The organism is Streptomyces sp. NPDC017676, from assembly GCF_044329325.1.
Taxonomy (GTDB): domain Bacteria; phylum Actinomycetota; class Actinomycetes; order Streptomycetales; family Streptomycetaceae; genus Streptomyces.
Map to the genome: position 1 here is coordinate 1 of NZ_JBIRJA010000008.1, position 102,464 is coordinate 102,464.

A 102,464-nucleotide genomic window follows, 5' to 3' on the forward strand; every position below is an offset into this window, starting at 1 on the left:
AAACGCCCGGTTACATTCCGAACCCGGAAGCTAAGCCTCACAGCGCCGATGGTACTGCAGGGGGGACCCTGTGGGAGAGTAGGACACCGCCGAACTCCTTTTGAAGCTCCGGCTCTTGGGCACCGCCCAGGGGCCGGAGCTTTTTTGCGTTGAGGTAAGGTCAGGGGGCATCGTTGGTTCATTTCGCACAGGAGGCCCCCGGGTGGAGGTCCAGGAGACCCGCGTCCAGACAGACCGGGTCCTCACCATCCCCAACATCCTCAGCATGGCGCGGCTCGTCGGCGTACCCCTCTTCCTGTGGTTGATCCTCAGGCCGGAGTTCGGCGGGCCGCAGAGTGATGGCTGGGCTCTCCTCGTGCTGGCCCTGAGCGGGATCAGTGACTATCTCGACGGCAAGCTCGCCCGGCGCTGGAACCAGATCAGCAGCCTCGGCCGGCTTCTCGACCCCGCCGCCGACCGCCTCTACGTGCTTTCCACCCTGGTCGGCCTCACCTGGCGGGAGATCCTGCCGCTCTGGCTGACCGGCCTCCTGCTGGCCCGGGAACTGGTTCTCCTGGTGATGGTGGGCATCCTCCGCCGGCATGGATATCCGCCGCCGCAGGTGAACTTCCTCGGGAAGGCCGCGACCTTCAACTTGATGTACGCCTTCCCGCTCCTGCTGCTCAGTGACGGAAGTGGTTGGATCGCGTCACTCGCTGCTATTTTCGGATGGGCGTTCGCCGGATGGGGTACAACCCTCTACTGGTGGGCAGGAGTGCTTTACGTGGTACAGGTCCGCCGCTTGGTTCGCGCGGACGCCACGGCCGATTGAGCTCGGTGATTGTCCAGACCTGACGCCTCGATGGCCCGCGGTGGAAAAGTGCGGGACAATCTGGACGGGTGAAGTCGGCTAGACCGTCGTCTCTTGGAGGAGGACGCTTCCGACATGAAGGCCGTCGTGATGGCCGGGGGCGAAGGCACACGCCTGCGCCCCATGACCTCTAGCATGCCCAAGCCGCTCCTGCCCGTGGCCAACCGCCCGATCATGGAGCACGTGCTACGGCTGCTCAAAAGGCACGGGCTCACCGAGACCGTTGTCACCGTTCAGTTCCTGGCATCGCTCGTCAAGAACTATTTCGGCGACGGCGAAGAACTCGGCATGGAGCTCACGTACGCCAATGAGGAGAAGCCACTCGGTACCGCCGGAAGCGTCAAGAACGCTGAAGAGGCGTTGAAGGACGATGCCTTCCTCGTCATCTCCGGCGATGCCCTGACCGACTTCGACCTCACCGAGCTGATCAATTTCCACAAGGAGAAGGGTGCTCTGGTCACGGTCTGCCTGACCCGTGTGCCCAATCCGCTGGAGTTCGGCATCACCATCGTCGACGAGGAGGGCAAGGTCGAACGCTTCCTGGAGAAGCCGACCTGGGGGCAGGTCTTCTCCGACACGGTGAACACGGGCATCTACGTCATGGAGCCCGAGGTCTTCGACTACGTCGAAGCCGATGTGCCCGTCGACTGGTCCGGTGATGTCTTCCCGCAGCTGATGAAGGAAGGCAAGCCGATCTACGGCTATGTCGCCGAGGGCTACTGGGAGGACGTCGGCACGCACGAGAGCTATGTGAAGGCCCAGGCGGACGTCCTCGAAGGCAAGGTCAACGTCGACATCGACGGCTTCGAGATCTCCCCGGGCGTGTGGGTGGCCGAGGGTGCGGAGGTGCATCCCGACGCCGTGCTGCGCGGGCCGCTGTACATCGGTGACTACGCGAAGGTCGAGGCCGGCGCGGAGATCCGGGAGCACACCGTCGTCGGCTCCAACGTCGTCGTCAAGAGCGGTGCCTTCCTGCACAAGGCCGTCGTGCACGACAACGTGTACATCGGGCAGCACAGCAACCTGCGCGGCTGTGTCGTCGGCAAGAACACCGACATCATGCGTGCGGCCCGGATCGAGGACGGCGCGGTCATCGGTGACGAGTGCCTGATCGGTGAGGAATCGATCGTTCAGGGCAATGTCCGTGTCTACCCGTTCAAGACCATCGAGGCCGGTGCCTTCGTCAACACCTCGGTGATCTGGGAGTCCCGGGGGCAGGCCCACCTGTTCGGCGCCCGGGGTGTCTCCGGCATCCTGAACGTGGAGATCACGCCGGAGCTGGCGGTGCGGCTCGCCGGTGCCTACGCGACGACCCTGAAGAAGGGGTCGACCGTCACCACGGCCCGCGACCACTCCCGGGGTGCCCGGGCGCTCAAGCGTGCGGTGATCTCCGCGCTCCAGGCCAGCGCCATCGACGTACGCGACCTGGAGAACGTGCCGCTGCCCGTGGCCCGGCAGCAGACCGCGCGCGGCAGCGCCGGCGGCATCATGATCCGGACCTCGCCGGGTGTCCCGGACTCCGTCGACATCATGTTCTTCGACGGACAGGGTGCGGACCTCTCACAGGGCAGCCAGCGCAAGCTGGACCGGGTGTTCGCACGCCAGGAGTACCGGCGGGCGTTCCCCGGTGAGATCGGTGACCTGTACTTCCCGGCCAGCGTCTTCGACTCGTACACCGGATCGCTGCTGCGGAACGTCGACACGACCGGGATAGCCGAGTCGGGCCTCAAGGTGGTCGTGGACGCCTCGAACGGCAGTGCCGGGCTCCTGCTTCCGAGCCTGCTCGGCAAGCTCGGTGTGGACTCGCTGACCATCAATCCGGGTCTGGACGAGTCCCGGCCCACCGAGACGACCGAGATGCGGCGCAAGGGGCTGGTGCGGCTCGGTGAGATCGTGGCGTCCTCGGGTGCCGCGTTCGGAGTGCGGTTCGACCCCGTCGGCGAGCGGCTGTCGCTGGTGGACGAGAAGGGCCGGATCATCGAGGACGACCGGGCGCTGCTGGTCATGCTGGACCTGGTGGCCGCAGAGCGACGCAGCGGTCGGGTGGCGCTGCCGGTCACCACGACCCGGATCGCCGAGCAGGTGGCCGCGTACCACGGCACCCAGGTCGAGTGGACGACCACCTCGCCCGACGACCTCACGCGCGTGGGGCGTGAGGAGGGAACCATCTTCGGTGGCGACGGCAAGGGCGGGTTCATCGTCCCGGAGTTCAGCGGTGTGTACGACGGCACGGCCGCCTTCGTACGCCTGATCGGGCTTGTGGCGCGGACGCAGCTCACGCTGAGCCAGATCGACGCCCGGATCCCGCGGGCGCACGTCCTCAAGCGGGACCTGGCCACGCCGTGGGCCGTCAAGGGTCTGGTGATGCGACGGGTGGTCGAGGCGGCAGGCGATCGTTCTGTCGACACCACCGACGGTGTGCGGGTCGTGGAGACCGACGGGCGCTGGGTGATGGTGTTGCCCGACCCGGCCGAGGCGGTCACCCACCTGTGGGCGGAGGGGCCGGACGACGCCTCCGCGCAGGCCTTGTTGGACGAGTGGTCGGCGGTCGTGGACAGCGCCGGCCGGTGACCGTCGGCGGCTGAGAACGGCAAAACCCGCTGCACGCGTGCGTGCCGGACAAGTGTCCCCAAGGGGGCCTGTCCGGCACGCCGGTGGGGCCGTTCGGAGGTACTGCTCGCGACATGCGACGATGTGCGGCATGCCGCAGCAACCCCCCGTTCGGAGCAGCCCCACGCGGCCGCAGCGCCCGGACGCCTCCATGTCGTTGATCACCAACGTCATGGACCACAGCCTCGACGACGGGTACGCCGAGGCCGCCGCCCGGAGGAAGTCCGAGGGCGAGGGCGGCCTGCCGAAGACGCTCCGGGCCAGGCTGGGCCTGGCCGCCGGTCTCGTCCTCGCGGCGCTCGTCGTGACCGTGGGGGCGGCACAGGCGCGCGTGACAGCACCGGTGGTGGCCAAGGAGCGCCAAGAGCTGATCGACCGCATCGACAGCGAGACCGCGGACGCGGACAAGCTCGAAAGCACCGTCGACGCGCTGCGCGACGATGTCGGCGCGCGCCAGCGGGCGGCCCTGAGGTCGAGCGGAGGCAGCGCCGAGGCGGACCTGGTGGGACTGCTGTCGGGTGCCACCGCGGTGCACGGTCCCGGTGTCAAGCTCGTCGTGAACGACGCCAAGGAGGCGAGCGGCGGCGGGGACGGTTCCAACCCCCGCGAGACGGCGGGCTTCTCCGACACCGGCCGGGTACGGGACCGCGACATGCAGCGCGTGGTCAACGGGCTGTGGGCCTCCGGGGCCGAGGCGATCTCCGTCAACGGGCAGCGGCTGACCGCCCTGTCCGCGATCAGGGCAGCGGGTGACGCGATACTGGTCGACAACAGGCCGCTGGTGCCGCCGTACACGGTGCTGGCGGTGGGGGACGGGGAGAGGTTGAGCACCAGGTTCCAGAACAGCGCCGACGGCCTGTATCTGCATGCTCTGGAGGAGAACTACGGCATCCGCGCCACCATCTCCGCGGAGGGTGACATCCGGTTGCCCGCCGCACCCAGTGTGATCGTACGCACAGCACAGCCGAAGTCCGAGAAAACCGAGAAGGGCACATCGTGATCGCCGTACTGGGCCTCGTCGTGGGAGTCGTGGCCGGCCTGTTGGTCCGGCCCGAGGTTCCGGCGGTCGTCGAGCCGTATCTGCCGATCGCCGTCGTCGCGGCGCTGGACGCCGTCTTCGGTGGTCTGCGGGCCATGCTCGACGGCATCTTCGACGACAAGGTCTTCGTGGTGTCGTTCCTGTCGAACGTGGTCGTCGCCGCCCTCATCGTGTTCCTCGGCGACAAGTTGGGCGTGGGCGCGCAGCTGTCCACGGGGGTCGTCGTGGTCCTGGGTATCCGTATCTTCTCCAACGCCGCGGCGATCCGGCGGCACGTGTTCCGGGCGTGACACCGATGAGCGAGCAGAACGACAGCAACGACAGCACCGACGGCAACGACCGGAACGATCAGCCGGAGAACCGGTTGCGCAGGGAACTGCCGGCGGAAGTGCCCGCGCCCGCGCCCGGGGCCGGGCAGTCGGCCGAGGGGGAGCCCCGGCAGCCGCTGACGGGCAGGCAGCGGCTGGTCAAGGGGCTGTGGCCGCCGCGCTTCACGCGTGCCCAACTCATCGTGGCGGTGCTGCTGTTCGGCCTGGGCTTCGGCCTGGCCGTGCAGGTGGCGTCCAACAGCGACACCGACAGCGCGCTGCGCGGAGCCCGCCAAGAAGATCTTGTGCGCATCCTCGATGAACTGGATTCGCGTACTCAGCGTCTTCAGGACGAGAAGCAGGGACTTGAGAAGCAGCGTCAGGAGCTGCAGACCAGCTCCGACCAGGCCGCGGAGGCGCGCCGGCAGACCGCCGAGAAGGAGAGGCAACTCGGCATCCTGGCGGGCACCGTGGCGGCGCAGGGTCCCGGCATCACCATGACGATCGAGGACACGAAGGGGACGGTCCAGGCGGACATGCTGCTCGACGCGATCCAGGAGTTGCGCGCGGCCGGTGCGGAGGCGATCCAGGTCAACGGGGTCCGGGTGGTCGCCGGCACCTACTTCACCGACTCCGGCAGGAGTGTGAGCGTCGACGGGAACAAGATCAACGCCCCCTATCGTTTCAAGGTCATCGGCAAGCCGCAGGACCTTGAGCCCGCGCTGAACATCCCTGGAGGCGTGGTGCAGACTCTGGAGAAGGAGCAGGCCACGGTGACCGTCGAGCGGTCGGACAAGATCGTCGTGGATGCCTTGCGACAGGCGAAGCGGCCTGACTACGCTCGGTCGTCCTCCCAGTGAACCGGCGGTGCATGGTGGCCGTCCGGCAGGGGCATGAGGTTGCGGGGGGTCGGCGCACCGAAGGGGTGGTGCGTGGTGGAAACTGTCTGGTGGATACGGACGTTGTGAGAATGTCCGGCTCGGCCGGTGTAGGCAATCAGGGTTCGTCCTGCCCCACGGGCGGGTCTGTTTCGGTCAAGGGGAATCGCCCGTGAAGTTGTTTGCGAAGTTGTTCGGCAAGAGCGCGCGAGAGGGCAGCGGCAACGCGACCGCTCGTCATCGCGCACAGCCTGACGCGGAGGGCCAGCGCCCGCTGTTCCGGGACCAGGTCGCTGGTCCGGGCGGTGACATTTCGGGAGGTCAGGGCGCGGCGTCTGTTGACCCTGCCCAGTCCGGCGGCATAGGTTTCGGGCAACCGTCAACCTCAGGTACGGGTGGAGGGTTCGCCTCCGGCCCGTACGCGTCCAACGCCCCGGCGGGGCAGCCGCGGCAGGAGGATCCGTCGATGTCGGTCCTGGTATGTACGAGGTGCGGTAACCGGAATGCGGAGAACGCCCGGTTCTGCTCCAACTGTGGGGCGCCCCTGCGTCCCGGGTTGACGCCGGAGCGGGCCTCCGAGACGACGTCCACGATCTCGATCTCGGGCCTGGAGGCCTACGACTCCGAGGCGACCGGCCAGACGCCGCTGCCGATGCTCTCCCCGGAGGCGCAGGCCGCGGTGGACGCGCTGCCGATGGGCTCGGCGCTGCTGGTGGTGCGCCGGGGGCCGAACTCGGGCAGCCGCTTCCTGCTGGACAGCGACCTGACCACGGCCGGCCGTCATCCGCAGAGCGACATCTTCCTGGACGACGTGACCGTCTCGCGGCGCCACGTGGAGTTCCGGCGCTCCCCTGACGGCTCCTTCACGGTGGCCGACGTGGGCAGCCTGAACGGCACGTACGTCAACCGGGAGCGGATCGACCAGGTCGCCCTGTCGAACGGTGACGAGGTGCAGATCGGCAAGTACCGACTGGTGTTCTACGCGAGCCGGCAGGGCATCTGACCCGCCTCCGGACTGATGTCCGGGGGGACCCCCAGGGAAGGTCCATGCTTCAAACACCGAGCGGCGGTGCCGGAAGCGGTACCGCCGCCAGGGACAGTGGGCTGATGAGCATCGGCACGGTGCTGAACGTGCTGCGCGACGAGTTCCCCGAAGTCACCATCTCCAAGATCCGCTTCCTGGAGTCGGAGGGGCTCATCGAGCCGCAGCGGACCCCGTCGGGGTACCGCAAGTTCAGCGCCGGGGACGTCGAGCGCCTCGGTCACGTCCTGAGGATGCAGCGGGACCACTATCTGCCGCTCAAGGTGATCCGTGAGCATCTGGACGCCATGGAGCGGGGTGAGGCCGTCCCGCTGCCCGTGGTGGGACGTCAGCGCACCGCGGATGATGCGCCCGCGCGCGTGGACGCGCCCACGGTGGCCAGGGTCGGCAGGGCCGAGCTGCTGGCCGCCGCGGACATCGACGAGGGCGACCTGAAGGAGTGGGAGTCCTACGGGCTGATCGCGGCGCTGGAGGACGGGGTGTACGACGCCGAGGCCGTCACCGTGGCCTCGCTGATCGCCGAACTGGGCCGGTTCGGGATCGAGCCGCGCCACCTGCGGGTGATGAAGGCCGCCGCCGACCGTGAGGCGGGCCTGGTCGACCAGGTCGTGGCCCCGCTCAGACGCCATCGCAACCCGCAGACCAGGGCACACGCCGAGGCCCGTACGAAGGAGCTGGCGGCCCTGACGGTGAAGCTGCACGCGGCCCTGGTGAAGACCGCTCTCGGCGTGCGGCTGCCCTGATCCGGCGGGCCGTGGAGCGGCCGGATCGGGCACCTGTTCCCGGCCCGACTACCCAAACGTCCCGGGCACGGCCTAGGGTTGCTGTGTGAACGAGCTCGATGTCGTAGGTGTCCGGGTCGAAATGCCCTCCAACCAACCGATCGTGCTCCTGCGCGAAGTGGGAGGCGACCGTTACCTCCCCATCTGGATCGGGCCGGGGGAGGCGACGGCGATCGCCTTCGCCCAGCAGGGCATGGCCCCCGCGCGACCGCTGACCCACGACCTGTTCAAGGACGTGCTGGAGGCCGTCGGCCAGGAGCTGACCGAAGTGCGCATCACCGATCTGCGGGAAGGTGTCTTCTACGCGGAGCTGGTGTTCGCCAGCGGGGTCGAGGTCAGCGCCCGCCCCTCCGATGCCATAGCGCTCGCGCTGCGCACCGGGACGCCGATCTACGGCAGTGACACGGTGCTGGACGACGCCGGCATCGCCATCCCGGACGAGCAGGAGGACGAGGTGGAGAAGTTCCGCGAGTTCCTCGACCAGATCTCGCCCGAGGACTTCGGCACCAGCAGCCAGTGAGCCCTGCGACCGGCCCGTCGGTCCCGGTGTTCCACCGGGGCGGACGGCGGCCCCCCGCGGCCCTCGCCCCGGCAATTGCCTCCGGCCAGTGAGAGCGTCCTACGGCCCCTCGCCAGCGCATTCGGCTAGCCTTTCCCCGCGGTGGGACACGGGAAACCACTCCTTGGGTGATTATCACTCGGCGTGCCGAGTGTGGCGATCGTTGACGCACCCCTGGTGACTGCCTACCGTCGAGAAGGCAGGTCAAGGACGGAGGTCGGCGTGAGAACCAGCGGCGACGGTACGGCTGGGGGTGCACCCGGACGCGGTTTCGGGGAGAGCGGTCCGTACCCGCCCCCGAGCTCGCGGCCGCGCTCAGGCGGGGGTCATGCCCGTCCCGGCAGCGCGGTGGAGCACGCTCCGCAGCTGCCCACGGCGGTGCCGAACGGCGGAGGGGTGGCGTCCATGGCGTCCGAGGAGATCGGCTACCGGGGGCCCACGGCCTGCGCGGCCGCCGGCATCACCTACCGGCAGCTCGACTACTGGGCCCGCACCGGTCTGGTCGAGCCCAGCGTACGGCCCGCCTACGGGTCGGGCACCCAGCGGCTGTACAGCTTCCGGGACGTGGTCGTCCTGAAGATCGTGAAGCGGTTCCTGGACACCGGGGTGTCCCTGCAGAACATCCGCACGGCCGTCCAGCACCTCAGGGAACGCGGTTTCCGCGACCTGGAGCGGATGACCCTGATGAGCGACGGCGCGACCGTGTACGAGTGCACCTCGCCGGACGAGGTCCACGCCCTGCTCCAGGGCGGTCAGGGCATCTTCGGGATCGCCGTCGGCGTGGTGTGGCGGGACGTGGAAAGCGCCCTCTCCCAGCTGCACGGCGAGCGCATCGACACCGGCGAGACCCTGGTCGGGCACAACCCCGCGGACGAGCTGGCCCGGCGCCGCAACCGGGCGGTCTGACCGCCGGGTCCGGCCGCCGGCTCTCGCGTAGGACGCTCCGGTCCTCCCGGCATTGTCAGTGCCGTGGTGCAGCATCGGAGATGTGAGAAACGCGCCCACGATCCTGCATCTCGACATGGATGCCTTCTTCGCCTCGGTGGAGCAGGCGTCCAAGCCGAGCCTGCGCGGGAAAGCGGTGATCGTGGGCGGCCTCGGACCGCGCGGGGTGGTGGCGACCGCGTCGTACGAGGCACGGGTGTTCGGGGTCCACTCGGCGATGCCCATGGCCCAGGCGCGCCGGCTGGCACCCAACGCCGCGTATCTGGTGCCGCGCTTCAGTCTGTACCGGGCGATCAGCGAGCAGGTGATGGCGCTGCTGCGGGAGCTGTCACCGCTGGTCGAGCCGCTGAGCCTGGACGAGGCCTTCGTGGACCTGGAGGCCGGGGGAGCGGCCTGGGACGAGGAGTCGGCGCGGCGGGCGGGGGAGAAGCTGCGCGCGGACATCCGGGCGGTCACGGGGCTCACCGGATCCGTGGGGCTCGCCGCCTCCAAGATGCTCGCGAAGATCGCCTCCGAGCAGGCCAAGCCGGACGGCCTGCGGCTGATCGAGCCGGGCACGGAGCGGGCGCTGCTGGCGCCGATGCCGGTGCGCACCCTGCCGGGGGTCGGACCGGCCACCGGGGACCATCTGCGCCGGGCCGGGATCACCACGGTGGAGGAGCTGGCGGAGGCCGGCGAGGACGAGCTGGTCCGGCTGCTCGGCAAGGCGCACGGGCACGCGCTGTACGCCATGGCCCTGGCCCGGGACGAGCGGCCCGTGGTGGCCGAGCGGGAGGCCAAGTCGGTGTCGGTGGAGGACACGTACGACGTGGACATCCACGACCGGCTGCGGGTCGGTCTGGAGGTGCAGCGGCTGGCCGACCGGTGTGTGCGGCGGCTGCGCGAGGCCGGGCTGTCCGGGCGGACCATCGTGCTGAAGGTGCGGCGGTACGACTTCTCCACCCTGACCCGCTCCGAGACGCTCAGGGGGCCCACGGACGACCCCGTGGTCATCCGCGAGGCGGCGGCGCGACTGCTGGACTCCGTGGACACGACGGGCGGGGTGCGGCTGCTCGGGGTGGGGGTGTCCGGGCTCGCCGACTACACGCAGGAGGACCTGTTCGCGCAGGCGATGCCCGTGCCCGCGGCGGAGGAACCGGAGGGTGCGGTGGAGGCTGTCGTGGAGCGGGCGGAGCCCGTCGAGCGGCAGTGGCGGGCCGGGCAGGATGTGCGGCACGCGGATCACGGGCACGGATGGGTGCAGGGGAGCGGGCTGGGGCGGGTGACCGTGCGGTTCGAGACGCCGCAGTCCCCTCCGGGGCGGGTACGGACGTTCTTCGCCGACGATCCCGCGCTGGAGCCTGCTGATCCGTTGCCGTTGGTCTCGGACCCCTGCCACCCGCCCGTCCGTCCCGGCCTGCCGAGCGGTGACCGTCAGGGGGCTCCGCCCCGGACCCCGGAGGAAGCCCCCGGTCAGGCCTCCTCCGATCCCGCCAGCTTGCCGAAGTCGTGGTCCGGGACCTTGGGGGGTGAGGTCACGTCGAGGCCGTAGTGGTGGTAGAGCTGGAGCTCCTGTTCGGGGGAGAGGTGGCGACCAACGCCGAAGTCGGGGGCGTCCTTGATGAGGGCGCGTTCGAAGGGGACGTGCAGGGTGCCGTCGACGAGTTCGCTGGGCTCCAGGGGCACGAAGGCGTCCCGGGAGAACAGGCCGGTGCGTATGGCCGCCCATTCGGGCACGCCGGTCGCGTCGTCCAGGTACACCTCGTCGATGGTGCCGATCTTGGTCCCATTGCGGTCGAACGCCTTGCGGCCGATCAGGTTGCGTGGATCGATGTCGGTCTGCACGGTCCCTCTCCCTCCACGTGGTCGCAACTCATCCGTAAGCACTACAAAAGAGCACATTCAAGGAGGCGGCCACTCGAAGGCCCCGGCGTTGACCTCGCTGGTAGGCTGACAAAGGCTGCTGACCCCGTGCGGGAGAGTCCTCCGACCACCTCGGAGGCGCCGAAGGAGCAAATCCTCCCCGGAATCTCTCAGGCTCACGTACCGCACGGACGAGGTCACTCTGGAAAGCAGGGCGGATGTCGACGGCTTCCGCTCTCACCGACGGGGAAAGCCGGTGCCCACGGGTGTCCGGTGAAGCTCTCAGGTCGAGATGACAGAGGGGGAGGCCGTCGGGGTACCCGCGCCGTGGTGCCCCTCGCAGGTCGCGTCAGACCAGGAGGCCTCCGCAATGACCGCCCATCGCATTCCGCTCTCCGAACTCGAAGCGGGCACCCCGTTCGAGCAGCGCCACATCGGGCCCGACCAGGAGGCGCGGGCCAAGATGCTCGCGCAGGTCGGATACGGCTCGCTCGACGAGCTGACCGCCGCCGCGGTCCCGGATGTGATCAAGAACGCCGATGCCCTGGACCTGCCGGGCGCCCGCACCGAGGCCGAGGTGCTCGCCGAGCTGCGCTCGCTCGCCGACCGCAACCAGGTCCTCGGCTCCATGATCGGCCTGGGCTACTACGGCACCTTCACGCCGCCCGTCGTCCTGCGCAACGTCATGGAGAACCCGGCCTGGTACACGGCCTACACGCCGTACCAGCCGGAGATCTCCCAGGGCCGCCTGGAGGCTCTGCTGAACTTCCAGACCATGGTCGCCGAGCTGACCGGCCTGCCCACCTCGGGCGCCTCCCTGCTGGACGAGGGCACCGCCGCCGCCGAGGCCATGGCGCTGTCCCGGCGCATGGGCAAGAACAAGAAGGGCCTGTTCCTGGTCGACGCGGACGCGCTGCCGCAGACCATCGCCGTGATCGAGACCCGCGCCGAGCCGACCGGCGTCGAGGTGGTCGTCGCCGACCTCAGCGACGGCATCCCGGCGGACATCGCCGAGCGCGAGATCAACGGCGTGCTGATCCAGTACCCGGGCGCCTCCGGGGCCGTACGGGACATCAAGCCCGTCATCGACCAGGCGCACGAGCTGGGCGCCCTGGTCACGGTCGCCGCCGACCTGCTCGCGCTGACCCTGCTGACCTCGCCGGGCGAGCTCGGGGCGGACATCGCTGTCGGCACGACCCAGCGCTTCGGTGTGCCGATGGGCTTCGGCGGCCCGCACGCCGGCTACATGGCCGTGCACGAGAAGTTCGCGCGCAGCCTCCCCGGCCGGCTCGTCGGGGTCTCCGTCGACATCGACGGCAACAAGGCCTACCGCCTGGCGCTGCAGACCCGTGAGCAGCACATCCGCCGGGAGAAGGCCACCAGCAACATCTGCACCGCGCAGGTGCTGCTCGCCGTGATGGCCGGCATGTACGCCGTCTACCACGGTCCGGAGGGCCTGCAGACCATCGCCCGGCGCACGCACCGGTACGCCACCATCCTCGCCGAGGGCCTCAAGGCCGGTGGCGTGGAGATCGTCCACGGCGCCTACTTCGACACCGTCACCGCGCGCGTGCCCGGCAAGGCCGCCGCGGTCGTCGCCGCCGCCCGCGAGAACGGGGTCAACCTGCGTCTCGTCGACGCCGACCACGTCTCGGCGGCCTGTGACGAGACCACCAACCGGGCCCAGCTGGCCGCCGTCTTCGCCGCCTTCGGTGTCGACGGCGACATCGACGCGCTGGACGAGAGCGCCGAGGACACCCTGCCCGAGGCGCTGCTGCGCACCGACGCCTACCTCACCCACCCGGTCTTCCACCAGCACCGCTCCGAGACCGCGATGCTGCGCTACCTGCGCAAGCTGGCCGACCGCGACTACGCGCTCGACCGCGGCATGATCCCGCTGGGCTCCTGCACCATGAAGCTCAACGCGACCACGGAGATGGAGCCGGTCACCTGGCCCGAGTTCGGGCAGCTGCACCCCTTCGCGCCCGCCGAGCAGGCGCAGGGCTACCTCACGCTCATCCACGAGCTGGAGGACCGCCTCGCCGAGGTCACCGGCTACGACAAGGTCTCCCTCCAGCCGAACGCCGGCTCCCAGGGCGAGCTGGCGGGTCTGCTGGCCGTACGCGGCTACCACCGCGCCAACGGCGACGAGCAGCGGACCGTGTGCCTCATCCCGTCCTCCGCGCACGGCACCAACGCGGCCAGCGCCGTGATGGCCGGGATGAAGGTCGTCGTCGTCAAGACCGCCGAGGACGGCGAGATCGACGTCGAGGACCTGCGCGCCAAGATCGAGCAGTACCGCGACCAGCTGGCGGTGCTGATGATCACCTACCCCTCGACGCACGGTGTGTTCGAGGAGCACGTCGCCGACATCTGCGCCCAGGTGCACGAGGCGGGCGGCCAGGTGTACGTCGACGGCGCCAACCTCAACGCGCTCGTCGGGCTCGCCAAGCCCGGCCACTTCGGCGGTGACGTCTCCCACCTGAACCTGCACAAGACGTTCTGCATCCCGCACGGCGGCGGCGGTCCGGGCGTCGGTCCGGTCGCGGTCCGCTCGCACCTGGCGCCGTACCTGCCCAACCACCCGCTGCAGCCGGAGGCCGGCCCGGAGACGGGCGTGGGCCCGATCTCGGCCGCCCCGTGGGGCAGCGCGGGCATCCTGCCGATCTCGTGGGCGTACGTCCGTCTGATGGGCGGGGAGGGCCTCAAGCGCGCCACGCAGGTCGCGGTGCTCTCCGCGAACTACGTCGCCAAGCGCCTGGAGCCGCACTACCCCGTGCTCTACACCGGCCCCGGCGGCCTCGTCGCGCACGAGTGCATCATCGACCTGCGCCCGCTGACCAAGGCGACCGGCGTGAGCGTGGACGACGTCGCCAAGCGCCTGATCGACTACGGCTTCCACGCGCCGACCATGTCCTTCCCGGTGGCCGGCACGCTGATGATCGAGCCGACCGAGTCCGAGGACCTCACCGAGCTGGACCGTTTCTGCGATGCGATGATCGCCATCCGCGCGGAGATCGAGAAGGTCGGCTCCGGCGCGTGGTCCGCCGAGGACAACCCGCTGCGGAACGCCCCGCACACCGCCGCCGCGCTCGGCGGTGAGTGGACGCACGCCTACAGCCGCGAGGAGGCCGTCTTCCCGGCCGGTGTCTCGGCCGCCGACAAGTACTGGCCGCCGGTGCGCCGCATCGACCAGGCCTACGGCGACCGCAACCTGGTGTGCTCCTGCCCGCCGCTGGACGCCTACGAGGACTGAGCGAACCGCCGGCGAAGGCCCCACCCGGGCTCCGGGCGGGGCCTTCGGGCTTTCCTACGCCGTCGCCAGCGCGACCTCGGTCGCCTTGATCAGGGCGACGACGTCGGAGCCCACGAACAGACCGAGGTCCCCGACCGCGTCCTTCGTGATCGCGGCGGTGAGTTCGCCGCCTTCCACGGCGACCCGGACCGTGGCCATGGCCTCGCCGAGCGAGAGACGGATGACCGTGCCGCGCAGCTGGTTGCGGATCGACAGACCCTCGACCTGGTTGGCGGCCAGGGAGACCTCCGTCGCCTTCACCAGGGCGGTCACCTGGGAACCCGGTGTGAGGCCGAGTTGCTCGACGGCTTCCACGGTGACGGCCGCGGTGAGGTCCTGGCCGCCCGTGAGCCGGACTTTGACAGTCGCCATGACTTCGCCCGGGTGCACCTCGGTGACGGTGCCGGGCAGCTGGTTGCGGATGCTCAGGGTCATGGGCACCCACCGTAGAGCGCCGGTCCGCTCAGGCCGGGTATGCATGGGTCTGCGTCGCTTTGACCGTCGCCCAGACCGGTGCACCCGGGTGCAGGTCCAGCTCGGCGGCGGCGACCGTCGTCAGGTCCGCCGCGAGCGGCAGCTCGCCGGTGAGGTCGGCGCGGATCTGGTCGCCGTGCGTCTCCAGGCCGGCGACCTCGCAATGCCACACGTTGCGGGCGCTGGCGCCGGAGGGCCGGTCCCGGAACAGGGTCACGGCGGAGGGAGGGAAGGCCACGAAGACCGGGCCCGACAGCTCCTCCGTGGTCGTGATCGCGGGCCCGGTGTCGAGCCGTACGGTGTGCCCCGCGGCCTGTCCGCGGTAGAGGTTGAGGCCGACGAGCCGGGCGATGTAGTCCGTGCGCGGGTGGCGGGCGATCTGGGCGGGGGTGCCCTCCTGGACGACCCGGCCGTGCTCGACGACCACCAGCCGGTCCGCGAGCACCATGGCGTCCAGCGGTTCGTGGGTGACCAGCACGGACACCGCCTCGAACTCGGCCAGATGGCGGCGGAGCCGGGCGCGGACCTCCAGACGGGTACGGGCGTCCAGGGCCGCCAGCGGCTCGTCCAGGAGCAGCAGTCTGGGGCGGGTGGCCAGGGCGCGGGCGAGGGCCACGCGCTGGGCCTGGCCGCCGGACAGGTTGCGCGGCTTGGCGCCCGCGTGGGCCGACAGGCCCATCCGCTCCAGCCAGGTCGCCGCCAGGGCGCGGGCCTCCGCCTTGCGCACGCCCCGGCAGCGAGGGCCGAACGCGACGTTGTCCAGGGCGGACAGATGGGGGAAGAGCAGGTAGTCCTGGAAGACGACGCCGACCGGGCGGGACTCCGGAGGTGTGTGGGCCAGGGGGGTGCCGTCCAGGTGGAGGTGACCGTCGGTGAGGGGCGTGAGACCGGCGAGGGCACGCAGCGCGGTGGTCTTGCCGGCGCCGTTGGGGCCCAGCAGAGCCAGGACGTCGCCTGGAGCTGCTGTGAGGGTCACGTCCAGGCGGAAGGCGCCCCGGTCGACCACGAGGTGGGCGTCGAGGCCGGAGGGCTGGTGCGGGGCTGCGGGGTCGAGGCCGGAGGGCTGGTGCGGGTGTGTGGTGGCCGGCCGGCCTTCGGCCGGCTTCCGGTGTACACCCGCACCACCCGTGCGGGTCTCGTCGTCGGGTGCGGGTGGCCCCTGTGGGGCGGGGGCGCCGTCGGCGGCTGCGGGTCCGAAATGCGTCATGACGTGGTCATCCAGCGGTCCCTGAGGCCCGCCAGTACCGCGATCGACACGGTCAGCAGGACCAGGCTGAGGGAGATGGCGGCGTCGGGGTCGTTCTGCAGGGCCAGGTAGACCGCCAGGGGCATGGTCTGGGTGCGGCCGGGGAAGTTGCCCGCGAAGGTGATCGTCGCGCCGAACTCGCCGAGCGCGCGGGCCCAGGCCAGTACCGCGCCGGCCGCGATGCCGGGCGCGATCAGGGGCAGCGTCACCCGGCGGAACGCGGTGAAGCGGGAGGCGCCGAGCGTGGCCGCCGCCTCCTCGTAGCGCGGGTCGGCGGCGCGCAGCGTGCCCTCCACGCTGATCACCAGGAACGGCATCGCGACGAACGCCTCCGCGATCACGACCCCGGTGGTGGTGAATGGCAGGGTGATGCCGAACCACGTGTCGAGCCACCGGCCGATGACGCCGTTGCGGCCCAGGGCGAGCAGCAGGGCCACACCGCCGACCACCGGCGGCAACACCAGCGGAAGGGTCACGAGGGCACGTACGAGACCCCGGCCGGGGAACTCCGTACGGGCCAGCAGCCAGGCCAGCGGCACACCGAGGACCAGGCTGACGGCGGTCGCCGCCGTGGCGCTCAGCAGGGACAACTGGAGCGCCTGCCACACCTGCGCGCCGGCCAGCTGGCCCGGCAGGCCGCGCCACGGCGCGCGGACGAGCAGCGCGAGCAGCGGCAGCAGCAGGAACGCCAGGGCCAGCACGCCCGGCAGCAGCAGCGGCAACGGCACCCCGCGTCGGCCCCCCGTGCCGGCGCGAGGGCGCCACGGCCGGTCCGTGCGGGGGCCGGTCGCGGCACCGGGCTTGTCGAGCGAGGTCACGGCTTGAGGAACCCGGCCTCGTTCAGCACCTTCTGGCCCTCGGCGGAGCGTACGAGGGCGATGAACGCCTTGGCGGCCTCGGCGTTCGGCGCGTTCTTCAGCAGCGCGATCGGGTAGTCGTTGACGGCACCGGCCGATTCGGGGAACTCCACGCCCTCCACCTTGTCACCGGCGGCCCGCACATCGGTCTTGTACACCACTGCCGCGTCGGCCTCCTTCAGTTCGACCTTGGTCAGGGCGCCCTTGACGTCCTGCTCGTAGGAGACCGGCGTGAGCTTCAGCTTGCTCGCGTCCAGGGCCTTCTGTGCGGCGGCGCCACACGGAACGGTCCTGTCGCACAGGACGACTTTCAGACCGGCCTTCGTGAGGTCCTTCAGGGAGGACACCTTGTGCGGGTTGCCCGGTACGGTGGCGATCTCCAGCTGGTTGCGGACGAAGGTGACCGGGGTGCCCGCCGTGTCCTTCGCGTCGGTCACGACGGCCATCGTCCTGGGGCTGGCCGCGGCGAACACGTCCGCCGGTGCACCGCTGGTGATGTTCGCCGCGAGCGTGTCGCTGCCGCCGAAGTTGAAGCTGACCTTCGTGCCCTGATGCTGCTTCTCGAACTCCTTGCCCAGGGCCGTGAAGCTCTCCTTCAGCGAGGCCGCCGCGAACACGGTGACCGTGCCGGAGAGCTTCGGGGACGTCGATGTGCCGGGGGAGTGGGACGAGTCGGCCGACTTCGACGAGTCGGTGGAGTCCGACGAGGAGGAGCAGGCGCTCAGTGCCATCACGGCGGCGGCCCCCGCACCGGCCAGCTGCAGTATCCGCCGGGTCCGGCGCACGGAACGGGTCATCACGGATCTACTCCTCGGTTCTGTTCGAACGACTCGGTTCTGTTCGAACGACGGTCGCGCCCGGGCACGGCCGAGTGCTGGCCGTGTGGTGATGATACTGCCGCATCTGCCAGGAGGAAGTGTTCTGTTGCATCGCATGAGCTGGGCACTCTCGGTCTACAGCTTGCACGTGCGTTTGTACGGCGTTCGTCGAACCGAGGGGTGACGGTTCAACGTGCCCGGTCAGGTCCGGTCGATGTGCACGTTCGTGGACTTCACGCGCGCGGTCGCCTCCATGCCGACCTCCAGGCCGAGTTCCTCCACCGCCTCCCGGGTCAGCAGCGAGACGAGCCGGTGCGGGCCCGCCTGGATCTCCACCTGGGCGGCGACGTCGCCGAGCTTGATCGCGGTGACGATGCCGGGGAAGGCGTTGCGGGCCGAGGTGTACGAGGCGTCCTCCTCGGCGGCGCCCGCCTTGGCCAGTTCGACCGAGAACGCGGCGAGGTCTCTGCCGTCGATGAGCCGCCGCCCGGACTCGTCGCGGTGCGTGGCCACCCGGCCGGCGTCGGCCCAGCGGCGGGCGGTGTCCGGGCTGACGCCGAGCAGCCGCGCGGCCTGACCGATCGTGTAGGACTGCATGCCGGTCACGATAGGGCCACGCCCCCGGGAACCGTGGGCGCGGGTCGGCCGTCGGAGGTGCCGCGACCGCGCCGTACCGTGCCCCGGTCCCGGCGTTCCGCCCGCGCGGCCCGGCTCAGCCCGTGTGCACCCGCGGGCGGCGTTCCCGGTCCGGTTCCGCCTCGCGCAGCACCTCGCGGGTGACCGGGGCGACCTCGCCCTGGCCGAAGAGGAAGAAGCGGAGGAAGTTGGCGAACGGACTGCCCTCGGTCCACTCGAAGTAGATGTGCGGGGTGCAGCCGGTGACGTCACGGACGTGCAGCAGCAGTGCCGCGAGGGCGTTCGGGATCGAGGCGGACTCCAGCGTCAGCACCCGATAGCGGCCGTGCAGCACCTCGCCGCGGACGGTGAGGCCCGCCTCGAACTCGGACGGGTCGGTGACCGTGACCTCGACGAAGACGAAGTCCTCCTGCTCGGGCATGTCGTTGTCGGCGCGGATCTGCTCGATCTTGTCGCGGTACTCGGCCTTGTCCCGGCGGTCCGGCTCGTTGGCGATGAACCGCATCTTGCGGCTGGCCATGTCCCGTATGAACCGTTCCGCCATGGGGTCGAGCGACACGCTGGTGACGCGCAGCTCGAAGGCGCGGGCCAGCCGGGACAGCAGGGAGACCAGCACGATGCCCGCGATGAAGCAGGCGCCGATCTTCACACCGTCGGGGCGCTCGATGACGTTCACGACGGTCGTGTAGAGGAACACCACCGAGATCACCGCGAACGTGAGGGTCCAGCCGTGCTGTCCCGCCTTGCGCGCGGCGATGGTCACGGCGATCGCGGCCGAGCTGATCAGCACCAGCACACCGGTGGCGTAGGCGCCGCCCTGCTTGTCGACGTTGGCGTCGAAGATCCAGGTCACCAGGAAGGCGACCAGGGTGAAGACGATGACCATCGGCCGCACCGCCCGCGCCCAGTGCGGAGCCATGCCGTAGCGGGGCAGGTAGCGCGGCATCAGGTTGAGCAGGCCGGCCATGGCGGAGGCGCCCGCGAACCACAGGATGGCGATCGTCGACACGTCGTACACCGTGCCGAAGGCGTTGCCGAGGTACTCGTGCGCCAGGTAGGCGAGCGCGCGGCCGTTGGCCTGGCCGCCCGTCTTGAACTCCTTCTCCGGGATCAGCAGCGTGGTGATGAAGCTGGTGGCGATCAGGAAGCAGCTCATGATCAGCGCGGCGGTGGTCAGCAGCTTCTTGGTGTCCCGGATCCGGCCCGCGGGCCGCTCTTCGGTGTCGTCGGCGTCGCCCTTCACATGCGGCATGACGGCGACACCGGTCTCGAAGCCGGACAGGCCGAGGGCGAGCTTCGGGAAGACGATCAGCGCCACGCCGATCATCACGAAGACGTTCCCGTGCTGCGCGGTCAGCGCGCTGCTCCAGTCGGTGATCACATGCCCGGCCGTGATGACGTGCCACAGGCCGGTGACGACGACGACGAGGTTGAGCCCGAGGTACACGCCCACCAGGGCGACCGCGACTCCGATCGCCTCCAGGAAGCCCTTGAGGAAGACCGCGCCGAGCAGGGCCACCAGCAGAAGGGTGATCAGCATCTGCTTGCCCTGCAGGGCCTCCGTCAGATGCGGGTTCTCCACCAGGTGGGTGGAGGCGTCGGCGGCGGACAGCGTGATGGTGATGAGGAAGTCCGTCGCCGCGAAGCCCAGCAGCGTGAGCACGAACAGCTTGCCCTGCCAGAACGACAGCAGCCGCTCCAGCATCGCGATCGAGCCCTCGCCGTGCGGGCTCTCCTCCGCGACCCGGCGGTAGACCGGCAGCGCGCCGGCCAGCGTCACGACGACGAGCACGACGGTCGCGACCGGCGAGAGCAGACCGGCGGCCAGGGCCGCGATGCCGGGCTGGTAGCCGAGGGTGGAGAAGTAGTCGACACCGGTCAGGCACATCACTCGCCACCAGCGCTGTCCCTGGTGCGGGGGCTCCGGCTCGGCGTGGGGTCCGGTGTGGCCACCGCCCTTGCCCATGTCGGACAGGCCCTCCAGCATCCACGCCCGCAGGCGGCTGGTACTGGGAGGGCGCTCGGTCGTGACCATCGGCGTGCTCCTGGTGTGCGGCTCAGCTCTTTGCGGCCATCACGCGGACGGCGGCACCAGCGTAAGCAGAGAGTGACGCCTGGGCCCATGGATCACGCCTCGGGCGGCGTCAAGCTTGCGTTAAGAATGGCCCGCGCGGGGCCGAGCCGCACCAAGAAGGGGAGGCCGGGGCGGGTCGGTCGGGGTGGGGCGGATCGGATGAGCACGGGGGAGTCGGCGGGGGAGCCGACCGGGCGGCGGCCACCGAGCGTCACCCCAGGTCCGATGCCCGGAGTACACCGAGGACCGTCTCGCGGTTCGCGTGGCCGTCGAGCGTCACCCCAGGCCCGATGCCCAGAACAGACCGAGGACCGTCTCGCGGTTCGCGTGGCCGCCGAGGGTCACTGCGTGCCCGACGCCCGGAACAGACCGATGCCGTCTGGGTCACGCGGCACCGAGCGTCACTCCAGGCCCGATGCCCGGAACACGCCGAGGGCCGTCTCGCGGTTCACGTGGCGGGCCAGGTGGTGCAGCGCCGTCGTGCCGCTCAGCAGTGTTCCGGCGGCCTCCGAGCCGCGGGCGCCCTCGTCCAGGCGGTACCACAGTTCCGGATTGCGGATCAGGACCTCCGGGTCGATCTCGATCCGGTTGCCGAGGGTGTCGCGCAGCACCAGGCGCCGGGTGACGCCGTCGAGCGGGCGTACCGCGGTCAGCAGATCGGTGCGGACGCGGCGGGTGCGGTACAGGCGGCGGGTGGCCAGCCAGCCCCGGCCGGCGGACACGCGCACCGGGAACAGCACGAGGAGCAGGAGCAGGGCCAGCAGGAGCCACAGGGCACCGCGCCACCAGGTCAGCGAACCGGCCGCCCAGTCGACGCACAGCAGCAGGCCGAACAGCGCGCCGGCACAGCGGGCCGAGGTGCGCGCGTCCTCGGTCCAGCCGCGGTCGTGCACCACGCTCCCGGTGCCGGACGGGTACGCGCCGGTCGGCTGGGGGCGGGTGTCGTTGCCGTGCTCCATGAGGGAAACGGTAGTCCGTCGGCGGTGCCCCGGGTCTGCCCTTGACGGTGCTCTGACGGCCGGCGGCCGGTTCTTGACGGGACGGCAGCGGGCCGGCGTGGCGCCCTCGCGTGAGGCGCGGTGCGTGACCGGGTCCCCCTTCACAACCCCCGGGTGTCGATGCGCAGATGCCACGTGTTGCGGCGGTGGACGGACAGCAGCTCCGATTCCAGCGGGGACGGGGGCACCGCCAGGACCGGGCAGACCGCGTGGGCCAGGCAGTGCCGGGAGACCCGGCCGGAGAAGGCCCGTTGCAGTCCGCGCCGCCCGGTGCCCACGACCAGGACGTCGTCCTCCCGGTTCGCGGTCGCCACCAGCGCCGGGCCGGGGGCGCCGCGCACGACGACGGGCTGCATCGGCACACCGGGACCCTCCGCGTCGAAGATCTCCTCCAGCACCGAGGCCAGCCGCTGTCTGGCCAGTCGCTGCCACTCCTCGACCAGCAGTCCGGCGGCGGGGGAGCGCCGGGCGGCGGAGTCACCGCCCGGTGGTTCCCAGGCCAGCACGGGCCAGAGCTGAGCTCCGATCCGGCGGGCCAGGGCGATGGCCCGCCGCAGGGCCGTGACGCTGTTCAGGGAGCCGCTCACGCCGACCACCACTCGCGTGGCCGTGGACGCGTCGTAACCGGACATGACTCATGACTCCACCGTTGCGGACGGGCACCGCACGGGGTGACACCCGTGACACCCGCGGGCAGGCCCGCCGCGAGGTCCTCGTTTCCTTCCATCCCACCCCCGTGCCGGGGATTCGACCAGCCGGGCGGCACGAACACTCCCGCGAACACCACTCCCGCCATTAAGATTCGGCGCTCAGAACGAAACTTTCGAGCGCCTCCAGGAGGCGAGCATGCGAACGTACGACAACCCGGTCATCCCGGGTTTCCACCCCGATCCCAGCGTGTGCCGGGTGGGCGACGACTACTACCTGGTGTGTTCCAGCTTCGAGTACTTCCCCGGCGTTCCGCTGTTCCACAGCAGGGACCTGGTGCACTGGCGCCAGATCGGCAATGTGCTCGACCGCCCGGGGCAGTTGGACCTGCCCGACGACGTCCCGGCGTCCGCGGGCATCTACGCGCCGACGATCCGGCACCACGACGGACTCTTCCACGTCATCACCACCAGCGCGGGTGCCGGCGGTACCTTTCTCGTCACCGCCGAGCGCCCCGAGGGCCCCTGGTCCGACCCGGTGTGGATCGATCTGCCCGGTATCGACCCGGACCTGGCGTGGGACGAGGACGGTTCCTGCTGGGTCGCGATGGCCGGGGTCAGCGTCGCCCGGATCGACCCGCGCACGGGGAGGGTGCTGGAGGGTCCGCTGCCGATGTGGTCCGGCACCGGCCTCCGCGACCCGGAGGCCCCGCACCTGTACCGGATCGGCGACTGGTGGTACCTGCTGCTCGCCGAGGGCGGCACCGCCCTGGGACACGGTGTCTCCGTGGCCCGCGCCCGCTCCCCGCGCGGCCCCTGGGAACCGGCTCCCGGCAACCCGCTGCTGTCCCACCGCGGCACCGGCCTGCCCATCCAGTGCACCGGCCACGGCGACCTGGTCCAGGCGGCCGACGGCACCTGGTGGATGGTGCTGCTCGGCACCCGGCCCCGTGGCTGGTTCCCGGAGTATCACGTCCTCGGCCGGGAGACGTTCCTGGTCCCGGTGGAGTGGGTGGACGGCTGGCCGCGGACGGGCCTGGTCCAGGAGCGGCACCCGGCGCCGGCCGCCCGGGCGCCCGTCGAACAGCCGCCGGCGCGGGACGACTTCACGGGACCGGAGCTCGCACCGCACTGGATATCCCCGCGGCGCCGGCCCGAGGACTGCTGGTCGCTGACCGAGCGGCCGGGGTGGCTCACCCTGACCGCCACCGGGGACAGCCTCGACCGGCCCGGGCACACCTTCGTCGGCCGCCGCCAGCAGCACCACGACTGCCGGGCGGCGGCGTCGCTGGAGCCCGGTGCCGCGCGGGCGGGGCTGTCGGTGCGCATGGACGAGGCCCATCACTACGACCTGGAGGTGAGCGGGGGCAGCGTGGCCGTGATCGCGCGGATCGGCCCGCTGCGGCAGAGCGTCGCCGCACACCCGGTGCCCGCGGGGCCGGTCACCCTGGCCGTCGAGATCCGCGCCACCCGGGACCCCGGGACGCAGCACGGCCCCGACACCCTCGTCTTCTCCGTCGTGACTGCCGAGGGAACCGTCCGGCTCGCCGAACTCGACGGCCGCTATCTGTCCACGGAGGTGGCCGCCGGTTTCACCGGCCGTGTCATCGGCATGTACGTCACCGAGGGCCGCGCGGCCTTCGACTGGTTCGAGTACGCGCCCGCCACGCCGTGACCGGGTACGCGCCCGCCACGCCGTGACCGAGGCGCTGACGCACCGAGCGATTTCGAAAGTTTCGGAAGAGGTGAGGCGTGAGAGATGCTCGGGACGCCATGCCCAGGGCACGCGTCGGGGCCGGTGCGCACGGGTCAGGTGCGGCCGGCCCCTCAAGTGCACTCGGCCCCTGTTCAGGTCGGGTCAGTGTGGCGTTGGGCCCTGCCCGGGTCGGGTCTCCCCGTCGTCCTCAGGCGGCGGTCATCACCTGCTCCGCACCGAGCGGGCGGTGCGGGGCGATGACGCGGCCGTCGGGCAGCAGCTCACCGGTGTCCTCGAAAAGCAGGACGCCGTTGCACAGCAGGCTCCACCCCTGCTCCGGGTGGTGCGCCACGAGGCGGGCGGACTCCCGGTCGGCGGATTCGGCTGGCGGGCACGGTGGCTGATGCTGGCACATGGGCGGGATCTTTCGCTCTGTCGTGATCATGTCCGTCCCCCGTGGTGATGAGTCGGTCGGAATCCAGTGTTGTCCTCTGGGCGTCGTTCCGCAGGGATTTCACGGCACCGCTTCTCACAGGTTCAGGACGCGTCACCCGCGCGGACGGTTCAGTCCAACTGCACCGTCCCTTCGGGTGGTTCGCAGTGGCCGGATGGGACTAGTCCGGATGGCTCCGGGCGGCGGAGTGCTCGAAAGACAGTCGTACCCCGCTTCCCTCGTGGGCAGCGGGGTACGCGTGCGTCGGTCAGGCAGGCGAGCCGAGCAGCGGGAGAGGAGTCGCCCGATGGGTCAGCACCGGAAGCAACTCGGCGACCGGGAACGGACGGTGTGTCGGTATGCCGGGCGGTGCGGGCGCCAGCGGCACGAGCAGATCGGCGGCGGCGGGATGGCCCTCGCTGCCGTCGCCGGAGCAGTCGCCGTGCAGCCACAGGGTGAGCATGTACAGCCCGGGAACGGACAACAGCCGTGCCTGGTACGGCTGTTGCAGGGCCTCGGCCTGTTGCAGGGCACGTTCGGTGGAGGCGACGTAGGGGCCCTCGAAGAAGTGCGAGAAGGCCCAGCCGTCGGGAGTCAGCATGGTCTCGGCCGCGGCCACCGCACGATCACCGCACCGGATCAGGAAGCGCCAGCCGGCCAGTCGCGTCGCGGACAGGCCTTGCGCGGTGATCCGGTCCAGCACGTGGACGGGCAGCGGCAGTTCCGGTGTCGTCGGACCCTGCGCGGCGCGCAGGGAGGGGGTGCGCGCCTCACGGACCGCGGTGGGGGAACCGAGGGCGGTGAGGACGGAGCGCAGGGCAGGCGCGGGGGCAGGGGGCACGTGCAGCGGCATGTGGGTCGCCTCTCATTAGACAGGCGCGGCGGCGCGAGGAGGGTGGGGCGGACGGCGCTGTCAGCTCACGGAAGGCCGGAGAGGTGGGGGCCCAGGTCGGTGTGAAAGAGAGTGCGGCTCGGTCTGCCGCCCGTCAACGGGGACGGCAGGAACACCGCGGAAACCAGGACCGAGGGCGCCAACCTTCTGCCTTGTGGACGAAGTTTATACGACGTGTGTTCGGCCGGTGTTTCGTCTATCCGATTCCGGTCGACCCGGCAAGGCGGAATTAGGCCGTCGATTTGCGGAAATCATCCCGATTTCCGGACCTGGCACCCGTCGCTGACCTCGTCATACGCGCCGGTAACGGTCGGCCGAATGTCGTCGGCGTTTTTCACGAGGTGTGCGGGGCACCCGAAGGTGCGAGCGCGGCATGCCCCGTGAATGTGCCGCCGGGAACATTCAGACAGACTAGCGGGCGGCGGGCCCGCGCGGGACGTTATCGATCGCTTCGGCTGGGCATCATCCCACCTGACCCGGGAGCCAGGCGGCCGGATCGTCGGCCCGCCCATCCGAGGAGGGACATTCGATGGGGGAGAAGGTCGTGGCAGGGCAGTTCGACCTGTCCGATCGCCAGCGCTATCGCGAAAAGCTCCAGCAGTGCCTGACGGGACTGGAGCGGCTGCTGCGCGAGAAGCGATTCGACCGACCCAAGAATCTCATGGGAGTCGAGATCGAGTTGAATCTCGCCGGGTCGGACGGTATGCCGAAAATGTTGAACGGGCAGGTACTTGAGCGCATCGCGAGCCGCGATTTCCAAACAGAACTCGCCATGTTCAACCTGGAAGTCAACATAGCCCCACACCGGCTGGGCGGACGGGTATTCGACCGGCTCGCCGAGGAGCTGCGCACCTCGCTCGCCTACGCCGACCGCAAGGCCGGCGAGGTGGACGCGGGTATCGTGATGATCGGCATCCTGCCCACCCTCGACCGGGACGACCTGGTCTCCTCCAACCTCTCCGAGGTCGACCGCTACACACTCCTCAATGACCAGATCGTCGCCGCGCGCGGAGAGGACTTCCGGCTCGACATCGAGGGTGTGGAGCACCTCGTCTGCACCTCTAAGTCGATCGTGCCCGAGGCCGCGTGCACCTCCCTGCAACTGCACCTGCAAGTCACCCCGGCGCGGTTCGCCGACGTGTGGAACGCGGCCCAGGTGGCCTCCGCCGCGCAGATCGCCGTCGGCGCGAACTCACCGTTCCTCTTCGGGCACGAGCTGTGGCGCGAGTCCAGGCCCCCGCTGTTCCAGCAGTCCACCGACACCCGCCCGCCCGAGCTCCAGGCGCAGGGCGTACGGCCGCGCACCTGGTTCGGCGAGCGGTGGATCACCTCCGCGTACGACTTGTTCGAGGAGAACCTGCGCTACTTCCCGGCCCTGCTGCCGATCTGCGACGACGAGGATCCGCTGGAGGTCGTCGAGGCCGGCGGGGTGCCCAAACTCGCCGAACTCGTGCTGCACAACGGCACGATCTACCGCTGGAACCGGCCGGTGTACGGCATCGCGGACGGCGTCCCGCACCTCAGGGTGGAGAACCGGGTGCTGCCGGCCGGGCCCACCATCACCGACGTGATCGCCAACGCGGCCTTCTACTACGGCCTCGTCCGCGCCCTCGCCGAGGAGTCCCGGCCGGTGTGGACCCGGCTGCCGTTCGCCGCGGCCGAGGCGAACTTCGACGCGGCGTGCCGGTACGGCATCGACGCGCGCTTCGTGTGGCCCCGGCGGGGGCGGTACGGCGGCACGGGCGAGGTCGACGCGGTCACGCTGGTCCGCGACGAGTTGCTGCCGCTCGCCTCGGCCGGGCTGGACGCGTGGGGCGTGGAGGCCGCCGACCGGGACCTCTACCTGGGCGTGATCGAGGAACGCTGCCGGCGCCGGGTGAACGGGGCGTCCTGGCAGGCGGCCACCTTCCACCGGGCTCTGGAGCAGGGGATGTCACGGCAGGCGGCCCTGGCGGCGACGACGCGGAGGTACGCCGAGCTGATGCACGTGGGGGAGCCGGTGCACACATGGCCCGTGGGACTGCCGGAGCCGGTACCGCTGGGCTGAGCGCGGGGCCCGGCGGGTCTGCGGTACGGGCTGAGCGCGGGGCCCGGCGGGTCTGCGGTACGGACTGAGCGCGGGGCCCGGCGGGTCTGCGGTACGGACTGAGCGCCGGGCTCCGGCGGGCCGCGGTACGGGCTGAGCGCCGGGCCGGCCGGGCCGCTGGGCGGCCTGAGACCCGGGTCGGCCGGGCCGCTCGACCGCCTGAGACCCTGACCAGGCGCGCCGCTGGGCAGCCTTCTGACCGGGTCGGCCGGGCCGCTGGGCGGCCTGAGACCCGGGCTCGCCGAGCCGCTCGACCGCCTGAGACCCTGACCAGGCGCGCCGCTGGGCAGCCTCCTGACCGGGTCGGCCGGGCCGCTCGACCGCCTGAGACCCTGACCAGCCGCGCCGCTGGGCAGCCTCCTGACCGGGCCGGCCGGGCCGCTCGACCGCCTGAGAACCCGACCAGCCGGGCCGCTGGGCAGCCTCCTGACCGGGTCCGCCGAGCCGCCGGACGGCCTGAGCGCCGGGCAGGCCGCCGGGTCGCGGCCCGGGGTCGAACGCCGTTGCGGCGACGTGAGGCCACGGTCAGAGCCCGGCCTTCCAGGGGCATCCCGCGCCCTCCACAGCTCCTTCTGCGATCCTTGCCAGGCGAAAGGTGGGCCAGGGGCCCGTGAGCCGGCTGGAGGCAGGGGTGCAGGTGGAGGCTGACTCGGTGGCCGATTCCGCGGGGCGCGAGCGCGACCCGCGACGGATGCTGCGGGACGAGACGCTGCTCGTCCTGGCGCTCTCGCTCGGGGCGAGCGGGGTGTCCGCGCTGATCAGCTTCATCGGCTCGGTCACCAAGCCGGGCGGGCTGAAGGACCAGGCGGCCACGCTCAACGCCTCCGCCGCACCGGGCCGCCCCTGGCTGGACCTGGCCTGGCAGCTCTTCGGCATCGCCACCGCGCTGGTCCCCGTGGCCCTCGTCGCCCACCTGCTGCTGCGCGAGGGCGCGGGGCTGCGCACCCTCGGCTTCGACCGCACCCGTCCCTGGCCCGATCTGGCCCGGGGTGCCGGCGTCGCGGCCGTGATCGGCAGCACCGGCATCGCCTTCTACCTCGTCGCCCGCGGCCTCGGCTTCAACCTCACCGTCGTACCCGAGGCACTTCCGGACGTCTGGTGGAAGTACCCGGTGCTGATCCTCTCGGCGCTGCAGAACGCGATCCTCGAAGAGGTGATCGTCGTCGGCTACCTGCTGCGCAGGCTGGGGCAGTTGGGCTGGACCCCGGGGACCGCACTGGCGGCCAGTGCGGTCCTGCGCGGTTCGTACCACCTCTACCAGGGCATCGGCGGCTTCGTCGGCAACATGGTCATGGGTGTGGTGTTCGTCTACCTCTACCGGCGCTGGGGCCGGGTCGGGCCGCTGGTCGTCGCGCACTCCCTGCTCGACATCGGCGCCTTCGTCGGCTATGCCCTCCTCGCGGGCAAGGTGGGCTGGTTGCCGACCGCCTGAGCGAGCCCTCAGGCGCGCAGTTCGCCGTCGATGACCGTCACCGCGAAGCCGGTGAGGAGGGTGCGCTCGCCCCGCAGGCCGGTGCGGACCAGCCCGGTGCGGCGGGAGGCCTGGAGCCCGGTGAGGTCGTCGCGGCCGAGGCGGGCGGACCAGTGCGGGGCGAGTGCGGTGTGGGCGCTGCCGGTCACCGGGTCCTCGTCGATGCCGACGTTCGGGAAGAAGCAACGGGAGACGAAGTCGTAGCCCAGGGACGGGTCGTCGGCGCGGGCGGTGGCGATGATCCCGCGCGAGGAGTAGGCGCCGAGGGCCCGGTGGTCGGGGGAGAGGCCGAGCACGGTCTTCTCGTCGGCGAGTTCGACCAGCAGGTCGCCGACGTTCGGGCCGGTGTCGAACGCGGCGACCGGCCGCGCGCCGAGCGCCTCGGCGACCCCGGCCGGGATCTCCACCGGGGTGAGCGGGGCGGTCGGGAAGTCCAGGGTGACCGAGCCGTCCGCACCGGGCGTGGCGATCAGCACGCCGCTGCGGGTGGCGAACCGCACCGGGCCCTCGTGGGCACCGGTGGTGTGCAGGACGTGGGCCGTGGCGAGGGTGGCGTGGCCGCACATGGCGACCTCGGTGACGGGGGTGAACCAGCGCAGCGCCCAGTCCGCCTCGCCGCCCCCGGGCAGCCGGTGCGCGAACGCCGTCTCGGCGTGGTTGACCTCCAGGGCGACGTTCTGGAGCCAGTCGTCGTCCGGGAAGACGTCGTCCAGGAGCAGGACTCCGGCCGGGTTGCCGGCGAAGGGCCGGTCGGTGAAGGCGTCGACGATTCGGATGCGCATGGCGCCGACGCTAGCGGCTGCGACGGCCCCTGGACCAAGGCCAATCCGGGGATGCCGGACTGATTCCAGGGCCCGGCCCGCCCGCGGGACGGCCGGCGCGCGCCCCTGCGCACCACGTTCGTCCTCGTCCGGCAAGGGGGTTGTCACACGATCGGTTCCGATATATCGTCGAGGCATCGCGAACGATATGCGATGCAGACGCGACAGATCAACGATGGAATGGAGTGATCGCGATGCGCACCCACGGTTTCGAGCGTGGACACCGGCACGAGGGCCCCGGTCGACGGGGTACGGGTGGCTTCGGCGGGTTCGACGGGCGGCGGGCCGCCTTCGGGCCCTTCGGTCCGGGCGGTCCGGGCTTCGGTCCCGGGGGATCCGGTTTCGGACCGGGCCCCTGGGGGCCGCGCGGACGGGGCGGTCCGCGAGGGCGGGCACGGCGAGGTGACGTACGCGCCTCGATCCTGGCCCTGCTCAAGGACCGGCCCATGCACGGCTACGAGATGATCCAGGAGATCGCCGAACGCAGCGGCGGCGCCTGGAAGCCCAGCCCCGGTTCGGTCTACCCGACCCTCCAACTGCTGGAGGACGAGGGCCTGATCGTCAGCGAGAGCGAGGGCGGCAAGAAGCTGTTCTCCCTGACCGAGGGCGGACGCGCCGCCGCCGACGAGGGGCCGGACGCCCCCTGGGAGGAGGCTTCGCGCGGTGTCGACTGGGAGGCCCTCACCGAGATCCGCCAGGCAGGCTTCGGGCTGATGGAGGCCTTCGGCCAGGTGTGGAAGACCGGCAGCAAGGAGCAGCGCGAGAAGGCGCTCGCCGTCATCAACGACGCCCGCAAGAAGCTGTACCTCATCCTCGCCGACGAGCACTGAGCCTCCTGGACGAGGGTCGCAGGTCGTGGCGCCCCGCGCTGTCCGCGCGGGGCGCCTTCGGCTGTCCCGGCTCAGGTCGGCAGGCCGTCCAGCGGCGACGGTCACCGCCGTCGGACCCTTGCCGTGGATGGCGAACACCCGGGCCGGCTCCCGCTCCTCGATGTAGTCGGTGAGCTGGGCCCGCACTTTCGCGGCCGGCGCCCGGATGCGTGCCCCGGCGCCGACCTCGGCCGTGCGGCCACTCCTTCGGGTCGGGCGTACAGGGCCCCGGTGTCGCGGAACGTAGCCGACGGGCGTGAACACTCGGTACTGATGAACCGTCAGGACCGGTGCGAGGCGTGCCGTCCGTGCCCGGGGCCGGTCTGATCTCCTCCGTGAGGATGAGATCCGGGTCGGCGATGTCCACTCCGCGTGGGACGCGAAAATGGTTCCCCTCGTGGATGCCCCGTCCCGTGGCGGCTGATGAGGTGGGGGCGTGCAACCCCGTACAGCCCACCGGACCGCCGATGACGCAGCGGTTCCGCACCCGGACGGCGCTGCCGGGCTCGGTGCCGAGCTCGCGGCGGTGGTCGCCGCTGCCCGCCGCAGGGCCGTCAGGGACAGGGACCGGCACACCGACACCGCCCATCTGCTGCACGCCTTGCTGGAACACGATCCCGAGGCCCGCGCCGCCGTCGGGGGCCCGCAGCGGCTCGCCCGGGTCCTCGGCTACCTGGTGCAGCGCAGCATCGGCTACGGACTGCGCTGGCAGACCAGCGTGGAGGACTCCGCCGCGATGCCCCTCGTCCCCGCGCCGGCCGGCCCCGCCGACGCCGCGGGTCTCGCCGGGCCCGTCGACTCCCTGGGTGCCGCCGGTCCCGGCGGACCGGGCAAGAACGCCGAGGGCTGGTCCCCGGCCGCGGCCGCCGCGCTCGCGGACGCCCGCGCGCGTGCCCGGCGGCGGGGCGCGCCCCGCGTCGGCGGCACCGACCTGCTCGCGGCGCTCGCCGCGGACCCGCGGTGCCGGGCCGTCGAAGTCCTCGAACGCGCCGGCATCCCCGCCCGCGAACTCTCCGCGCGGATCGAGGCGGCCGCGGACGTGTACGCCGACGACGGCGGGGCGGCCCGCTGACCCCGCGGCCCCTCCTCCTGCGGCCGTCCATCAGCTGAGACAGGTGTCATCAGGAGTGACGCACCTGTCGTCTCCTGCCATCATGTGCCGGTGCATACGTCTGTGAGCAGTCAGGACAGCCCCGGCAAGGGAGCCGGGCTCGGTCTCGCGCTCGGCTCGGCGCTGGCCTTCGGCGGGTCCGGAGTGGCCGCCAAGCCGCTGATCGAGGCGGGACTCGACCCGCTCCACGTGGTGTGGCTGCGCGTGGCGGGCGCCGCCCTGGTGATGCTGCCGGTCGCGATCCGGCACCGGGCGCTGCCGCGCCGCCGGCCCGCGCTGCTCGCCGGGTTCGGGCTGCTCGCCGTCGCCGGTGTCCAGGCCTGTTACTTCGCCGCGCTCTCCCGCATTCCGGTCGGCGTGGCCCTGCTCATCGAGTACCTGGCGCCCGCCCTGGTGCTCGGCTGGGTGCGGTTCGTGCAGCGGCGGCCCGTCAGCCGCGCGGCCGCCCTCGGCGTCGTCCTCGCCGCCGGCGGCCTCGCCTGCGTGGTCGAGGTCTGGTCCGGCCTGAGCTTCGACGCGCTGGGCCTGGTGTTCGCGCTCGGCGCCGCCTGCTGCCAGGTCGGCTACTTCGTGCTGTCCGACCAGGGCAGCGACGCGGGCGACGCGGCGCCGGACCCGCTCGGCGTCATCGCCTACGGGCTGCTGGTCGGCGCCGCCGTGCTGACCGTGGTGGCCCGCCCCTGGGGCATGGACTGGTCGGTGCTGGCGGGCTCCGCGAGCCTGAACGGCACCGCCGTACCGGCCGTCGCCCTGCTCGCCTGGATCGTGCTGGTCGCCACGGTGATCGCGTACGTCACCGGTGTGCTGTCCGTGCGCCGGCTGTCTCCGCAGGTCGCCGGGGTCGTCGCCTGTCTGGAGGCGGTCATCGCCACCGTGCTGGCCTGGGTGCTGCTCGGCGAGCACCTGTCCGCGCCGCAGGTCGTAGGGGGTGCGGTCGTCCTGGTCGGCGCGTTCATCGCGCAGTCCGCCACCCCGGCCGGGGGCTCCGCGGCGCCGGTCGCCCCGGGTGGCGCGGAAAGGGAGTTGTCCGCGCGAGGTACCGCCGCCTAGAGTCCGGATCATGGCGCACCACGCACTCGTCCTCTCGCCCCCGGCCGCCTGAGGCGGGCCTCCGGGACCCGCCCGGCGCACGCGCCGGGCCGGACGGTGCTGCCCGCAGACGAAGTCCGCGCGCCCCGCTGGAGCGGGACGCTCCCGAACTTCCGCACGTCCGCGTGCGTCTTCTGCGGAGAGATTCCCTTGTCGACCTTGTCGCACCCTGCTTCAGGCCTGCCCGTCGGGCGTGGCCTGCTCCACCTGATCGTCACCGGTGCCGCCTGGGGCACCGCGGGCGCCGCCGCCTCGCTGGTCTACCGGACGAGCGACATGGGCGCCTTCGCCCTCTCCTTCTGGCGCTGTGCGCTGGGGCTCGCCCTCCTTTCGGCCGGCCGGCTGCTGCGGCCGCGCGGCCGCCGTACGGCCCCGGCCCGGCCCGTGCGCCGGGCGCTCACGAGGGCGCTGGCCACCGGGCTCGGCCTGGCCGTCTTCCAGACCGCGTACTTCGCGGCCGTGGCCTCGACCGGGCTGGCCGTGGCCACCGTCGTGACCCTCGGCGCGGGCCCCGTGCTCATCGCGCTCGGCGCCCGGCTGCTGCTGGGGGAACGACTCGGCGCCGGTGGTGCCGCGGCGGTCGCCGGCGCGCTCGCCGGGCTGGCCGTGCTCACCTTCGGCGGCTCGGCGGCGACCGTACGTCCGGCGGGCGTGCTGCTGGCCCTGGCCTCGGCGGCGGGTTACGGCGTGATGACCCTGCTGATCCGCTGGTGGGGGAGGGGCGGCAGCGCCGACTCCGCCACCACCACGGTGGGCGCCTTCGCCGTGAGCAGCCTGTGCCTGCTGCCGCTCGCGGCGGGGGAAGGGCTGCTCCCGCACACCGCCCACCCGGCCCGGCTGCTGTGGCTGCTGCTGTACATCGCCGCCGTGCCCACGGCCCTCGCCTGCGCGTTCTACTTTGCCGGAGCCGCCGTCGTCCGGTCCGCCACCGTCTCGGTGATCATGCTGCTGGAGCCGGTGACCGCGGCCGTGCTCGCCGTCGTCCTGCTCGGTGAGCGGCTCACGGTGACCACGGCGGCCGGCACCCTGCTGATGCTCGGCGCGGTCGCGGGCCTGGCGGTGAGCGAGGCCCGCGCGGCCGGACGGCGGGAGCCGGCCGCGGTGTGACCCTCGGCCGCTACCGCGTCGCCAGGTAGTCCGGCAGCTCGATGCCGGGCGCCAGGTCGGCGTTGCGGAGGGGTGTGCCGTAGCCCTTGCGGAGCGGGACGACCCCGGCCCAGTGCGGCAGGTCCATGTCCTCGGGCTCGTCGTTGGCGTCGCCGGTGCGGACCTTGGCCGAGACCTCCTCCAGGTCCAGGCGGATGACCGCGGTGGCGGCCAGCTCCTTCTTGTTCGCGGGCCGGGAGTCGGCGGCCCGGCCCGGCACGACATGGTCGACCAGCGCGTCCAGGGCCAGCCGCCGCTCCTCGGGGTCGGTGACCTCGTGCGCGGTGCCGTGCACCACGACCGAGCGGTAGTTGATCGAGTGGTGGAAGGCGGAGCGGGCCAGCACCAGCCCGTCGACGTGGGTGACCGTCAGGCACACCGGCAGGCCCGGGTCGGCCCGGCCGGTCATCCGCAGCGGCCGGGAGCCGGTCGAGCCGTGCACGTAGAGCCGCTCGCCGACCCGGCCGTACAGCGTCGGCAGCACCACCGGGGCGCCGTCCCGGACGAAGCCGAGGTGGCAGACGTACCCCTCGTCCAGGATCGCGTGGACCAGCTCCCTGTCGTAGGACGCCCGCTCGGCGGAGCGCGTGGGCACGGTCCGGTCGGTCGGCGTGTAGGCGGCGGCCCGTGTGTCCTCGGTCGTGCCCTGCATGTCGGTCCCCTCCGGTGGCGGCGAGTTTTGCACTAGTGCATAATGTTCTTTGTGCTAGGAGAATATCGGATCACCGGGCGCGGCGCAGCCGAGATCGCGGCCGGCGTCGAGGAGGCGGTCGGCAGCGGCGCGCTGCGGCCGGGTGAAGCCCTGCCGCCCATGCGGGAGTTGGCGGCCCGGCTCGGAGTGAACGCGAACACGGTCGCCGCCGCCTACCGCATCCTGCGCGAACGCGGCGTGATCGAGACGGCCGGCCGCAGGGGCAGCCGTGTCCGCCCCAAGCCGGCCACCACCGGCCGTGAGCAGCTGCGCGTGGAGGTGCCTCCCGGAGGCCGGGACCTCTCCACGGGCAATCCCGACCCGGCCCTGCTGCCCCGCCTGGCCCCGGCCCTCGCCGCGGCGGCCGAGCAGGGCGACCGCCGCCCTGTCCGCTACGGCGACGACCCCCTGGACGCGGACCTGGCCCGCCTCGCCCGCGCCGAACTCGACGCCGACGGCGTCCCGGCGGGCCCGCTGACCGTGACCTCCGGCTCCCTGGACGCCATCGAACGCGTCCTCACCGCGCACCTCAGGCCCGGCGACACGGTCGCCGTCGAGGACCCCGGCTGGGGCAGCCTCCTCGACCTCGTCCCCGCCCTGGGCCTGCACACGGCGCCGGTCGGCGTGGACGACGACGGACCGCGCGCCGACGACCTGCGCCGTGTCCTGGAATCCGGCGCCCGCGCCCTGATCGTCACCGACCGGGCCCAGAACCCGACCGGCGCCTCGGTCACCGCCGCACGCGCGCGTGCCCTGCGCGCGGTGCTGCGCGACCACCCGGGGACCCTGCTCATCGAGGACGACCACGGCCACGGCATCGTCGACCTGCCGCTGCACCCCCTCGCGGGCGTCACCCACCACTGGGCCTTCGTCCGCTCGGCCGCCAAGGCCTACGGCCCCGACCTGCGCCTCGCCGTCCTCACCGGGGACGCCGTCACCGTCGACCGGGTCCGCGGCCGCCAGCGCCTGGGCCCCGGCTGGGTGAGCCTCCTCCTGCAACGGGCCGTGGCCCACCTGTGGACCCATGGCGCGGTCGACCGGGCGGCGGTGGCGGAGGCGTACCGGGCCCGCAGGACCGGCCTGGTCGACGCCCTGGCGGAGCGGGGGGTCGTCGCGCACGGCCGCAGCGGCATGAACGTCTGGGTACCGGTCCCCGACGAGACGGGAGCCATCGCCCGCCTGCTCCACAGGGGCTGGGCGGTCGCCCCGGGCGCCCGCTTCCGCCTGGCCTCGCGGCAGGCGGTGCGCATCACGATCTCACCGCTCACCGAGGAGGACATCACCCCGCTGGCCGACGCGGTGGCGGCGGCGGTGCGCCCGAGTCCGGCCCGCACCTATGGCTAGGGGACGTCGAGAGGGGCGCGTGGCCGGAGGGCGTCGAGAGGGCGCGTGGCCAGGGGCGCCGAGAGGGGCGCGGCATCGATGCGAGGGTCCGCCGCGTGGGCGCGTGAGGCCACCACGGACCCCTCACCCCCACGGCCCACCCCTCAGGCGCCCTTGCCCCGCGCCTGCGTGAGAGCGGCGCCCGCCAGCACGATCACCGCCCCCACCGGCGTGGTCCACCGCAGGGACTCCCCGAGGATCGCCACCCCGGCGGCCGTGGCGATGACGGGGATGAAGTACGTGACCATCTGGGCGGTGGTGGGCCCGACCTCGGCGACCAGCCCGTACTGGATCAGCACCGCCAGCCCGGTGCCCAGCGCGCCCAGCGCGGCGACGGCCAGCAGGGGAACGACGGCGAAGTGCTCCGGGACGCCGGTGAACAACGGTGTCACCACGGCCAGCTGTACGGTCGCCAGGAGCAACTGGCCCCCGGTCATCGACAGATGGGAGTTGCCCGTGCCGGCCAGTGTCCGGCGGACATAGATCCAGCCGACCGGATAGCTCAGCGAGGCCAGCAGCGCCATCGCCGTACCCGTGGCGTCCAGCCCGTGGAAGCCCTGCCAGGCGCCGAGCACGGTGAGGACGCCCAGGAACCCCAGGCCGAGCCCGGCGACGCGCACCCGGGTCGGCCGGTCCTCGGACAGGGCCACCAGGGACAGGGCCATGCCCCACAAGGGGGACGTGGCGTTGCAGATGCCGGCCAGGGTGGACGGGATCGTCAGCTCGGAGTAGGCGAACAGGGAGAACGGCAGGGCGTTCAGCAGGAACGCGGCGACCGCCATGTGCCCCCACAGCCGGGCCCCGCGCGGCAGCCGCTCCCGCTTCACCGCCATCGCCGCCACCAGTACCGCCGTACCGAACACCAGCCGTCCGAGGGTGACCTGGAAGGGCGCGTACCCCTCGGTCCCCACCTTGATCAACAGGAAGCTGAAACCCCAGATCAGGGACAGGACGCCGAAGCGGACCCGCCAGCCGAGGCGGGTGCGCGGCCGGGCGGGGGAGGGGGACTGGGACCTGGTGGGGGTCGATGCGGTGACCGTGCTCATGGTCTCCACGATGGGGGAGACCATCTCGTAGCACAATCGAGATTTCTCACGCGGTACCTCTTAGAATTGCTTACATGTTGAACCTGGAGCGGCTGCGCACCCTCGACGCCCTGGCCCGGCACGGCTCGGTCAGCGCCGCCGCCGACGCGCTGCACGTCACCACGTCCGCGGTCTCCCAGCAGCTGGGCAAGCTGGAGCGGGAGGTCGGCCAGCAGCTCCTCGCCAAGAACGGCCGCGGCGTACGGCTCACGGACGCCGGCCGGCTGCTGTCGGAGCACGCGGCGCGCATCCTGTCCCAGGTCGAGCTGGCCCAGTCCGACCTGGAGGCGCACCGCGGCCAGGTCGTCGGCGAACTGAGGCTGTCGGCGTTCCCGACCGCCGCCCGCGGCCTGTTCCCCGCCGCGCTCGGCGCCCTGCGCACCGAGCACCCCGGACTGCGCGTGCGCTCCAGCGAGCTGGAACCCGAAGCGGGCATCGCCGGGGTCGTGCGCGGCGACCTCGACCTCGCGGTGGTCCTGGACTGGTACAACAAGCCGATGCCCGTACCCGACGGCCTGGTCAAGGCGCCCCTGCTGGACGACCCGGCCGAGGTCGCCATGCCCGCGACGCACCCGCTCGCGGACCGGGACGAGGTGGACCTCACCGAGTTCGCCGAGGACGAGTGGATCACCTGGGGCGAGGGCGAGTTCTGTCATGAGTGGCTGATGTTCACCCTGCGGTCCAAGGGCGTCGAGCCGATCGTCGGCCACCGCGCGGGGGAGACCCACACCCAGCTCGGGCTCGTCGCGTCCGGGCTGGGCGTGTGCATCGCGCCGCTGCTGGGCCGGCACCCGGTGCCCGAGGGCGTGGTCCTGGTGCCGCTCAAGCAGCGCGTGCGCCGCCATGTGTACGTCGTCTGGCGGGCGGACGCCGACCGCCGGCCCTCCATCCGCGCGGCCGTCGAGGCGCTGCGTACGGCGGCCCGGAAGCTGGGCTGAGCGCGGCTCGGCGGTCGCCCAGCCGGTCTGCGCCGGGGCCGGGCCCGGGCCGCCCGGCGGGGTCATCGGCACCCTCCGGGGCCTACGCCCCGCCCAGCTTCCGGAAGTCCCACGACACGATCTTGTCCGGGGTCAGCCGGGCCCAGGCGTGCCGGCCGTCGTGCGGCATCTCGTCCAGACCGAAGTTCTTGCGCGCGAACAGCGTCTCGGCGGTGTCCAGTTCCGCGCACAGCTCGCCCCGGCGCGGCACCTCGCCGACGAACTCCACCCGGCCGGACAGCTCGACCCCGCGCAACTGGTCGTACTCCTCACCGGAGTCCACCACGACGGCCACCCGGGGGTCGCGGCGCAGCTGCGCCCAGCGCCGGCTGCGCACCACCGAGTACAGCCACAGCGACGTGCCGTCCCAGGCGAACCACAGGGCGCTGACGTGCGGTGCGCCGTCGGCCGAGACGGTCGCGACCCGGCAGGTGCGCTGGGTGGTGAGGAACTCGTCCAGCTCGCCGGGCGTCATCATGATCTTCCGGCCCCGGCGCTGCTGTGTGACGGTCATGCGGCCCCCTCTTCTCCCACGTCGTGTCGGAAAACTATGGTGATCTTCTGACATCACGTCAGAAAAGAGAAGCCGTCGTCTTCGAGGGGGCGCTGCCATGCCGTCGTACGAGCGACTCGACGACCTCCTCGATCCCGCGAGCACCGTGCTGCTCACCGTCGAGTGCCAGCAGGGGGTCGTCGGCCCGGACAGCGCCCTGCCCGAACTGGCCCGCGTCGCACGCTCCTCCGGTGCCCTGCACCGAGTGGCCCGGCTGGTCGCCGCCGCCCACGAGACCGGGGTGCAGGTGATCCACGCGATCGCCGAGCGCCGCCCCGACGGCCGGGGCGCGAACCGCAACGCGCGCCTGTTCCGGGCCGCCGAACGGCTCCCCGTGCGGCAGTTGACCGGCAGCACCGCGGTCCGCGTCGCGCCCCCGATCGAGGTCGCCGAGGAGGACTTCGTCGTACGGCGGCTGCACGGGCTGTCCCCGATCCACGGCACCGAGGTCGACGCCCTGTTGCGCAACCTCGGCTGCCGCACGCTGATCGTCGCCGGAGTCTCGGCCAACGTGTCCGTTCCCAACGCGGTGTTCGACGCCGTCAACCTCGGCTACACCGCCGTCGTCCCGGCCGACGCCATCGCGGGGGTGCCCGCCGACTACACCCCCGCGCTGATCCGCAACACCCTCGCGCTGGTCGCCACGGTCGCGACCACCGACGAACTGCTCGGCTGCTTCGGACGGGCGCGCGGACGGCGCTGAGCCCGCTCAGGCCAGCGTGATCTCGTCGCCGGAGACGGCGATCTTCGCCGCGGGCAGCGGCTGCGTCGCGGGCCCCTTCTTCACACTGCCGTCCGTCACGGAGAACTCGCTGTTGTGGCACGGGCACACGATCACACCGTTCGCCACGCTGCCCACCGCGCAGCCCTGGTGGGTGCACTTGGACGAGAACGCCTTGTAGGTGCCGGCCGACGGCTGGGTGACCACGACGCCCTGGTCCTTGAAGATCTTGCCGCCGCCCTCGGGGATGTCGGCGGTTTTGGCCAGCGCGGTGCCGCCGGCCCCGTTCTCGGTGGTCCCGCCGGATTTCGAGCCGGTGTCGACGGTGCCGGACGAGTCGTCGCCCGAACCGCAGGCGGTCAGCGCGGCGGCGAGCCCCGCCGCTCCGGCCGCCGCCATGACGGTACGGCGGGCCGGTCCCGCTGCGGGGTGGAGCGATGGGCTGGTCATCTGAGGGTTCCCTTCCGCGGAGCTTCTCGTGTTCCGTCATGGGGTACGGCCCGAAGACGGCGGCCGTTCAGACGGCCACCCGGATCCTTCCCCTGGGGTGACGACCCGGAAGCTGCGCGGGGGGCTCCCGTTCCCGGGCCCTGGGGGGACGCCCCGGGCCGGGAACGGGAGCCTCGCGTCAGGACGGGGGCTGGAGAACCGCGTCGATGACGTAGATGGTGGCGTTCGCGGCCTTGATGTTGCCGCAGACGATGTTCGCCTTGCCGTTGACCTTGAAGTGGGTGCCCGAGCCCGACGTCGTCAGTTTGCCGCCCTCCACCGTGGTGAAGGAGCCCTTGGCGAGTTGGTCCGGGGTGATCCGCTGGTCCACGACGTGGTAGGTCAGCACCTTCTTCAGCTGCCCCTCGTTCTTGAGCAGTGAGGCGAGCTGCGGCGCGGTCACCTTCTTGAAGGCCTGGTCGTTGGGCGCGAAGACAGTGACGTCGGGCTTCCCGTCGAGGGCACTGCTCAGCCTCGCCCGGACCGTGGCCGCCACGAGCTGGCTGAGCTCCGGGTAGGCGGCTGCCGCCTCCACGACCTTGTCCCTGGCCGTGTCGGCCTTCTGGGAGAGCGACGCGCAGCCGGGACCGAACGTCCCCGACGGGCTGGGGGACGCGTCCTGTGCGTGGCTCTGCGACGTCAGACCTGCGAGCGCGAGCGGAACGGCGACCAGAGCCGCACCGGTGGCCCTTGCTGTACGCATGCGGGTGAACCTCATCGCAACCTTCCTCCCGTGGAGGCGTGAGCACTGCGACGGTCTGGACCGCGGACGTTGTCGTTTCCGCGGGGCGGGGCGGGGCGACTGCTGCGCCAGGCCATGGGCCGTTCCGCCCGGCCACTCAGCGAGCGTAACCAGCAGGTGCGGATGACCGCATCTCGAAGCCCGGCCCCCGTGACAACCGCCGTTCGAACTGTGTTCTTCCGCCGGGTCGTCGGGACCTGCCACCACTCGACCGACCGCGTGTCCGTCTGACGGCACAACGGGTGACGCGTTCGGCGTGGACCCCCGTACCCGCCACCACAAGCCGTTCACTGAGGGGCGTGATCAGGCTTGGTACGGCGCTCGCGGGCATTGGCGGAGCTCTCGGCGGGGGCTTTGTCGGAGCAACAGCCCACTACGTGGTCAGAACCCTGGGACAGCGCCACAGAGACGAGCAGTCGGGACTGCAGGCCCAGCGGCAGGCCGTCCACCGGCAGTTCAGGCATGTGTGCGCGGCGAGGGACTGGGTGGCCGGGCTACCGCAGGCCGTCAGCGCGTCGGACTCGCCTGAGTTCCGGCACCAGGTCAAGGCCGAAGCGGTCATGCGCAGCGACGAATGCCACGCCGTCTGGGACGTCACCCAGGTGGACATCGACAGCGGCGAGGTCCGCTCGGCCATGGCCGGCCTCGACCAGGAAGTCGCCACCGTCCTGGGCCAGGTGGCGAAGGGGGACCTCGCCCCGGACATGAACCGGCTGCAGCGGCGTCTCGACGAGCTGACGGCTGCCGCGAAGCACCGCCTGACCACCCGTCTCGGCGCGCGACCTCACGAACTGACATGCCTTCGGAGGGGCGGTGCGGCCGGCCGCCACCAGGAACCCCGGCGGTCCAGAAGGGTAAGCTGACACCGAAGGGCGCCGTCCTCACTGTCCACCGGCGCCCGTCACAGCCGGCGTCGGGGAGAATCCGGTCCTTGCTGTGCCCAGGGCGGTCGCGCCCTTCCTGCGTCGTCCACAGGGCGACGACCGAGGTGGTGAGGAGCATGGCCGTACCGGGCGGGAACGGACGGGCACCGGCCACATCACATGCCGATCCCCGCGGGGACCCGTTCCTCCGGACGCAGTTCGCCGTACCGGCGCGTCCCGTGACGTTCCTGCGGCGCGACCGGCTGGTCGGGCACCTCGACGAGGCCCTTCTGACGCCGTTGACGGTGGTCCACGGAGCCGCGGGAGCGGGCAAGACCCTGCTGGCCGCCGACTGGGCCTCGGCCCGGGACGAGCCCGTCGCCTGGCTCACCGCCCGGGTGGCGGACAAGGGAGGCGGCACCTTCTGGGCGTACCTCCTGGAGGCCCTGCGCCTCGCCGGCGTGACGATGTCCGCCGACGTGGGCCTCCCCGCCGAAGCGGGCCGCGCGGACGACAGGCTGCTCACGCGGCTCGCCGCCGAACTGAGCAGCCGGAACGCTCCGGCGGTCCTGATCATCGACGAGTACGACCGGGTGACCGACCCGGAGATCGCGGACCAGCTGGAATTCGTCCTCCATCAGGCGGGCCACGGCATGCGCCTGGTTCTCGTCACGCGCACCGAGCCGCTCCTGCCGCTCCACCGCTACCGGGCGGCCGGCACCATCACGGAGATCAGGAACGCCGAGCTGGCCTTCACCCCGGGCGAAGCGGCCGTACTCCTGGCGCGGCACGGACTGCTTCTCCCGGCCGACGACGTGGGCGCGCTGGTGGAGCGCACCCGTGGCTGGGCCGCCGGACTGCGGCTGTGCGCCCTGGCCGCGCAGGGAGAGACGGATCCGCGGACGTTCCTCACGGAGTTCGAGGCCGACCGCACCACGATCGCCGACTTCCTGCTCGCCGAGGTGCTCAAGCGGCAGACAGCCGGGACGCAGGACCTGCTGCTGCGGGTCAGCGTCCTCGAACGCTTCTGCCCCGATCTCGCCAACGCTCTCACCGGGCGCACCGACGCCGAACGCGTCCTGACCGCCCTGCACGGCCAGAACGCCTTCGTCGAGTACCTCGGGCACGCCTGGTTCCGTCTCCATCCGCTGTTCGGGGAGATCCTCCGCGCCCACCTCAGAGTGCGCTCCCCGGAGCTGGAAGCCGAGCTCCATCGCCGCGCGGCACGCTGGCTGCGACGCTCGGGGTCCCTCGGCGAAGCGCTCGGCCACGCGGCCGCGGCGGACGACTGGGAGACCGCCGCCGGCGCCCTCATCGGCGACCTCGCCCTGGGAGAGGTCTTCACCGGCCCGCACTCCGACGATCTGTCCCGGCTGTTCTCCCGCATGGGGCCCGAGCCCACCAGTGCGGTCACGGACCTCGTCCGCGCGGCCTGCGAACTGTCCCGTTGTGAGGTCGCGCGGGGTTCCTCCCGTCTGCGACGGGCGGCACAGGCCCTGGCGAAGCAGGCCGGATCACCGGAGGCCGATCCGGCCGACCTGGCCGCGACCCGACTGAGCTGCGCCTTCCTGGAGACCCTGGCAGCGCGCCTGACGGGTGCGCCGGGACGGGCGGAGAGGGCGGCACAGTGCGCGGAGCAGTCGCAGCGCGAGGTTCCGGGCACGCTTCTGGAGGCGCACCCCGAGCTGACCGCACTCCTGCTCACCCATCTCGGCTCGGCACGCTTGTGGGCGGGCCGTGTCCGAGCTGCCCGAACGGCCCTGACCACGGTGGTCGACGCCGGCGAGGTGGGTGCGACGGCGCCGGCACGCCGGGAGTGTCTGGGCCACCTGGCCCTGATCGACTATCTCAAGGGCTGGCCCGGCAGAGCCGAGCGCAAGGCGTTGGCCACGGTCACCGCGGTGGACCACGGCGACCCGCCCCCGGCGCCCGGACCGGGGCTGGCCTCGCTGGTCCTGGCCGCGGTGGCCGTCGAACGCGACGAGCTGGACCGGGCCCAGGCGCTCCTCGACGCCGCGGTGGACCCGCGGCACCCGCCGCCGGACCCGGTGACGCAGGCGGGACGGGCCATCGTCACCGGGCGGATCCATCTGGCCCGCGGCGACACGCAGGCCGCGCTCGAAGCGGCGGACCGAGCCGTCGTGGCCGATGTGGCGTCCCCCTGGGCCGAAGCGCACACGGCGTCCGTGGCCGCCGCCGCTCACCTCGCCGAGAGCCGGCCGGAGATGGCCCTCAAACTGCTGGAAGACGTGCCCGGTGACGAGCCGGTGTGCCTCGTGGCGGCCGCGCAGGCGGAACTGGCCGCGGGCAGACCCGGGGCCGCGGCCGAACTGCTCGGAAGAATGCGGCCACAGGGCGACCTCGGGCCCGCCATCACCGTACGGGCCGCACTGGTCAGAGCCCAACTGGCAGGCGAGGAGGGGGACTACGCCGCCCAGCGCCGGCTCGTCTCGCGGGCGCTCCGGGAAGCCCGCCGCGAGCGGCTGCGACGCCCCTTCGCGGACGCCGGGCCGTGGCTGCGCACACTGCCGTCGGACGTACTGGCCGAGGGCCGGCTCTCCCGCGGACCCACGAGGCGCGGCATCCCTGCGCGCGACGGGGAGCGACCGGCGCCGCCGGTGGTCGAGGAACTGAGCGGCCGGGAACGCGACGTCCTTCGCCGGCTGGCCCAGATGATGTCCACGGAGGAGATCGCCGCCGACCTGTACGTGTCGGTCAACACGGTCAAGACCCATCTCAAGAGTGCCTACCGGAAGCTGGCCGTGAACCGGCGCCACGACGCGGTGCGCCGCGCCCGGGAACTGGGGCTCCTGTGACGGCACGCCCCGCGAACGGGCGTGCCGCACCCAGGCGGCAGGCGATATCACCCCCCACGGGCGAAGCGGTTCCATGGACCGGGGCCGGAGGATCGCACGGACAGGGACCGGCGGCCCCCTCGGGGAGACGTGGGGAGAGCAGCTCATGCGCTACGAGATTCGCGTCGACGGACGGATGACCGAGACGCTGGTCAAGGCGTTCCCCGAGCTGGACCACGTCCTGATGGCCGGCCAGACCATCCTCTTCGGAGCGGTCGTCGACGAGGCACACCTGTACGGGCTGCTGACCCGCTGCCAGTCACTGGGACTGAGAGTGCTGGAGATGCGCCAGATGCCGTCCTGATCCGGCCGTCGGCCTCACTCCGGAGTGCCCCGCCCCTGGCGCCGGAGACCGCTGCGGACGGCGGCCCCGAGCACCCGTACGGCGAGACCCACGATGAGCAGAGTGCATGTCATCTGGCACATCACCAGCACCCTCCCCGTGCGGGAGACCGCGAAGATGTCACCGAAGCCGACGGTGGTGAACGTGGTGAGCGTGAAGTACAAGGCGTCGGTTCTGGTCAGGTGCTCGTTGAAGGACCCGGGCGCTGCGCGTTCGAGCAGGTAGTAGCCGCTCGCGAAGAGGACCAGATACAACGCCACGGTGGCGGCCACGGCCTCGACGGCCTTCAGCCGGGGCGAGGATGAGCGCCTGATGAGCCACACCTCCCAGCCGAAGAACAGGCCGGCCGCCAGCAGGCCACCCACGAGGGCCAGTGCCGTGAGGTCCTCGCCGTGCCAGTCCAGTGGCAACAGGTAGTACGCGGTGACCAGGCCGGCCGCGACACCGGCCGAGCGGGCGATCGAGACGGCCGTGGCCCAGGGGCCCGGCTGGCGGGAACCCGCCGTCCCCTCCGGCGGGTCCGGCTGCTCGCCGGCAGCCACTGGATCGGTCATCTGGTGCCTCTTCGTCCGCTCCGCCACGGGCCGACCGCCGGCCCCGCGCACCCACCTCATCGTCCGGGTCCACCGCACGGATCACCCGCCGCGGGTGACCCCACGACCACCGGTCGGCGGCACTCTGGCCCGGTGAGCTGCCCACACGGCCCCGTCGGCCTTCGGAAGAAATCCGCTCGGAAGGGCTCCGCCGATCGTGTGAGGAAGGGCCATGACCGACTCCGGCGGTCACGAGCCGTGCGCCGGGATGGCCGACCCCGTGGGGGCGACGCGCCTTCGCCCGGTGAACCGCACGGCGTGCATCGGATCTCCCGGGCCCGCGCGACCTGGGCACGGGAACACGCGCACTCGTACGGTCCCGAATCTCCCCGAGGAGGAACCTTGCACGGTCCCGGTCCCTGACACCGCCGACGCTCCCTCCGAAGGAGGACCATGGATTCCGGCACCGCCTCCGGACCGGCCGGTCCGGACGAGCCCGCACCGGCCGGTCATGTCCTGACCGCCGAGGAACACGCGGAGTATCTGCGGCTCCGGCGTGCCGCCCGTCTGCGCCACCGGCGGACGCGTCGCCTGGGCGCATCGGTCCTTCTGGTGCTGACGCTCGTGCTCGCCCCGCTGGCCGTCGTCGCCGTCTGGGTTCACGACACGGTCGCCGACACCGATCGGTATGTGCAGACCGTGGCGCCGCTCGCCTCGGAGCCGGCCGTGCAGAACGCCCTCGTGAACCGGTTGACCGACCGGGTGGTGAGCCAGGTCGACGTCCAGGCCGTGACGTCCTCGCTCACCAAGCTCCTGGCCGACAACGGCGCGCCGCCCCGCGTGGTCGACGCGGCCGGGGAGCTGACCGGCCCGCTGCGCTCCGCCCTGCGGACGGTCGTGCACCGGATCGTCCACCGCGTCGTGACCAGCGAGGTCTTCGAGCAGGCATGGGTGGCGGGCAACCGCCGGGCGCAGTCCTCGGTGGTGGGCATGCTCACCGGAGAAGGGCAGAAGGCGCTCCAGGCGAAGGGCGACACGGTCCAGCTCGACATCGGTGTGGTGATCGACCAGGTGCAGAAGCGCCTCGTGGACGCCGGATTCAAGCACGCCTCCGCGATCCCGCAGATCGACCGTTCGGTCACCCTGTTCCGGACCGACAAACTGCCCAGGGCCCAGAACGCGATGCGGCTGCTGGACATCCTCGGCGTCTGGGTCCCCGTACTGGCCCTCGTCGCGGCGGTCGCGGCCGTGTCGACCGCTCCGGGACACCGGATGATGCTGATGGTCACCGCCCTCGGCGTCGGCGCCATGATGGTCGTGCTGCTCGTGGCCCTGGTCGTCGTACGGCGTGTCTACCTCGACTCCGTCCCACCGACCGCATTGCCCCCCGATGCGGCGGCGGCGATCTTCGACACCTTCGTCCGTTTCCTGCGTGACAGCGTCCGCACCCTGCTCGTCGTCACCTTGATCACAGCGTTGGCGGCCTGGCTGTACGGCCCCAGCCGCGCGGCCCGGGCCGTGCGGTCCGTGGTGCGGAAGGGCACCACGGCGGCGGGGCGGGAGCTGGGCGGCGCCGGGGTGCGCACCGGCCACTTCGGACGGTGGCTGGCCGCTCACCGGTCCTGGACCACCGGCGTCACCATCGGGGCCGGTGCCCTGGCCCTCGTGCTGTGGAACCACCCCACGGTGGGCGCGGTGGCACTCGTCCTGCTCCTGGTGGTGGTCGTGCTCGCCGTCACGGCGGTCCTGTCCGCGGCTGCGGGACCGATGCCGGACCGAGCGAACCGGCCGGTCCCGTGACGGACGTTCACCCGTACCGGGTGAGGTGGGGGCGGCCCCGCTCCGCGCACGCTGGGCGTACGGAACGACTACCGGGTGGGACCCGGAACGGAGGGCGAGACATGAGCGCGCACATCCGCCTTGCCTATGACTACCCCGCGCTGAGCGTCTTCTGGTCCATGCTGGTGTTCTTCCTGTGGATCACGTGGTTCATCATGCTCTTCCGGGTCGTCGCCGACATCTTCCGCGACGACGGCCTGGGTGGCTGGGGCAAGGCGGGCTGGCTCGTGTTCGTCGTCGTCCTGCCCTTCCTCGGCGTCTTCGTCTACCTGATCGCCCGAGGCAGGAACATGGGCCGCCGGGAGGCGCAGCAGGCCCGTGCGCGGCAGGAGGCCGTCGACGACCACATCCGCCGCACCGCCCGGGCGGACGCCCCCCTGAGCAGTGCCGACGAGATCGCCAAACTGTCCGCGATGCACACGCACGGAGACATCACCGACGACGAGTTCCGGCGCGCCAAGGAACTGGTGCTCGCCGGCAGCGGGCCGTCCGGACGCTCGGACGGGACCCCCTCCGCCGCAGCGCCCTGAACACGGCGCACAGCACAGAGCTGAACCCGGCGCACAGCACAGAAACGAGGTCGCACGATGCCCGCCGCACACCCCGCGTCCACACACACCGCCAAACAGCAATGGGCCACCGGCCTCACGGCCTTCGCCGCCGTCATGCTCGTACTCTCCGGGATGCTGGACATCTTCCGCGGCATCATGGCGATCGCGCACGACGACGTGTTCCTCGCGACACGCAGCTATGTCTTCCGGTTCGACCTCACGGGCTGGGGCTGGATCCACCTGATCCTCGGCGCCGTCGCGCTGCTGGTGGGCTTCGGTCTCTTCGGGGGCGCGTTCTGGGCGCGCGTGTGCGGAGTGGCCATCGCCTCGCTGGTCATCATCGCCAACTTCCTCTCCCTGCCGTACTACCCGGTCTGGTCGATCGTTCTGATGGCCTTCTCCGGATTCGTCATCTGGGCCCTGTGCGTGGGGCGGCAGGGCGCCTCCGGCGCGTTCGACTGAGGGCCACGCCGCCGGGGCGTGGGCGAGGACCGCGGTGAGGGCGATGATCATAAGGATGGTGTCGATGCCGGAGGGGGCCACCACGCGCCTCTCCGTGGCGGAGGCGCGGCAGCGGCTCGCCGTCGACCCCTTCCTGCTGCTCGATGTGGAACTGCCCGTGGAGGAGACCCCGGCGGACGAGCCACTGGCCCGCCGGCTCGGACTGGACGACGAGGAGCTGGCCTGGTTCGGCAGGAAGGGAGAGTCCGCGCGGGCCGAATTCCTGGGTGAGGTCGCCACGTTCGTCGTCCCGGTGGTCCATGGCGGCCGGGTCGCCCATCTCCACGTCCTGGCCGGTGAGCGCCATCTGGTCGTCTCCCACCGGGGCCGGGCGGCGCTGGCGGAGGAGTTGACCACGTGTCTGCGGCGGGAGAAGCCGCACGACGCCGTGGCCACGCTGTTCCTGGTGCTCCAGGAGGCGCTGGCGACGTTTCGCCGCGCCGCGGTGGACGCCCTGCTCCAGGTGGAGGGGCTGGAGGACGACATGTTCGCGCAGCGGCGCCCCGAGCAGATCTACCGTCTGTCCCACCTGCGCCGCCGGTCCGCCCTCCTGCACCACTCGCTGCGGCCGTACCTGCAAGTGGTCGAGGAGATGATCACCCGCAGGATGATGAGTCCCGACTTCCCGGTGGAGCGGCAGCGGCTCGCCCAGGAGTTCCAGCGCGCGGCCCGACTGGTCCTCGCCGACATCGAGTCCCTCCAGGAGGCCACCCGCCGGGCCTTCGCCAGTTACGGGTCCCTGGTCGCGGGCGAGCAGAACGGTGTGATCAACCGGTTGGCCATCGTGTCGGTGATCTTCCTGCCGTTGTCGTTCCTGACGGGCTTCTTCGGTATGAACTTCGCCTTCATGACGGACGAGTTGGAGAGCAGGGTGGTCTTCTGGCTGCTGGCCATAGGGCTTCAGGCGGTCGTCCTGCTCGTCTCCCTCTACGTACTGCACCGCACCCATGCCTGGCGGAGACTGCGGGACGAGGCCTGACGCGGCCGTGCCTCCGGGGGCCGTGGGCGGACCATGGTCCGCCGTGCGTTGCGCGGGCGGTCTCACCCTCCCGGCTCGCCGCCCACCCGGATCGCGAGCCCGGCGGAGGCGGTGAGGCGTTCGCGGAGCGGTCGGGCGCAGCGGCGTTCCCCGGGGCCAGGCCGGCGCCCCGCGGCAGGCACGCCTCCCCCCGTCCGCAGGCGCCGCGAAGCCCCGCCTGCCACGGCTGGGGCAGTCCTCGCCGACGATCACCCTCGGTTACTATGCTCACTTCGTGCCGGAGGCTGGAAGCAGGGGGCGAACGGCCCTTGAACGCGATGCCGGGGAGAGGCGAGAACCGCACGCCGGTCGGAACTCCCCGGAGTCTCCCCAGGGCCATCGACGCGTCGTTCCCGCTTCCAGAACCCTCCACGGTCGACTGTGGACGCAAGGCTGAAGAGACGGGCTGCCTGGAACATGCTGAAAGAGGTCACCGCGACCCGCTACATCACGCCCCTGCGTGAGGGCGGATCGCTGCCGGGGCTCGTCGAGGCCGACGACTTCGGGACGTACGTCATGAAGTTCACCGGTGCCGGACAGGGCCGCAAGACGCTGGTCGCCGAGGTGGTGTGCGGCGAACTCGCCCGACGCCTCGGATTCCGCATGCCCCGCCTGGTCACCGTCCACCTGGACCCCGTCCTCGGGCTCGGCGAGCCCGAGCAGCAGGTGCAGGACCTGCTCCGGGGCAGTGGCGGCACCAATCTCGGCATGGACTTCCTGTCCGGCGCCCTCGGCTACGACCCGCTCGCCTTCCCGGTGAGCCCCGAGGAGGCCGGCCGGATCGTCTGGTTCGACGCGCTGATCAACAACGTCGACCGCTCCTGGCGCAACCCCAACCTGCTCGTGCACCAGGGCGAGCTGTGGCTCATCGACCACGGCGCCACCATGATCTGGCACCACAACTGGCCCGGCGCCGAGACATCGGCGGCCCGCCCCTACGACGCCTCGGACCACGCCCTCGCCGGTTTCGCCCCGGACGTCAGGGCCGCCGCGGCCGAGCTGGCCCCCCGGGTCACCGAGGACCTGCTCGCCGAGGTCACCGCCGAGATCCCGGACGTCTGGCTCGCCGGCGAGCCCGGCTTCGACACCCCGGACGACCTGCGCCGGGCCTACGCACGGCCGCTGCTCACGCGGGCGGCCGTCATCGCCGAGCGGATCACCGGCATCGGTGGCGGCTCCGGAACCGAGGAGGGCAAGTGAGCGAGCGCCACATCCACATGGCCGGCCATGTGACCGAGCGGCACATCACCCGGGCGGGCCAGGGCGGCGACCGGGACGTGTTCGAGTACGCACTGCTGCGGGTCGTGCCCCGGGTGGAGCGCGGGGAGTGCATCAACGCGGGCGTGGTCGTCTACTGCCGCGCCCGGGGCTACGTCGGTGCCCGTGCCGATCTCGACGAGGCCCGGCTGCTCGCGCTGGACCCGGCCGCCGATGTCGCCGGGGTGCGCGCCGCGCTCCGGGCGATCGAGCGGCACTGCGCGGGCGGCGACCAGGCCGGACAGGCGGCGGGCGACGACGCGGGGCGCCGCTACCGCTGGGTGATCGCGCCGCGTTCCACCGTGGTCCAGCCCGGCCCGGTGCACACCGGTCTGACGGTCGACCCGGCCGCCGAGACGGAGCGGTTGCTGGACCTCCTGGTGAGGTAATGGATCACACCGGGCGGATGTGCCGTTGACACCGGGTGCCAGGGCTTCTAGCGTCACGGGTGCTGAAGGTACTAAGCGGTCGCTCACCGCACCAGGGGTCCTCTCCGAGGACCCGACAGGTTCTCTCAAGGGCGAGGAGACACAGCAATGTCCACCACTGAACAGCGGGTCGCGGTCGTCACCGGCGCGGCGCGCGGCATCGGCGCCGCCACCGCCGTACGACTGGCGGCCGAGGGTCGCGCGGTCGCCGTGATCGACCTGGACGAGGCCGCCTGCAAGGACACCGTCGAGAAGATCACCGCGGCCGGCGGCAAGGCCATCGCGATCGGCGCGGACGTCTCCGACGAGGCGCAGGTCGAGGCGGCCGTCGCCCGGATCGTGGAGGAGCTGGGCGCCCCGACGATCCTGGTCAACAACGCGGGCGTGCTCCGCGACAACCTGCTGTTCAAGATGAGCGTCTCCGACTGGGACACGGTCATGAACGTGCACCTGCGCGGCTCGTTCCTGATGACCAAGGCCGTCCAGAAGCACATGGTGGACGCCGGCTGGGGCCGCGTCGTCAACCTCTCCTCCTCCTCGGCGCTCGGCAACCGCGGCCAGGTCAACTACTCGGCCGCCAAGGCGGGCCTCCAGGGCTTCACCAAGACCCTCGCCATCGAGCTGGGCAAGTTCGGCATCACCGCCAACGCCGTCGCCCCCGGCTTCATCGCCACCGAGATGACCAAGGCCACAGCCGACCGGGTGGGCATGGGCTTCGAGGACTTCAAGAAGGCCGCCGCCACCCAGATCCCGGTGCAGCGTGTCGGCGAGCCCGAGGACATCGCCAACGCCATCGCGTTCTTCACCGGCGAGGCCGCCGGCTTCGTCTCCGGCCAGGTGCTGTACGTCGCCGGCGGACCGCTCAACTAAGGATCCAGGGGTAACACGGACATGACTGAACTCCCGGAGCCGTCCGGCAGGGTCGCGATCGTCACCGGAGCCAGCCGCGGTATCGGCTACGGCGTCGCCGAGGCGCTCATCGCACGCGGCGACCGCGTGTGCATCACCGGCCGGGGCGAGGACGCCCTGAAGGAGGCCGTCGAGAAGCTCGGCGCCGAGCGGGTCATCGGCGTCGCCGGCAAGGCCCACGACCTCGACCACCAGACCGAGGTCGTCGAACGCACCATGGAGGCCTTCGGCCGGGTCGACTTCCTCGTCAACAACGCGGGCACCAACCCGGTGTTCGGCCCGATCGCGGACCTCGACCTGAACGTCGCCCGCAAGGTCTTCGAGACCAACGTGATCTCCGCGCTCGGCTTCGCCCAGAAGACCTGGCACGCCTGGCAGAAGGACAACGGCGGCGCGATCGTCAACATCGCCTCCATCGCGGGCCTCGCGCCCTCGCCCTTCATCGGCGCCTACGGCGTGAGCAAGGCCGCGATGATCAACCTGACCCAGCAGCTCGCGCACGAGTTCGCGCCCAAGGTGCGGGTCAACGCGATCGCCCCGGCCGTCGTCAAGACCAGATTCGCCCAGGCCCTGTACGAGAACCGCGAGGAGGAGGCGGCGGCCGCCTACCCGCTCGGCCGGCTCGGCGTGCCCTCCGACATCGGCGGGGCCGCCGCGTTCCTCACCTCCGAGCAGTCCGACTGGATCACCGGTCAGACCCTCGTCGTGGACGGCGGCATCTTCCTCAACGCCGGCGTGGGCTGAGCCGCGCATCTCTTCCGGGCGTCGATTTTCGGACGGATCGGCGCCCGGAACGCCGTACGGCGTCCGCACAGCGGAATGACAACGTCGTCACCGTTCAGACGATCAAGAAGGCCTGAATTCAGGCAGGTTCAGGCTCCCGAACGCTGCGGTATGGTCTGCCGACCCTTGGTATGGCAGATCGAGGAGCGTGCGCGTGTTCAACCGGAACCGATTCCTGCGGAGAGTCGCGGCGGTCGCGTCCATATCCCTGGTGGCCGGATGCAGTCTGCTGTCCGACGGTGACCCCGACAGCCAGGGGCCGATCGTCGTGGGTACCACCAGCGCTCCCAGCACCCTGGACCCGGCCGGTGCCTGGGACGGTTCCTGGGAGCTGTACCGGAACATCTTCCAGACGCTCCTCGCCTACCCGAACGGCGCCACCACCCCCCAGCCCGACGCCGCAGAGAGCTGCTCCTTCACCGACTCCACGAGCCGTACCTACCGCTGCAAGCTGCGCCCCGGCCTGAAGTTCGCCGACGGCGACCCGCTGACCGCCGAGGCCGTCCGGCACTCCATCGACCGCATCCGCACCATCGACGCCCCCGGCGGCCCCGCCGGGCTGCTCGGCAGCCTGGACAGCGTCCGGACCAGCGGCGACCGCGAGATCGTCTTCCACCTCAACCAGCCCGACGCCACCTTCCCGTTCGTGCTGGCCACCCCCGCCATGTCGATCGTCGACCCGGACGACTACCCCGCCAACTCCCTGCGCAAGGACACCACGGTCCACGGCTCGGGCCCGTACAAGCTCCAGTCGTACGAGGAGGGCGGCAAGGCCGTCCTGGTGCGCAACGACAGCTACCAGGGATTCGCCAAGCGGCAGAACGACGCGGTGACCATCCGGTACTTCAAGGACTCCGCCGGCATGGTGAAGGCGCTGCGGGACAAGCAGATCGACGTCACCTACCGCGGCCTCGCGGCCGACGACATCCTCGCGCTCCAGGAGCACGACAGCGAGGACCTGCAACTGGTCGACGGGGCCGGCACCGACATCAGCTACCTGGTGTTCAACCCCAAGGACCCCTGGGCCAAGCAGCCCGCCGTGCGCAAGGCCGTCGCCCAGATCGTGGACCGGGGCGCCATCGCGCACAAGGTCTACAAGGACACGGTCGACCCGCTGTACTCGATGGTCCCCAAGGGCCTGACCGGCCACGCCACCCCGTTCTTCGACGACTACGGCGAACCGAGCGTCCCGAAGGCGCGCAAGATCCTCTCCGACGCCGGCATCACCCGGCCCGTCCCGCTCACCCTCTGGTACACCACCGACCGCTACGGCTCCGAGACGGCCCTGATGTTCCGGGAGCTGAAGCGGCAGCTGGACGACTCCGGCCTGTTCGGCATCACCCTCAGGAGCCGCCCCTGGAAGAGCTATGTGGTCGGCTACCAGGACGGCGAGTACCCGGTGTTCGGACGCGGCTGGTTCCCGGACTTCCCGGACGCCGACAACTTCATCGCCCCGTTCGTCGGCGAGCACAACGCGCTCGGTACGCCCTACCCGGCCAAGGAGATCACCGACCGGCTGCTGCCCCACGCGCGCGCGGAGAGCGACCGCGCCCAGACCGTCAAGGACGTGGAGGCGGCCCAGCGGATCATGGTGAACGACGCCCGGCTGATCCCGCTGTGGCAGGGCCGGCAGTTCCTCGCGGCCAACGTCGACATCTCCGGCGGCGAGCAGGCCCTCGACCCCTCGACGATCATGATGATGTGGACGCTGCACCGCAAGACCAGCTGGTGAGCCCGGCTGCCGGGCTCGGCGGACCGTCCTCGCGGCACCGGTTGTCAGTGGTCGCCTGTAGGTTCGGAGACCTGGAAGTGACCGCACGCCGTAGTTGATCGACATCGTGAGGACGTTGACGTGACCGACATCGCCATGCTGCCCGAGTCCTGGCGCGGGGTTCTGGGCGACGAGCTGCAGCAGCCCTACTTCAAGGAGCTGACCGAGTTCGTCGAGGAGGAGCGGGCGAGGGGTCCCGTCTACCCGCCGCGCGAGGAGGTCTTCGCCGCGCTGGACGCCACGCCGTACGAGCAGGTGAAGGTCCTGATCCTGGGCCAGGACCCGTACCACGGCGAGGGCCAGGGCCACGGCCTGTGCTTCTCGGTCCGCCCCGGCGTGAAGACCCCGCCCTCCCTGCGGAACATCTACAAGGAGATGCAGGAGGAGCTGGGCCTGCCCGTCCCGGACAACGGCTATCTGATGCCGTGGGCCCGGCAGGGCGTGCTGCTGCTCAACGCGGTCCTCACGGTCCGGGCCGGCGAGGCCAACTCGCACAAGGGCAAGGGCTGGGAGAAGTTCACGGACGCGGTGATCCGCGCGGTGGCCTCCCGGCCCGACCCGGCCGTCTTCGTCCTGTGGGGCAACTACGCGCAGAAGAAGCTCCCGCTGATCGACGAGACCCGGCACGTGGTGGTCAAGGGGGCGCACCCCTCGCCGCTGTCGGCGAAGAAGTTCTTCGGCTCACGCCCGTTCACGCAGATCAACGAGGCGATCGCCGCGCAGGGGCACGAGCCGGTCGACTGGCGCATCCCGAACCTGGGCTGACGGCGGCGGGTCCGGGGGAGCGGCGCGCGGGGGCGCGGAGCCGCCGCGCGTGCGAGGGCGGCCGCTGGGGCCGGGCTTGTCCGATGCGTGCTCTGTCGCCGAAGGCCGGCGCCGGCCCGGTGAGAGTGTGTCCATGGCGTCGCGCGGCAGACGCGAACCGTCCGACAGGTCCCGGGGCCCGCAGTCGGCCACCGGCCGTCGGCACGACGGCGCCGCCTGTCCCGGAATCCGGTTGCCGCCGGTTAGCGTCAGCAGCGGACCATTGCCGACGTCCCGGAGGGACCCCGTGGCGGAGCGACAGGAACAGGCGGCGCCGGACGCCGTGCTGACGCGGATCGGGCAGGTCGTGATGCTGCACCACGGAGGCGACCGCGAAGAGGCCCGCAGCCGCTTCCTGGACCTGTGGGCGGAGGTCGGCGAGGACGGCGACCCGCTGCACCGCTGCACCCTCGCCCACTACTTGGCCGACACCCAGGACGACCCGGCGGACGAACTCGCTTGGGACCTGCGGGCGCTGTCGGCGGCGGAGGAGGCCGCCGACGGCCGCGTGGGCGCCGACCCGTCGAGCGTGCGGGGCTTCTTCCCCTCCCTGCACCTCAGCCTGGCCGCCGACTACGCCAAGCTGGGCCGCGCCGAGGCCGCCCGCAGCCATCTGCGCCGGGCCCGCAGTGCCGCGCGGTGCCTCGCCGACGACGGCTACGGCGCCGGCGTCCGGTCCGAGATCAGCCGTCTGGCACTGCGGCTGGGCGAGGACGGCCCACTGGGCGACGAGGACTGGAGACCGCCACGCCAGGGCTAGGGTCTCTCGTTCGGATCACGCCGGGCTCGGCCTGATCCGAATGAAAGACCCTAGGGCCGCCGGTGGTGCACTGCCTTCGGGGTGCCGGTCAGTGGCCGTACGCCTGGGCGCAGATCCGTGCTTGCGGACTGTCCTTCTGCCAGCCGCCGTACGTCTTGCCCAGGGCGCAGACGTCCAGAGGAGCGGTCACCGCCGGGGGTGGGAGGGGCACGGGGGTGTGCGGTCGGCGGGAGGCGGCCGGGAGCGGGGGCCCGGGCGGGGCCGGCGGGCGGTGGGTGATCCCGGGTGTGACCGGGGCCCAGTGCCGGGCGGGCGGTCCGGAGCGCTCCGGGCGCCGGGACGGGCCGGTCCTCTCCAGCGCCTCGCGGGCCGGTGCCTGCACCACCCGGGGCTGCGCGCTGCCGTCCGGCCGGGTCACCGTCGGCCGTGAGGGCGCGCTGTCCGGCGGCGACCCCGCCGGCGTCGCGTGCCGCACCGTCACACAGCCGGAGAGGGCCGAGACGGCCACGGTGACCAGAAGCGCTGCGGTGGTCGTCGTTCGATGCACCCGCGCAACTCTGCTGGGCCGGCAGCCGGTTCGGCACCGGGGAAGCCGGATCCGACGCACGTACGGGTGACCGGATGCCCCCCGCCGGGGGACGCGCCGTACCGGAGCTGACGTCCAGCCACCGCAGGCGCCCGTGCGGATCCACCCGCGAGATCCGCTGTTCGGCCGCTGGAGGAATCCCCGCCCGCCCGCACCGCCGACCGGGCCGTCGTCGCCGTACCGGACACGGTCATGGCGGCACCGCCACCGGCCGGGCCCGCGTTCCTCGCGCGCGACGTCGACGGCATCGCCGGCCGGCCACCCCCGTATGCTTCCGGCAGGAAACACGCGGGCAAGCCGTAGGGGAGAGCACGTGAAGGTCGGCTGCATCGGACTCGGGGACATCGCGCAGAAGGCGTACCTGCCGGTGCTCGGCACGCAGCCGGGGGTCGACCTGCACCTCCAGACCCGCACGCCCGCCACCCTGGACCGGGTCGGTGACAGCCTGCACCTGCCCCGGGAACAGCGGCACACCTCCCTGGACTCCCTGCTCGCCGCCGGTCTCGACGCGGCCTTCGTGCACGCGCCCACCACCGTCCACCCCGAGATCGTCACCCGGCTGCTGGAGGCCGGCGTGCCGACGTACGTGGACAAGCCCCTCGCCTACGAACTCGCCGACTCCGAACGGCTCGTGGATCTCGCCGAGCGGCGGGGCGTCTCCCTGTCCGTCGGCTTCAACCGCCGGTACGCCCCGGGGTACGCCCAGTGCCTGGACCACCCGCGCGAGCTGATCCTCATGCAGAAGAACCGGGTCGGGCTGCCCGAGGAACCGCGCTCGATGATCCTGGACGACTTCATCCATGTCGTCGACACCCTGCGGTTCCTGGTGCCGGGCCCGGTCGACGACGTCACCGTGCGCGCCCGCGCCGAGGGCGGGCTGCTCCACCACGTCGTGCTCCAGCTCGGCGGCGACGGCTTCACCGCGCTCGGCGTGATGAACCGGCTCAGCGGCTCCACCGAGGAGATTCTGGAGGTGTCCGGACAGGACACCAAGCGCCAGGTGGTCAACCTCGCCGAGGTGATCGACCACAGGGGGCAGCCGACCGTGCGCCGGCGCGGCGACTGGGTGCCGGTGGCCCGCCAGCGCGGCATCGAGCAGGCGGCCCTCGCGTTCCTCGACGCCGTGCGGGCCGGGAAGACGCTCAGCGCCAGGGACGCGCTGGCGACTCATGAACTGTGCGAGCGGGTGGTCCGAGCGGTTCAGGACCGCTGCGGCGCAGCCTGAGCGCCCGCGCCCCCTCGGTCACGCACAGGGCGGCCAGCACCAGCAGCGCCCCGTCCACCGGCCAGTCGCCGTAGCGGACGTACGGCGTGACGCCGTGCGCGAGCGGTACGTCGTACACGCGCGCGGCGCTCGCGTCGGTGCCGAGCCACGGGCCGAGGCGCTGTCCGCCCGGGCCGTACACCGCCGAGACCCCCGTGAGGGTGGCGTGCACCATCGGGCGGCCGGTCTCCGCGGCGCGCAGCGCGGCCAGCGAGGCGTGCTGCTCCGGCGCCCAGCTGTGCTGGAAGGACGAGGTGGACGACTGGCCGAGGAGGACGTCCGCGCCGTCCTCGGCGAGGTGCCGGCCCATGTCCGGGAACGCCGTCTCGAAGCAGATCAGGGGGCCGATCCGCAGCCCGTGCCCGACGTTCATCACGGTCTGTTCGGTGCCGCGGTGCCGGTCCTCGCCGGCCGCCCGGCCCACCGAGGTGGCCCAGCCGAGCAGCGAACGGGCCGGTATGTACTCGCCGAACGGGACCAGCCGCATCTTGTCGTACCGGTCGCCGGTCGGGCCGTGCGGGCCGACCAGCACCGAACTCTTGTAGATGCCGGGCCGGTCGGAGCGACGGGCGTCCACGTTCACCAGCAGATCGGCGCCGGTCTCGCGGGACAGCGCGGCGAGCCGCCGGGCGAGGTCGGGGCGGTCGTCCAGGTCGAAGCCGACGCTGGACTCGCCCCACACCACCAGGTCGGCGCCCTGCCCGGCGAGCCGCCGGGTCAGCCGCTCCTCCTGGTCGAACCGCTTGTCGCCGCTGTCCTGTCCGGCCACGATCCCCGGCTGCACGACGGCGATCCGCACCCGCCCGTCGACGTCCGGGCGCGGCGCCCAGGCCCACGCGGCCGAGGTCACGGCGGCCGTGGCGACCAGCGAGGCCACGGCCGGCACCCGTGACGCGCGGACGGCGAGCAGCACCGCCACGGCCACGTTGACGGCCACCACCAGGAAGCTGAGCAGCCAGACCCCACCGACCGAGGCCAGCCGCAGCGCCGGGCCCACCTGCCACTGGCTGGCGCCGAGCATGCCCCACGGGCCGCCGAGCCCCTGCCAGGACCGGACGAGCTCCACCGCCAGCCAGGCCGACGGCAGCACCACCAGTGCGGCGGCACACCGGCCCGCCGACGGCACCCCGCCCAGGAACCGGCGCACCAGCCGGCCCCAGGGCGCCCAGAGCAGTCCCAGCAGGGCGGCGATCAGGAAGATGAACACGTGCAGGCTCGGCAGCAGCCAGTGGTGGACGGCTGTCAGGAAGCCGATGCCGCCCCACCAGCCGTCGTACGCGGCCCGCCGCCCGGTCGGCGCGGAGCGGGCCAGCAGGATCCACGGCACCAGCGCGATGTACGCGAACCACCACAGCGCGGGAGCCGGGAACGAGAGCACCGGCAGGGCACCGGCGAGGGCGGCGGCGGCCGAGCGGCGCCAGGGGGAGGTCAGCCAGCGGTTGATCGTTCTCATAGGGAGCCTCCCTACCCAGCGATGGGTCCAGTGTGCGCGGTGAGTGGGAGGCCGTGCGCCTTCCGGCCAGGGCGGGGCGTCGTACGGCGTCCGCGGGCACGGGGCCGGCCGTGCCCGCGGTGCGGAGCCGCATGCCGGGACGGCCCCGCGCCGCGCAGGGGCGCGCGGCGTTACGGAGCGCCCGGCCCGCGGCGCCACTTCTCGTGCACGACGACCTCGCTCAGGCGCCAGCCCTCGGCGGTGCGCAGGAGCCCGAAGTCGTAGCGGCCGCCGCACACCAGATCCGGGGCGGCCGAGCCGCCGGGCTCGGTGCAGCGCATGGGGTTGAGGTAGTCGGCGCGGACGCGGGCGGTGTCGCCGGTGTCCTGGTCCAGGACGCCGAAGCGGACCTGCCGGTTGACGATCAGGTGCTGGCGCACGGCGAACAGGGTCAGGCTCTCGGCGAGCCAGGTAGCGACCCGGCCGGCGTCGCCCTCGATGCCGCCCGCCGAGCGGTAGTCGGCGCGTCCGTCCGCCGTGAACAGCCCTCTGTACCCCGTCCAGTCGCCGTCGTCCACCGCCACCGCGTACGCGGTGACCAGGTCGTCCACGGCCAGGCGGTCCCTCACGGTCGCGAACTCCGCACGCTGGGTCATCGGCACAGTGTTGGGCACGGCGGGCGCGGAGCCAAGAGGTGTGCGGGGTGAATATTCGGTGGTGCCGGGCGGGTCGCGCGGCCGAACCTTGACCGGTGAGCGCACAGAACGAGCAACTCCCCGGCACGGAGCCCAGGTTCCGCGTCCGCGCCCGGCACACGGAGACCACGGTCACCGTCTACCAGGCCTACCGCCCCGGGATCGGCCGTGTCGCCGCCCGCACCGGACGCTTCCCGTCCGCCTGGAACCGGGACCGGATGACGTGGATCAAGCCGTCGTTCCTGTGGATGATGTACCGCTGCGGCTGGGGCACGAAGGAGAACCAGGAGACCGTCCTGGCCGTCGAGATCGGCCGGGACGGCTTCGAGTGGGCCCTGCGCCACGCCTGCCTGTCCCACTACGTGCCCGCCCTGCACGCGGACCGGGCCGCCTGGAAGGCGGAGTTGGCGCGCTGCCCGGCCCGGGTGCAGTGGGACCCGGAGCGGGACCTGCGCCTGGACCCGCTGCCGTACCGGTCGTTGCAGCTCGGCCTCGCCGGGGAGGCGGCGGCCCGGTACGCGGACGAGTGGATCGTCGGCATCGAGGACGTCACGCCACTGGCCACGGAGATCCACGGGCTGGTGCGGGCGGGGGAGCTGGAGCGGGCGAAGGGGCTGCTGCCGGAGGAGCGGCCGTATCCGGTGGCCGACGAGGCGCTGGCGCACCTGCGGGCGTAGGGGCGGCGGCGGGATGGCCGCCGGAGCCTGCCGGCGGGGGCGCCGGGTCGGGTCAGGCCGCCTCGATGACCTGACCGCGGATCGCCTCGGCCCACTCGATCACCAACAGCTCGTACTCCTCGCGCTCCTGGGCCGACAGGGTGCCGCCCGCACGCAGCCACAGCGCCCGGATCTGCTCGTTCACCTCGGCAGCGGAGCGCACGGAACCAGGGGACGGGGATTGGGGGGACATGCCGACCAGCCTAGGGGCAAGGGCTGACCGTGCGCTACCGCGCGGCTACGCAGAACGTATGGGGTTGGTCACCGGCCGCGGCCGGTCATCCGTTCGTGGCCGCGAACAGCCCGGCGCCCGCGGGGCGTTGCCCAGGTCGTGAGCGGGCCGCCGCGGGCGCGAAGATGTCCGAAACAGAGGTGGTGGCCCGGGCCGTCAGCCCGCCGACTCCGCCGCGTGCGGGCTCAGCACGCCGGCGCCGACCAGGGCGATGATCACCACACCGAGGGCGATGCGGTACCAGACGAACGGCATGAAGCTCTTGTTGGAGATCCACTTCATGAACCATGCGATGACCGCGTATCCCGAGGCGAACGCGATCACCGTCGCGAACAGGGTGGGCGGCCAGTCCACATGTCCCTCGCCCAGCGAGTCCTTCACCTCGAAGGCGCCGGAGGCGAGGACGGCCGGGATGGCGAGCAGGAAGGAGTAGCGGGCCGCGGCCTCGCGCCGGTAGCCCATGAACAGGCCGCCGCTGATGGTCGCGCCGGAGCGGGAGACGCCGGGGATGAGGGCGCAGGCCTGGCAGAGACCGAAGATCAGGCCGTCCTTGACGCCGAGGTTCTCCAGCGACTTGCGCTGCTTGGGCGCCCGGTGCCGGCCGCCGGTCTCGTCCCGGGCCGCCATCCGGTCGGCGATGCCGATGATCACGCCGATGACGATGAGCATGGTGGCGGTGATCCGCAGATCGCGGAACGGCCCCTCGATCTGGTCCTTCAGCGTCACGCCCAGCAGCCCGATCGGGATGGAGCCGACGATCACCAGCCAGCCCATCTGCGCGTCGTGGTTGTGCCGCATCGCCTTGTCGAACAGCGAGCGGAACCAGGAGGAGATGATCCGGCCGATGTCCTTGCGGAAGTAGATGAGGACCGCGGTCTCCGTGCCGATCTGCGTGATGGCCGTGAAGGCCGCCCCCGGGTCCTTCCAGCCGGAGAACGCCGCGGTCAGCCGCAGGTGCGCGCTGGAGGAGACGGGCAGGAACTCGGTCAGCCCCTGGACGAGTCCGAGGACGAGGGATTCAAACCAAGACATGAAGGTATGGCGTCCAAGCGCTGAGGGATGAAGAGGTGATCATGTGACGGAGGAAGCGTAGCGGGCCCCGCCGGCAGCGCGGCGGCGAGGTCCCTCCTAGGCGGCCGACGGCCCGGTGACGGTCCAGCCCGGGGTCTGCGGGCGGGCCGTCAGGTCCTCATGGCGCACGGGATCGCCGCAGGCCTGGCACGTGACCACCGGCACCAGCTCCTCGCCGCAGCAGTGCTCGACGACCATGGGCAGATCGACGCCGTTGCGGAGGTGCCGGTCGCCCCACTCCTTGAGGGTCATCAGGACCGGCTCCAGCTCCAGCCCGGCCTGCGTGGGCCGGTACTCGAAACGCTGGGGGCGCTCGCTGTAGAGGCGCTTGGTGAGGATGCCGGCCTCGACGAGGCGGCGCAGCCGGGTGGACAGGATGTCGCGCGGGGCGCCGATGTTGCGCACGAGCTGGTCGAAGCGGCCGTTGCCCAGGCACACCTCCCGCAGGACGAGCAGGGAGTACTTCTCGCCGACGACCGCGAGGGCGTCGGCGATCGAGCAGGGGCGCGAGTCCTTCGTGGCGGCCATGCGGCCCAGTCTAAAGGAGGGTTTGAATTTCCAACCCTAGGGGTTATGGTGGATCCAGATTTCCTACTCACCGGTAACTCGTCCGATCAAGCTGGAGGCCGGCGCCATGCGAGACGCGGTCATCGTCGAAGCCGTACGCACCCCCGTCGGCAAGGGCAAGCCGAACGGCTCCCTCGCCCACGTCCACCCCGTGCAACTCCTCGCCCACACCCTGCGCACCCTGGTCGAGCGCTCCGGCGTCGACCCCGCGCTCATCGACGACTGATCGGCGGCACCGTCGACCAGGTCGGCGAGCAGGCCATGAACACCACCCGGTACGCCGTGCTCGCCGCCGGCCTCCCCGAGTCCGTCCCGGCGACCACCGTGGACCGCCAGTGCGGCTCCTCCCAGCAGGCCGTCCACTTCGCCGCGCAGGGCGTGATCTCGGGCGCGTACGACCTCGTCGTCGCCTGCGGTGTGGAGTCGATGAGCCGGGTGCCGATGTGGTCCAACGTGCCCGAGGGCAAGGACCCGTTCGGGCCCGGCGTCGCCGAGCGCTACCCGGACGGCCTGGTCCCGCAGGGGATCAGCGCCGAACTCATCGCCGCCAAGTGGTCCCTCACGCGCGCGCGGATGGACGAGTTCGCCGTCTCCTCGCACCACAAGGCCGCCGCCGCGTGGCGGGCCGGGCTGTTCGACGCCGAGGTCGCCCCGCTCGACGGCGTCGCCCGCGACGAGTGCGTCCGCCCGGACAGCACCCCGGAGATTCTCGCCGGACTCAAGCCCGCCTACTACGACCCCGGCTTCGCCGAGCGCTTCCCGCAGATCGAGTGGAACGTCACCGCGGGCAACGCGAGCCCCATCAACGACGGCGCCTCGGCCGTCCTGATCACCTCCAGCGACACCGCGGCCCGGCTCGGCCTGCGCCCGCTCGCCCGCCTCCACAGCTTCGCCGTGACCGGCTCCGACCCGCTGCTCATGCTCACCGGGGTCATCCCGGCCACCGAGAAGGTGCTGCGCCGGGCCGGGCTGAAGCTGGACGACATCGACCTGTTCGAGGTCAACGAGGCCTTCTCCAGCGTGGTGCTCGCCTGGCAGCAGGAGACCGGCGCCGACCTCGCCAAGGTCAACGTGCACGGCGGCGCCATCGCCCTCGGGCACCCCCTCGGCGCCAGCGGCACCCGCCTGACCACGACCCTGGTCCACGCGATGCGCGAACGCGGCGCCCGCTACGCCCTGCAGACCATGTGCGAGGCGGGCGGACTCGCCAACGCGATGATCCTGGAAGGCGTCTGAGCCCGGGCTCCCGCCGGGGACCGGACAGGGGCAGGCGCAGCGCCGAGCCGCGCCCCGTCGGCCTCCCGGGGCGCACCCCGCCCGCACCGTCGGCTTCCTGGCCCTCGTCGTCCGGGCGGACGTCCTCGCGGTGCCGCAGGGACCGCCGGCGGTCACCCAGGGCCGCCACCGGGGTGCCCGGCGCCACGCGCGCGGCCTGCGCCCGCCGTGGCCCGCTCACGTCGGTGCGGGAGTGGCGCGGTGGGCGTGCCGGGCACGGTGATGGTGCCGGATCAGGCGGAAGGCGCTTCCCGGTGGACGGGCGCCGCCGTTCAGCGGCCGCGCAACTGGTGGCGCCTGCGCCAGGCCACCACCGTGCCCGCCAGCGCGGGTACGGCGATGCAGGCCATCGCGATCAGGAAGGCGGGGGAGGTCGGCGCCGAGGCGCGGGCGCCGGCGACGGCGTAGGCGGCGGTGTTCGGGATCGAGCCGAGACCGGTGGCCAGCAGGAAGGGCAGCCAGCCCATGCGGGAGACGGCCGCGCAGTAGTTCGCCGCCCAGAACGGCACCCCCGGGAAGAGCCGCAGGGCCAGCATGGACCGGAACCCGTGCCGGCTGAGCTGTCCGTCGGCCGCCCGCAGCCAGCGTCCCCGCAGCAGCGGGCGCAGCGCGTCCTGCCCGAGCAGCCGGCCCAGTCCGAAGGCCACCCCCGCCCCGAGCACCGTACCCGCCAGCGCCGTCGCCAGCCCCACCTGCGAGCCGAACAGCGCGCCCGCGGCCAGGTTCAGCAAGGGGCGCGGCACGAACGCCACGGTGCACAGCCCGTACGCCGCGGCGAACACGACGGCCGCCGCGGCCCCGCCGAGCTGCGGCGGCCAGCCGTGCGTCAGCAGCCGCTGCGGCTCGAAGAGCAGCACGCACGCGGCGGCACCCACGAGCAGGGCGACCAACAGCGACAGCCGTGCGTACGGGGACAGCAGCACGCGGGTGCAGCGGGCGGCCAATCCCGGTGGGCGCAGGGGAAGACCGGGGACGACGAGCTCCTGGGCGGCGGCCCGGGGAGAGGCCGTGGCGGTGCCAGAGCGGTTGGCATCGAGCATCCGTCGACAGTAACCGACGAACGTGTGTGATCGCCGTCAGCTGTGTCCCATGACGGTCACAGCACCCGGAGGGCGGTGAACGGGAAGGCGAACGAGAAGGGTCCAGGCGTTCGTGGCGCCTGGACCCGTGCCTCACGCGGCGGGCCGGACCGCGTGCCTCATGCGGCCAGAGCGTGACCTGGGTGCAGGACCACCTTGGTGTAGCCCTCGATCCGCTTGTCGAACTTCTCGTACGCCTGCGGTGCCTGATCCAGCGGCAGCTCGTGGGAGACCACGAAACTGGGCTTGGCCCGCCCGGCGATGATCATGTCGCGCAGCTGGCGGTTGTACCGCTTGACGTTGCACTGACCGGTGCCCATCTGCTGGCCCTTCTCGAACATCCGGCCGATGGAGACCAGCAGCTGACCGTGCTTGGCGTGCTCGTCGGGGCCGCCGGGGTCCGAGGGCACGTACAGACCCGGTATGCCGAGCATGCCCGTCGGCCGTACCGTCTCGACCAACTCGTTGAGGACGATGGCGGGTTCCTCGTGGCTGGCGTCGTGGCTCTGGGCCTGGTAGCCGACGGCGTCGACGCCCTTGTCGGTGCCCTCACCTCCGGTCTGTTCCTTGATCTGCTCCGCCGGGTCGCCCTGGGTGAAGTCGATGGGGATGGCTCCGATCTCCTCCGCCTTGGCCAGCCGCTCGGGCACCCGGTCGACGGAGAAGACCTTCGCCGCACCGCGCAGCAGCGCCGAGTAGGCGGCCATCAGGCCCACCGGTCCGGCGCCGTAGACGGCCACGGACTCACCGGGGGACACCTGGGCGAGTTCGCAACCGTGATAGCCGGTCGGGAAGATGTCGGCGAGCAGCACGAAGTCCGTCTCGAACTCCTCGCCCGGGGGCAGCTTCAGGCAGTTGAAGTCGGCGTACGGCACCCGCAGCCGCTCGGCCTGGCCGCCGATGAACGGCCCCATCGCGACGTAGCCGTAGGCTCCGCCGGCGAATCCGGGGTTGACCGTCAGGCAGAAACCGGTCTTCCCGGCGAGACAGTTCTTGCAGAATCCGCAGGCGACGTTGAACGGCATCACGACGCGGTCACCCTGGGAGAGGGAGGTCACCCCGTCGCCGACCTCCTCGATGACGCCCAGGTTCTCGTGTCCGAAGACGATGCCCGCCGGGGCCGCCGTGCGTCCCTCGTACATGTGCAGGTCCGAGCCGCATATCGCGGTCGACGTGACCCGTACGAGGACATCGTTGGGGTGCTGGATCTGAGGGTCCTGGACCTCCTTCACCGTCACGCTGAAAGGCTCTTCGTAGACGACGGCTTTCACGTCTGTCACCTCCGCGTCGAGCGTCACCCCCCTGTCTTCCAGGGAACGCCCGTACGGAAGGGGCCGCAAGCCACGTCGGGAAGGATCGATGTATCGGGCATCGAAATCGCGGAAGCGGACGACGCCCGAAAACCATTCGACGCCGGACGTGCCGTCGGCGATGATCGACGGCATGTTCCGGTACGCCTTCCTCGTCGCAGCATCCGCCGTCGCGGATGCTCCGAAGGCTGCCGTGCCGCACCTCGTGGCCGCCGTCGACGGCGCCCGAAGCTGACCCTCTCCGGATCGTCCGGCGGACCCCGCAGGGGGAGGGTCGGCCGGTTCCCGGGGTCCCGCGTCTTCCGTCACGGCTGAGAGGCTTCGAGGTACAGCCATGTCCAAAACGGCCTACGTGCGCACCAAGCCGCACCTGAACATCGGCACCATGGGTCACGTCGACCACGGCAAGACCACCCTGACCGCCGCCATCACCAAGGTCCTCGCCGAGCGCGGCACCGGCACCTTCGTACCGTTCGACCGCATCGACCGCGCCCCGGAGGAGGCCGCCCGCGGCATCACCATCAACATCGCCCACGTCGAGTACGAGACCGACACCCGGCACTACGCCCACGTCGACATGCCGGGCCACGCCGACTACGTCAAGAACATGGTCACCGGCGCCGCCCAGCTCGACGGGGCCATCCTCGTCGTCTCCGCGCTCGACGGGATCATGCCGCAGACCGCCGAACACGTTCTGCTCGCCCGGCAGGTCGGCGTCGACCACATCGTGGTCGCGCTGAACAAGGCCGACGCGGGCGACGAGGAGCTGACCGACCTCGTCGAACTGGAGGTCCGCGACCTGCTCACCACCCAGGGGTACCCGGGCGACGCCGTCCCCGTCGTCCGCGTCTCCGGGCTGAGGGCCCTGGAGGGCGACCCGCGCTGGACGGCGTCCGTCGAGGCACTGCTCGACGCGGTGGACACCTACGTGCCCACGCCGGAGCGGTACCTGGACGCGCCGTTCCTGCTGCCGGTCGAGAACGTGCTCACCATCACCGGGAGGGGCACGGTCGTGACCGGGGCCGTGGAGCGCGGGACCCTCCGGCTGGGCGACCGGGTGACGGTGCTGGGCGCGGACACCGAGACCGTGGTCACCGGCATCGAGACCTTCGGCAAGCCGATGCAGGAGGCGCAGGCCGGCGACAACGTGGCGCTGCTGCTGCGCGGGGTGCCCCGGGACGCCGTCCGGCGCGGGCACGTGGTCGCGGCACCGGGCAGTGTGGTGCCGAGCCGGCGGTTCACGGCGCGGGTGTACGTGCTGTCCGCGGGTGAGGGGGGTCGTACGACGCCGGTCGTCAGCGGCTACCGGCCGCAGTTCTACATCAGGACCGCGGACGTCGTGGGCTCCGTGGACCTCGGCGAGGTGGCCGCGGCCCGGCCCGGGGACACGGTCGGGATGAGCGTCGAGCTGGGCCGGGAGGTGCCGTTGGAGCCGGGGCTCGGCTTCGCGATCCGTGAGGGCGGGCGGACCGTGGGAGCGGGGACCGTCGTCGCCGTGGGGTGAGCGGGCGCGGGAGGCGCGGGGGTGAACGGGTGCGGGGAGGCGGACGCCGACAATGAAGAGGTGAACGCATCGATACCCGTCACCCGCACCACCGACCACGGCACCGCCAAGCTGATGCCCGACGTCGACCGTGAGCGGGCCTGGCTGCTCACGGTCGACGGGGCACCGCAGTCCTACGTCGACCTGGACGATCCGCAGTACCTGGAGTTCGAGTACGCGCGGCGGCTGGGCTACGTCCTGGACACCGTCGCCGAGGCCGGCCGGGCGGTGGACGCGGTGCACCTGGGCGGGGGAGCGCTCACGCTTCCCCGGTACCTCGCCGCCACCCGGCCCGGCTCCCGGCAGGACGTGGTCGAGGCCGACCGGGGACTGCTGGAGCTGGTCACCGAGCGGCTGCCGCTGCCGGAGGGCTCCGGCATCGCGCTGCACGCGGCCGATGCCCGGGCCTGGCTGGAGGGCGCGCCGGACGACCACGCCGATGTGCTGATCGCCGATGTGTTCGGCGGGTCCCGGGTGCCGGCGCACCTGACCACGCTCGCCTACGTCCGTGAGGCCGAGCGGGTGCTGCGGGGCGGCGGGGTCTATCTGGCCAACCTCGCGGACGCCGCGCCGTTCGCGTTCCTCCGGTCCCAACTGGCCACGCTGGCAGCTGTGTTCGAGGAGCTCGCGCTGATCGCGGAGCCGGCCGTACTGCGCGGGCGGCGGTTCGGGAACGCGGTGGTCGTGGCCTCGCACCGGCCGCTGGACACCGCCGCGCCGGCCCGGCGCGCCGCGGCGGACGCCTTTCCGGCGCGGGTCGAACACGGCGCGGCGGTGCGGGAGTTCATCGGTGCTGCGCGGCCGGTCGAGGACGCCGACGCCGTACCGTCACCCGAGCCCCCCGACGGGGCGTTCGGCATCGGCTGACGGCGCCGGGGAACCGGCGACCGGATGCGTGCGGCGGGTGAGATCGCGGACGTCCGGGACCAGCAGCACCAGGGCGGTGACCAGGACCACCAGGCCGGCGCAGCCCCACAGGGCGGCCGTGCGGCCGACGGCGTCCTCGGCCGGGCCGGCCAGGGCCGTGGCGAGCGGCATGAGGGAGACCGAGCCGAACCAGTCGTAGGCCGAGACCCGGGAGAGCTTGTCCTCGGGGATCTCCTGGTGCAGCGCGGTCATCCAGGAGACTCCGAACACCTCCACCGTCGTACCCGCGACGAACATCACCCCGTACAGCACGCCCGCCGGCACCGGCACGGCCAGCGCGGCCCCCGGCAGGGCCAGCGGGAAGACGCACAGCGTGCCGGCGAGCAGCAGGCGGCGGGGCTTCCAGCGGGTCATCAGCAGGGCACCGGCCACCGTGCCCGCACCGAAGGCGGCCAGGGCCAGGCCCCACGGGCCCGGGCCGCCCAGGCTGTCCTGGGCGACGAGGGGGCCGTAGACCGCGTCGGCCGCGCCGACCACCGCGTTGGCGATCGAGAACTGCACGACGATGCCCCACAGCCAGGGCCGGCCGGTGAACTCCCGCCATCCCTCGCGGAGGTCGGCCAGCATGCCCCCGCCCGGCGCGCGCGGCGGGATGTGGCTGACGTCGAGGAAGGAGCGCAGCGCGGCGGCGACGGCGAAGGCCGCCGCGTCGAGGGCGAGCACCCAGCCGGGGCCGACGGCCGCGACCAGGGCGCCGCCCAGTGCCGCGCCGCCGAGGGCCGCGCCCTGGATGGCCATGCGGAAGACGGCGAACGCCCGGCCCGCCTGTTCGCCCGCCACGGACGACATCAGCATGCCCTCCGCGGCGGGGCCGAAGAACGCCTGACCGGTGCCGCCGAGCGCGGTGAGCAGCATCATCTGCCACAGCCGGGGCTCACCGGCCAGGACGAGGGCCGCGAACGCCGCCTGGGAGAGGCAGTTGAGCGTGTTGGCGGCGACCATCACCCGGTGCCGGGGGAGCCGGTCCGCGACCGCGCCGCCGATGAGCAGGAAGACCACCAGCGGCAGGGTGCGGGATGCGGCCACCAGGCCGACGTCCCCGCCGTCGCCGCCCGACTCCAGCACGGCGAACGCGGCGGCGATCAGCGAGCCGTTCGCGCCGAGGCCCGTCACGATGGCGGCCGCGGTCAGCAGGGAGTAGTTGCGCCCCGCCCACGCGGGTCCACGGGGGCGGGCGGGGGAGCCGGAGGTCTGGGTCACCGGCCGACTATCCCCGCCCGGCTCCCGCTGTGCCAAGCGGGTTTGCGGACGTCGTGGGGGTCATTCCGCGATCGGGTCGCCGTGCAGCCGTACCGTGCTGAGTATCTTGTTCATCGTCGCGTCGGGCACTTCGTCCTTGACGCCCTTCGCGCCGTAGAACGTCCAAGAGACGAAGCTGCCCGTGGAGTTCTTGAAGGCGAACGTGGTGGCCTTGCCGTCGGTGTCGCACTTGTTCTTCTTCGGCACGCCGATGACGTACGACGTCGCGACGCTGCCCTTCACGCCCGACGCCGTCGTGAAGGACTTCGCCTTGCCGATGCGCAGGTACTTCTTGGCGGCCTCGGACTGGTCGGTGTAACCGCCGAAGGCGAAGGTGGCCGAGTCGCCGCGGGCGATGCTCGCGGTGTCCTTGGCGCCGTTCTCGCCCTTCGTGCCGCCGGCCGCGAGCGCGTGCGACTCCTTGGTGCCGCTGTCCTCGGAGGTGCAGTAGTCCGGCTTCAGGAACGTGGTGCCGGAGAAGCCGATGTACGCGGAGCCGTCGCCCTTCGTCTCGTCCTCGAAGAAGGAGAAGACGCCGGGCCGCTCCACCTCCCAGTCGGCGGGTACGTCGAAGGCCGTACCGTACTTGGGGTTGACCACGACCTTCCAGCCCGCCACGGTCGGCTTCTCGGTCTCGTTGCCGCGCGGGTCGCCGCTCGCGGACGACGTGGGCGAGGCGGACTCGGTGGCCGTCGGTGACGGGCTCGTGTGCTGTCCGCCCTTGCCGTTGTCCGCCTCGTCTTCCTTGGAACCGCCCAGTACCAGATAGCCGGTCACGGCGGCGGTGACGACGACCGCAGTGGCCGCGACGATCGCGACGAGCTTGGTGCGGCCGCCACCGCCCTGCGGGGGCTGGGGCACGGGCGCGCCGGGGGGCTGCCCCGGCTGCCCCCACTGCGGCTGCTGTCCGTACGGGCCGGCCTGCGGCTGCTGTCCGTAGGGGCCCGTCTGCGCCTGCTGGCCGTAGGGACCGGCCTGCTGGTAGCCGGGCTGCTGGTACGGGTTCGGCTGCTGGTAGCCGGGCTGCTGATACGGGTTGTTCTGCTGGTTCTGCTGGTTCTGCTGCGGGTTGGGCGCGCCCCCTGGCGGCTGCTGATCTGGCCACATGGCCAGTAACCCTAGTGGCTTCCCTGGTCAGGCTCGGCTACTCGTGAGTAACATGACGGCCATGAGCGCAGACCAGATGTCGATCGGCGACATGCTCGCCGCCACCGTGCCCATGGCTCGGACCCTCAACCTGGAGTTCCTCCAGACCGCGCCCGACAAGGCCGTGGTCTCCCTGCCGGACCAGAGCGCGTACCACAACCACGTGGGCGGCCCGCACGCCGGTGCGATGTTCACCCTCGGGGAGTCGGCCAGCGGTGCCATCGTGCTGGCCGCCTTCGGGGACCAGCTCTCGCGCGCCGTGCCGCTCGCCGTGCGGGCGGAGATCGCCTACAAGAAGCTGGCCATGGGCGCCGTCACCGCCACCGCGACGCTGGGCCGACCGGCCGCCGACGTTGTCGCCGAACTCGACGCCGGGCAGCGCCCCGAGTTCCCGGTCTCGGTCGAGATCCGGCGCGCGGACGGTGCCGTGACCGGCGAGATGACCGTCGTGTGGACCCTCCGCCCGAACGAGCCGCAGAAGTGAGCCCCGCGCCCCGCGCCCGGCATGCCGGGGCAGGGCGCCGGTCGCGCGGCTGATCGCGCGCCGAGCTTGCCGGGGACGGCCGTTCGCGGCCGTCCCCGCCGCGATGACGCCTCCGAGCCCGCCGCCCCGGGAGGCCGGGGACCTGATGGTCCACGAGCCGCGCGAGGGCGCGTACTTGAGAGAGGCTGCTCAGAGATTCTTGACGGCCTTGCCTCCGGGGACGCCCGGGAAGAACAGTCGCGGGCCCACGCCGGAAGGGTCACGCACGCGAACCACGAGCCCCGGTCCCCGGGCGGCCGCGAGCGATCGAAATCGTCCCAAGTGGCAAACCCCGCCGGTGGCGGCGCTACGACGTATCCCAAGACCTTTCACCAGAAACGAGCGACGCGCTCGGGTTCCGCGCAGTCGAAGGTGACGGTACCGGCGGTAACCCTCGCGCGGCGAACGGAATTTGCCGCCGAAGGCATTCTCGCTCCTTGTTTCCCGCGAGTCGCCTGTGCCAAGGTGAGCCTCCCCACGGGAGGGCAAAGGCAGACGGCGTCGATGTCAAGGCCGGCCCTTCAGGTATGCACCGATCAGGCACTGCTTTCCCGCAGGACCCGCCCCCACATGCGGTCCCGCGGCTGGAAAGGAAATGGTTCCGTGCAGTCCTCTCACCCCCCACGCCCGCCCTATCCACCCCTGCCCGGCCCGGCCGGGGAGTCCGACCGCGCCCTCGTCGCCCGGCTGAACGGCCCGGACGACGCCCGCCACCACGCCGTCGCGCTGCTGCTCGCCCGGCACTGGCGGGCCACCCGCGACTACGCCGTGATCTGCCTGGCCGCCGCCGGGCCCACCGCCCAGCAGGTGGCCACCGCCGCCTTCCACCAGGTGCTCGGCCGCGCGGCGGGCGGCGTGATCGGCGGCGCCCTGCGCCCGCGGCTGCTGGTCGCCGTCCTTGACACCGTCCGCGCCTGGGCCTCGGACGAGGCCGCCCGCATCGTCCTGCCGGAATTGCGCAAAACCACCGGCGGGCGCGGACTGGGCGCCACAAAGCCCGGACCGCCGGAAAGCAGGCAGCTCGCCGCTCGCGCATTCCGGGCCCTTCCCGGCGCCTCGCAATGCCTTCTCTGGCACACCGAGGTCGAAGCCGAACCCATAAACATACCCGCTGGTCTGTCGGGGATCGACCCGGCCACCGCGACAACTGCTCTGGCGCAGGCGCGCGAGCAATTCCGCGCCGGTTGCGTACGCGCGCACCGTGAACTCGCGCCCACCAAGGAATGCCGCTTCCTCAACCGGCTCCTCGACGTCCCCATCCGGCGCGGCGGCGTCCTGCTGCCGGACGTGCGCCGGCACCTGACGGTCTGCGCCCACTGCCGGTACGCCGCCGAACAACTCGGCCTCTTCGACGGTGGCCTGCCCCTGCTGCTCGCCGAGACCGTGCTCGGCTGGGGAGCCCGCCGCTACCTCGACTCCCGCCCCGGCCGCGGCGCCCGTGGGGAATGGCCGCCCCCGCCGGTCCCGTCGGCCGCACCCGCGGTCACCGGCGGCCGGCACCGCACGCGACCCGGGCACCGCCACCGCACGGCCCTCGCCGTCGGCGTCGGACTCACCTCGCTCGCGCTGCTCGCCACCGTCCTCGTGGTCCGGGGCCGGTCGGACGACGACGGTGTCCCCGGCCCCGGCGCCACCTGGGGTGCCCCGGTCGGCGGCACCACACGGCCGAGCGGCGCCGGCGTCCGCCCCGCCACCCCACCCTCCGCCGCCTCCGCCGCGACCTCCGCCGGCGCACCCGTCGAGATCGCCCACGGTGCCCTGCGCGGCCTGGCCTCCGGACTCTGCCTGGACGTGCGCGGCGACCGGATCACCCCGGGTGCGGGCGTCCGCCTCGCCCCGTGCTCGGCGGCGGCCTCACAGCAGTGGTCGTACCGGGACGACGGTCTGCTGCACAGCGCCGCCGACCCCACCCTCTGCCTCGCCGCCGACCCCCGGACGAAGAGCGTCACGCTGGCCGGCTGCGTCGTGCCCGCCGGGGAGGTGTCCTACGACGTCACGGTCCGCGGCGAGATCCTGCTCCGCCGCCACCACGAGTCGGCCCTGACACCGGCCTCCGGCCGTCCCGGCGCACGGGTCGGTCTCGGCCGACGTGACGGGTCGGCGAAGCAGAGGTGGGTGCTGGGGGCGGGCGCGGACGCGGGCGCGGCGGCACCTCCTGGGTCCGGGTCGGAGGGCTTCGGCGCCGGGGTGGATGGGCCGGGCGCGGGGTCGAGGGGTTCTGGTGCCGGGGTGGGCGGGTCGGGTGCGGGCCACCGGGGTATCGGTGGCGGGGTGGATGGGTCGGGTGCGGGTCCGCGGGGTTTCGGTGCTGAGACGCCTGGTTTCGGCGGAGCCGGGTCGGGTGTGCGATCGCGGGGTTTCGGCGCCGGGGTGGATGGATCGGGTGCCGGGCCGCATGGATGCGGTGCGGGGGTGGACGGATCGGGTTTCAGGCCGCAGGGGTTTGGTGCAGGGGCGGCCGGGTCGGGTGCCGGGCCGCTGGGATTCGGCGCTGGATCGGTGGGACCGGACGTGCCCGGTCGGCCGGGCGAGCGCGGCGAGTCCAGTGGGCCCGGCGGGTCCGGAGGGCCCGGTGCCGGGCGGCCGGAGGCGTCGAAAGGTGGTGCCGGACAGGCCCAAGGGCTGCTCGTCGACGCCCGAGTCGGGTGGGCGGGTGGGAGAGCTGGGTTCGCCGGGCCGACGGCACTGGTCATGGTGTGCCCCGGCACGAACACCTGCGACGGCGGCTTGTCGACGCCCGAGTCGGGTGGGCGGGTGGGCAGGCCGGTTCACAACACCCCCGCCCGGATCAGCGCCGACAACACCAACGCCCCCGGCAGCAACGGCACCCAGTCCGACAGCACCCGGTACCCGATCACCGTAGCCGTCGCCACCGCAGGCTCCGCCCCGAATGTGACCAGCGTCCACACCAGCGCCGCGTCGACCGCCAGCCCGCCCGGCGCCGGTACCGCCCCGACCGCCGTGCCCGCCGCCAGATAGGCGAGCACCACCTGCTCCCATGGCAGGCCCAGCCCGAGCGAGGCCCCGACACAGGCCAGCGTGCCGGCCTGCACCAGCGGCATCGCGACCGCCCCGCCCCACAGGGCGAGCACCCGGGAGGGGCGGGAGTGCACCACGCGCACGTCGGCCAGCGCGGAGCGCAGCAGCCCGGTCACCGGCCGCCGTAACGGCCGTACGACCGTCAGCAGCACCCCCGCCACCGCGACCGCCCCGCCCGCGACGGCGGCGAGCGGCACGAGCAGTCGCCCGTCCGGGACCAGGTCCCCGAGGCGCCGCCAGGCCGGGGACAGCGCCAGGAACACCAGCAGGACCAGCGTCTTCGCCGTGGACCTGGCCAGCGAGTACAGCCCGATCGACGCGGTCGCCCGCTCCAGCGGCACCCCCCGGCCGCGCAGAAAGCGCAGGGTGACCGCGTGGGCACCGAGCCCGGCCGGGAGCGCGTGGTTGGCGGCGCCGGCCGCGAACTGCGAGGCCAGCAGCAGCCCCGGCGGCAGCCGGTCGGGCAGGGCGCCCTGCCGGGCACAGGAGGCGGCCACCCAGGTCAGACAGGTGAAACCGGCTCCGGCCAGCAGCCACCCCGGGTCGGCCGCGACCAGCCGCCGTACTCCCTCGTACACCACGGGCCGGTTGACCACGGCCCAGCCGGCGGCGAGCAGCAGGGGGGCCAGGCACAGGGCCAGCCGTACCGGTCGGGCGGACCTGCGGGACGCGGGGCGGTCCGGTGGCGTGGCCCCGGCACAGGGATCCGGGGCCGGCGCGGCGGACCCCGGGCGGGGCGCCGCGGCCGGGGGCAGCGAGCGGGACGGGGACAGTGAGGACACGGGGACGTCGTCCTTCCGCGGCGGGCCCCACGGGGGGCCTGGGGGAGGCGGGCCGGGCGGAACCGCGGAGAGCCTTCCCCTCCCGCGTGACACCGGGATGGCCGGAAACGTAAGGGGCGAGGGCGGGACGGTGCCGCGGGCCGGGCGCGGGCAAGCGGCCGTTCACCGCCGACCAGGTAGCCTTCCCTCGGGGCGCGCTTTGCATGCGACGACCCGGCGGGCAAGGACAGCGACAGGGGAGGACCGGCGGTGCACGTCCAGGAATGGCTCGACTCGGTGCCGGCGGCCGCCGTCTACGCCGTGGTGGCTCTGGTGATCGGTCTGGAGAGCCTGGGCATCCCGCTGCCGGGGGAGATCATCCTGGTCTCCGCGGCGCTGATGTCCTCCCAGCACTCTGGCGTCAACCCGGTCGTCCTCGGTGCCTGCGCGACCGCGGGCGCGGTGATCGGCGACTCCATCGGCTACGCCATCGGCCGCAAGGGCGGACGCCCGCTGCTGGCCTGGCTCGCCAAGAAATTCCCACGTCACTTCAGCGAGGGCCATGTGGCCACCGCCGAGCGGTCCTTCGAGAAGTGGGGCATGTGGGCGGTCTTCTTCGGCCGCTTCGTCGCGCTGCTGCGCATCTTCGCCGGCCCCCTCGCGGGCGTCCTGCACATGCCGTACTGGAAGTTCCTCATCGCCAACGTCCTCGGCGGCATCTGCTGGGCCGGCGGCACGACGGCCGTCATCTACTACGTGGGCATCGTCGCCGAGGACTGGCTGAAGCGCTTCTCGTACGTGGGCCTCGCGGTGGCGGTGCTGATCGGCCTGGCCTCCATGCTGATCCTCAAGCGCAAGGCGAAGAAGGCCCAGCCGGACCAGCGGGAAGCGGAACCGGTGAGCGCCGGGGAGTGACCGGCTCCCCGCCGACGGGCCCTACTCGTGCACCCCGCGGTGCGCCTTGCCCAACTCGGCGTACAGGGTGCCGTTGAGGGTGACGCCCTCCCGCTCCTCCTCGGAGAGGGGCCGCTTCACCTTCGCCGGCACCCCCGCCACCAGCGACCCGGCCGGCACCACCATCCCCTGCGGCACCAGCGCCTGGGCCGCGACCAGCGAGCCCGCGCCGATCACCGCCCCGTTGAGCACGGTCGCCCCCATCCCGATGAGGCAGTCGTCCTCGACGGTCGCCCCGTGGACCACCGCGTTGTGCCCGATGGAGACCCGCTCGCCGACGGTGACGGGAAACCCGGGATCGGCGTGCAGGGTGACGTTGTCCTGCACATTGGCCCGTGCCCCCACGGTGATCTTCTCGACGTCGCCGCGCACCACGGCCCCGTACCAGACACTGGCCCCCGCGTGCAGGGCGACGTCCCCGATCACGGACGCCGTGGGCGCCACGAACGCCTCCGGATCGATGCGCGGTTCCTTGCCCCCGATACCCACGATCAGCGCCTTGTGCGTCATCACCGTCTCCTCGTGTCAGCGGTACCCGGCACCGTACGACACCCGGTGGGGCAAAGATCACAGCGGCCCGCCCTCTCCGCCGGAAGCGACCGGTGAGTAACGTGACCCCGTGCCGAAGCGCAAGAACACGTTCTCGTCCTGGCGACAGGGCCTCGCCCAGCGAGCCGTACACGCGGCCTGGTCCTGGATGCAGCGCCACGGGTCCGTCACGGCCGAACGCCCCGCGGGCTTCCGTTTCGGCTCCATCGGCGAGGCCACCCGGCTGGCCTTCCCGCTCGGCACGGTCTTCGGCGAGCCCTGGATCCGGCTCGGCTCCCACTGCATCATCGCCGAGCAGGTCACCCTCACCGCGGGCCTGATGCCCGACCTGGACCTCGGCCCGGAGCCGATCCTGCGCATCGGCGACGGCGTGGTCCTCGGCCGCGGCAGCCATGTCATCGCGGACACCACGGTCACCATCGGCAGCGACTGCTACTTCGGCCCGTACGTCTACGTCACCTCCACCAACCACTCCTACGACGACCCGCACGAGCCCATCGGCAGGCAGTGGCCGCGGATGGAGCCGGTCGAGATCGGCCCGGGCTGCTGGATCGGCACCGGCGCGGTGATCCTGCCGGGCGCGCGGATCGGCCGGAACGTGGTCGTGGCGGCCGGCGCGGTGGTGCGGGGCACGGTGCCCGACCACGCGGTGGTGGCGGGTGCGCCCGCCAAGGTCGTACGGCGCTGGACGCCCGGCGAGGGCTGGCAGCCGCCGTTGCGGACCCCCGCCCCGGTGCCGATCCCGGACGGCATGACGCCGGGGCAGCTGCGGGCGCTCGCGGATCTGGACGAGGACGCGGTGGCCCGGCTCGCCGCGCTGGAGCCCGAGGGCTGACGCGGGCCGGCTCAGCCGGTCGCCAGCAGCAGTGTGCCGAGCAGGGCCAGGCCCGCTCCCGCCGCCTGGATCGCGCGCAGCCGCTCGCTGAGGAAGCCACGCGCGGCCAGCGCGGTCACCACCGGATACAGCGAGGCCAGCACGGCCGCGACGGTGACCGGGCCGCTTCGGGCGGCGACGGCGTAGGTGCCGTTGGCCGCGACGTCGGCGAGTCCGACGAAGGCCAGCGCGGGCAGGGACGTCCAGGGGAAGCCGCCCTCCGGGAGGGCGGTGCCGCCGCGCCGGACGGAGACGGCGAGCGCGGCCCCGCCCACCGTGACATTGGTCAGCCGCTGCACGAACAGGGCGAGGAACAGCCCCGTCACATTGGTGGAGGCTTCCGTGATCAGCGCGAAGACCGTGCCGAAGCCGAGCGCCGCGACCAGGGTGAGCAGGATCGCGCGCCGCTGCACGGCCGCGCCTCCCAGTTGCGGGCCGCCGGCGAGGACGACCCCGGTGACGGCGACCGCGATGCCCGCGACCTGGAGCAGCCCCGGCCGCTCGCCGAGGGCGAGGCCGACACCGAGGGGGACGGCGACGCTGAGGGTGGCGAGGGGGGAGACGACACCCATGGGGCCGAGGGCGAGCGCCTGATAGAAGGAGAGCAGGGCCACCGGTCCCACCAGGCCCGCCGCGAACGCGAACCACAGCCGGGGCCCGGCCTCGCCCCAGCCGCCCGTGGCCGGCACGAGCGCGCCCAGGACGGCCGCCGCGACTGCCTGCGAGACCACCACGACCGTGAGCGCCGGGGTGCGCCGGGTCAGCAGTCCGCCGCCGAAGTCGGCCAGCCCCCACAGCAGACTGGTGGTCAGGGCGAAGAACGCTGTCACGGCCGGCCTCGCAGTACAGTTCGGTGAACGATCAGGTGTACCCCACCGTAATGCAGTTCATTGAACTGAGCCATCAATTATATTGAACTTCCCGGATATTGGACCCAACGTGTCGGACCTCGACCTGCTGACCCAGTCCCTGGCGCGCAACGTCAAGCGGTGGCGCACCGAACGCGGCTTCACCCTGGACGCGCTCGCCGCCCGCGCGGGGGTCAGCCGCGGCATGCTCATCCAGATCGAGCAGGCCCGGACGAACCCCAGTATCGGAACCGTCGTCAAGATCGGCGACGCGCTCGGCGTCAGCGTCACCACGCTGCTCGACTACGAACAGGGCCCCAAGGTCCGCATCGTCCCCGCCGAGCAGGCCGTACGGCTGTGGCACACCGAGGCCGGCAGCTACAACCGCCTGCTGGCGGGAACGGAGGCGCCCGGCCCGCTGGAGATGTGGGACTGGCGGCTGATGCCCGGCGAGCAGAGCCCGTCCGACCCGCATCCGGCGGGCACGGTGGAACTCGTCCACGTCACCGCCGGTGAACTGACCCTCACCGTCGACGGGGTGAAGCACCTGGTCCCGGCCGGGGCGAGCGCCACGTTCGAGGCGAGTACGCCGCACACGTACGGCAACGAGGGTGCGGAACCCATGGAGATGGTGATGGCCGTCTCGGTGCCGCCGGTGCGCTGAACCGCGCCGGAAGGGGCTGCTAGCGTGCGGCCATGCGCGCACCCATCGGAGACTTCGACACGGCCGTTCCGGCACCGGACCGCCTGGAGGAACTGACCGCTCCCGTCGCCGACGCCGTACGCGACTGGCAGGGCGCGGTCCCGGCCGACCGGATCCTGTACGTCGACACCGAGCCGCAGTGGGCCGACACGGCCGTCTTCGTGGAGCACTACGGCCGGGACCTGCTGGAGCGGTCGGCGAACTGTGTGGTGGTCGCGGGCAAGCGGGCCGGCGAGACCACGCTGGCCGCCTGTGTGGTGCTCTCCACCACCCGGGTCGACGTCAACGGGGTCGTCCGGCGCCAACTGGGCGCCCGCAAGGCCTCCTTCGCCTCCATGGAGACGGCGACCGGCGAGACCGGCATGGAGTACGGCGGCATCACCCCGCTCGGCCTGCCCACCGGCTGGCCGGTCCTGCTGGACTCGGCCGTCGTCGACCTGCCCTACGTCCTGGTGGGCAGCGGCCGCCGCCGCGGCAAGCTCCTGGTCCCCGGCAAGGCCCTGGCCGAGCTGCCCGGCGCGGTGGTGCTGGACGGCCTGGGCATCGCCTGACCCCTCGGCCGGCCCGTCGCCCGGTCCCGCGCCGGCGCTGCTCACGTCGTCGCGTGGTGCGCCAGTGTCAGGTGGGGGTCCGCCTCTCCCGGACGCGGGGCCGGGTCGGCGTGGACCAGGGCGGCCGTCAGACGCGGCACCGCGTGGAGCAGGGCGTGCTCGGTCTCGACGGCGATCGCGTGGGCCTGGCGCAGCGTCGCCTCGCCGTCCACCACCACCGTGAGCTCGGCCCGCAGGCGGTGCCCGATCCAGCGCAGGCGCAGCTCACCCACCTCACGCACCCCCGCCACCTCGCGCACCGCGCGCTCGGCCCGGTCCACCAGTGCCGGGTCGACGGCGTCCAGCACCCGCCGGAAGACCTCCCGCGCCGCGTCCCGCAGCACCAGCACGATCGCGGCCGTGATCGCCAGCCCCACGAGCGGGTCGGCCAGGTGCCACCCCAGCGCCGACCCCCCGGCGCCCAGCAGCACGGCCAGCGAGGTGAACCCGTCGGTACGCGCGTGCAGCCCGTCGGCGACGAGCGCGGCCGAGCCGATCTCCCGGCCCACCCGGATCCGGTACCGGGCCACCCATTCGTTGCCGGCGAAGCCGAGCAGTGCGGCCAGCGCGACAGCCGGCAGCTGCGCGACCGGGCGCGGGTCGAGCAGCCGGCCGACGGCCGCCCACGCGGCGAAGGCCGCCGACGCGGCGATGGTCAACACGATCACCAGGCCCGCGAGATCCTCGGCACGGCCGTACCCGTAGGTGAACCGGCGGGTCGCCGCCCGGCGGCCCAGCACGAAGGCGATGCCGAGGGGGACGGCGGTCAGCGCGTCGGCCGCGTTGTGCACCGTGTCCCCGAGGAGCGCCACGGATCCGGACACCGCCACCACGGCCGCCTGGGCCAGCGCGGTCGCCCCCAGCACGGCCAGCGACACCCACAGCGCGCGCGTGCCGCGCACCGAGGACTCCAGCGCCGGATCCAGTTTCCCGGCGGTCTCGTGGGAGTGCGGGGTGAGGAGATGGGCCAGGCGGTGGCGCAGGCGGGCGGTGCCGTGCGCATGCTTGTGCGGGGCGTGCTGGTCGGGGCTGTGCTGATGTGAGCCGTGCTTACGCGGGCCGTGCTCATGCGGGGCGTGCTCGTGCGGGCCGTGCTGGTGCGGGCCGTGCTCATGGGGGTGCCGGTCGCTCACGTCGATCCCCTTCCGGTGGGCGGGAGTGGACGCACGACGCCCACGGAGCCATTATGTGCGTATGAGCGCACGCATGCACCTGTCACCTGCGCACCATGCGCACGAGCGCAGCCCGGGCGAGGAGCAGTTCGCGCTCGCCGCCGAACTCCTCGCCCTGCTCGGCGACCGCACCCGGCTCGCCCTGCTGCACACCCTGGCGGCCGGCGAGGCCGACGTCGGCACGCTCACCGAGGCGTGCGGCGCCGCCCGGCCGGCCGTCAGCCAGCACCTGGCCCGGCTGCGACTGGCCGGAGTGGTGGACACCCGCAAGGAGGGCCGCCGGGTGATCTACTCACTGCGCCACGGACACGTGCGGCGCCTGGTGGAGGAGGCTCTCAGGACGGCCGACCACCGCCTCGCCGAAGGGGGCGGCGGGGCGGGGCGCTGACCGGTTCAGAACGCGCGGGCCGTCCCGAGGTACTGCTCGGCGAAGGCCGCCGCCGCAACCGGTGAGGTGAATATCCGGCGCAGCCGGGCCAGCGTGGTGCCGGCGCGGTAGGGGTCGCCGGAGGAGGTGCCGTGGTAGATCACGGACAGCCACTCCGAGAACTCCTGGTAGTCCCACACCCGCCGCAGGCACGCGTCCGAGTAGCCGTCCAGCCCCGTGGCGTCGCCCCCGGTCGGCTGGGCGACGAGCGGTGGCCTTGGTCCAGCAGAGCTGGGAATGGCAATATTCCGCGCCGAATGGCGAGAAGAAGGTGAGCCAGGCTAGTTCAGGCGGGGAATCTCGATCGCCGGGCACCGGTCCATCACCATCTCCCGGCCCGCCGCCCGGGTCCGTTCGTAGGCGGCCTCGTCGACGACCCCCAGCTGGAACCACACCGCCCGCGCGCCCTTCGCCACGGCCTCGTCCGCCACCGCGCCGGCCAGGGCGCTGTTGACGAAGACGTCCACCACGTCCACGTCGAAGGGGATGTCCGCAAGGGAGGCGTAGCCCTTCTCCCCGTGCACCGTCTCGGCCTTCGGGTGCACCGGCACGATCCGCTTGCCGAACCGCTGGAGCACCCGCGCCACCTCGTAGGCGGGCCGGTTCCGGTTCGAGGACAGGCCCACCACCGCCCAGGTGTCGCCCAGCTCGGTCAGGATCCTGCGGATCGTCGCGTCGTCGCCGTACATCGGCCGCCTCCTCGGGCTGCGGGGAACTCGTGCGTCCCGGCAACATCGCCGGGGCGGGTGTGGATTCCCGCCGTACCCCGCCACGCTGTCCGGAATCGGCGCAAGCCGCTGCACACGGGCGCCCGCCCGCCTACGCTCGCCCCGTGCTGCGCATTCTCGACGCCCGAACCGGTGAGCCCGTCCCCGCCGCGCCCGCCCGCCGCGGCCTGACCCGTATCGAGACCCACGCCCATGGCCTCGACCCGACGGCCCTGCGGGTGCTGCTCACCGCGGATCTGCTGGTACGGGCGCTGGAACTGGGCGGTACCCCGGTCTGGACGATCCTGACGGCCCCCCGCGACCAGCCGGAACTCCGCACAGCCGCCACCCACCTCGCCGTCCGCCCCTTCGAGGACGACCGCGACCTCGCGTCCGGACTGGGCGAGGCCCAGGTGATCCACGTCGCGGAGTGGCCTACGACGGGTACGGCGGGCGGGTCGGATGTGACGCCGGGGGAGTCGCATGAGGGGCCGGTGCGGGGCGGGCCTCCGGGCGAGTCGGCTGGGGGAGCGGCGTCTGCCCCGGCACTGGAGGAGGGCGCCGAAGGCCCGTCGGCCGCGGTGCTGCCGCGGGGCGAGCAGGCCGAGGGCCCGGCGCCGGTGGCTCGGTCGGCCGCGGGCCCGACGGGGGACTCGGTGCCGGGGGCACGGGGTGAGGGCCCGCTGGCCGCCGTCGCCCCGGTGGAGTGGGCCGGGGCGCAGCCGTCGCTCCCGGCGCTGCTCGCCGACCCCGCCGCGCTGCGGCTCGCCCTGCTCTCCGTCCCCCGGCACCAGCCCGCGAGGCTCGACGGCCGCGCCCTGGACCGGGCCGCCGGGCAGCTCGCCGACTGGCGGCGGGCCGTGGCCGGATGGGCGCGGCACCCCTCGCGGCCGGTGCCGGAACCGGTGCGCGGACGGTTGCGCGCCGCCTGGGAGAACGATCTCGACCTGCCCGGGGTGCTGGACGTGCTCCGGGACGTGGCCCGCGCCCCGGACCTCACGGACGGAGCCCGCTTCGAGACGTACGCCTACGCCGACCGTCTGCTCGCCCTCGACCTGGCGCACGACCTCGGGAGCCCCGCGTGAACGCCCCGGCGGGTGCCGGTCAGGTGCGGCGACTGGTGGTGTTGCCATGGGGTGAGTCCGGGCGTCGGGGGCCGTGGCGGGGCGTCGGTGCCGGGTCCTGTCGGGGGCCTCGTGTGAACGCCCCGACGGCTGTGGGGCGGCTGTGGCGGCTGGTGGTGTTGCGGTGCGCCGGGTCCGGGTCCGGGTGGCCTGGGGCCGTCGGGGGCCGTGGCGGGGCGTCGGTGCCGCGTCCCGTCGGGAGCCCCGCGTGAACGCCCCGGCGGCCGTGGGTCCGCTGCGGCGGCTGGTGGTGTTGCGGCATGCGAAGTCCGCGTGGCCCGAGGGCGTGGAGGACCACCGCAGACCGCTCGCGCCGCGCGGGCTGCGTGACGCGCCGGCCGCCGGGCGGGCGCTCGCCGCCGGCACGCTGCCCGATCTCGCCCTCTGCTCCACCGCTGTACGCGCCCGCCGCACCTGGGAGCTGGCCTCCGCCGAGTGGGCCACTCCGCCGCCGGTGCGCTACGACCGGCGACTGTACGCGGCCGGCGTACCCGAGCTGCTGGAGGTCGTGCGCGAGGCGCCGCCGGAGGTCCGGACGCTGCTGCTGATCGGCCACAACCCGGGCCTGGAGGAGCTGGTCCTGACGCTGGCCGCGGACGGCCTCGACGACTCCCTGGACCGGGTGCGGGCGAAGTTCCCGACCAGCGCCATCGCCGTGCTCGCCTGGCACGGCACCGACTGGCCGACCCTGGCCCCGGGCGTGGCCCTGCTCACGTCGTTCACGGTCCCGCGCGGGAAGAAGAAGAGCTGACCGGGGGCGTCCCGGCGCTCGCATAGGCTGGCGGGATGCAGGACGAGTACCGCACAGTCGCCCGCGCGGGCGTGCACGAGACCGAGATCAACCGCTCCCGCTTCCTGTGCGCCCTCGCCCCGGCCGCCACCGAGCAGGAGGCCCAGGACTTCATCGCCGCCGTGCGCAAGGAGCACGCGGACGCCACCCACAACTGCTGGGTGTACGTTATCGGCGCCGACGCCTCCGTGCAGAAGGCCAGTGACGACGGCGAACCGGGCGGCACCGCCGGCGTGCCCATGCTCCAGATGCTGCTGCGCCGCGACATGCGGTACGTGGTGGCCGTCGTCACCCGCTACTACGGCGGCGTGAAGCTCGGCGCCGGCGGACTCATCCGCGCCTACGGCGGCTCGGTCGGCGAGGCCCTGGACGCGCTCGGCACGATCACCCGGCGCCGCTTCCGGCTGGCCACCGTGACCGTCGACCACCAGCGCGCCGGCAAGGTGCAGAACGACCTGCGCGCCACCGGACGCGAGGTGCGCGACGTCCGCTACGGCGAGGCCGTCGCCATCGAGATCGGCCTGCCGGACGCCGACGTGGACGCCTTCCGCGCCTGGCTCGCCGATGTGACGGCGGGCACGGCCGGCTTCGAACTCGGCGGCGAAGCCTACGGAGACGCCTGACGATTGGGGTGAACCGGGCATAACGGACTTGTGGTGTGCGGGTCATGACGGGCTGGTACAGGAGTAACCGCCCGTGATGTCAGACCCGGCCGTTAGTCTCGGGGATCATGAGGATCCTGCACACGTCCGACTGGCACCTCGGCCGGGCCTTCCACCGGGTGAACCTGCTCGGGGCCCAGGCCGAGTTCATCGGTCACCTCGTCACCACCGTGCGTGAGCGCGAGGTGGACGCGGTGGTCGTGTCGGGCGATGTGTACGACCGCGCGGTGCCCCCGCTCGCCGCGATCGAGCTGTTCGACACCACCCTGCACCGCCTCGCGGACCTCGGCGTGCCCACCGTGATGATCTCCGGGAACCACGACTCGGCCCGCCGGCTCGGCGTCGGCGCCGGACTCATCGGCCGCGCGGGCATCCACCTGCGCACCGAGCCGTCCGCCGCCGGCACCCCCGTCGTGCTCCGGGACGCCCACGGGGACGTGGCCTTCTACGGCCTGCCGTACCTGGAACCGGCCCTGGTGAAGGACGAGTTCGGCGTCGACAAGGCCGGCCACGAGGCGGTGCTGGGCGCCGCCATGGACCGCGTCCGCGCCGACCTCGCCACACGCGCGCGTGGCACGCGTTCCGTCGTCCTCGCCCACGCCTTCGTCACCGGCGGCCAGGCCAGCGACAGCGAGCGGGACATCACCGTCGGCGGGGTGGCCGCCGTACCGGCCGGGATCTTCGACGGCGTCGACTACGCGGCGCTCGGGCATCTGCACGGCTGCCAGACCATCACCGAGCGCGTGCGCTACTCCGGCTCGCCGCTCGCCTACTCGTTCTCCGAGGCCGGCCACCGCAAGACCATGTGGCTGATCGACCTGGACGCGGACGGCTCCGTCACCGCCGAACGCGTCGACTGCCCGGTGCCCCGCCCGCTCGCCCGCGTCCGCGGCACCCTGGACGACCTCCTCGCCGACCCGGAGCTGACCCGCCACGAGGACGCCTGGATCGAGGCCACCCTCACCGACCCCGTCCGCCCGGCCGACCCCATGGCCCGGCTCACCGAGCGCTTCCCGCACACCCTCAGCCTGGTATTCGCCCCCGAGCGCACCCCGGACGACCCCCAGGTGTCGTACGCCCGCCGCCTCGCCGGCCGCAGCGACCAGCAGATCGCCCAGGACTTCGTCGCCCATGTGCGCGGTGCCGGACCCGATGAGCACGAAACGGCCGTGCTGCGCGAGGCGTTCGACGCCGTGCGCGCCGACGACGCCGTGCGGGAGGTGGCCCGGTGAGACTGCACCGGCTCGACCTCACCGCCTTCGGGCCCTTCGGGGGCGCCCAGAGCGTCGACTTCGACGCCCTGTCCGCCGCCGGGCTGTTCCTGCTGCACGGCCCGACCGGCGCCGGCAAGACCTCCGTCCTGGACGCCGTCTGCTACGCCCTCTACGGCTCCGTCCCCGGCGCCCGGCAGAGCGGCCAGGGCGCGACCCTGCGCAGCGACCACGCCCGGCCGGGCACCCGCACCGAGGTCCGTCTCGAACTGACCGTCGCCGGACGCCGGCTGGAGATCACCCGGCAGCCCCCGTGGGAGCGCCCCAAGCTGCGGGGCACGGGCACGACCGTCGACAAGGCCCAGACCTGGCTGCGCGAGTACGACGGCACGGCCGGCGTCTGGAAGGACCGCAGCCGCTCCCACCAGGAGATCGGCGAGGAGATCACCCAGCTGCTCGGCATGAGCCGGGAGCAGTTCTGCCAGGTCGTCCTGCTGCCCCAGGGCGACTTCGCCCGCTTCCTGCGCGCCGACGCCGAGGCCCGTGGCAGGCTCCTCGGCCGTCTCTTCGACACCCAGCGCTTCGCCGACGTCGAGAAGCGCCTCGCCGAACGCCGCCGCGCCACCGAGGCACGCGTGCGCGAGGGCGACACGGCGTTGCTCGCCGACGCCCACCGCATGCAGCAGGAGGCCGGCGACGCCATGGAGCTGCCCGACCTGGCCCCCGGCGACCCCGGGCTGGCCGAGGCCGTCCTCGGCGCCGCCGCCGTGGCCCGCAGCACCGCGCGGGAGCGCCTCACCGTCGCCCACTGCCGGCTCTCCGCCGCCGAGTCCGCCCACGCCGCGGCCCGCCGCGCCCTGGACGAGATACGCGAACTCGCCCGCCTCCAGGCCCGGTTCGCCGAGGCCCGGCAGCGCGCCGAGCGCCTTCAGGAGCGGTCAGGCGCCCACCGCGAGGCCCAGCGGCGCATGGACCGCGCCCGCAAGGCGGAGGCGGTCGCCCCCGCCCTGGAGCTGCGGGACGCCACCGAGGCGGAACACCGCCGGGCCGCCGCGGCCGAGGCACACGCGCGCGGACTGCTGCCCGACTCCCACGCCGACGCGGACGCCGGCGGACTCGCCGCCGCCGCCCGCCGGGCCGCCGAGGAACTGGGCGGCCTGGACGCGGCCCGGCGCGCCGAACGCAGGCTCACCGAGCTCGCCGAGGAGCGGGCCGGACTCGACCGGCAGGAACGCGCCGACGAGGACGTCCTGCGCGAGGCCGAGGCCTGGCTCGCCGACTGGGACGGCCTCCGCGCGACCCTCCAGACCCGCGTCGACTCCGCCCGGGAGGCCGCCACCCGCGCCGAACAGCTCGCCGTCCAGCGCGCCCCCATGCGACGCCGGCTCGACGCGGCCCGCACCCGCGACCGGCTCGCCGCCGACCTCGAAGAGGCCCAGCAGCAGGCGCGTGCCGCACGGCAGCGCGCCCTCGACGCCCGCGCCCACTGGCTCGACGTCAAGGAACAGCGCCTGAACGGCATCGCCGCCGAACTGGCAGCCCATCTCACCGACGGTGAGCCCTGCGCGGTCTGCGGAGCCACCGAACACCCCGCCCCCGCTCGCAAGGTCGCCGGACACGTCGACCGCGAGGCCGAGGACCAGGCCCTCGCCGCCCACCAGCGGGCCGAGGAGCAGTACACCGAGGACGAGCGGCGTCTCGGCGTGGTCCGCGAGGCCCTGGCCGCCGCCACCGCCGAGGCCGGCGACACGCCCACCGGTGAACTCGCCACCGAGGCGGACCGACTGGAGCAGGAGTACGCCCGCGCCCGCCGCGCGGCCTCCGCGCTGCACCCCGCCCAGGAGGAGCTGCGGCGCGCCGAGCGGGAGCGCGAGCAGCGGCTCGCCGACCGCCAGCAGGCCGCCGTACGGGCCGCCTCCCGGCTCACCCGCCGCGACACCCTGGAGCGGCAACACGCCCAGCTGCGGGCGGACTTGGAGCAGGCCCGGGGCAGCGCCGACAGCGTGGCCGCGCGGGCCGCCCAGCTGGAGCGGCGGGCGGCCCTGCTCACCGAGGCCGCCGACGCCGTGCGCGCCGCCGAGGACGCCGCCCAGCGCCTGAAGGACGCCGACGCCCGCCTCGCCGACGCCGCCTACCGGGCCGGCTTCGACACCCCGCAGGCCGCCGCGGCGGCCCTCCTGGACCCGGCCGCCCACCGTGAACTCCAGCACCGCCTGGACGCCTGGCAGCAGGAGGAAGCCGCCGTCCGCGCGGTCCTCGCCGAGCCCGCCACCGCGGCGGCCGCCCAGCAGCCGCCCGTGGACCCGGCCACCGCCGAGCAGACGGCGGCCGCCGCGGAACGGCGGCTGCGCGAGGCGGCCTCCGCGCGTGACGCCGCCGCCCGCTGCTGCGCGCAGCTCGACCGTCTCTCCGCCCGCGCCACCCAGGCCGTACGCCGGCTCGGCCCGCTGCGCGAGGAGTACGACCGGGTGGCCCGGCTCGCCGCCCTCACCGCGGGCACCTCCGCCGACAACGAACGCCGGATGCGCCTGGAGTCGTACGTCCTGGCGGCCCGCCTCGAACAGGTCGCCGCCGCCGCGACCGTCCGCCTCCAGCGCATGTCGTCGGGCCGCTACACCCTCGTCCACTCCGACGACCGCACCGGGCGCGGACGTTCCGGCCTGGGGCTGCACGTGGTCGACGCCTGGACCGGACGGGAACGGGACACCGCCACCCTGTCCGGCGGAGAGACCTTCTTCGCCTCCCTCGCGCTCGCGCTCGGCCTCGCCGACGTCGTCACCGACGAGGCCGGCGGCGTCCGCCTGGACACCCTCTTCATCGACGAGGGCTTCGGCAGCCTGGACGACCAGACCCTGGACGAGGTCCTGGACGTCCTGGACTCCCTGCGCGAACGCGACCGCAGCGTCGGCATCGTCAGCCACGTCGCCGACCTGCGCCGCCGGATCCACGCCCAGTTGGAGGTCGTCAAGGACCGCTCGGGCTCCACCCTGCGGCAGACGGGAGTTTGACGACAGGGCCTAGCGGCCCAGCGGGCGCCGGGGCAGCGGGGACGAGTACACGACGCTGGTGGTCACCGAGCCCAGTGCGCCGATCCGTCCCGAGATCTCCTCCAGATGGGACATGGACCGCGCGGCGACCTTGATGACGAAGCAGTCGTCGCCCGTGACGTGGTGCGCCTCCAGGATCTCGGGCGTCGCCGCGACCAGGTCGTGGAACGGCTTGTAGTTGCCGTTCGGATAGCGCAGCCGCACGAACGCCAGGATCGGCAGGCCCAGCCGCTCGGGGTCGACCACCGCCGCGTACCCCTGGATCACGCCGGCCTCCTCCAGCCGCCGGACCCGCTCGGTGACGGCGCTCGGCGACATGGACACGGCCCGCGCCAGCTCGGCGTAGCTGGCCCGTCCGTCGCGCTGGAGGACGTCGAGGATGCGCCAGTCGGTGGCGTCCGGGGAATGCGCGGTCATCCCGGATGGATAGCAGGGGAATCCCCGGCCGGGCAAGGGCGATCCCGGGGATCGTCCCTTCAGGCGGCGGCCCCCGGACCGTAGATTTCCCCACATGATCAACACCGCTTCCGAGAACCCCGTCCTCCGCGTCGCCCCGGCCGCTCCCGCGGAGGCCGCCGCCTACTTCCGGGCGAGCCTCGCCTTCCACGCCGACGTCTCCGACGTCGCCGCCGCGCTCGCGGCCGGCGGCGACCCCGGCTTCGTCGTCGTGGACTCGCGCTCCACCGAGTCCTGGGACCAGGGCCACATCCCCGGCGCGGTCCACCTGCCGACCGCGCTCGTCCCGGAGCAGGCCGCCCGGCTCCTCGACAGGGACGTGCCGGTGGTGACGTACTGCTGGGGCCCCGGCTGCAACGGCGCCACCCGCGCCGCCCTCGCCCTCGCCGAACTCGGATACCAGGTCAAGGAGCTGCTCGGCGGCTTCGAGTACTGGGCCCGCGAGGGCTTCCCCTACGAGACCTGGCAGGGCCCGGCGCGCCGGGACGCCGACCCGCTGACGGCACCCCTGGCGGGCGAGTGCGGCTGCTGAGACGCGCCCCCGCGGCGCGCGGCGGTCGATCGGTCGGCGCAACGCACGTGGCCCCGGCACCCCGCCCGGGTACAGTCGGGCAGTGCCCGAGCTGAAGCGGCTGCACGCCAGCCACGCCCCCGCGGTCCTGGACTTCGAACTGTCGAACCGCGCCTACTTCGCCGACTTCGTCTCCGACCGCGGCGACGACTACTTCGAGCAGTTCACCGACCGCTACGACGCCCTGCTGGCCGAACAGGAGGCCGGCAGCTGCGCCTTCTACGTGCTCCTCGCCGACGACGGGTCCGTCCTCGGCCGGTTCAACCTGGTCAACATCGAGAACCGCACCGCGGAACTCGGCTACCGGGTCGCCGAGCACGTCGCCGGCCGCGGCGTGGCCACCGAGACCGTCCGGGAGCTGTGCCGCCTGGCGGCACGCCGGCACGGACTGCGCGTCCTGCGAGCGGCCACCTCCCACCACAACGTCGCGTCCCACAGGGTGCTGACCAAATCGGGGTTCGTCCCGATCGGACCGGCCGACCCCGCCGACCTCGGCGGTAAGCCGGGCACCTGGTACCAGTGCGACCTGGTCACGCTCCGGCCGTAGACCGGCGGGACGCCCCGCCGGTCGGCGGGGGTGGTCCGGCCACCTGCCGGAGGTTGAAGGAGCACCTTTCCTGGAACGTTCTGACCAAGGGAAACGGCTCTGCCCCGGCTGGTCCGCCGGCCGCGTGGCCCTCCCGATCGGAGAAGGAGGTCGGACAGTGACGGTGCGACTGACGATGCTCTGCGCGACCACCGCCGAAGGCGGCCTCGGCCGGGTCTTCGGGGACGGTGCCGTGAGTGAGCGCCGCCGGCGTGAGCTGGCAGCCATGACAGCGACCCTCCCACCGTACGCGGTGGCCCTGCGCGGGCCCTCCGCCCGCTGCGCGCAGACCGCAGAGGCCCTCGCCGTCGCGGCCGCGCCCGAGCCCGCCCTGCGCGACCTCGACCACGGCTCCTGGGACGGCCGCACACCCGAGGACATCGCCGCCGTGGACCCCCATGGTCTGTCCCGCTGGCTGACGGATCCCGACGCCGCACCGCACGGCGGTGAGACCGTCCGCGAACTCTGCCGCCGGACGGCCGCCTGGCTGGGCACCCTGCCCGCCGACACGGGACGCATCCTCGTGATCACCGAGGCGTCCGTCATCAGGGCCGCGCTGGTCCACGCCCTGTCCGTACCCGCCCGCTCCTTCCGGCACCTCCAGGTCACGCCCGCGTCGGCGGTCACCCTCACACTGCGCGACGGCTGCTGGAGCACCCGGTACGACCGGCTCACCGTCCCCCAGCGCCGTCAGTCGGCCGACGGCGTGCCCACCGTCGCGGTGCCGACCATGCCCACCACGCGACAGCGCGTGTGCCTCACCGGCCGGCCCTGACACCGCGGGGGACACCCCACCACCTGATCACGGCACCGGAGCCGCCGGCGCCGGTCCGTACGGCGCCCAGCGGCGAAGCCGCCCCGGGCGTGGTACGAATCGGACAGTGGTTCCGTACAGGCTGGAGCGCACGTGATCCGGGTACTGGTGGTCGACGACGAAGCCCTGATCCGCACCGGCTTCCAGCGCATCCTGGCCGCCGCCGACGGCATCGAGGTCGTCGGCGCGGTGTCCGGCGGCCAGGCCCTGCGGACGGTGCGCGAGCAGCACCCCGACGTGGTGCTGCTCGACATCCGCATGCCGGACGTGGACGGGCTCACCGTCCTGGGCGAGATCCGCAGGCTGCGGGAGCCCCCCGTGGTGGCCATGCTGACCACGTTCGACATGGACGAGTACGTGGAGACGGCACTGCGCTCGGGCGCCGCCGGATTCCTCCTCAAGGACACCGACCCCGAGGCGCTGCCGCTGGCCGTGCAGAGCCTGGCCCGCGGCGGCACGGTGCTGTCGCCCAAGGTCACGCGCACGGTGGTGGACGGCTATCTGAGCGCCGGAGCGCCGGAACGCCCGCCCAAGGCCCTCGGACGGCTCACCGGCCGGGAGCGTGAGGTACTGCTCCTCATCGCCGAGGGCCTGTCGAACGCCGAGATCGCGGCCCGCATGCACCTGAGCACCGGCACGGTCAAGGACCATGTCAGCGCCATCCTCACCAAGCTGGAGGTCAGCGGCAGGGTCCAGGCCGCCCTGTTCGCCCAGCGGGCCGGCCTCCTCGCGGAGGAGACGGGATGACCCGCCGTCCGTCCCCGCTGCTGCTGGACGGCGTGGCGATGGCCATGGCCCTCCTCGACGTGTGGGCCCACTGGGACATCGCCGAGCCGTTGCGGATGGCCTGCGCCCTGGGCGCCGCCGTCGTCCTGCTGCTGCGCCGGCGGCAGCCGCTGCTCACCTTCCTGCTGACCCTCCCGGCCGTCCTGCTGTCCGACTCGGTCGTCGCCTGCCTGGCCGCGCTGTACACGCTCGCTTCCCTCAGCCGCCCCCGGACGCTGCTGCTCCTGTGCGTCCTGGCCTTCGCGTTCTGCGACACGACGGCCGTGCCGTCACCGAACTTCGATCTGACCGAGCTCGCCAGGCTGATCCCGTTCGGCTACAGCGCCGCCACCGCGGCCGCCGCCGTGTTCCTCGGGCAGCTCGTGCGGACCCGGCGCGACCTGTCGCTACGACTGACCGAGATCTCCGAGGCGCGCGACCACCAGCAGCTGCTGACCGCCCAGGCCGTCCTGGCCAGGGAGCGCGCCCAGCTCGCGCGGGAGATGCACGACGTCGTCTCCCACCAGGTCAGCCTGATCGCCGTGCGCGCCGGAGCGCTCCAGGTCGGCGCGGACGACGCGGACACCAAGGAGGCCGCGGCGACGATCCGGCGACTGAGCGTGCAGACGCTGGACGAGCTGCGCCACATGGTCGGCGTCCTGCGTGCCTCCGGCGGCCATCCCACGGAGCTGACCCCGCAGCCGGCGCTCACCGACATCCAGCGGCTCGCCGAAAGCTGCGGCATCGAGACCGAGCTGAAGACGGACCTGCCCGAAGGGCTCCCGGCCACCGTCCAGCGCGCGGTCTACCGCACGGTCCAGGAAGCGCTGACCAACACCCGTAAACACGCTCCCGGCGCCAAGGCGCGCATCGACCTGCTGCACGCCAACGGCTCCGTCCGGGTCCGGGTCACCAACACCGCGCCGACCCAGCCGCCACTGCCGCTGCCCGGCGCCCACCACGGCCTGATCGGGCTGCGCCAGCGCGCCGAACTCCTCGGCGGCACCATGACCGCGGGCCCGACGAGCGACGGCGGTTACGAGGTCTGCGTGGTGCTGCCGGCGGACATCACGGGGTGAGCGGACGACGTGCTCAGCGCAGCCCGTCGAAGGCGACGCCCAGGTGCCGGGGGCCGCGCAGCACGGCGTTGCGCCGGTACGGCGGCGGGTCCTCGACCAGGCGGGGACCCTCCAGCCGCCGGGCCAGCTCGGACAGCGCGATCTGGGCCTCCAGCCGGGCCAGCGGGGCGCCGAAACAGCTGTGGATGCCGCTGCCGAAACCGAGGTGCTGGATGTCGCCGCGGTCCGGGTCGAAGCGCTCCGGGTCCTTGAACCGCTCCGGGTCCCGGTTGCCCGCGGCGAGCACCAGCCAGATGCGCGAGCCCTTGGGGATCGTGACCCCGCGCACCTCGATGTCGGCGATGCAGGTGCGCTGCGGCACCAACTGCACGGGCGGTTCGTAGCGCAGCAGCTCCTCCACGATGTTGACCGACAGACCCGGGTCCTCCCGCAGCCGTCCGAGGATCTCCGGGTGGCGCAGCAGGGTGAGCATGCCGTTGGTGATCAGGTTGACCGTCGTCTCATGACCGGCGATCAGCAGCAGCACCGAGGTGCTGAGCACCTCCATCATCGACAGCGAGCCGTCCGGGCCCCGGCCGGCCACCAGGTCGGACAACAGGTCGTCCCGCGGCTCCTTGGTGCGCTCCTCGACCAGCCCGGCCAGGTACATGCCGAGCTGCATACGGGCCTCCCGCGTCGCCTTCCGCGCGTCGGCGTCCTCGTCCGGGCCGGCCGCCGGGTCGAGGCTCGCGACCAGCGGGTCGACCCAGGTGCGGAACCGCGGCTCGTCCTCCCGGGGAACCCCGAGCAGCCGGCAGATCACCGTCACGGGGAACGGATAGGCGAACTGGTCGACCAGGTCGACCTGGCGCGCGTCGCCGAACCCGTCGATCAGCTCGGTGACGATCTGCCGCATCTCGCCCCGCATGTTCTCGATCCGCCGCGGCCGGTGCGGCGGTCCGAAGGCGCTGTTGGCGATGCGCCGCAGCCGGTCGTGCTCGGGCGGGTCCAGACGCAGGAACGACGGCGGCAGCCCTCCCGTCTCCTCGCTCTGGTCGAGCCCGTCGCCCCCTGCGGCGGCCAGGTTGGCGGCGTCGGAGCTGATCCGCGGATCGTGGAGGAGGGCCTTGATGTCGTAGTACGAGCTGATGAGGTACGGGCCTCCCTCCTCCTCGTGGAGCACCGGCGTCCTGCGGAGTTCCTCGTAGACCGGGTACGGGTTGGCGCGGTTGGCGTAGTCGGTGATCTGGCGCGCGATCGAGGCGTGCGGCATGGCGGGTCCTTGGGACGTCGGGGCCGTGGGCGGGGGTCAGTGGCGGGCGGGGTGGAAGACCAGCTGCTGGTCGGCCGGCGAGTAGCCGCTGAGGGTGACCATGGGGCCGTGCGTCGGCAGGGACGGGTCCGGGAACCCGGCCGGCACCGGCTGCCGGCCCTCGGGACGCCGGTCCACCGTCGGGTACTCCACCGGGAACGGCGCCCCCCGTTCGATCTGCCGCTGGTAGAACTCCAGCCACCGCGTGTTGTCGAAGGTCACGGCGGCCACGACCCGGCCCTGGTAGCCGTAGACCCCGACGAACCGGCGCTCGGTCAGCGAGCCCTGCGTGATCATGAGCTGCTCGCCCATGGGCGGCACCCCGACCGACTTGATGTTCACACCGAACATCGACGACCAGAAGGCGGGCATCCACAGGTGCGGCCGCCGGTCGGCACCGTGGCAGATCATGTTGTGCGCGGCGGTCTCCGCCTGGGCCACGGCGTTGCCCCAGTGCTCCAGCGACAGGAACTGGTACCCGAAGAGCGCGTGCGGGGAGCGCGCCACATCGCCCGCCACGAAGACGTCGTCCGTGACGATGCCCCGGAAGTCGAAGGCCCGGCAGCCCGCGTCACAGGCGATGCCCCGGGGCCCGGCACCGAGCCCCGACCCGGTCAGCCACTCGGTGTTCCGCAGCGAACCCAGCGAGACCACGACCACGTCCGCCTCGACCACGCTCTCGTCGGACAGATGGACGGCCCGCACTCGGCCGACCGCGTCACCCTCCAGCGCGGTCACCGTGACATGGGTGCGCAGATCCACCCCGTTCTCGGTCTGGAGGTCCGCCGCGACCGCACCGACGACCCCACCGAGCGCGCCCACCAGCGGCGCGCCCGCGCGCTCCGCCACGGTCACCTGGAGGTCCATCTCCCGGCACGCCGAGGCGACCTCCGAACCGGCGAACCCGGCGCCGATGACGAACACCCGGCGCGGCCCCGCCTTCAGCCGCCGGTACAGGTCCGCCGCGTCCTCCCGCGTGCGCAGCAGACACACGCCGTTCAGCCGAGCCTCGTCCTCCTTCGGCCACGGCCGGGCCCGCACGCCCGTCGCGATGAGCAGCCGGTCGTACTCCACCTCGTCGCCGTCCGCCAGCCGGACCCGCTTGGCCGTCAGGTCCAGGCCGGTCGCCGCCACGCCGAGGCGCCACTTGGCGTCGATCTCCCGTCGGTGCGGCAGCTCGGTGTGGTGCGGGGACGCCTTGCCCAGCAGCACGGACTTCGACAGCGGTGGCCGGTCGTACGGCTCGTGGGGCTCGTCACCGACCAGGGTCAGCTCACCGGCGAAGCCCTCCGCGCGCAGCGTCTCGGCGGCCCGCAGACCGGCCAGTGAGGCACCCACGATCACGATCCGGCCCTCACGCCTGAGCCACTCCACGTAGTCAGCGGCCATCGGACGCCTCCCGCACCCCTCCCGCGCGATCCAGTCCGTCGGCCGTGATCGCCTGCACCGGGCAGGCGGCCACGGCACGCGCCACCCGCTCCCGTTGCTCCTCGGCCGCGCGCGGGTCGTAGATCAGCGCCTCCTCGCCGTGCATGGTGAAGACGTCGGGCGCGAGGAACGCGCACTGCGCGTACCCCTGACACTTGTTGAGATCGACGACGAGCCTCATCGACGCTCCGCCCTTCCCATGGCCAGGTCCGGACGCACCGCGCGGCGAGCGCGGGCGGCTCCGGACGGCGGTCGTCCCCCGCCCGCCAGCATGCGAGCCCGGGCGGGGTGACCGCGCGCCGGGCACGCCGATCGAGTGAGCGGCCGGCGTCCCGGGTGTCATCCGGCGCCGGCGGGCCGGGGACCGTCACGGCGGCCGGCCAGGAGGATGTGCACGCTGAGCAGCAGCGACCAGGCCGGGAAGACCAATTCCGCCCACGGCACGTTGGACGACGCGAACAGCAGCGTCAGAGCGGTGAGGAGGCCCAGGACCGTGAGCCGGCGCGGCAGCACACCGAGGCGGTGGCCGATGACCGACATCGAGGACACGAAGACGGCCGCCATCCGCATGGCGTACTCCGTCATCAGCGTGTACGCGAGGTGGCGGCCGAAGTCCCAGGTGGCCGGCAGCGGTGAGACACCGGCCGGGTGGGCCACCACGAGCACGGCACTCGCCGCCGCGGCCGCGCCGAACAGCGTGGCGGTGAAGACCAGCCCGCTGCCCAGGAAGACCGTCGCGAGGAACTTGTCCTCGCCCGCGCCGACGTGCGCGCGGATCGCGCCGATGAACCACAGGAAGAAGATGCCGGCGAACGGCACCAGCGCGAGGGCCGTCCGCAGCGCCCGGCGCCGTGCGGAGTCGGTGAAGCCGTGCGCGGTGACCGCGTCGGCCCCTTCCGGGATCCCCAGCCTCACCAGGACGATCGCCGCCGCCAGGAGCAGCGCGAAGACGACCCCGGCCAGCCCCGCGGCGCGCGGTGTCTGCAGCGCCTCCTGCCCCGGCCCCGTCTCCTGCGTGCCCGGCCCGCCTTCGGCATCGGCCCCCGGCCCCGTCTCCTGCATGCCCGGCCCGCCTTCCGCATCGGCCCCCGGCACCAGCTAGCCGTCCGGCTCCCGCCCGCGCCAGCGGGAGGCGTCCGTACGGCCGAGCGGAATTCTGGGAGGACCGCCCCCGGAGCCGGGCGTCCATCCCCACACTCCGCCGGACTGCGCCGCGACCCCTGCCCCCTGCGCGGCCCGCTGGGAGGGCCGACCGTGCTGACCGGCCTGCGTGGCCCAGTTGGGAGGACCGCCCAGGTCGAGAGAGGTACAGCACGCGTCACCGGCGGGAGCCGTGGGACCGGGACCGGGCCCCGGCGTGGCCCGGCGGCCGGCCGCCCACGGCGCCGGTGCGCATCCGCACGACCACGTGCGCACGATGCCGGCATGCCCTGGACCACCTACGCCCTCCAGAAAGGCCCCCTCACCTCCGTCGGCCGTTCCCCGTCCATGACGCTCGCCGGCAGGGGCCGTGGCCGCGCGGTTCCCCGCCGGGCGCTGGGGCGCGCGACAACCCGGCCCGCCTCATCGTCTGGTCGGCCATCGACGAGGCGGGCCGGATCACGGGCGAGGTCGTCCCCCGGAAGGCGGCCCCCGGCGCTGACGCGGGCGGCCGGAGCCGGACAAGGTGAGCGGTCAGTGCCGGACGGCGTGAGCGGTCAGTGCCGGACGGCGTGAGCGGTCACAGTCGGACGGCGCGGGCGGTCAGAGCCAGGCGGCGTGAGCGGTCAGCGCCGGATGGCGTGAGCCGTCGCAGTCGGACGGCGTGAGCCGTCACAGCCGCGACAGTTCGTCCACCAGGTCGTCCAGGCCCAGGGAGCCCTGCGACAGCGCCGCCATGTGCCAGGCCTTCAGGTCGAACGCGTCGCCGTGCCGCTCGCGCGCCTTCTCCCGGCCGAGCAGCCACGCCCGCTCCCCGAGCTTGTAGCCGATCGCCTGGCCCGGGATCGTCAGGTACCGGGTCAGCTCGCTCTCCACGAAGTCCGCCGGACGGCTGCTGTGCGCGCCGAAGAACTCCTCGGCCAGCTCCGGCGTCCACCGCTCCCCGGGGTGGAACGGCGAGTCCGCCGGGATGCCGAGCTCCAGGTGCATGCCGATGTCCACGATCACCCGGGCCGCCCGCATCATCTGCGCGTCCAGGTAGCCGAGCCGCTCCTCCGGGCCCGTCAGGTAGCCGAGCTCGTCCATGAGCCGCTCCGCGTACAGCGCCCAGCCCTCCATGTTGGCGCTGACCCCGCCGACCGTCGCCTGGTAGCGGGAGAGGTTCTCGGCCACGTGCGCCCACTGCGCGAGCTGGAGGTGGTGGCCGGGCACGCCCTCGTGGTACCAGGTCGAGACCAGGTCGTAGACCGGGAAGCGGGTCAGGCCCATCGTGGGCAGCCAGGTGCGGCCGGGCCGGGAGAAGTCCTCCGACGGGGCCGTGTAGTAGGGGGCCGCCGCGCCGCCGGGCGGGGCGATGCACGACTCCACCCGCCGCACCCGCTCGGCGAGTTCGAAGTGCGTGCCGTCCAGCTCATCGATCGCCTTGTCCATCAGGCCCTGGAGCCACTCCCGGACCTCGTCCACGCCCTCGATGTGCCGGCCGTGCTCATCCAGGTGCGCGAGCGCCACCCACGGCGTCTTGGCACCGGGCAGGATCTTCTCCGCCTCCTTCTTCATCTCGCCGAGGATGCGGTGGAACTCGGCCCAGCCGTACGCGTACGCCTCGTCCAGGTCCAGGTCGGTGCCGTTGAAGTAGCGGGCCCAGCGCGCGTACCGCTCCCGGCCGACCACGTTCGGGGCGCCCTCGATCGCCGGCGCGTACACGTCCCGCAGCCAGTCCCGCAGCTCCACCAGGGCGCCGGTCGCCGCACGCGCCGCCTCGTCCAGCTCGGCGCGCAGCGCCTGCGGACCCGCGGCGGCGAAGTCCTCGTACCAGCCGCGGCCCGTGCCGTCCGTGTCCGTCCACTCGGTGAGCTGGTCGATGAAGGTGGCGGTCGGCCGGGGAGCGCCGAACAGCTTGCGGTCCAGGCCGAGTCGCAGCGACTCGCGGTAACCCGCGAGGGCTCCCGGCACCGCGCGCAGCCGCTCGGCGATCGCCGCCCAGTCCTCCTCCGTGTCCGCCGGGGTGACCGTGAAGATGTCCCGCACCGAGTGGCCCGGCGTGCTCATGTTGCCGATCGCCCGCAGATGCTCGTCCGCCTCGTGCACGGCGATCTCGGCGGTCAGCCGCTCCCGCAGCAGCCGTGCGCAGCGCCGTTCCGCGTCGCTGTCCGCACCGGGCCGCCGCTCGGCCTCGTCCAGCCTCGCGAGGGTGGTCCGTGCCAGCGCGGCCAGGGCCTCCTGACCGGCCGGTGAGTAGTCGGGCAGCCTGCTCGAACTCTCCTTCACACCGAGGTACGTACCGGTGACCGGATCGAGGGCGATGAGGTCGTCGACGTAGGCGTCGGCGACCTGACGGGGCAGCGGGCTCTGGGTGTCAGACATGCGGCCCATCCTCGTACGAGGACGATCGCCGCGTCATCCGTGTTCGCCGGGATTCAGCTCTGGGCGTGGCCGGGCGGCAGCAGCGGCCCGCACTCCCACTGCTGGAAGATCAGCCGGGTCTCCACCCGTGCCACCTCGCGGCGCGCCGTGAACTCGTCCAGCACCAGCCGCTGGAGATCGGCCATGTCCGCGACGGCCACATGCACCAGGTAGTCGTCGGGCCCGGTCAGATGGAACACCGACCGCGCCTCCGGCAGCGCCCGGATCCGCTCCACGAACGGTCCCACGAGCTCCCGCCGGTGCGGGCGCACCTGCACCGACAGCAGTGCCTGGAGGCCGCGCCCGAGCTTGGCCGGATCGAGCCGTAGCCGGTGCCCGAGGATCACGCCCGAGCGGCGCAGCCGCGTCACCCGGTCAAGACAGGTCGACGGCGCCACGCCCACCTGCGCGGCGAGATCGCGGTAGGTGGTCCGGGCGTCGTTCTGCAACAGCCGCAGCAGATGCAGATCGACCGGATCCAGTACGACGGAATCGGCCACCGGCCGAACGTAGCACGGCGTCCGGTCCCCGGGAACCGTCCGTTGTTCACCCTTCCGGCCATGGACACATCGAGCACGAGTGCCTACGACGACGTACGCACCGCATCGAGAGCGCTGGCCACCGAGGCCGTGCACGCCGGCCGCGACGACCTCGCCCGCCAGGGCCTGCACGCCCCGCCGATCGACCTGTCCACCACCTACCCCTCCTACGACAGCCGCGCCGAGGCCGCCCGCATCGACGCCTTCGCCGCCGACGGCGCCGACCCGGTCGGACCGCCCGTCTACGGCCGCCTCGGCAACCCGACCGTCGCCCGCTTCGAGACCGCGCTCGCCCGCCTGGAGGGCACCGAGTCCGCCGTCGCCTTCGCCAGCGGCATGGCCGCGCTCAGCGCGGTCCTGCTCGCACGGTCTGCCATGGGCCTGCGCCATGTCGTCGCGGTACGGCCGCTGTACGGCTGTAGCGACCACCTGCTCACCGCCGGGCTGCTCGGCACGGAGGTCACCTGGACCGACCCGGCCGGCGTCGCGGACGCGCTGCGCCCGGACACCGGTCTGGTGATGGTCGAGTCCCCGGCCAATCCGACCCTCGCCGAACTCGACCTGCGGGGCATCGCGCACGCCTGCGGCTCGGTGCCGCTGCTCGCGGACAACACCTTCGCCACGCCGGTGCTGCAACGCCCGGCCGAGCAGGGCGCCCGGCTGGTGCTGCACAGCGCCACCAAGTACCTGGGCGGTCATGGCGATGTGCTGGCCGGGGTGGTCGCCTGCGACGAGGAGTTCGCGGGCCGGCTACGGCAGATACGGTTCGCCACCGGGGGAGTCCTGCATCCGCTCGCCGGCTACCTGCTGCTGCGGGGGCTGTCCACGCTCCCGGTGCGGGTGCGCGCGGCCTCCGCGAACGCCGCCGAACTGGCCCGCCGGCTCGCCGCCGACCCGCGCGTGGCCCGGGTGCGGTATCCGCGGCTCGGCGGCGCGATGATCGCCTTCGAGGTGCACGGCGACCCGCACGAGGTGATCTCCCGGGTCCGGCTCGTCACCCCCGCGGTGAGCCTGGGCAGCGTCGACACGCTCATCCAGCACCCCGCCTCCATCAGCCACCGCATCGTGGACGCCGAGGACCGCCGCGGGGCCGGGGTGAGCGACCGGCTCCTGCGGCTGTCGGTGGGCCTGGAGGACGTCGGCGACCTGTGGTCCGACCTGGACCAGGCCCTGGGCACTCCCCGTGGACGCCGGGTGACGCCGCTGCGGGAGGCGGTGCGCTGAAGCTCCTTGCCGGGGCCGTCAGCCGAGGCGGGGCGGCTGGGCGCCAGGCGTGGTGGCGACCGGTGTGGCATCCAGGCGGGCCGTGATCACCAGGGTGCCCTCCTCGACCTGGTAGTCCAGCGGGAGGCCCAGCCCGCGCATCGCGGCGACCATGCCGGTGTTGGACGCCTTCGTCACGGCGTACACGCTCTCGCAGCCGGCCTCCGCCGCCATCGCCACCAGGCGGCTGAGCAGCTCACCGCCGACGCCGCGCTGCTGCCAGTCGTCCTCGACCAGCAGCGCGACCTCGGTCTCGTCGCCGTCCCACAGCAGATGCCCGAGGCCGACGATCCGGCCGGAGGCGGTCTGCGCGGCCAGCGTCCGGCCGAAGCGCGGGCTGAGCAGGTGGTTCAGATAGCGGTCCGCGTCGCCGACCGGGCCGTGGTAGCGCAGGCCGAGGGTGTGCGGCGAGCACCGGTCGTGCATCGCCCGGGCCGCCGCCAGGTCCCCGGTGTCGACCCGGCGCACGGTGATGTGGTCGCCCTCGGGCAGGGTCAGCACATCGTGCCCGCGGGGGATCCGGGGCCCGAGCCGGGTGTCCAGCTCCACGAGCGCCCGGGCGCGGGCAAACTCGGTCGGGGTGAACGGCAGATACGGCCGCTCCACGGTGAGCACCCCGCCCTCGGGCGCCGGCAGCCGCATCACGGTGTCCTCCAGGACCCCTTCGACCGGCACCGGCTCGGGGCCACGGCCGCCCCCGGCCGGTGTGCCGGGCAGTGTCCGGATCGTGCAGCGGCCCAGCAACTGGCGCAGCGCGAGGGGAAGTTCGGCGGTGTCCAGGGCGGTGCGGGCGGCCAGCCCGAGCACCCGGGTGGGCGCGTCGACCAGGTCATGGGCGTCGGCCCGCTCGATCCAGGTGGCCGTGCCCCCGGCCAGCGCGACCGCCCGGGTGATCTCGGCCGCCGCGAGCGCGCCCGGCGCCCGCAGCAGGAACTCGTCCACCGTGCCGTCGGCCAGCGGGTGCGTCTGCAGGCTCAGGATGTCCACCCGCCGCTCGGCGAGCGCCGTGCACAGGGCGGCCAGGGAGCCCGGCTCGTCCTTCACCGTCGTCCGCATCCGCCAGAGCGCGCTCGTGACCTCGTCGGCGGCGGGCTGCTCGGAAGGCCCGGCCGGCCGCGTCGCGGCGGCCGGCCGGGCACCGGTATCGCTCACCGGCGGCGCGTGTCCGTGGCGGCGTGACCACCACACGTGGAAGCCGGCCGTCGCGGCCAGCACGATGGCCGAGATCATCAGCAGGGCCGGGCCGTCGGGCCCGTGCCCGATCAGGTTGGCGACCGCGTCCGCGACGGCCACGGCGGTGAAGAGCGCGGCGAGTTCGACGACGTCCCGCCGCCAGTGGTGCACGGGCCGCCCGTGCCTCGCCCGGGTCACATCAGGCATGTCTGGAGTCATGCAGCCACTGTGAAGGAAGGGTGTTGCGTGATCACGAACTGATTGTGACCGATGGGTAAAGCATGCTTCCGTCCTCTTTATTGCATTTTCTACTGTCGAGGGCGACGAGAACGGCCATGGGAACCGGAGCGGGCGCGGGCGCCACGGTCCGATCAGGCGGCCACCTCCACCGTGCCCAGCCGCACCGCGTGAACCGTGAGGCGAGCTCGGGAGCGGAGCCGTGGGGGGGGCCGCGGGGGCGGCCCCCGGCGCGGGCGGGCCCCGCCCCAGCCCCCCCCCCCGCCGCGGGGGGGGCGGCGGGCGC

General features: G+C 72.7%; 98 protein-coding genes, 1 rRNA gene, 4 pseudogenes and 1 riboswitch. Of the genes and pseudogenes, 60 read left to right on the plus strand and 43 right to left on the minus strand.

Annotated features, from left to right (window positions below; genetic code table 11):
• From rrf to ACH4LD_RS18365, 11 genes are all read left to right on the plus strand, one after another.
• Positions 1-95: ribosomal RNA gene (rrf, locus tag ACH4LD_RS18315) — 5S ribosomal RNA — on the plus strand; the annotation flags it as partial.
• Positions 96-202: 107 nt separating this feature from the next.
• Positions 203-811 carry a CDP-alcohol phosphatidyltransferase family protein gene (locus ACH4LD_RS18320; RefSeq protein WP_103817084.1) on the plus strand — a complete coding sequence of 203 codons (609 nt, stop codon included), beginning with the start codon at positions 203-205 and terminating at the stop codon, positions 809-811.
• Between the two features lie 114 nt (positions 812-925).
• On the plus strand, positions 926-3,421 hold the full coding sequence (locus ACH4LD_RS18325) for a sugar phosphate nucleotidyltransferase (RefSeq protein WP_398058881.1): 2,496 nt from the start codon (positions 926-928) through the stop codon (positions 3,419-3,421).
• Positions 3,422-3,542: 121 nt separating this feature from the next.
• On the plus strand, positions 3,543-4,460 hold the full coding sequence (locus tag ACH4LD_RS18330) for a DUF881 domain-containing protein (RefSeq protein ID WP_398058880.1): 918 nt from the start codon (positions 3,543-3,545) through the stop codon (positions 4,458-4,460).
• Positions 4,457-4,789, plus strand: coding sequence for a small basic family protein (locus ACH4LD_RS18335; protein ID WP_003988855.1), 333 nt, complete (start codon positions 4,457-4,459; stop codon positions 4,787-4,789). Before ACH4LD_RS18330 ends, ACH4LD_RS18335 begins: the two co-directional genes overlap by 4 nt.
• A gap of 5 nt (positions 4,790-4,794) precedes the next feature.
• Positions 4,795-5,667 (plus strand): DUF881 domain-containing protein, encoded by an 873-nt coding sequence (locus ACH4LD_RS18340; protein ID WP_398058879.1) that lies wholly within the window; start codon positions 4,795-4,797, stop codon positions 5,665-5,667.
• 190 nt (positions 5,668-5,857) lie between these two features.
• Positions 5,858-6,688, plus strand: coding sequence for an FHA domain-containing protein (locus ACH4LD_RS18345; RefSeq protein ID WP_398058878.1), 831 nt, complete (start codon positions 5,858-5,860; stop codon positions 6,686-6,688).
• 44 nt (positions 6,689-6,732) lie between these two features.
• On the plus strand, positions 6,733-7,470 hold the full coding sequence (locus ACH4LD_RS18350; RefSeq protein WP_398058877.1) for a MerR family transcriptional regulator: 738 nt from the start codon (positions 6,733-6,735) through the stop codon (positions 7,468-7,470).
• 85 nt (positions 7,471-7,555) lie between these two features.
• Positions 7,556-8,029 carry a bifunctional nuclease family protein gene (locus tag ACH4LD_RS18355; protein ID WP_026253112.1) on the plus strand — a complete coding sequence of 158 codons (474 nt, stop codon included), beginning with the start codon at positions 7,556-7,558 and terminating at the stop codon, positions 8,027-8,029.
• A 261-nt stretch (positions 8,030-8,290) separates the two neighbouring features.
• Positions 8,291-8,974: a MerR family transcriptional regulator gene (locus ACH4LD_RS18360; RefSeq protein ID WP_132788501.1), complete on the plus strand. Its 684-nt coding sequence runs from the start codon at positions 8,291-8,293 to the stop codon at positions 8,972-8,974.
• A gap of 82 nt (positions 8,975-9,056) precedes the next feature.
• On the plus strand, positions 9,057-10,544 hold the full coding sequence (locus ACH4LD_RS18365; RefSeq protein WP_398058876.1) for a DNA polymerase IV: 1,488 nt from the start codon (positions 9,057-9,059) through the stop codon (positions 10,542-10,544).
• Here ACH4LD_RS18365 and ACH4LD_RS18370 read toward each other — a convergent pair.
• The gene (locus ACH4LD_RS18370; protein WP_132788499.1) at positions 10,466-10,837 is read right to left on the minus strand and encodes a PRC-barrel domain-containing protein; all 372 of its coding nucleotides are present in this window, start codon (positions 10,835-10,837) and stop codon (positions 10,466-10,468) included. The two genes, ACH4LD_RS18365 and ACH4LD_RS18370, sit on opposite strands and share 79 nt — an antisense overlap.
• A gap of 119 nt (positions 10,838-10,956) precedes the next feature.
• Positions 10,957-11,051, plus strand: a riboswitch (glycine riboswitch).
• A 174-nt stretch (positions 11,052-11,225) separates the two neighbouring features.
• On the opposite strand from ACH4LD_RS18370, the gene gcvP reads away from it, so the two are divergent.
• A complete protein-coding gene (gene gcvP, locus ACH4LD_RS18375) occupies positions 11,226-14,111 on the plus strand; it encodes an aminomethyl-transferring glycine dehydrogenase (protein WP_398058875.1) in 2,886 nt (961 codons plus the stop codon).
• Between the two features lie 54 nt (positions 14,112-14,165).
• Here gcvP and ACH4LD_RS18380 read toward each other — a convergent pair whose 3' ends face one another.
• From ACH4LD_RS18380 to ACH4LD_RS18415, 8 genes are all read right to left on the minus strand, one after another.
• Entirely contained in the window at positions 14,166-14,585 is a 420-nt protein-coding gene (locus tag ACH4LD_RS18380) for a molybdopterin-binding protein (RefSeq protein ID WP_398058874.1), read from the minus strand.
• 28 nt (positions 14,586-14,613) lie between these two features.
• Entirely contained in the window at positions 14,614-15,831 is a 1,218-nt protein-coding gene (locus ACH4LD_RS18385) for an ABC transporter ATP-binding protein (RefSeq protein ID WP_398058873.1), read from the minus strand.
• Complete coding sequence (gene modB / locus ACH4LD_RS18390; protein WP_398058872.1) at positions 15,828-16,688, minus strand: molybdate ABC transporter permease subunit; 861 nt, start codon at positions 16,686-16,688, stop codon at positions 15,828-15,830. The genes ACH4LD_RS18385 and modB overlap by 4 nt, the downstream gene beginning before the upstream one ends.
• On the minus strand, positions 16,685-17,524 hold the full coding sequence (gene modA, locus ACH4LD_RS18395; RefSeq protein ID WP_398058871.1) for a molybdate ABC transporter substrate-binding protein: 840 nt from the start codon (positions 17,522-17,524) through the stop codon (positions 16,685-16,687). Before modA ends, modB begins: the two co-directional genes overlap by 4 nt.
• 222 nt (positions 17,525-17,746) lie before the next feature.
• Complete coding sequence (locus tag ACH4LD_RS18400; RefSeq protein WP_103817071.1) at positions 17,747-18,142, minus strand: molybdopterin-binding protein; 396 nt, start codon at positions 18,140-18,142, stop codon at positions 17,747-17,749.
• 115 nt (positions 18,143-18,257) lie between these two features.
• The gene (locus ACH4LD_RS18405; RefSeq protein ID WP_398058869.1) at positions 18,258-20,216 is read right to left on the minus strand and encodes an amino acid transporter; all 1,959 of its coding nucleotides are present in this window, start codon (positions 20,214-20,216) and stop codon (positions 18,258-18,260) included.
• Between the two features lie 440 nt (positions 20,217-20,656).
• Positions 20,657-21,214 carry a hypothetical protein gene (locus ACH4LD_RS18410; RefSeq protein WP_398058867.1) on the minus strand — a complete coding sequence of 186 codons (558 nt, stop codon included), beginning with the start codon at positions 21,212-21,214 and terminating at the stop codon, positions 20,657-20,659.
• A gap of 140 nt (positions 21,215-21,354) precedes the next feature.
• Positions 21,355-21,885, minus strand: coding sequence for a universal stress protein (locus tag ACH4LD_RS18415; RefSeq protein WP_398058866.1), 531 nt, complete (start codon positions 21,883-21,885; stop codon positions 21,355-21,357).
• Between the two features lie 214 nt (positions 21,886-22,099).
• Between ACH4LD_RS18415 and ACH4LD_RS18420 the strand changes: the two genes are divergently transcribed.
• Complete coding sequence (locus ACH4LD_RS18420; RefSeq protein WP_398058865.1) at positions 22,100-23,575, plus strand: glycoside hydrolase family 43 protein; 1,476 nt, start codon at positions 22,100-22,102, stop codon at positions 23,573-23,575.
• A 229-nt stretch (positions 23,576-23,804) separates the two neighbouring features.
• Here the strand turns inward: ACH4LD_RS18420 and ACH4LD_RS18425 are convergent, their stop codons facing one another.
• Both ACH4LD_RS18425 and ACH4LD_RS18430 read right to left on the minus strand, forming a co-directional pair.
• Positions 23,805-24,011 carry a DUF5999 family protein gene (locus ACH4LD_RS18425; protein WP_041665012.1) on the minus strand — a complete coding sequence of 69 codons (207 nt, stop codon included), beginning with the start codon at positions 24,009-24,011 and terminating at the stop codon, positions 23,805-23,807.
• A gap of 286 nt (positions 24,012-24,297) precedes the next feature.
• Positions 24,298-24,882, minus strand: coding sequence for a hypothetical protein (locus ACH4LD_RS18430; protein ID WP_398058864.1), 585 nt, complete (start codon positions 24,880-24,882; stop codon positions 24,298-24,300).
• Positions 24,883-25,450: 568 nt separating this feature from the next.
• Between ACH4LD_RS18430 and ACH4LD_RS18435 the strand changes: the two genes are divergently transcribed.
• The gene (locus ACH4LD_RS18435; RefSeq protein ID WP_398058863.1) at positions 25,451-26,968 is read left to right on the plus strand and encodes a glutamate--cysteine ligase; all 1,518 of its coding nucleotides are present in this window, start codon (positions 25,451-25,453) and stop codon (positions 26,966-26,968) included.
• A 670-nt stretch (positions 26,969-27,638) separates the two neighbouring features.
• Positions 27,639-28,439, plus strand: coding sequence for a CPBP family intramembrane glutamic endopeptidase (locus ACH4LD_RS18440; RefSeq protein WP_398058883.1), 801 nt, complete (start codon positions 27,639-27,641; stop codon positions 28,437-28,439).
• Positions 28,440-28,447: 8 nt separating this feature from the next.
• Here ACH4LD_RS18440 and ACH4LD_RS18445 read toward each other — a convergent pair whose 3' ends face one another.
• Positions 28,448-29,260 (minus strand): PhzF family phenazine biosynthesis protein, encoded by an 813-nt coding sequence (locus ACH4LD_RS18445; RefSeq protein WP_398058862.1) that lies wholly within the window; start codon positions 29,258-29,260, stop codon positions 28,448-28,450.
• Positions 29,261-29,493: 233 nt separating this feature from the next.
• On the opposite strand from ACH4LD_RS18445, the gene ACH4LD_RS18450 reads away from it, so the two are divergent.
• The 4 genes from ACH4LD_RS18450 to ACH4LD_RS18465 all read left to right on the plus strand — a co-directional run bounded on the left by ACH4LD_RS18450 (position 29,494) and on the right by ACH4LD_RS18465 (position 33,475).
• The gene (locus tag ACH4LD_RS18450) at positions 29,494-30,129 is read left to right on the plus strand and encodes a PadR family transcriptional regulator (RefSeq protein ID WP_398058860.1); all 636 of its coding nucleotides are present in this window, start codon (positions 29,494-29,496) and stop codon (positions 30,127-30,129) included.
• Positions 30,130-30,604: 475 nt separating this feature from the next.
• The gene (locus ACH4LD_RS18455; protein ID WP_398058859.1) at positions 30,605-31,240 is read left to right on the plus strand and encodes a Clp protease N-terminal domain-containing protein; all 636 of its coding nucleotides are present in this window, start codon (positions 30,605-30,607) and stop codon (positions 31,238-31,240) included.
• An 84-nt stretch (positions 31,241-31,324) separates the two neighbouring features.
• Positions 31,325-32,329 carry an EamA family transporter gene (locus ACH4LD_RS18460; RefSeq protein ID WP_398058858.1) on the plus strand — a complete coding sequence of 335 codons (1,005 nt, stop codon included), beginning with the start codon at positions 31,325-31,327 and terminating at the stop codon, positions 32,327-32,329.
• 198 nt (positions 32,330-32,527) lie between these two features.
• Positions 32,528-33,475, plus strand: a complete 948-nt coding sequence (locus tag ACH4LD_RS18465; protein WP_398058882.1) for a DMT family transporter — start codon at positions 32,528-32,530, stop codon at positions 33,473-33,475.
• Positions 33,476-33,485: 10 nt separating this feature from the next.
• Here the strand turns inward: ACH4LD_RS18465 and ACH4LD_RS18470 are convergent, their stop codons facing one another.
• Positions 33,486-34,166: a pyridoxamine 5'-phosphate oxidase family protein gene (locus ACH4LD_RS18470; RefSeq protein ID WP_398058857.1), complete on the minus strand. Its 681-nt coding sequence runs from the start codon at positions 34,164-34,166 to the stop codon at positions 33,486-33,488.
• 51 nt (positions 34,167-34,217) lie between these two features.
• Here ACH4LD_RS18470 and ACH4LD_RS18475 point away from each other — a divergent pair, with 51 nt between their 5' ends.
• A complete protein-coding gene (locus ACH4LD_RS18475) occupies positions 34,218-35,549 on the plus strand; it encodes an aminotransferase class I/II-fold pyridoxal phosphate-dependent enzyme (protein ID WP_398058856.1) in 1,332 nt (443 codons plus the stop codon).
• A 143-nt stretch (positions 35,550-35,692) separates the two neighbouring features.
• On the opposite strand, the gene ACH4LD_RS18480 is transcribed toward ACH4LD_RS18475, so the two are convergent.
• Positions 35,693-36,634, minus strand: a complete 942-nt coding sequence (locus ACH4LD_RS18480) for a DMT family transporter (protein ID WP_398058855.1) — start codon at positions 36,632-36,634, stop codon at positions 35,693-35,695.
• Between the two features lie 74 nt (positions 36,635-36,708).
• On the opposite strand from ACH4LD_RS18480, the gene ACH4LD_RS18485 reads away from it, so the two are divergent.
• The gene (locus tag ACH4LD_RS18485; protein WP_398058854.1) at positions 36,709-37,611 is read left to right on the plus strand and encodes a LysR family transcriptional regulator; all 903 of its coding nucleotides are present in this window, start codon (positions 36,709-36,711) and stop codon (positions 37,609-37,611) included.
• An 82-nt stretch (positions 37,612-37,693) separates the two neighbouring features.
• On the opposite strand, the gene ACH4LD_RS18490 is transcribed toward ACH4LD_RS18485, so the two are convergent.
• Positions 37,694-38,164: a pyridoxamine 5'-phosphate oxidase family protein gene (locus ACH4LD_RS18490; RefSeq protein ID WP_132788481.1), complete on the minus strand. Its 471-nt coding sequence runs from the start codon at positions 38,162-38,164 to the stop codon at positions 37,694-37,696.
• Between the two features lie 97 nt (positions 38,165-38,261).
• Between ACH4LD_RS18490 and ACH4LD_RS18495 the strand changes: the two genes are divergently transcribed.
• Complete coding sequence (locus tag ACH4LD_RS18495; RefSeq protein ID WP_398058853.1) at positions 38,262-38,906, plus strand: cysteine hydrolase; 645 nt, start codon at positions 38,262-38,264, stop codon at positions 38,904-38,906.
• A 6-nt stretch (positions 38,907-38,912) separates the two neighbouring features.
• Here the strand turns inward: ACH4LD_RS18495 and ACH4LD_RS18500 are convergent, their stop codons facing one another.
• Both ACH4LD_RS18500 and ACH4LD_RS18505 read right to left on the minus strand, forming a co-directional pair.
• Entirely contained in the window at positions 38,913-39,374 is a 462-nt protein-coding gene (locus ACH4LD_RS18500; RefSeq protein ID WP_132788479.1) for a Rieske (2Fe-2S) protein, read from the minus strand.
• A gap of 178 nt (positions 39,375-39,552) precedes the next feature.
• Complete coding sequence (locus tag ACH4LD_RS18505; RefSeq protein WP_398058852.1) at positions 39,553-40,131, minus strand: fasciclin domain-containing protein; 579 nt, start codon at positions 40,129-40,131, stop codon at positions 39,553-39,555.
• A gap of 401 nt (positions 40,132-40,532) precedes the next feature.
• Here ACH4LD_RS18505 and ACH4LD_RS18510 point away from each other — a divergent pair, with 401 nt between their 5' ends.
• From ACH4LD_RS18510 to ACH4LD_RS18520, 3 genes are all read left to right on the plus strand, one after another.
• Complete coding sequence (locus ACH4LD_RS18510; RefSeq protein ID WP_398106177.1) at positions 40,533-41,018, plus strand: hypothetical protein; 486 nt, start codon at positions 40,533-40,535, stop codon at positions 41,016-41,018.
• A gap of 137 nt (positions 41,019-41,155) precedes the next feature.
• The gene (locus ACH4LD_RS18515) at positions 41,156-43,834 is read left to right on the plus strand and encodes a LuxR C-terminal-related transcriptional regulator (protein WP_398058850.1); all 2,679 of its coding nucleotides are present in this window, start codon (positions 41,156-41,158) and stop codon (positions 43,832-43,834) included.
• Between the two features lie 145 nt (positions 43,835-43,979).
• A complete protein-coding gene (locus tag ACH4LD_RS18520; RefSeq protein WP_132788475.1) occupies positions 43,980-44,177 on the plus strand; it encodes a hypothetical protein in 198 nt (65 codons plus the stop codon).
• Positions 44,178-44,191: 14 nt separating this feature from the next.
• On the opposite strand, the gene ACH4LD_RS18525 is transcribed toward ACH4LD_RS18520, so the two are convergent.
• Entirely contained in the window at positions 44,192-44,770 is a 579-nt protein-coding gene (locus tag ACH4LD_RS18525) for an ion channel (RefSeq protein WP_398058849.1), read from the minus strand.
• Positions 44,771-45,202: 432 nt separating this feature from the next.
• On the opposite strand from ACH4LD_RS18525, the gene ACH4LD_RS18530 reads away from it, so the two are divergent.
• The 11 genes from ACH4LD_RS18530 to ACH4LD_RS18580 all read left to right on the plus strand — a co-directional run bounded on the left by ACH4LD_RS18530 (position 45,203) and on the right by ACH4LD_RS18580 (position 55,370).
• Positions 45,203-46,549, plus strand: a complete 1,347-nt coding sequence (locus tag ACH4LD_RS18530) for a hypothetical protein (RefSeq protein WP_398058848.1) — start codon at positions 45,203-45,205, stop codon at positions 46,547-46,549.
• 101 nt (positions 46,550-46,650) lie between these two features.
• On the plus strand, positions 46,651-47,118 hold the full coding sequence (locus ACH4LD_RS18535; RefSeq protein WP_398058847.1) for a PLDc N-terminal domain-containing protein: 468 nt from the start codon (positions 46,651-46,653) through the stop codon (positions 47,116-47,118).
• 57 nt (positions 47,119-47,175) lie between these two features.
• A complete protein-coding gene (locus ACH4LD_RS18540) occupies positions 47,176-47,601 on the plus strand; it encodes a hypothetical protein (protein ID WP_398058846.1) in 426 nt (141 codons plus the stop codon).
• A 64-nt stretch (positions 47,602-47,665) separates the two neighbouring features.
• Positions 47,666-48,619 carry a CorA family divalent cation transporter gene (locus tag ACH4LD_RS18545; protein WP_398058845.1) on the plus strand — a complete coding sequence of 318 codons (954 nt, stop codon included), beginning with the start codon at positions 47,666-47,668 and terminating at the stop codon, positions 48,617-48,619.
• A 456-nt stretch (positions 48,620-49,075) separates the two neighbouring features.
• Positions 49,076-49,858: a HipA family kinase gene (locus ACH4LD_RS18550; protein ID WP_398058844.1), complete on the plus strand. Its 783-nt coding sequence runs from the start codon at positions 49,076-49,078 to the stop codon at positions 49,856-49,858.
• Positions 49,855-50,304 (plus strand): DUF3037 domain-containing protein, encoded by a 450-nt coding sequence (locus tag ACH4LD_RS18555; protein ID WP_398058843.1) that lies wholly within the window; start codon positions 49,855-49,857, stop codon positions 50,302-50,304. Before ACH4LD_RS18550 ends, ACH4LD_RS18555 begins: the two co-directional genes overlap by 4 nt.
• Before the next feature lie 147 nt (positions 50,305-50,451).
• Positions 50,452-51,213: a 3-oxoacyl-ACP reductase FabG gene (gene fabG, locus ACH4LD_RS18560; RefSeq protein ID WP_398058842.1), complete on the plus strand. Its 762-nt coding sequence runs from the start codon at positions 50,452-50,454 to the stop codon at positions 51,211-51,213.
• A 21-nt stretch (positions 51,214-51,234) separates the two neighbouring features.
• The gene (locus ACH4LD_RS18565) at positions 51,235-51,996 is read left to right on the plus strand and encodes an SDR family oxidoreductase (RefSeq protein ID WP_398058841.1); all 762 of its coding nucleotides are present in this window, start codon (positions 51,235-51,237) and stop codon (positions 51,994-51,996) included.
• A gap of 193 nt (positions 51,997-52,189) precedes the next feature.
• Positions 52,190-53,767 carry an ABC transporter substrate-binding protein gene (locus tag ACH4LD_RS18570; protein WP_398058840.1) on the plus strand — a complete coding sequence of 526 codons (1,578 nt, stop codon included), beginning with the start codon at positions 52,190-52,192 and terminating at the stop codon, positions 53,765-53,767.
• Positions 53,768-53,887: 120 nt separating this feature from the next.
• Entirely contained in the window at positions 53,888-54,571 is a 684-nt protein-coding gene (ung, locus tag ACH4LD_RS18575; protein WP_132788465.1) for a uracil-DNA glycosylase, read from the plus strand.
• A gap of 286 nt (positions 54,572-54,857) precedes the next feature.
• Positions 54,858-55,370 (plus strand): hypothetical protein, encoded by a 513-nt coding sequence (locus ACH4LD_RS18580; protein ID WP_398058839.1) that lies wholly within the window; start codon positions 54,858-54,860, stop codon positions 55,368-55,370.
• An 88-nt stretch (positions 55,371-55,458) separates the two neighbouring features.
• Here ACH4LD_RS18580 and ACH4LD_RS18585 read toward each other — a convergent pair whose 3' ends face one another.
• Positions 55,459-55,917: a hypothetical protein gene (locus tag ACH4LD_RS18585; protein WP_398058838.1), complete on the minus strand. Its 459-nt coding sequence runs from the start codon at positions 55,915-55,917 to the stop codon at positions 55,459-55,461.
• Between the two features lie 352 nt (positions 55,918-56,269).
• Here ACH4LD_RS18585 and ACH4LD_RS18590 point away from each other — a divergent pair, with 352 nt between their 5' ends.
• Entirely contained in the window at positions 56,270-57,181 is a 912-nt protein-coding gene (locus tag ACH4LD_RS18590) for a Gfo/Idh/MocA family protein (protein ID WP_398058837.1), read from the plus strand.
• Here the strand turns inward: ACH4LD_RS18590 and lnt are convergent.
• Entirely contained in the window at positions 57,099-58,673 is a 1,575-nt protein-coding gene (gene lnt, locus ACH4LD_RS18595; protein WP_398058836.1) for an apolipoprotein N-acyltransferase, read from the minus strand. The genes ACH4LD_RS18590 and lnt overlap by 83 nt on opposite strands.
• A gap of 170 nt (positions 58,674-58,843) precedes the next feature.
• Positions 58,844-59,308: a nuclear transport factor 2 family protein gene (locus ACH4LD_RS18600; RefSeq protein WP_398058835.1), complete on the minus strand. Its 465-nt coding sequence runs from the start codon at positions 59,306-59,308 to the stop codon at positions 58,844-58,846.
• A 95-nt stretch (positions 59,309-59,403) separates the two neighbouring features.
• Here ACH4LD_RS18600 and ACH4LD_RS18605 point away from each other — a divergent pair, with 95 nt between their 5' ends.
• Complete coding sequence (locus tag ACH4LD_RS18605; protein ID WP_398058834.1) at positions 59,404-60,024, plus strand: DUF4291 domain-containing protein; 621 nt, start codon at positions 59,404-59,406, stop codon at positions 60,022-60,024.
• A 52-nt stretch (positions 60,025-60,076) separates the two neighbouring features.
• Here the strand turns inward: ACH4LD_RS18605 and ACH4LD_RS18610 are convergent, their stop codons facing one another.
• The 3 genes from ACH4LD_RS18610 to ACH4LD_RS18620 form a co-directional block, all read right to left on the minus strand.
• A complete protein-coding gene (locus ACH4LD_RS18610) occupies positions 60,077-60,256 on the minus strand; it encodes a hypothetical protein (RefSeq protein ID WP_103817039.1) in 180 nt (59 codons plus the stop codon).
• Positions 60,257-60,451: 195 nt separating this feature from the next.
• Entirely contained in the window at positions 60,452-61,327 is an 876-nt protein-coding gene (locus tag ACH4LD_RS18615) for an undecaprenyl-diphosphate phosphatase (RefSeq protein ID WP_398058833.1), read from the minus strand.
• Between the two features lie 96 nt (positions 61,328-61,423).
• On the minus strand, positions 61,424-61,894 hold the full coding sequence (locus ACH4LD_RS18620) for a winged helix-turn-helix transcriptional regulator (protein WP_398058832.1): 471 nt from the start codon (positions 61,892-61,894) through the stop codon (positions 61,424-61,426).
• Between the two features lie 106 nt (positions 61,895-62,000).
• Here ACH4LD_RS18620 and ACH4LD_RS18625 point away from each other — a divergent pair.
• Positions 62,001-63,169 (plus strand): annotated as a pseudogene (locus ACH4LD_RS18625) (thiolase family protein).
• 311 nt (positions 63,170-63,480) lie between these two features.
• Here ACH4LD_RS18625 and ACH4LD_RS18630 read toward each other — a convergent pair.
• Both ACH4LD_RS18630 and ACH4LD_RS18635 read right to left on the minus strand, forming a co-directional pair.
• Entirely contained in the window at positions 63,481-64,248 is a 768-nt protein-coding gene (locus ACH4LD_RS18630; protein ID WP_398058831.1) for a TVP38/TMEM64 family protein, read from the minus strand.
• Between the two features lie 158 nt (positions 64,249-64,406).
• The gene (locus tag ACH4LD_RS18635; RefSeq protein WP_398058830.1) at positions 64,407-65,558 is read right to left on the minus strand and encodes a glutathione-independent formaldehyde dehydrogenase; all 1,152 of its coding nucleotides are present in this window, start codon (positions 65,556-65,558) and stop codon (positions 64,407-64,409) included.
• Between the two features lie 88 nt (positions 65,559-65,646).
• On the opposite strand from ACH4LD_RS18635, the gene ACH4LD_RS18640 reads away from it, so the two are divergent.
• The 3 genes from ACH4LD_RS18640 to ACH4LD_RS18650 all read left to right on the plus strand — a co-directional run bounded on the left by ACH4LD_RS18640 (position 65,647) and on the right by ACH4LD_RS18650 (position 68,007).
• Positions 65,647-65,832, plus strand: coding sequence for a hypothetical protein (locus ACH4LD_RS18640; protein WP_132788453.1), 186 nt, complete (start codon positions 65,647-65,649; stop codon positions 65,830-65,832).
• A 99-nt stretch (positions 65,833-65,931) separates the two neighbouring features.
• Complete coding sequence (tuf, locus tag ACH4LD_RS18645; protein WP_398058829.1) at positions 65,932-67,101, plus strand: elongation factor Tu; 1,170 nt, start codon at positions 65,932-65,934, stop codon at positions 67,099-67,101.
• A gap of 60 nt (positions 67,102-67,161) precedes the next feature.
• Complete coding sequence (locus tag ACH4LD_RS18650; protein WP_398058828.1) at positions 67,162-68,007, plus strand: spermidine synthase; 846 nt, start codon at positions 67,162-67,164, stop codon at positions 68,005-68,007.
• On the opposite strand, the gene ACH4LD_RS18655 is transcribed toward ACH4LD_RS18650, so the two are convergent.
• Both ACH4LD_RS18655 and ACH4LD_RS18660 read right to left on the minus strand, forming a co-directional pair.
• Positions 67,969-69,267 (minus strand): MFS transporter, encoded by a 1,299-nt coding sequence (locus ACH4LD_RS18655; RefSeq protein WP_398058827.1) that lies wholly within the window; start codon positions 69,265-69,267, stop codon positions 67,969-67,971. The genes ACH4LD_RS18650 and ACH4LD_RS18655 overlap by 39 nt on opposite strands.
• A 60-nt stretch (positions 69,268-69,327) precedes the next feature.
• Entirely contained in the window at positions 69,328-70,413 is a 1,086-nt protein-coding gene (locus tag ACH4LD_RS18660; protein WP_398058826.1) for a hypothetical protein, read from the minus strand.
• 61 nt (positions 70,414-70,474) lie between these two features.
• Between ACH4LD_RS18660 and ACH4LD_RS18665 the strand changes: the two genes are divergently transcribed.
• The gene (locus ACH4LD_RS18665; protein WP_207928510.1) at positions 70,475-70,936 is read left to right on the plus strand and encodes a DUF4442 domain-containing protein; all 462 of its coding nucleotides are present in this window, start codon (positions 70,475-70,477) and stop codon (positions 70,934-70,936) included.
• 195 nt (positions 70,937-71,131) lie between these two features.
• Here ACH4LD_RS18665 and ACH4LD_RS18670 read toward each other — a convergent pair.
• Positions 71,132-71,403, minus strand: a pseudogene (locus ACH4LD_RS18670) (VOC family protein); the annotation flags it as partial.
• A gap of 175 nt (positions 71,404-71,578) precedes the next feature.
• Here ACH4LD_RS18670 and ACH4LD_RS18675 point away from each other — a divergent pair.
• Positions 71,579-73,186: pseudogene (locus ACH4LD_RS18675) on the plus strand (RICIN domain-containing protein); the annotation flags it as partial.
• A gap of 557 nt (positions 73,187-73,743) precedes the next feature.
• Here ACH4LD_RS18675 and ACH4LD_RS18680 read toward each other — a convergent pair.
• Positions 73,744-74,796, minus strand: coding sequence for a YbhN family protein (locus ACH4LD_RS18680; protein ID WP_398058825.1), 1,053 nt, complete (start codon positions 74,794-74,796; stop codon positions 73,744-73,746).
• Positions 74,797-75,045: 249 nt separating this feature from the next.
• On the opposite strand from ACH4LD_RS18680, the gene ACH4LD_RS18685 reads away from it, so the two are divergent.
• A complete protein-coding gene (locus tag ACH4LD_RS18685; protein ID WP_398058824.1) occupies positions 75,046-75,690 on the plus strand; it encodes a DedA family protein in 645 nt (214 codons plus the stop codon).
• A 21-nt stretch (positions 75,691-75,711) separates the two neighbouring features.
• On the opposite strand, the gene ACH4LD_RS18690 is transcribed toward ACH4LD_RS18685, so the two are convergent.
• Positions 75,712-76,239, minus strand: coding sequence for a gamma carbonic anhydrase family protein (locus ACH4LD_RS18690; RefSeq protein WP_398058823.1), 528 nt, complete (start codon positions 76,237-76,239; stop codon positions 75,712-75,714).
• A gap of 109 nt (positions 76,240-76,348) precedes the next feature.
• Here ACH4LD_RS18690 and ACH4LD_RS18695 point away from each other — a divergent pair, with 109 nt between their 5' ends.
• The gene (locus ACH4LD_RS18695; RefSeq protein ID WP_132788445.1) at positions 76,349-77,113 is read left to right on the plus strand and encodes an acyltransferase; all 765 of its coding nucleotides are present in this window, start codon (positions 76,349-76,351) and stop codon (positions 77,111-77,113) included.
• 11 nt (positions 77,114-77,124) lie between these two features.
• On the opposite strand, the gene ACH4LD_RS18700 is transcribed toward ACH4LD_RS18695, so the two are convergent.
• Complete coding sequence (locus ACH4LD_RS18700; protein WP_398058822.1) at positions 77,125-77,982, minus strand: EamA family transporter; 858 nt, start codon at positions 77,980-77,982, stop codon at positions 77,125-77,127.
• Between the two features lie 109 nt (positions 77,983-78,091).
• Between ACH4LD_RS18700 and ACH4LD_RS18705 the strand changes: the two genes are divergently transcribed.
• Together ACH4LD_RS18705 and ACH4LD_RS18710 are read left to right on the plus strand one after the other, a co-directional pair.
• Positions 78,092-78,664, plus strand: a complete 573-nt coding sequence (locus ACH4LD_RS18705; protein WP_398058820.1) for a helix-turn-helix domain-containing protein — start codon at positions 78,092-78,094, stop codon at positions 78,662-78,664.
• A 32-nt stretch (positions 78,665-78,696) separates the two neighbouring features.
• Positions 78,697-79,254 carry a YbaK/EbsC family protein gene (locus tag ACH4LD_RS18710; RefSeq protein ID WP_132788442.1) on the plus strand — a complete coding sequence of 186 codons (558 nt, stop codon included), beginning with the start codon at positions 78,697-78,699 and terminating at the stop codon, positions 79,252-79,254.
• A 41-nt stretch (positions 79,255-79,295) separates the two neighbouring features.
• Here the strand turns inward: ACH4LD_RS18710 and ACH4LD_RS18715 are convergent, their stop codons facing one another.
• Entirely contained in the window at positions 79,296-80,426 is a 1,131-nt protein-coding gene (locus ACH4LD_RS18715; RefSeq protein WP_398058819.1) for a cation diffusion facilitator family transporter, read from the minus strand.
• Between the two features lie 61 nt (positions 80,427-80,487).
• Between ACH4LD_RS18715 and ACH4LD_RS18720 the strand changes: the two genes are divergently transcribed.
• Complete coding sequence (locus ACH4LD_RS18720; RefSeq protein WP_398058817.1) at positions 80,488-80,853, plus strand: ArsR/SmtB family transcription factor; 366 nt, start codon at positions 80,488-80,490, stop codon at positions 80,851-80,853.
• Positions 80,854-80,858: 5 nt separating this feature from the next.
• On the opposite strand, the pseudogene ACH4LD_RS18725 reads toward ACH4LD_RS18720, so the two are convergent.
• Positions 80,859-81,101 (minus strand): annotated as a pseudogene (locus ACH4LD_RS18725) (4-hydroxybenzoate 3-monooxygenase); the annotation flags it as partial.
• 72 nt (positions 81,102-81,173) lie between these two features.
• Positions 81,174-81,581: a CoA-binding protein gene (locus ACH4LD_RS18730; protein WP_398058816.1), complete on the minus strand. Its 408-nt coding sequence runs from the start codon at positions 81,579-81,581 to the stop codon at positions 81,174-81,176.
• Between the two features lie 143 nt (positions 81,582-81,724).
• Between ACH4LD_RS18730 and ACH4LD_RS18735 the strand changes: the two genes are divergently transcribed.
• From ACH4LD_RS18735 to ACH4LD_RS18755, 5 genes are all read left to right on the plus strand, one after another.
• Positions 81,725-82,684, plus strand: a complete 960-nt coding sequence (locus tag ACH4LD_RS18735; protein ID WP_398058815.1) for a hypothetical protein — start codon at positions 81,725-81,727, stop codon at positions 82,682-82,684.
• A 247-nt stretch (positions 82,685-82,931) separates the two neighbouring features.
• A complete protein-coding gene (locus ACH4LD_RS18740) occupies positions 82,932-83,474 on the plus strand; it encodes a SixA phosphatase family protein (protein WP_398058814.1) in 543 nt (180 codons plus the stop codon).
• 35 nt (positions 83,475-83,509) lie between these two features.
• A complete protein-coding gene (locus tag ACH4LD_RS18745) occupies positions 83,510-84,136 on the plus strand; it encodes a YigZ family protein (RefSeq protein ID WP_398058813.1) in 627 nt (208 codons plus the stop codon).
• 107 nt (positions 84,137-84,243) lie between these two features.
• A complete protein-coding gene (locus tag ACH4LD_RS18750) occupies positions 84,244-85,407 on the plus strand; it encodes an exonuclease SbcCD subunit D (RefSeq protein ID WP_398058812.1) in 1,164 nt (387 codons plus the stop codon).
• Positions 85,404-88,394 carry an AAA family ATPase gene (locus tag ACH4LD_RS18755; RefSeq protein WP_398058811.1) on the plus strand — a complete coding sequence of 997 codons (2,991 nt, stop codon included), beginning with the start codon at positions 85,404-85,406 and terminating at the stop codon, positions 88,392-88,394. Before ACH4LD_RS18750 ends, ACH4LD_RS18755 begins: the two co-directional genes overlap by 4 nt.
• Before the next feature lie 9 nt (positions 88,395-88,403).
• Here the strand turns inward: ACH4LD_RS18755 and ACH4LD_RS18760 are convergent, their stop codons facing one another.
• Entirely contained in the window at positions 88,404-88,850 is a 447-nt protein-coding gene (locus ACH4LD_RS18760) for an Lrp/AsnC family transcriptional regulator (protein WP_132788435.1), read from the minus strand.
• Between the two features lie 94 nt (positions 88,851-88,944).
• Between ACH4LD_RS18760 and ACH4LD_RS18765 the strand changes: the two genes are divergently transcribed.
• From ACH4LD_RS18765 to ACH4LD_RS18785, 5 genes are all read left to right on the plus strand, one after another.
• The gene (locus ACH4LD_RS18765) at positions 88,945-89,421 is read left to right on the plus strand and encodes a rhodanese-like domain-containing protein (RefSeq protein ID WP_132788434.1); all 477 of its coding nucleotides are present in this window, start codon (positions 88,945-88,947) and stop codon (positions 89,419-89,421) included.
• An 82-nt stretch (positions 89,422-89,503) separates the two neighbouring features.
• Positions 89,504-90,007: a GNAT family N-acetyltransferase gene (locus ACH4LD_RS18770; protein ID WP_398058810.1), complete on the plus strand. Its 504-nt coding sequence runs from the start codon at positions 89,504-89,506 to the stop codon at positions 90,005-90,007.
• Between the two features lie 157 nt (positions 90,008-90,164).
• Positions 90,165-90,821 (plus strand): histidine phosphatase family protein, encoded by a 657-nt coding sequence (locus ACH4LD_RS18775; RefSeq protein WP_398058809.1) that lies wholly within the window; start codon positions 90,165-90,167, stop codon positions 90,819-90,821.
• Positions 90,822-90,953: 132 nt separating this feature from the next.
• The gene (locus tag ACH4LD_RS18780) at positions 90,954-91,607 is read left to right on the plus strand and encodes a response regulator (protein ID WP_398058808.1); all 654 of its coding nucleotides are present in this window, start codon (positions 90,954-90,956) and stop codon (positions 91,605-91,607) included.
• Entirely contained in the window at positions 91,604-92,704 is a 1,101-nt protein-coding gene (locus tag ACH4LD_RS18785; RefSeq protein WP_398058807.1) for a sensor histidine kinase, read from the plus strand. Before ACH4LD_RS18780 ends, ACH4LD_RS18785 begins: the two co-directional genes overlap by 4 nt.
• Positions 92,705-92,717: 13 nt before the next feature.
• Here ACH4LD_RS18785 and ACH4LD_RS18790 read toward each other — a convergent pair whose 3' ends face one another.
• From ACH4LD_RS18790 to ACH4LD_RS18815, 6 genes are all read right to left on the minus strand, one after another.
• Positions 92,718-93,956, minus strand: coding sequence for a cytochrome P450 (locus ACH4LD_RS18790; RefSeq protein ID WP_398058805.1), 1,239 nt, complete (start codon positions 93,954-93,956; stop codon positions 92,718-92,720).
• A gap of 36 nt (positions 93,957-93,992) precedes the next feature.
• Entirely contained in the window at positions 93,993-95,384 is a 1,392-nt protein-coding gene (locus tag ACH4LD_RS18795; RefSeq protein ID WP_398058804.1) for an NAD(P)/FAD-dependent oxidoreductase, read from the minus strand.
• Positions 95,374-95,604, minus strand: coding sequence for a ferredoxin (locus ACH4LD_RS18800; RefSeq protein ID WP_132788427.1), 231 nt, complete (start codon positions 95,602-95,604; stop codon positions 95,374-95,376). The genes ACH4LD_RS18795 and ACH4LD_RS18800 overlap by 11 nt, the downstream gene beginning before the upstream one ends.
• 158 nt (positions 95,605-95,762) lie before the next feature.
• Positions 95,763-96,485 carry a hypothetical protein gene (locus ACH4LD_RS18805; RefSeq protein ID WP_398058803.1) on the minus strand — a complete coding sequence of 241 codons (723 nt, stop codon included), beginning with the start codon at positions 96,483-96,485 and terminating at the stop codon, positions 95,763-95,765.
• A gap of 750 nt (positions 96,486-97,235) precedes the next feature.
• Entirely contained in the window at positions 97,236-98,927 is a 1,692-nt protein-coding gene (locus ACH4LD_RS18810; protein ID WP_398058802.1) for a DUF885 domain-containing protein, read from the minus strand.
• A 53-nt stretch (positions 98,928-98,980) separates the two neighbouring features.
• Positions 98,981-99,466 (minus strand): Lrp/AsnC family transcriptional regulator, encoded by a 486-nt coding sequence (locus ACH4LD_RS18815; protein ID WP_058083750.1) that lies wholly within the window; start codon positions 99,464-99,466, stop codon positions 98,981-98,983.
• A gap of 60 nt (positions 99,467-99,526) precedes the next feature.
• Here ACH4LD_RS18815 and ACH4LD_RS18820 point away from each other — a divergent pair, with 60 nt between their 5' ends.
• A complete protein-coding gene (locus ACH4LD_RS18820; protein ID WP_398058801.1) occupies positions 99,527-100,729 on the plus strand; it encodes a trans-sulfuration enzyme family protein in 1,203 nt (400 codons plus the stop codon).
• 18 nt (positions 100,730-100,747) lie between these two features.
• On the opposite strand, the gene ACH4LD_RS18825 is transcribed toward ACH4LD_RS18820, so the two are convergent.
• Complete coding sequence (locus tag ACH4LD_RS18825; RefSeq protein WP_398058800.1) at positions 100,748-102,148, minus strand: GNAT family N-acetyltransferase; 1,401 nt, start codon at positions 102,146-102,148, stop codon at positions 100,748-100,750.
• Positions 102,149-102,464: the final 316 nt, after the last annotated feature.

What these genes read in the sequence shown, in the direction of transcription:
- ACH4LD_RS18325 (WP_398058881.1), top strand. Translation starts at nt 926, where the DNA reads ATGAAGGCCGTCGTGATGGCCGGGGGCGAAGGCACACGCCTGCGCCCC.
- ACH4LD_RS18330 (WP_398058880.1), top strand. Translation starts at nt 3,543, where the DNA reads ATGTGCGGCATGCCGCAGCAACCCCCCGTTCGGAGCAGCCCCACGCGG.
- ACH4LD_RS18340 (WP_398058879.1), top strand. Translation starts at nt 4,795, where the DNA reads ATGAGCGAGCAGAACGACAGCAACGACAGCACCGACGGCAACGACCGG.
- ACH4LD_RS18350 (WP_398058877.1), top strand. Translation starts at nt 6,733, where the DNA reads ATGCTTCAAACACCGAGCGGCGGTGCCGGAAGCGGTACCGCCGCCAGG.
- gcvP (WP_398058875.1), top strand. Translation starts at nt 11,226, where the DNA reads ATGACCGCCCATCGCATTCCGCTCTCCGAACTCGAAGCGGGCACCCCG.
- ACH4LD_RS18380 (WP_398058874.1), bottom strand. Translation starts at nt 14,585, where the DNA reads ATGACCCTGAGCATCCGCAACCAGCTGCCCGGCACCGTCACCGAGGTG.
- ACH4LD_RS18385 (WP_398058873.1), bottom strand. Translation starts at nt 15,831, where the DNA reads ATGACGCATTTCGGACCCGCAGCCGCCGACGGCGCCCCCGCCCCACAG.
- modA (WP_398058871.1), bottom strand. Translation starts at nt 17,524, where the DNA reads ATGACCCGTTCCGTGCGCCGGACCCGGCGGATACTGCAGCTGGCCGGT.
- ACH4LD_RS18400 (WP_103817071.1), bottom strand. Translation starts at nt 18,142, where the DNA reads ATGCAGTCCTACACGATCGGTCAGGCCGCGCGGCTGCTCGGCGTCAGC.
- ACH4LD_RS18405 (WP_398058869.1), bottom strand. Translation starts at nt 20,216, where the DNA reads ATGGTCACGACCGAGCGCCCTCCCAGTACCAGCCGCCTGCGGGCGTGG.
- ACH4LD_RS18410 (WP_398058867.1), bottom strand. Translation starts at nt 21,214, where the DNA reads ATGGAGCACGGCAACGACACCCGCCCCCAGCCGACCGGCGCGTACCCG.
- ACH4LD_RS18415 (WP_398058866.1), bottom strand. Translation starts at nt 21,885, where the DNA reads ATGTCCGGTTACGACGCGTCCACGGCCACGCGAGTGGTGGTCGGCGTG.
- ACH4LD_RS18420 (WP_398058865.1), top strand. Translation starts at nt 22,100, where the DNA reads ATGCGAACGTACGACAACCCGGTCATCCCGGGTTTCCACCCCGATCCC.
- ACH4LD_RS18425 (WP_041665012.1), bottom strand. Translation starts at nt 24,011, where the DNA reads ATGTGCCAGCATCAGCCACCGTGCCCGCCAGCCGAATCCGCCGACCGG.
- ACH4LD_RS18430 (WP_398058864.1), bottom strand. Translation starts at nt 24,882, where the DNA reads ATGCCGCTGCACGTGCCCCCTGCCCCCGCGCCTGCCCTGCGCTCCGTC.
- ACH4LD_RS18435 (WP_398058863.1), top strand. Translation starts at nt 25,451, where the DNA reads ATGGGGGAGAAGGTCGTGGCAGGGCAGTTCGACCTGTCCGATCGCCAG.
- ACH4LD_RS18445 (WP_398058862.1), bottom strand. Translation starts at nt 29,260, where the DNA reads ATGCGCATCCGAATCGTCGACGCCTTCACCGACCGGCCCTTCGCCGGC.
- ACH4LD_RS18450 (WP_398058860.1), top strand. Translation starts at nt 29,494, where the DNA reads ATGCGCACCCACGGTTTCGAGCGTGGACACCGGCACGAGGGCCCCGGT.
- ACH4LD_RS18470 (WP_398058857.1), bottom strand. Translation starts at nt 34,166, where the DNA reads ATGCAGGGCACGACCGAGGACACACGGGCCGCCGCCTACACGCCGACC.
- ACH4LD_RS18480 (WP_398058855.1), bottom strand. Translation starts at nt 36,634, where the DNA reads ATGAGCACGGTCACCGCATCGACCCCCACCAGGTCCCAGTCCCCCTCC.
- ACH4LD_RS18485 (WP_398058854.1), top strand. Translation starts at nt 36,709, where the DNA reads ATGTTGAACCTGGAGCGGCTGCGCACCCTCGACGCCCTGGCCCGGCAC.
- ACH4LD_RS18490 (WP_132788481.1), bottom strand. Translation starts at nt 38,164, where the DNA reads ATGACCGTCACACAGCAGCGCCGGGGCCGGAAGATCATGATGACGCCC.
- ACH4LD_RS18495 (WP_398058853.1), top strand. Translation starts at nt 38,262, where the DNA reads ATGCCGTCGTACGAGCGACTCGACGACCTCCTCGATCCCGCGAGCACC.
- ACH4LD_RS18500 (WP_132788479.1), bottom strand. Translation starts at nt 39,374, where the DNA reads ATGACCAGCCCATCGCTCCACCCCGCAGCGGGACCGGCCCGCCGTACC.
- ACH4LD_RS18505 (WP_398058852.1), bottom strand. Translation starts at nt 40,131, where the DNA reads ATGAGGTTCACCCGCATGCGTACAGCAAGGGCCACCGGTGCGGCTCTG.
- ACH4LD_RS18515 (WP_398058850.1), top strand. Translation starts at nt 41,156, where the DNA reads ATGGCCGTACCGGGCGGGAACGGACGGGCACCGGCCACATCACATGCC.
- ACH4LD_RS18520 (WP_132788475.1), top strand. Translation starts at nt 43,980, where the DNA reads ATGCGCTACGAGATTCGCGTCGACGGACGGATGACCGAGACGCTGGTC.
- ACH4LD_RS18525 (WP_398058849.1), bottom strand. Translation starts at nt 44,770, where the DNA reads ATGACCGATCCAGTGGCTGCCGGCGAGCAGCCGGACCCGCCGGAGGGG.
- ACH4LD_RS18530 (WP_398058848.1), top strand. Translation starts at nt 45,203, where the DNA reads ATGGATTCCGGCACCGCCTCCGGACCGGCCGGTCCGGACGAGCCCGCA.
- ACH4LD_RS18535 (WP_398058847.1), top strand. Translation starts at nt 46,651, where the DNA reads ATGAGCGCGCACATCCGCCTTGCCTATGACTACCCCGCGCTGAGCGTC.
- ACH4LD_RS18540 (WP_398058846.1), top strand. Translation starts at nt 47,176, where the DNA reads ATGCCCGCCGCACACCCCGCGTCCACACACACCGCCAAACAGCAATGG.
- ACH4LD_RS18545 (WP_398058845.1), top strand. Translation starts at nt 47,666, where the DNA reads ATGCCGGAGGGGGCCACCACGCGCCTCTCCGTGGCGGAGGCGCGGCAG.
- ACH4LD_RS18550 (WP_398058844.1), top strand. Translation starts at nt 49,076, where the DNA reads ATGCTGAAAGAGGTCACCGCGACCCGCTACATCACGCCCCTGCGTGAG.
- fabG (WP_398058842.1), top strand. Translation starts at nt 50,452, where the DNA reads ATGTCCACCACTGAACAGCGGGTCGCGGTCGTCACCGGCGCGGCGCGC.
- ACH4LD_RS18565 (WP_398058841.1), top strand. Translation starts at nt 51,235, where the DNA reads ATGACTGAACTCCCGGAGCCGTCCGGCAGGGTCGCGATCGTCACCGGA.
- lnt (WP_398058836.1), bottom strand. Translation starts at nt 58,673, where the DNA reads ATGAGAACGATCAACCGCTGGCTGACCTCCCCCTGGCGCCGCTCGGCC.
- ACH4LD_RS18600 (WP_398058835.1), bottom strand. Translation starts at nt 59,308, where the DNA reads ATGACCCAGCGTGCGGAGTTCGCGACCGTGAGGGACCGCCTGGCCGTG.
- ACH4LD_RS18610 (WP_103817039.1), bottom strand. Translation starts at nt 60,256, where the DNA reads ATGTCCCCCCAATCCCCGTCCCCTGGTTCCGTGCGCTCCGCTGCCGAG.
- ACH4LD_RS18615 (WP_398058833.1), bottom strand. Translation starts at nt 61,327, where the DNA reads ATGTCTTGGTTTGAATCCCTCGTCCTCGGACTCGTCCAGGGGCTGACC.
- ACH4LD_RS18620 (WP_398058832.1), bottom strand. Translation starts at nt 61,894, where the DNA reads ATGGCCGCCACGAAGGACTCGCGCCCCTGCTCGATCGCCGACGCCCTC.
- ACH4LD_RS18630 (WP_398058831.1), bottom strand. Translation starts at nt 64,248, where the DNA reads ATGCTCGATGCCAACCGCTCTGGCACCGCCACGGCCTCTCCCCGGGCC.
- ACH4LD_RS18640 (WP_132788453.1), top strand. Translation starts at nt 65,647, where the DNA reads ATGTATCGGGCATCGAAATCGCGGAAGCGGACGACGCCCGAAAACCAT.
- tuf (WP_398058829.1), top strand. Translation starts at nt 65,932, where the DNA reads ATGTCCAAAACGGCCTACGTGCGCACCAAGCCGCACCTGAACATCGGC.
- ACH4LD_RS18660 (WP_398058826.1), bottom strand. Translation starts at nt 70,413, where the DNA reads ATGTGGCCAGATCAGCAGCCGCCAGGGGGCGCGCCCAACCCGCAGCAG.
- ACH4LD_RS18665 (WP_207928510.1), top strand. Translation starts at nt 70,475, where the DNA reads ATGAGCGCAGACCAGATGTCGATCGGCGACATGCTCGCCGCCACCGTG.
- ACH4LD_RS18690 (WP_398058823.1), bottom strand. Translation starts at nt 76,239, where the DNA reads ATGACGCACAAGGCGCTGATCGTGGGTATCGGGGGCAAGGAACCGCGC.
- ACH4LD_RS18710 (WP_132788442.1), top strand. Translation starts at nt 78,697, where the DNA reads ATGCGCGCACCCATCGGAGACTTCGACACGGCCGTTCCGGCACCGGAC.
- ACH4LD_RS18720 (WP_398058817.1), top strand. Translation starts at nt 80,488, where the DNA reads ATGAGCGCACGCATGCACCTGTCACCTGCGCACCATGCGCACGAGCGC.
- ACH4LD_RS18730 (WP_398058816.1), bottom strand. Translation starts at nt 81,581, where the DNA reads ATGTACGGCGACGACGCGACGATCCGCAGGATCCTGACCGAGCTGGGC.
- ACH4LD_RS18745 (WP_398058813.1), top strand. Translation starts at nt 83,510, where the DNA reads ATGCAGGACGAGTACCGCACAGTCGCCCGCGCGGGCGTGCACGAGACC.
- ACH4LD_RS18750 (WP_398058812.1), top strand. Translation starts at nt 84,244, where the DNA reads ATGAGGATCCTGCACACGTCCGACTGGCACCTCGGCCGGGCCTTCCAC.
- ACH4LD_RS18760 (WP_132788435.1), bottom strand. Translation starts at nt 88,850, where the DNA reads ATGACCGCGCATTCCCCGGACGCCACCGACTGGCGCATCCTCGACGTC.
- ACH4LD_RS18765 (WP_132788434.1), top strand. Translation starts at nt 88,945, where the DNA reads ATGATCAACACCGCTTCCGAGAACCCCGTCCTCCGCGTCGCCCCGGCC.
- ACH4LD_RS18785 (WP_398058807.1), top strand. Translation starts at nt 91,604, where the DNA reads ATGACCCGCCGTCCGTCCCCGCTGCTGCTGGACGGCGTGGCGATGGCC.
- ACH4LD_RS18790 (WP_398058805.1), bottom strand. Translation starts at nt 93,956, where the DNA reads ATGCCGCACGCCTCGATCGCGCGCCAGATCACCGACTACGCCAACCGC.
- ACH4LD_RS18795 (WP_398058804.1), bottom strand. Translation starts at nt 95,384, where the DNA reads ATGGCCGCTGACTACGTGGAGTGGCTCAGGCGTGAGGGCCGGATCGTG.
- ACH4LD_RS18800 (WP_132788427.1), bottom strand. Translation starts at nt 95,604, where the DNA reads ATGAGGCTCGTCGTCGATCTCAACAAGTGTCAGGGGTACGCGCAGTGC.
- ACH4LD_RS18805 (WP_398058803.1), bottom strand. Translation starts at nt 96,485, where the DNA reads ATGCAGGAGACGGGGCCGGGGGCCGATGCCGAAGGCGGGCCGGGCACG.
- ACH4LD_RS18810 (WP_398058802.1), bottom strand. Translation starts at nt 98,927, where the DNA reads ATGTCTGACACCCAGAGCCCGCTGCCCCGTCAGGTCGCCGACGCCTAC.
- ACH4LD_RS18820 (WP_398058801.1), top strand. Translation starts at nt 99,527, where the DNA reads ATGGACACATCGAGCACGAGTGCCTACGACGACGTACGCACCGCATCG.
- ACH4LD_RS18825 (WP_398058800.1), bottom strand. Translation starts at nt 102,148, where the DNA reads ATGCCTGATGTGACCCGGGCGAGGCACGGGCGGCCCGTGCACCACTGG.